The following is a 112,452-nucleotide window of genomic DNA, read 5'->3' on the forward strand; positions in this document are numbered from 1 at the left end:
TCGTGGCCTGCAGGAAAAGGGTCGGACCGTCGACCGCTACAGAACCCATCATCGCCGTCGACCGCGTGCCGGCGAGCAGAAGCACTGCCACGAATGCGGCCGCCAAGCCTGCGACACCGAGGACGAGTTGCACGGGGTATCGAAAACGCCGGGGTGCAAATGCCTCGATGAGTACGCCCACAACCGCAACACCGAACACGATCAACATTGGCGAGAGCAAGCTGTATTCGACACTGGGTGACGCCGTGCCGGCTGAGCCGAGGACGGTCACGTCGTTGAAGGAACTCATTTGTGGGCACCTCCTTCGTGGTCGGCGACGAGCGGGGTCGGAGCCTCGTCGACGACCGTATGGCTCACTGCAGGAGTGATGACGTCCAAGGCAGGCTTGGGGTAGATGCCGAGAAGCAACAGGAGTGCGATCAGAGGGGCGACCACCACGAGTTCGCGTCGAGCGAGGTCGCGGATCGTTCCCTGCTCTTCCTTCACAGGTCCGCCCATCATGCGCTGGTAGAGCCAGAGTATGTAGATCGCGGACAGGACAAGCGCGGCAGTCGCCGCGATAGCGGCCACGTGGTATCGCGAGTACGTCCCGATCAGCACCAGGAACTCACTGATGAACGGCGCGAGACCCGGCAGCGACAGCGTTGCCAGCCCCGCAACGAGGAATGTGCCGGCAAGTACGGGTGCAACTTTCTGGACGCCGCCGTACGCCGCGATCGATCGAGTACCTCGCTGCGAGACGAGGAATCCCGCAATCAAGAACAGAGCCGCAGTGGAGACTCCGTGATTGACCATGTACAGCGCGGAACCCGCCTGGCTCTGGCTGGTCATCGCGAAGATTCCGAGAATGATGAAGCCGAAGTGCGAAATCGACGTGTAGGCGATCAGTCTCATGACGTCTGTTTGCGCGATCGCCAGTATTGCGCCGTAGACGATCCCGATAACGGCGAGCGTGATGATCCACGGTGCAAAGGTCGACGACGACTCCGGGAACAGTTGCAGGCAGTAGCGAATCATCGCGAACGTGCCCACCTTGTCCACGACCGCCATCATCAACACTGCTGTCGACGGAGTCGATTCCACCGCGGAGTCCGGCAACCAACTGTGCAGCGGCCAGAGCGGTGCTTTCACCGCGAACGCGAACATGAATCCGAGGAACAAGGCGTTGAGCACCCCGGGTCCCACACCGAGTTCACCGCTGTTTGCCGCTGAGGCGATCGCCCGGAAGTCGAAAGTGCCGCTGGCGAAGGGACTCTCGTCGCGCGTGGTGACCACATACAGGCCGATGACCGCAGCGAGCATGACCAGGCCGCCGAGGAGATTGTAGAGCAGAAACTTCACGGCTGCGCGAGATCTGCCCACTCCGCCGAACCCGCCGATGAGGAAATACATCGGTATCAGCATGGCCTCGAAGAAAATGTAGAACAAGAGAATGTCCAAGGCGCTGAACGAAATCATCACCATGGACTCGACAACAAGGATCAGCGCGAAATAGGTGTGCGGCATTCTCTTGGGTGATGCCGGGTCTGCCGGGACGTCGTTCCAGCCCGCGATCAGGAGTAACGGCACCAGCACGGCGGTGAGAAGAACCAGAACGAGTGCGATCCCGTCGAGTCCGAGTGTGTAGCTGGTACCGAAAGCCGGTATCCAGCTGTGGCTTTCGACAAATTGAAATTGTTCGCCGCCGCGGTCGAACGCAACTCCGAGAACGGCGGCGACCACCAGGACTGCCACGGACACAGCCAATGCGAGAGACTTCGCAAATTGGTACGACCGTGCCGGCAGAGCGAGGACTACACCCGCTCCGATGAGCGGAAGCAACCAGAGCACCGTCAGCGCAGGGAAGCCGGTATTGGTCACAGAGTCGCTCACCGCCGCTTCGATCACCACAGTGTCACCGCCATCATTGTCGCGACCACGAGTGTTGCTCCGACAAACATCACCAGCGCGTACGAGCGAACAAACCCGGTCTGTAGCTTCCGCGTGAGCGCGGACAGCCCGGTGACGACCACCGCAAAGCTGCCCACGACGCCGCCTATTCCCTTGGTGTCGAACACTTCCAACGACTTGGTGAGTTGTTGTCCAGGCTTCATGAACACCGTCTCGTTGAAGGCGTCACCGTACAGATCGCGGCGAGCCGCACCGGTCAACGGTGAAACCGGAGTCGGTGCCACAAGTGGAATCTCCCGGGTGGCGTACTCGCGATACGCAATCGCGACGCCGGCGGCAACTGCGAGCAGCGCCAGCGCGGTGATCGACCATGCGGGTATCGGCGGTTCGACGTGATGTGAGCCGACAACCGGTTCGAGCCAGTTCTGCAAGCTGGACCCGATGGTCAGGAGCATCCCGGCGCCGACGGACCCCACCGCCAGGATGATCATCGGAGACGTCATCACTGCCGGAGATTCGTGAGGTTTCTGGTTCTCCCAGCGGGCCTTCCCGAAGAAGGTCATCAGCATCACGCGGCTCATGTAGAAGGCAGTGAGGGCCGCACCCAACAGGGTGACGATGCCCAGCACAACACCCTTGACGCCACCCTCGCCGATCGCAACCTCGATGATCTTGTCCTTGGAGAAGAACCCGGCAAACGGCGGAACACCGATGATGGCAAGGTATCCGAGCCCGAACGTGACAAAAGTCAGTGGCATGAACGCTCGAAGTCCGCCGTAGCGCCGCATGTCGGTTTCGTCGTTCATCGCGTGCATCACCGAACCCGCGCCGAGGAACAGGCCCGCCTTGAAGAATCCGTGGGTGATCAGATGAAGGATTGCGAAGGCGTATCCAGCTGGTCCGAGGCCCGCCGCCAGGACCATGTATCCGATCTGACTCATGGTCGACGCGGCGAGCGCTTTCTTGATGTCGTCCTTCGCGCAGCCGATGATCGCACCGAACAGCAGCGTCACGGCACCGACGATGACAACCACGAGTTGAGCGTCGGGTGCGAGATCGAAGATCGGATTGGCGCGCACGATCAGATAGACGCCGGCCGTGACCATCGTGGCCGCGTGAATCAGAGCCGAGACGGGGGTGGGGCCCTCCATCGCGTCGCCGAGCCACGACTGCAGTGGCACCTGCGCGGACTTCGCGCATGCAGCGAGGAGGAGCATCAGGCCGATCGCCGTCAGGACACCTTCGCTTGCACCAGACGCGTCGGCGAAGACGCTGCTGAACGAGAGCGAGCCGAACGTGCTGAACATCAACATCATCGCTATCATCAATCCGATGTCGCCCACCCGATTGACGACAAAAGCCTTCTTGGCAGCGGTCGCCGCCGACGGCTTGTGCTGCCAGAAACCGATCAGCAGGTACGACGCCAAACCGACGCCTTCCCAGCCGACGTAGAGCCCGAGGAAGTTGTCGGCGAGCACGAGGAGCAGCATCGCAGCGAGGAAGAGATTGAGGTAGGCGAAGAACTTACGACGCTCGGGGTCGTGCGCCATGTAGCCGACCGAGTAGATGTGGATCAGCGAACCTACACCGGTGATGAGCAGGACGAAACACATCGACAGTTGATCAAGCTGCAGTCCGAACTCGACCTGAAGACTGTCGACCGGGACCCAACTGAACAGGTGCTCGGTGACGGTGCGGTCGGCGGTGTCGCGGCCGAGCATGGCGATGAAAAACACCACTGCGACGACAAACGACGCGAGTGCCATGACGCAGGCGAACAGGTGGCCCCACGCGTTCGTGCGACGACCCGCCAGCAACAGGACAGCGGCGCCGCACAGGGGCAGGGCGGGGAGCAACCAGATGGCGGACGTGATTCCTCCTGACATGTCAGTACTTCAGCAGGTCTGCGTCGTCGACGGATACAGAACGCCGAGATCGGAAGATGATCATGATGATTGCCAAGCCGACGACTACTTCGGCCGCAGCTACCACCATCGTGAAGAAGGCGAAGATCTGGCCGTCCAGATTGCCGTGCATGCGCGCGAAGGTCACGAATGCCAGGTTCGCGGCGTTGAGCATCAATTCGATACACATGAACACCACGATGGCGTTGCGTCGCAGGAGGACTCCCGCAGCCCCGATGGTGAACAACAGGACCGACAGATACAGATAGTTCTCTGGATTCATCGCTGCGTTTCCTCGCCGGTATCGGGATCCGGGGATCGCGGAGTGAGGGCGCTGCTGACGGAGAGGGTCGAGAACGTTCCGTCGGGCAACAACGCCGGCATGTCTACTGCGTTGTGACGTGCGTACACGCCGGGACTGGGGAGGGGAGTGGCCGAGCCCTTGTCGGGATTGCTCTCATCGCTGCCCAGGTACGCGAATCGTTGCTGCGAGAGTTCGCGTTGGCTGAGCGTGGATCCGATCTTCTCCCGATGCGCGAGCATCATCGCGCCAAGTGTCGCCGTGATCAGCAGTGCGCCGGTCAGTTCGAAGGCCCATACGTAGCGGATGAAGATGAGATCGGCGAGAGCGTCGATGTTGCCCTGGTCGAGTCCGGTGAATCCGGTGAACCCCGAGATCGACGCATTTCCGAGGCCGCCGATAAGGAGTAGCCCGAATCCGACGCCGATCACGATCGCGCTGACGCGTTGTCCCCGTAGCGTTTCGACCAAGGAGTCCGAAGAATCCACGCCGACCAGCATCAGGACGAACAGGAACAACATCATCACTGCGCCGGTATAGACGACGATCTGGACGACACCGAGGAACAGTGCGCCCTGCACGATGTAGAAGACGGCCAGGATGATCATCGTCATTGCAAGGAAGAGCGCAGAGTAGACGGCCTTGGGGGCGGCGACCACACCCAAAGCGCTGATCACCGCAAGGGTTCCGAGGATCCAGAACTGCACCGCCTCGCCGGTGGAGGTCGATGTCATCGTTCCCTCCGCCAGGATCGTAGTCGTGACCGCCGCGATCATTTCTCGGTCTCCGGGTTCGGCTCTTGCTCGGGTACTGCCTGTTCGGGAGCTGCTGTGATGTCGCCGCGGTAGTAGTCATCCTGAGTTGTGCCGGGACGCAGCGCGTGTGGTGGCGCTGCCATGTCGGGTTTCAGGGGCGCGAGAAGGCGGTCCTTCTCGTAGATCAATCCGGCTCGGTTGTCGTCGGTCATCTCGTACTCGTTGGTCATGGTGAGAGCCCGAGTGGGGCAAGCCTCGACGCAGAGGCCACAGCCGATGCACCGCAGGTAGTTGATCTGATACACCCGCCCGTAACGCTCGCCGGGGGAGAACCGTTCTTCTTCGGTGTTGTCAGCACCCTCGACATAGATCGCGTCGGCGGGGCAGGCCCAGGCACACAGTTCGCAACCGATGCACTTCTCGAGTCCGTCCGCATACCGGTTGAGTTGATGGCGACCGTGGTATCCGGGCGCGGTGGGGCGCTTCTCCTCCGGATAGAACTCGGTCTCGGGCTTCTTGAACATTGTCGAGAGCGTCACTCCGAAACCCGCGATAGGTCCGAGGAAATCAGGCATGGGAGTCCTCCGATGTGTCGGAAACATCTGTCCGCCGCGGCGGTGGCACATTCTGACCCGGTAGTTTTCGGGTCGGCAGCGTTTGACCAGGTAGGGGTGGAACCGGGAAGCCGCCCGACATCGCATCGAAAGGCCGGGTCCCCGAATCGGGCACCAACGCGGCGGTTCGGCGTCGGCTGCGGTAAGTCCCGGCCAACACGATCAGGAGCGCAGCTCCGAGAACCAGTGCGACGCAGAGAAGTACGACCCAGGTGTTGTAGCCCTCGTTGCGGAACGCACGAACGGTCGCGATCACCATCACCCATACCAAAGCTGCGGGGATCAGAACCTTCCAGCCGAGATTCATGAACTGGTCGTAGCGCAATCGAGGAAGCGTGCTGCGCAACCAGATGAAGACGAAGAGGAAGCCCCACACCTTGGCGACAAACCACAGCACCGGCCACCAACCGGAATTGGCGCCGTCCCACAGGTTGAACGGGAACGGTGCGTGCCACCCGCCCAGGAACAGTGTCGTGGCCAGAGCGGACACCGTCACCATGTTCACGTACTCGGCCAGCATGAACATCGCGAACTTGAGTGAGGAGTACTCGGTGTGGAACCCACCCACCAGTTCACCCTCGGCCTCGGGAAGGTCGAAGGGAGCCCTGTTGGTTTCGCCGACCATGGCTGTCACGTAGATCAGGAAGGACGGCAGGAGGAGAAAGACGTACCAGGCACCTTGTTGGGCGCTGACGATGCCGGACGTGGACATCGTGCCGGCGTAGAGGAAGACTGCGGCGAAGGACAGCCCCATTGCTACTTCGTAGGAGATGACCTGCGCGGTCGATCGAAGTGCGCCCAGTAGTGGATACGTCGATCCGGACGACCAGCCGGCAAGCACGATCCCGTACACACCAATTGAAGTTACGGCGAGGATGTAGAGAACTCCGACCGGCAGATCGGTCAGTTGCAGGGGTGAAAGGGTTCCGAAGATCGACACCTGCGGACCGAACGGGATGACGGCAAAGGCCATGAACGCGGGCACGACTGCGATGACGGGCGCGAGGAGATAAATCGGTTTGTCGGCGCCGGTCGGTGTGATGCCCTCCTTGAGGGCGAGCTTGATTCCGTCAGCGAGACTCTGGAGCATTCCACGGGGGCCGACGCGGTTCGGTCCGACGCGCATCTGCATGCGTGCCATGACCTTTCGTTCCGCGTAAATTGCCACCAGCGGTGTGAGTACGAGGAACACGAAAATGGCGAGAGCCTTGCCGATCACCAACCACCACGGGTCGTGCCCGAACGCCGACAGGTCGACCGGAGCTGCCACGGTCCCGTATTCGTGGGTGGTCATTGCGCTCCAGCCTTCGCAATCTTCACCACGGAACCCGCGGTAACGCAGAGCGTTTCGTAGATCGTGCTACCCGGTGAATTGAGTGGGAGCCAGACTGTTCGAGGCGGGAGTTCGGTGATCTCCAACGGTAATGTGATGGAACCGGATTCAGTCGACACCGCAACGTGATCGCCGTTGTCGGCGCCGATCTCGGCAGCGGTCTCGGCAGACAAACGTACGAGTGGGAGCCGTGCCGTACCCGCCAGGTTGGGCTCGCCGTCTTGCAATCGGCCGTTGTCGAGCAGCATTCGCCAACTCGACAACACTGCCTCGCCCAGTGCCGGTGTGGGCATGGTGCCTGACGGGACCTGAGGCGAGGTGGGGCGCGATCCGGACCACGCGCCGAGGCGGTGTATCTCCGAGCGTGCGGAATCTGCGTCGGGTAGGCCCAGATCGATGCCCATCTCGGCTGCGATCGCGTGGAGAACGCGCTGATCCGGCATTACTCCTGTCGTTCTCAACGCGGTGTCGAACACGCGCTCGCGGCCTTCCCAGTCGAGGAAGGTTCCGGGCTTCTCGGCGACCGGTGCCACCGGGAAGACGACGTCGGCGAGTTCGGTGACTCCGCTGTGACGGATCTCCAAACTCACCACGAACCCTGCTGCTTCGATCGCGGCCCTTGACTTCGCCGGGTTCGGGAGATCACTCAATTCGACGCCGCCGACAAGAAGGGCAGCAGTCGTCTGCCCCGGATCCAGCAGACTCGCGGCGTCGCGCCCGTCGGATGCCGGGATGGAGACCCCCCACACTGATTCCACCTCCTGACGTGCTGCCGGGTCCGCAACGGGGCGTCCGCCGGGAAGCAATCCCGGTAGTGCGCCGGCCTCGACGGCGCCGCGATCACCAGCGCGGCGTGGGACCCAAGCCAAACAAGCTCCTGTCGCTTCGGCGAGACGTACCGCCGCGGCGAAGCCGCCCGCCACCTCACTGAGTCGTTCGCCCAACAGGATCACTGCACCGGGCTGCCGGAGGAGCTGGCCCTCCTCACTGCTGGGGTGTGACAACGAATCCATCAGAGCTGCTTCACTTCCGGGTACGGTCCGAAGCAAAGAGCCGCCCATCTTCTGCAGGCCGCGCGTAGCGAATGGCGCGCTGGAGAGCACCGTCGTCTTGCCGAAACGTGCGGCCTTGCGTAGCCGCAGGAAGATGATCGGTGACTCCTCCTCGGGCTCGAGAGCTACCAGCAATGCGGCCGGGGCCGACTCGAGGTCCTGGTACGTTACCGACTCTTCGAGTGTGCGGCCGGCGACGTGTGCTGAGAGGAAACCTGCCTCTTCGGCAGAATGAGCACGGATTCGGAAGTCGATGTTGTTGGTAGCGAGAGCAACTCGCGCGAACTTGCCGTAGGCGTAGGCGTCCTCCAAGGTAGAGCGTCCGCCGACGAGTACGCCTGCGTCACCGCGGGCCTGCGCGAAGGATCGCGCAACGAGGTCGAGTGCCATGGGCCACGACGCCGGAATCAATTCGCCGTCAGCGTTGCGGATCAGGGGAGTGGTGATCCGATCACCTTGGGTCGTGTAGGTGAATGCGAAACGGCCCTTGTCGCAGTTCCATTCCTCGTTGACTTCGGGGTCGTCCCCGGCGAGACGGCGGAGAACCTTTCCGCGACGGTGGTCCGTGCGCTGAGCACATCCGTCGGCGCAGTGTTCACACACGCTGGGGCTGGACACCAGATCGAACGGGCGCGCCCGGAATCGGTATGCCGTACTGGTAAGCGCGCCGACCGGGCACACCTGGATGGTGTTGCCCGAGAAGTAGGACTCGAAGGGCTCGTTGGCGTAGATCCCGACCTGTTGAAGCGCGCCGCGCTCGAGGAGATCGATGAACGGGTCGCCGGCGATCTGGCCCGAAAACCGTGTGCATCTGGCGCAGAGGACGCAACGCTCGCGGTCGAGGAGGATTTCGGACGAGAGTGGGATGGGCTTGGGGTAGGTCCTTTTCTCCTCACCGAACCGGGATTCGGTGCGACCGGTCGACATCGCCTGGTTTTGAAGCGGACACTCGCCGCCCTTGTCGCACACGGGGCAGTCCAGAGGGTGGTTGATGAGCAGGAGTTCCATCACCCCGCGCTGCGCCTTCTCCGCCACCGGTGACGTGAGCTGTGTGGTGACGACCATTCCGTCCGCAACCGGTGTCGTGCAGGACGCCACCGGCTTGCGTTGACCTTCGACCTCCACGATGCACTGTCGGCACGCCCCGACCGGGTCCAGAAGAGGATGATCGCAGAACCGCGGAATCTGTGTGCCGATCATCTCTGCAGCGCGAATGATCAACGTGCCCTTGGGTACCTGGAGTTCCCGGCCGTCGATGGTGAGGGTGACCAGATCAGTGGGCGGTGCCGTGTCGTTCTTGGTGGCGTCGTTCTTGGTAGCGTCGGCTGCAGTCATGAGACGAACGCTCCTGTCGCGAGAACGGACCGGCGAGGATCGAAAGGGCATCCGTTGCTGTCGAAATGCGCTACGTATTCCTCGCGGAAGTACTTCAGGGAGGACATGATCGGGCTGGTCGCTCCGTCGCCCAACGCGCAGAAGGATTTTCCGAGGATGGTGTCCGAGATGTCGAGAAGTTTGGTGAGATCAGCTTCAGTACCTGTTCCGCCTTCGAGTCGCCGCAGGATCTGCACCAGCCAGTACGTGCCTTCGCGGCACGGCGTGCATTTACCGCAGGATTCGTGGGCGTAGAACTCGGTCCACCGCAGCACCGCGCGCACGATGCAGGTTGTGTCGTCGAATATCTGCAGTGCCTTGGTGCCGAGCATCGATCCCGCCGCGCCGACACCCTCGTAGTCGAGTGGGACATCGAGATGTTCGTCGGTGAAGATCGGAGTCGAGGATCCGCCGGGAGTCCAGAACTTGAGGGTGTGCCCGGTGCGAACGCCGCCCGCGTAATCGAGAAGTTCTCGCAACGTGATGCCGAGCGGCGCCTCGTACTGGCCGGGAGTGGTGACATGACCAGAGAGCGAGTACAACGTGAACCCCGGCGACTTCTCGCTTCCCATCGACCGGAACCACTCCGGGCCGCCCAGGACGATCGACGGCACACTCGCGATGGACTCGACGTTGTTGACGACGGTCGGGCAGGCGTAGAGGCCGGCGACGGCGGGGAATGGCGGCCGCAGTCGAGGCTGACCGCGTCGTCCCTCCAACGAATCGAGGAGGGCTGTCTCCTCACCACAGATGTACGCGCCTGCTCCGGCGTGCACGACGAGATCCAAGTCGTATCCCGAATCGAGGATGTTTCGGCCCAGGTATCCGGCCGCGTAGGCCTCGGCCACAGCGGTCTGCAGACGTCGCAGGACCGGGACCACCTCGCCCCGGACGTAGATGAACGCCTTGGCCGCTCGAATTGCATACGCCGCGATGATGACTCCCTCGACCAACGTGTGTGGGGTCGCCATCATCAACGGCATGTCCTTGCATGTGCCCGGTTCGGACTCGTCGGCATTGACGACGAGATAGTGGGGCTTGCCGTCTCCTGGCTTGTCTTCGGTGCTCTGTGGGATGAAACTCCACTTGAGGCCCGTCGGGAAACCGGCGCCACCGCGCCCACGAAGGCCCGCGTCCTTGACCGTTTCGATCACGGCGTCTGGGGACATGGCTAGCGCTTTGCGTAGGGCTTGGTAGCCGTCGTGACGAAGGTAGCTGTCGAGAGTCCACGAGTTCGGTTGATCCCAGTAGCGACTCAGGACGGGGGCGAGTGTCATGTCACTTCCCTTCGCCGGGAGCGTCGGCTGCTGAGGCCGAGCCGGGTGGGTTGTAGTCGTGAGATCGGCTGATACGCAGTCCGGCAAGAGTTGCCCCGCCGATTGTTTGTGCTTCGGCTGCTTCGATTCGCGTATCCGGGAACCCGGCCAAGGTACGTGCGGTCTGTCGGAACGAACACAGTGTGGCACCGCGACTGGGTGTCACGCGCTCTCCGGCGCGGAGCGCATCGACGAGTGAGCGCGCCGATTCCGGAGTCTGGTTGTCGAAGAACTCCCAGTTGATCATCATGACGGGGGCGTAGTCGCACGCCGCATTGCACTCGATGTGTTCGAGGGTGATCTTGCCGTCGGACGTCGAGATGGAGTGTCCGCCTTCGTCTCTGGAGCCTGCTGACCCGAGATGCTCTTCGAGTGCTGCGAGGATGTCGTCTCCGCCCATGATCGCGCACAGCGTGTTGGTGCAGACTCCGACCAGATACTCACCCGTCGGACCACGGCGATACATCGAGTAGAAGGTGGAAACGGCGGCAACCTCGGCGCCGGTCAAACCCAGCTTGGCACTGCAGAAATCGATCCCGGCCGGGGTGATGTACCCGTCCTCGGACTGCACGAGATGAAGGAGCGGCAGGAGGGCTGATCGACTGGTGGTCGCCGCGGCGTCAGGCTCACGGTAACGAGCGATGACGGTTTCGGCATCGGCGTCGAGTCGGGCGAGTACGTCAGGCGGATAACTCGATCGTGCGCCAGGGCGTACCAGTTGCGTGGGCTCGTCCGGGCGCGGCCCGAGTTCGATGAACACCCGTGACGAGCCGTTCGGGCCGGTCATCGGTCCACTCCGCCCATGACGGGATCGATACTGGCAACCGAGGCGATCACGTCGGACACCATGCCTCCCTCGCACATCGCCGCTACCGCTTGAAGGTTGGTGAATGACGGATCCCGGAAATGGACGCGGTACGGCCGGGTTCCCCCGTCGCTGACCATGTGCACACCCAACTCGCCACGCGGGGACTCGACGGCGACGTACACCTGGCCGGGCGGCACGCGGATTCCTTCGGTGACCAGTTTGAAATGGTGAATCAGACCCTCCATGGACGACTCCATGATCTTGGCGATGTGCTTCTGCGAATTGCCGAGGCCATCCGGTCCGACAGCGAGATCGGCAGGCCAGGCGATCTTCTTGTCGTCCACCATGACCGGCCCCGGTTGCAGTTTGTCGAGGCACTGCTCGACGATCTTGAGGGACTCCTTCATCTCCTCGACACGGATGACGTACCTTCCGTAGCAATCGGATCCGTCGTGCGTCACGACGTCGAACTCGTAGTTCTCGTAGCCGCAGTAGGGCTGCGCTCGACGCTGATCGTGGGGGAGACCCGTGGCGCGTAGGACCGGCCCCGTCACGCCGAGCGCCATGCAGCCGGTGAGGTCGAGATATCCGATTCCCTGGGTGCGGGCTTTCCAGATTGAGTTGTCGCTGAGCATCAGTTCGACGTCACGCAACCGTTTCGGTAGGACCTTCAACAGTTCTCGTACCTTCGCGACCGACCCGTCGGGTAGATCCTGAGCGAGACCACCAGGTCTGATGTAGGCGTGATTCATCCGCAGTCCGGTGATCGTCTCGAACACGTCCAGAATCAATTCGCGTTCGCGGAATCCGAACAGCATCGCCGTCACGGCGCCCAGTTCCATTCCACCGGTTGCCAGGGCGACAAGGTGCGACGAGATACGATTGAGCTCCATCATCATCACGCGAATGACGGTGGCTCGCTCGGGAATGTCGTCGGTGATGCCGAGAAGTTTTTCGACTCCGAGGCAGTACGCGGTTTCGTTGAAGAACGGTGACAGGTAGTCCATTCGAGTAACGAAAGTGACGCCCTGCGTCCAGTTCCGGTATTCGAGATTCTTTTCGATTCCGGTGTGCAGGTAGCCGATTCCACACCGAGCTTCCACGACTGTCTCACCCTCGATTTCGAGAATGAGGCGCAAGACGCCGTGAGTGGACGGATGCTGCGGGCCCATGTTGACCACGATCCGTTCGGCCTCGCCGGTTCGCTGGCGAGCGGCCGCGGTGACGATGTCGTCCCAGTCCTGACCCGATGCTGTGACGACGGTTTCCGTCGTGGCACCGGAGTTGCTTCCTGTCGTCTCGTTCATCAGTTGTACGACCTACGCTCGTCGGGTGGAGGAGTCTGGGCGCCCTTGTACTCGACCGGGATACCGCCGAGCGGATAGTCCTTGCGCTGTGGGTGGCCCTTCCAGTCGTCGGGCATCTCGATACGGGTCAGGGCCGGGTGACCGTCGAAGACGATCCCGAAGAAGTCGTAGGTCTCACGCTCGTGCCAATCGTTGGTGGGGTATATCCCGACGATGGACGGAATATGTGGATCGGAGTCCGGCACGGACACTTCCAGTCTGATCCGGCGGTTGTGCGTGATCGAAGCAAATGGATATGCGGCGTGGAGCTCGCGACCGGTGTCCTGCGGATAGTGGACTCCATCGACACCCAGGCAAAGTTCGAAGCGCAGTTCCGATTCGTCACGCAGTCTGCGCGCGACCTGCGGGAGGTGAGACCGTTCGACATGCAGCGTCATCTCGTCTCGAAAGATCACTACCCGCTCGATTGCATCGGTGAAAGTGCTGCCCGCGCTGCGCAATGCGGCATCCAAGGAGTCCGCAACTTCGTCGAAGTATCCACCGAACGGTCGAGAGGCCTTGTCCTCTACTGAGATCGGCGGGGCGAGCCGGCTGTAGCCCGAGGTGTCACCACTGCCGCGGACCCCGAACATCCCCCTCGATCCGTTGTTGCCCGCGGTCATCGCAGAAGCCCCTTCATGTCGATGGTGGGGGTGGATGCCAGTGCGGCGCGCTCGGCTGCCGCGCGTGCCTCTTCGCGGTTCACGCCGAGGGGCATCTCCTGGATCTTTCGGTGCAGTTCGATGATCGCGTTCAGGAGCATCTCCGGCCGCGGCGGACAGCCGGGCAAGTAGATGTCGACCGGCACGATGTGGTCGACGCCCTGTACCACTGCGTAGTTGTTGAACATACCGCCGGACGACGCACACACACCCATGGCCAGAACCCATTTCGGCTCGGCCATCTGGTCGTAGACCTGACGAAGTACCGGCCCCATCTTTTGACTGACCCGTCCGGCCACGATCAGAAGGTCTGCCTGTCGCGGCGACGCGCGGAATGCCTCCATGCCGAACCGCGCCAGGTCGAAGCGACCTGACGTGGTTGCCATCATCTCGATCGCGCAGCACGCGAGCCCGAAGGTGGCAGGCCACAGTGATCCTTTGCGGGCATACCCTGCCAGGCCCTCGACAGTGGTCAGTAGAAATCCGCTGGGGAGCTTTTCTTCGAGACCCATATCCGACTCTTTTCAGTCGTAACAGCTGCGGTGTGACCGGTTTTGTCTGACGTATGTGTGCTGTACCTGTGTCCGCTGGCCTAGTCCCAACCGAGACCGCCTCGTCGCCATTCGTATGCGTATGCCACCGAGACGTTGACTATGAAAAGGCCCATCGCCGCGAGGCCGAACAAGCCGAGCGAATCGAAATGCACCGCCCACGGGTAGAGGAAAACGATCTCGATGTCGAAGATGATGAACAGCATTGCCGTCAGATAGAACTTGACGGGAAACCGCCCGCCACCGGCGGTACGGGGTGCCGGTTCGATTCCGCATTCGTAGGCTTCGAGTTTCGCCCTGTTGTACCGCTTCGGGCCGACCACGGACGCGAGAACGACCGACACCACAGCGAAGGCCATCGCGATGACCCCGAGGACGAGAATGGGGATGTAAGCGTTCATGTCACCCGAACTCCTCTCCGCTGTGCGGATGTCCGCCCAGCCCGAAGGTGCCGTTCGATTTCGATACTGCCAGCAATTCGATACTTATGTGACCTGCGACACCCACACTAGGGGAGGCCTCCGACATTGGGTTCGTTTTCGGGGTGCCGAGTTTCGCTCTCGAAAGTCCGAAGTAGTCGGCGCCGCAACGAATCACCGCTGCAACGGGTGCTCACTGGCTCAGTTGTCGACGCAGAAGCGCGATGACGGTGGAAGCAAGTTCGATCGGATCTATCGGCTGCGGCACTGAGGCTTCCGCTCTCGACCACGACGCCAGCCACGCATCGTCGGGTCGACCGGTCAGTACGAGGATCGGTGGACAGTCGGCGATCTCGTCCTTGAGTTGTTTCGCGACGCCCATGCCGCCCGCCGGACTCGCCTCGCCGTCGAGAATGGCGAGGTCGATTCCGCCGGCATCGAGCTTGGCTACGACGATCGGTGCCGTCGCGACCTCGATGTAGTCGATGGTGGGCATCGACGGATGTGGGCGCTCTCCGAGAGCGAGCCGAACTTGCTCGCGCGTGTGTGCGTCGTCGCTGTAGACGAGGATGCGCACGGGTGCCATGGAGTTGGGTTCTGCGGTCTCGGCGGACACGCGGCCGACGTTACTCCGGGCGGTCCCTGGCTACCGGCGAATCTTCAACATCGGCAGGGACTTCCGCGAAAACACAGCTCGGCTTCACGGCAAACGGCCCCTACCCGGCGATGAACGCCGGAAGTAAGGGCCGCCTGAATTGCGTGTGCGCTCAGAAGTTTTCGACGAACTTCGTCAGGCCCTTGCTCGCTGTTTCCAGCGCCGTCTTCTGTGCCTTCTTCACCAGGAAGCCCGGCAGCGGGATCTTGGGATCGATGGTCAGTTCGAAGGTGACTTTGGTTCCACCGTCGGTGGGAGTCAAGACGTACGAGCCGTCCTGCTGGTTCTGCTGACCGCTCTCCACGAGGGTCCAGGTCACCTTCTCGTCGCCCTCGAAGGTGTAGTCGACTACCTGCTCGTCGTTGATTCCCAGAATGGACACGGCCATGCGAACGCGATGGGGGCGACCGTCGTCGTGGGTGCTCTCGATGGTGATCTTCTTGTGTGCAGACGACCATTCCGGCAGCCGATCGACGGCTGCTACGGCCTTCATCACCGTTTCCGGATCAGCCTTGATCTCGAATTCCTTGACGCCCGAAACGGCCATGAACGTGCTCCTTCTCGCCTTGCGGCAACGGTTCGTGATTACTGCAGTTGCGCAATTAGATCATTCGGTGATCGGGTTGGCGTCGAGCTAGTCCATGCCGTTCTTGCGCATCTGGTCCCGCAATGCGCCCTGGACGGCTTGTGAAACCCACGAGTTGAGGGAGACTCCGTTCTGATTGGCGGCCTCCTCGGCGCGGGCTTTGATCTGCTCCATCATCCTCAACGTCACCCGGCTGATATCTCCGCTGACGTCGTCGAACGAGTAGGTTGAGTCCTTCTTCTCGTCGTCTGCCTTCTCGTTTGCACCTTCGCCGCCGGTCGAGTTCGGCGGGCGAACGACGTCGACCAGTAATTCGCTTCCGTCGAGATTGACCTTGACCTCTCGGTCGCCCAGCTTCGCCCCGATCTCCTTGGCCAGTTCCGTCGCCGCGGCCAACAAGACCAGGCGGACCGAGGGTTCGATGGCGGCGGACAACGACGCCGCAATCCGGCGCGTGTGATCGTCGCCGAGTTCGGCTGCAGTGGCGAGGTCGTTCTGCAGCTTTGCGGTGTACTCCGAAATGTCCATGACACCACAGTGACGTCAAAAGTGACGTCAGTCAAGGATGTGATGACGTCACTCGGTATCGAGGGCGGTCGACCGCTATAGAGTTGCCCAGCACCTGAGGCGAACGGCGCCCGGGTTTCATGCTGGTCGTTTCGTGCTTGTCGAGGAGTGGGTTGTGCCGAACACGGTGTCACTGAAAGTGCAGTTGGTGGCGAAGTCCGAGTTCTTCCCGCCCGAGGACATTCCGTGGGAGACGGACGCGGATGGTGGCGAAGCGCTGGTCGAGTTCTCCGGTCGAGCCTGCTACCAGAGTTGGTCCAAGCCGAATCCGCGAACCGCAACCAACGCCGGATACCTGAGGCATCTGCTCGAGGTCGGACACGTTTCGGTGCTCGAGCATGCGACAGTGAGCTTCTACATCACCGGTATCTCGCGCTCGTGCACTCACGAATTGATTCGTCACCGGCACTTCTCGTACTCGCAACTCTCGCAGCGATTCGTCCGTGAGAACGATGCAAACGTCGTCGTGCCTCCTGCTGTCGAAGGTGATCCCGAGCTCGAAGCACTGTTTCTGAATGCCACCGACGAAAGCCGTCGCGCTTACGGGGAACTGCTGACTGCCCTCGAAGGGAAACTGCAATCGGTGCCCGGTGCCCCGATGCGGGGCAAGCAAGCCAGGCAGGCTGCGCGCTCGGTGCTGCCCAACGCCACCGAGACGCGCTTGGTCGTGACCGGAAACTATCGGGCCTGGCGGCACTTCGTCGAGATGCGTGCCACCGAACATGCGGATGTCGAGATCCGGCGAGTCGCGGTCGAGTGCCTGCGTCAGCTTCGTGATGTCGCGCCAAATGTGTTCGGGGACTACGAGATTCTTCGCGGAAGCGACGGATCGGAAATTGCCGTCAGCGCATTTGCGGCCGAGTCGTGACTCGTGTGCAGAAGTAAGAGCTGAACCGGGTAACCTTCTGACCATGACCTACGGTGATTCCGCTTCTCTTGTCGAGCGTCCGTTCGGCACCATTTCCGTTGCGATGGTGACCCCGTTCACTGCCGACGGGAAGTTGGACGTCGACGCGGGAGTGCGCCTCGCAGCCCATCTCGTCGACAACGGCTGTGACGGCCTCGTTCTTGCCGGTACCACCGGTGAATCTCCCACCACCACCGAGTCCGAGAAGCTCGACCTGCTCCGCGCAGTGATCGACGCCGTCGGTAACCGCGCGAAGATCGTTGCAGGCGCCGGCAGCAACGACACCGCTCACAGCGTCGAACTCGCACGTGACGCGGCTCGCGCCGGAGCGCACGGTCTGCTCGTCGTCACCCCGTATTACTCACGTCCGCCCCAGGCCGGACTGTTTGCACACTTCACCGCCGTCGCCAACGCGACCGACCTGCCCGTCATGTTGTACGACATTCCGCCCCGCTCCGTCGTTCCCATCGAGACCGAGACGATCCGCCGACTCGCCGAGCACCCGCGAATCAAGGCCGTCAAGGACGCCAAGGGCGACCTCAACGCCGGCGCAGAGTTGATCGGCACCACCGAGCTTCAGTTCTTCTCCGGCGACGACCCGCTGAATCTGCCGTGGCTCGCTGTCGGCGCCACCGGCTTCGTCAGCGTCATCGGCCATCTTGTTCCGGGTCGTCTCCGTGACCTTCACACCGCGTTCGTGTCCGGCGACATCGCCCGCGCACGCGAGATAAACCTCAGTTTGATCCCTGTGATTCGTTCCGTTGCCCGCCTCGGCGGTGTCAGCGCTTCGAAGGCGGGTCTGCGACTCATCGGAATCGATGTCGGAGAACCACGCCTTCCGCAGGTTGCACCCACTAAAGAGCAGATCGACGGTCTTGCCGCCGATCTGCATGCGGCAGGAGTTTTGTAAATGACCCGTCCCCCCCGACGTCGTAGTGCCAGTCGTCAAGCCGGTCCGCCTTCGCCTCCGGCTCCCGAAACGGCCGCAAAGGCCGCACCGGTAGAGGCACCAGCTGCGCCGGCGGCAGAAGCGGCCCCCGCCGCAGCCGCCCCGCCCAAGAAGGCCGCAGCAACCAAATCTGCAGCAACCAAGTCCGCTGCCACCAAATCTGCTGCACCGAAGAAGTCGACCGAAGACAGGTCGCCGCGCAAATCTTCCGGCGGTAACCGACCGGCAGCATCGAAGTCGGGCAACGGGCGCGGAAACAAGCGCCCCGAGAACCGTCCGGCCGTCGATCCCACGGGTCGCCTCGGAACACCCCCGAAGGCGCCGGCATCGGGTCTGCGCATCGTCGCGCTGGGCGGCATCGGCGAAATCGGTCGCAACATGACGGTGTTCGAGCACCGTGGCAAGTTGCTGATCGTCGACTGCGGTGTGCTGTTCCCCGAGGACCAGCAGCCTGGCGTCGACCTGATCCTCCCGGACTTCCGCTACATCGAAGACCGTATGGACGACGTCGAAGCCGTCATCTTGACTCACGGACACGAGGACCACATCGGTGCTCTGCCGTTCTTGCTGCGTCTGCGCGCGGACATTCCGGTCATCGGCGCGAAGTTCACTCTCGCTCTCGTTGCCGCCAAGTGCCGCGAGCATCGCCTGCGTCCGAACCTGGTCGAGGTCGTCGAGGGAAACACCACCACCCATGGCCCGTTCGACTGCGAGTACTTCGCGGTCAACCACTCGATTCCCGACGCTCTCGCGATCGCGATTCGCACCGACGCCGGTGTCGTACTGCACACCGGTGACATCAAGCTCGATCAGCTGCCTCTCGACGGCCGCCTGACCGACCTCGCCGGATTCTCCCGCCTGGGCGACGAGGGCGTCGACCTGTTCCTCGTCGACTCGACGAACGCCGAGGTTCCGGGATTCGTCACACCCGAGCGCGAAATCGGGGGAGTGCTCGACAATGTCATCGGCAAGGCGAAGCAGCGCGTCATCGTGGCATCGTTCGCCAGCCATGTGCATCGCATCCAGCAGGTCGTCGACGTAGCCGCTCGGTACAACCGCCGCATCGTCTTCGTCGGCCGCTCGATGGTCCGCAACATGCAGATCGCCCAGGATCTGGGCTACCTGACGGTGCCCGACGGCCTCGTCGTAGACATCGACACCGCCGCCACCCTTCCCGACGATCGCCTGGTGCTCATTTCGACGGGTTCGCAGGGTGAGCCGTTGGCAGCGCTCTCGCGGATGGCGCGCGGCGAACACCGTCAGATCAACATCCGCGCCAACGACCTTGTCGTTCTCGCGTCGTCGCTGATCCCGGGCAACGAGAACTCCGTTTTTGCCGTGGTCAACGGTTTGGCCAAGCGCGGTGCCACCGTCGTGACCCAGCAGAGCGCCAAGGTTCACGTCTCGGGCCACGCGTCCGCCGGTGAGTTGCTCTACCTGTACAACGCGGTTCGGCCCACCAATGCCATGCCCGTCCACGGTGAATGGCGGCACCTGCGTGCCAACGCCGCGCTGGCAAAGGCAACCGGCGTGCCGGAAGAGCGCATCGTATTGGCCGAGGACGGCGTCGTGGTCGACATGGTGGACGGTCTCGCCGAGATCGTCGGACGCGTACCGGTCGGACACGTCTACGTCGACGGTCTGTCCGTCGGCGACGTCGGTGAGCCGACGCTGTCCGATCGCCTCGTGCTCGGTGAGGGCGGCTTCATCGCGATCACCATCGTCATCAACGAGTCGACGGGCCGTGCGGTCAGCACCCCCGAGGTGTCCGGTCGCGGCTTCTCCGACGATCCGACAGCGCTCAAGGCTGCCGCGGATCTCGTGGAATCGGACCTGGCCCGGTTGGCGAGCGAAGGCGTCATCGACGCTCATCGCATCGCGCAGTCGGTGCGCCGCGTCGTCGGACGCTGGGTCGCGGACAAGTACCGCCGCCGTCCGATGATCATTCCGACGGTCATCGCGGTTCCGTAGATTCGGCACAGCAGGTCGCTTCCGCTCGAACCCGGTCCGGTTCGAGTACTTTGGCGAAGGTGACCTTCGCTCATGACGAACGACTCGCCCTGGTGGACAGCATGGTCGAATTCGGCCCCGATGCTCCGACACTGTGTGGGGAGTGGACCAATCGTGACCTGGCAGCACATCTGATAGTCCGGGAGCGGCGTCTCGACGCCGCTCCCGGAATCATGTTGAGCCCTCTTGCCGGTCACACCGAGAGCGTGCGTAAGGCCGCAGCGGCGCGTCCGTGGGAGGAGATCCTCGACGACGTTCGGAGTGGGCCGCCTCGGTGGTCGCCGATGTACTGGCTCGACGCGCAGGTGAATACCACGGAAATGTTCATCCACCACGAAGATGTACGACGCGCACATCTGAACTGGGCGCCGCGTCCGTTGTCGGAGGGTCGGCAGGCTCAGCTGTGGAAGTACGCCCGGCAGATCGGCAAGATGGGTTACCGCAAAGCCGCTGTCGAGGTCATTTTCGAACTTCCGTCCGGCGAGAGTGCGGTCGTCCACAAATCCGGCTCTCGCAGTGTTGTCCTGCAGGGTGAACCCGCCGAGTTGCTGCTGCACGCTTTCGGTCGCAACGAGGTGAAGATCGAAGCCAAAGGTGAACTGGCCGACGTTCAATCCGTGATGGCGCTCGATCGCAGTTTCTGATGGCCCCCTTCTGCCGGAGCCGAGCTCGACAGACGGGTTGTGAAGATCACGTTTCGCACTCGCCACCAGTGTTGCTGGTGTTGCGGATGGTCCAGATGGGGTCGCACAGACTAGCCTGAACTCCATGGCAGGTAAGTCGAGCGCCCGGGGATCCAGTACAAGCACGTCTACGTCCAGGGCATCGACCAGGTCGTCAGCCTCTACTCCGAGCGCGCGCGCAACCGCAAAACCTCGTGCCTCGCGCACCACGCGAACCGTATCGACTCCTCGAAATGTCACGACTTCGGCCAGGGCTGGTGGGCGCCCCGCGTCGGGCAAAGGCTCCAAGCCGGCGCCCAAGAAGGCGTCCGGTACGTCGTCGGCCGCGCGCCGCCCGGTATCGAAAACCTCTCAGCGGGCCAGCCCGTTGGCCGCTGTAGGCAAGGGAATCGGAGCCGGGTGGTCCCTGGCTGCCCGCGGCGTCGGCGCCACCACACGCACCGTCAGTAAGGTCGGCGAGATCGAAGCCGGCCACCGCCGCGACGGAATAGCGCTCGGCCTGATCGCATTCAGCGTCGTCATCGCCGGTGGCGTCTGGTTCAAGGCCGGTGGTCCGATCGGCGGCGGCATCGACACCCTCGTGCGGGCGATCTTCGGCGCGGCCTCGGCCGTGCTCCCCATCGTCGGCGTCGGCCTCGCGATCCTGTTGATGCGCACCGAACCGAAACCTGAGATCCGGCCCCGACTGATCATGGGATCGCTGCTGGTCGGTCTGCCGGCGCTCGGCCTCTGGCACATCATCTCGGGTTCACCGACAGACGCCACCGGTCGCTCCAACGGCGCAGGGTTTGTCGGATACGTCGTGGGCGGCCCGCTCACCAACGGGCTCACCGTCTGGCTGTCTGCGCCGCTGCTGGTCATCGCCGCCGGATTCGGAATCCTCCTTCTGACCGGAACGACTCTGCGTGAGGTGCCGAGCAAGTTCCAGTCCTTCTTCGGCGCCTCGTATCGCTCGGATGAATACGGCGACTACGGATCCGAATTCGACGAGGATGGTGAGCACCACTACGGCGAATCTGCTTACGATCCTTCACTGTTCGACGCCGACGGCTACCCGGTCGACACCTACGCCGAGCCGCCGCTCAAGCCCGCCAAGCGGACCAGCCGACGCGCACCGATCGACAACTACCCGACGGACGAGTTCGAATCCGGAGACAAGAAGACCGAAGTCCTCGGTCTGTGGAACGCCGACGACACCGCAGTACCCGACGAGCCCGTCGCGGCTGCGGCAGCGCCCGTCGTGGAGACGCCGGCACCGCGCCCCAAGGTGCCTGCGCGTTCGGTCCCCATCGCCAAGCCCGTGCCGAAACCCGAACCGGAGCCGGAGGAGAAGGAACACTTCGTCACCGATCGGGTCACCGACGGCGACTACAACCTCCCGCCGACGACGTTGCTGATCGAGGGAGACCCGCCCAAGCTCCGCAGTTCTGCGAACGACGCGATGATCGAGGCGATCAGCGAAGTCCTCGAACAGTTCAAGATCGATGCCGCTGTTACCGGTTTCACCCGCGGACCGACGGTGACGCGCTACGAGGTCGAACTCGGCCCAGGCGTGAAGGTCGAGAAGATCACCGCGCTCGCCCGCAACATCGCGTACGCCGTGGCAACCGACAACGTCCGCCTCCTGGCCCCCATTCCGGGTAAGTCCGCGGTGGGTATCGAGGTACCGAACTCCGACCGCGAAATGGTCCGCCTCGCCGACGTTTTGAACGCGCCGAGCACCCGACGCGATCACCATCCGCTGGTGATCGGTCTCGGTAAGGACATCGAAGGTGACTTCGTCAGTGCGAACCTCGCGAAGATGCCCCACCTTCTGGTGGCAGGTTCGACCGGCTCGGGTAAGTCGAGCTTCGTGAACTCGATGCTCGTCTCGTTGCTCACCCGAGCAACGCCCGAAGAAGTACGGATGATCCTCATCGACCCCAAGATGGTCGAGCTCACGCCGTACGAAGGTATCCCGCACCTGATCACGCCGATCATCACTCAGCCGAAGAAGGCAGCGGCAGCGCTGGCCTGGTTGGTCGAGGAGATGGAACAGCGTTACCAGGACATGCAGGCCAACCGGGTGCGTCATATCGACGACTTCAACTCCAAGGTCAAGTCCGGGGAAATCACCGCGCCGCTGGGCAGCGAGCGCGTCTACCGCCCGTACCCGTACATCCTGGCGATCGTGGACGAGTTGGCCGACCTCATGATGACCGCTCCGCGCGACGTCGAAGAAGCAATCGTCCGCATCACCCAGAAAGCCCGCGCTGCCGGAATCCACCTGGTGCTGGCAACGCAGCGCCCGTCCGTCGACGTCGTCACCGGCCTGATCAAGACCAACGTGCCTTCGCGTCTGGCGTTCGCGACGTCCTCGCTCACGGACTCGCGAGTCATCCTCGATCAGCCCGGCGCCGAGAAGCTCATCGGTATGGGTGACGGCCTGTTCCTGCCCATGGGCGCGGGTAAGCCGACCCGTATGCAGGGCGCGTTCATCACCGACGAGGAAATCTCGGCGGTTGTCGACTTCGCGAAAAACCAGGCCGAGCCCGAGTACACCGAAGGTGTCACCGCACAGAAGGCAGGGGAGAAGAAAGACGTCGACCCCGACATCGGCGACGACATGGATGTCCTCCTGCAGGCCGTGGAATTGGTCATCACGAGTCAATTCGGTTCGACGTCGATGTTGCAGCGCAAGCTACGAGTCGGGTTCGCCAAGGCCGGCAGACTGATGGACCTCATGGAAAACCGCGGCGTCGTCGGACCCAGCGAGGGCTCGAAGGCACGCGAGGTGCTCATGAAGCCCGAGGAGCTCGACGGTCTGCTGTGGTCGATACGCGGCGGCGACCCGGATGAGGCACCTGCAGACGAGTAGGGACACCTCGGCGGAGAAGCCGTCGACAGACGACCGGAGGAACCCGTGCATGTGACGCCGTTGGCTTGGGGAATCACGATCGTGGTGATCCTCGGCCTGTTCGTCTTCGACTTCTTCGCCCATGTCCGCACTCCGCATGCGCCGACCTTCCGGGAGTCCGCATTCTGGTCGACGGTCTACATTTCGATCGCCATCGTCTTCGGCCTCGTCGTGATGTGGATCTGGGGCACCACGTACGGCGGTGAGTACTTCGCCGGCTACGTCACGGAGAAGGCGCTCTCGGTCGACAATCTGTTCGTCTTCGTGATCATCATGTCGACGTTCGCCGTCCCGCGAGAGTTCCAGCAGAAAGTCCTGCTGATCGGCATCGTCCTCGCATTGGTGATGCGCGGAATCTTCATCGGAGTCGGTGCGGCCGCCATCAATGCGTACAGCTGGGTGTTCTACCTCTTCGGTGCGTTCCTGATCTACACCGCGTACACCCTGATCCGCGATCACGGGCATGAGAAGGAAGCCGAGGAGAAGCGCGACAGTCGCATCATCTCACTCGTGAAGCGGGTGCTGCCGACAACCGAGGAATACGACGGGGACAAACTGATCACCCGGATCGACGGCAAGCGCGTCGTGACACCGTTGTTGTTGGCGCTCATCGCAATCGGGTTTGCCGACGTGCTCTTCGCGCTCGATTCGATTCCGGCGATCTACGGTCTGACCCAGGAACCGTATCTGGTGTTCACCGCCAATGCCTTCGCGCTGATGGGTCTACGGCAGCTGTACTTCCTGATCGGTGGGTTGCTCGAACGGCTGGTCTATCTCTCGTACGGGCTCTCGATAATCCTGGCGTTCATCGGTGTGAAATTGGTACTTCACGCGTTGCACGAGAACACCCTCTCGTTCGTCAACGGAGGTGAACACGTCTCCGTCCCGGAAATCTCCACGGCACTCTCACTCGGAGTGATCATCGGAGTATTGGCGGTGACGACGGTCGCGAGCCTGTTGAAGACTCGCGACCGGGCGGGGGAGTAAGCCGGGGCCGGGGCTCTCAGGCGCTGAACTGACCCAACACCGGAACCCACTCGGTGATCCGGACCTTCTCGATCAAATCGGCGATCGCGAACGGATCGTGGGTGAAGAGGAGGGAAACGGTGTCGGCGTCTGCGGCGTCGACGATGATCAGCGCGCCGTTTCCATCTGCAAACGGGCCGGATGACAAGACGATCGAGCGGGAAACCAGATCCGCGAGCCACGCGCGGTGATCGCTACGGACTTCGTCGCGCTGAGCGTTCTTCTCGGGCGCGTAGGTGTATTCGACGAGGAACAACGACATCGTGAACCGCTTTCGGGGCTGGTGATCGAGAGGGTGGTGTGTGAAGAGTCTGAACGGTTCAGAGAGTCAGGAGCATGCGAGTATTGCCGAGTGTGTTGGGTTTCACATAGCTCAGATCGAGGAACTCGGCGACGCCGGCGTCGTAGGACCGACACATTTCCGCATAGACCTCGGCGGTGACGGGGGTGCCGTCGATCTCCGCGAATCCGTGACGGTGGAAGAACTCGGTCTCGAACGTCAAAACGAACAACCGTTCCAACTCCAATTCCTTGGCGACCTCGATGAGTTTGTCGACGACGTGGAAACCTGCGCCCTGGCCTTTGGCAGTCGGATCGACTGCGACGGTGCGGATCTCACCCAGGTCCGCCCACAGCACATGCAGTGCGCCGCAAGCGATTACCTGGCCGCCTCGCTCGGCGACCCAGAACTCCTGGACTGCCTCGTACAGTGTCACGAGATTCTTCTCGAGGAGGATCTTGCCGGCGTAGATGTCGATCAGACGCTTGATTTCGGGGATGTCCGACGTTCGCGCGCGACGCACGATCAACTGGCTCTCGGTATAGGTCGGCGCGGTCGAAGTCATGTGGTGCACATTAGTCAATGGCCCTACCGATATTCTAAGTCGCGTGCCTGTCCGCCCCACGCAATTCCCGCGCCGCTCGGCTTTGTCCCGGGTTCGGCTCACCGCCTGTGCGGTGATCCGATGAGTACCCCGCGCGATCAGACCGACGCCCATCGCGCCGCCGTCGGCCCGTCCGACGGCACACCTGTCGCGGACAACCCGGTTCCGTTGCTGAACATCGCGAACATTCTCACGATGGTCCGAATGGTTCTCGTTCCGGTTTTTCTCGTTGTTCTGTTCGTCGACGGCGGACACTCGACGTGGTGGCGTCTCGGGGCAATGGGCGTGTTCATCGTCGCCGCGATCACGGATCGGATCGACGGCCAATTGGCTCGGAAGTACGGTCTGGTCACCGATTTCGGCAAACTCATGGACCCGATCGCGGACAAGGCACTGATCGGCGCCGCGCTGATCGGTCTTTCGGTTCTCGGTGACCTGTCGTGGTGGGTGACCGGAGTGATCATCGCCAGAGAACTCGGAATCACGCTGTTGCGGTTCGCGGTACTGCGGCACGCGGTCATCCCGGCGGGCAAGGGCGGCAAGCTCAAGACCCTCGTGCAGGCCGTCGCGATCGGGTTCTACCTCTGCCCGCTGCCGAGCAGTTGGGACATCGTCAGCGGATTGCTGATGGCTGCTGCCGTCGTGCTGACGGTGGCGACGGGAATCGAATACATCGTGCAGGCGATCAGGCTTCGCGCCGGAGTTCGCGCAGTCGAGTCATGACGGACCCGCTGCTCGCACTCGGAGTGGTCGAACTCGTCGACGCCCTTGGCGCCGCGAGGCAGACTGTCGCCGCCGCCGAATCTCTGACGGCTGGCTTGTTCACGGCTGCGGTCGCGTCCGTGCCAGGGTCGAGCGCGGTGCTGCGTGGGGGCCTGGTCGTGTACGCGACCGACTTGAAAGCGACGCTGGCGGGCGTGGATCCCGAGCGTCTGGCAACGGACGGCCCCGTGTCCGAGAGCACCGCCGTGGCTTTGGCGCTCGGCGCCCGGACGAGGTGCGGCGCCGACTGGGGTATCGGACTGACCGGAGTCGCCGGTCCGAGTGAGCAGGACGGACACCCGGTCGGAACGGTGTTTCTCGGTATCGCCGGCCCGGACGGAACCGAATGCGTACCCCTCGCGCTCGGCGGCGAACGGTGGGAGATTCGGACAACCGCAGTCGCAACTGCCGTGTCGCGGTTACGTGATCGTGTCGCAGAGCGTGCGGCACGATAGGCTCGGGAACCAATCGGATGTGTTCGGACGTTGACGATTGTGAAGACGTACGACCATGCACGATGAGGTCACGGATGAAGGAGGAGCGAGATGGCGCTGCTATTGCGTGAGGCAATCGGTGACAGTCTCCGGCGTACGCGCGTTTCGCAGAGCCGCACGCTACGTGAGGTGTCGAACAGCGCGCGTGTGAGCTTGGGCTATCTGTCCGAAGTGGAACGTGGACGTAAGGAAGCATCGAGCGAACTGTTGGCGGCGATCTGTGATGCGCTCGCAGTCCCACTATCCGACGTGCTGGTCGACGTGAGCGAGACCCTGGCCACGAAGAAGAGCGCTCCGGTAGCTGGTCGACAGGTCGCCGAACCTGCGGTGTCGGCTTCCGGTTCGGTCTCGGCTTCCGGTTCGCCGACAATCGCACGCGATACCCGCGTCGTGATTCCGGCACCGAACGCTCGAAGGTTGGCGGCGGCGTAGCCACTACCGGCCGTAACCGATAGATTTTGTACGTAACCGCCGGTTTCCAGCAGGTGGGGTCAGAGCAGATAGGGCGCAGCCCTTGTTTCGGTGCGCGACGGTCGCGCTCCGGGTCGCGTTCGGCGCGGCGCATCAGATGGAGGCAGGATCAAACCAATGGCTAATCCTTTCGTCAAGGGCTGGAAGTACCTGATGGCGCTCTTCAATTCGAAGATCGATGAGAAGGCAGATCCAAAGGTTCAGATTCAGCAGGCGATCGAGGACGCACAGCGCCAGCATCAGGCGTTGTCCCAGCAGGCTGCGTCGGTGATCGGTAATCAGCGTCAACTCGAGATGAAGCTCAGCCGTCAACTCGACGAGGTCGAAAAGCTCAACGCCAACGCGCGCCAGGCCGTCAACCTCGCCGATCAGGCCGCTGCTGCCGGCGACAACGACAAGGCGATCCAGTACACCAACGCTGCCGAAGCTTTTGCGGCCCAGTTGGTGACGGCCGAGCAGGGCGTCGAAGATCTGAAGGCACTGCACGACCAGTCCTTGCAGGCCGCCGCTCAGGCCAAGAAGGCTGTCGAGCAGAACGCGATGACTCTGCAGGCAAAGGTTGCCGAGCGCACCAAGCTGCTCAGCCAGCTGGAGCAGGCCAAGATGCAGGAGCGCGTGAGCGAGTCCCTTCGGTCCATGGACAGCACGCTGTCGGCTCCCGGCAACACACCCAGCCTCGATGCTGTGCGCGACAAGATCGAGCGGCGTTACGCCGACGCACTCGGCTCTGCCGAGCTCGCCCAGAACTCCGTTCAAGGCCGCATGATGGAGGTCCAGCAGGCCTCGGTCCAGATGGCAGGGCACAGTCGCCTCGAGCAGATTCGTGCTTCCATGAAGGGCGAGGCACTGCCTTCCGGCGGCGCAGCAGCCACTCCTGCGACTCCGTCCGTCGAGAAGCAGCCCCCGGCTGCCGGTCAGACCGGGCAGTAGCCGAATCCTCGATGTCGGCAGTGATGCTCTGATGTTTTCTTCACGAGACGGTCGATCTGGGCGCGAGCCCCGGTCGGCCGTTCCCGTTTCCGTATCCGGCGCCTTCGGAGCGTTGGGACGCACCGCGGACACATTGCGCGAGGTCGGACTGTCTGCGGCGGATGCCGCTCGGCGGTGGCAGGACCCGCGCGCCAAATTCGAGCGCAAACGTGCCCGTGCACGTCGACGCGCTCAGCGTTGGGGTTTCATGTCCGGCGGATCAGTGGTCGGCACGGCCGGCCTTGCTGTTGCGTCGGCCCCCGAGTGGTCGGTGGTCGTGGCAGGCGGGGGAGCGGCACTGTTCGCGGTTCCCGCCGTCATCGCGGTCGGCCGTTACCGTTCGATGAGTTCCGGCCCACCGCCGTCGGCGCCGATTCGCCGGCGCTTGCCACCGTCGTCGTCTCGCGCGTTCATCCCGATGTCTCGCCTCATCGGCGCCGAGACTTCGTTGTTCGAGATCTTGAGTGTGCTCAGGCGCGCCGACACCATCGACCCCGGTGAGTTGGACGAAATCACTGTTACCGCCGATTCGGCATTGAGAGCGATGTTCGCGGTGTCTTCGGATGTCGTCGCGATGGAACGCGCCGTGGCCGCTACACCCAAGGTGACCGAACCTCTTGATCCCACCATCGACGGCGCAGTTCGTGAGTTGCAGTCGGGGTTGGATCAGTACGAGGATCTGGTGACCTCCGCAGCTGCATTGACAGCGCCTCACAGCCCTTCGGCTCTGGTGGGATTCAACCGAGAACTCTCGGCGCTGCACGCGGCCGCCGAGCGACTCTCGGCGCTTGCCGACGCCATCGGTGAGGTGGACGACATCACCCGCAAGTACAACTGATCGGTCCTCGCGCCTGATCGATGCACCTGTTCGAAATCTCAGTCGTCGGCGCCGCGGGCCGCCAACGCTTCACCCATTGCGTCCGCGGTCATCAGGGTGCCGACGATGACCGGAACTGCGAAGGATCGCAGCGAGAATCCGAGCCCTCGCGCCTTGCGTGCCTCGGACACCTGTGTGATGACCTCGAACATCAGCGGGATGCACCGGATCGTCATTGCGAGGAGCAAAGCGATCCGTTCGGGATTGACCCCGAAGCGTCGCAAGGGTGTCAGGAACCGGGTGATCGCGTCGAGCATCTCGGAGATCCGTGTGGTCAGACCCATGATCGCCGCGAAGGCGATCGAGATGATCAGAACCCCGCACACGACGGCCGCTCGCTGCCATCCCGCGACTACCAGCTGGAACGCCCCGATGAAGAGCAACATCCACAGCGCCGGACGCAGCTGCCGGATCGCAGTCATCGGAGGAATGCGCGCAATCGCGTACAGGGCCACAACGACGATCGTGGGAACTGCCAGTTGCCACGGCTCACGAACGAAGATCGAGACGGCGAGGATGGCCACGACCAAGGCGAAGAGCTTGATCCCCGTCGGCATCCGGTGCAGGAGCGATGTACCCGGCCGGTAGACGCCGAGAGTGGTCACGAGACCAACGACCGGTAATGGCCGATCGAGTCGGCGGGGGAGCCGTCGGCGACGACACGGCCTTGGTCGACAACCAACACCCGTTCGAATGATTCGAGGAGATCGAGTTGGTGGGTCACGACGATCAGTTGCTGATCGAGTGACTCGAACACCGAGGTGATCAGCCGAGAGTTGCGAAGATCGAGGAGCGTGGTGGGCTCGTCGGCGACGAGTACGTTCGGTTCCGTCACCATGATGGCCGCGAGCGCGAGTAGCTGCTTCTGCCCGCCCGAAAGCTGGTGGGTGGGATGGTCGGCGTGCCCGGCGAGGCCGTAGCGTTCGAGCACCGAGGCCACCTTTGCAGCGCGCTCGGCTTTGCCCAATCCGCTACGGCGGAGCGAGAATTCGATGTCCTCGGCAACCGTCGGCATCACGATCTGGTGGTTGGGATCGGTGAAGACGAATCCGACCTGCTTGCGTACGTCGCGGCCCTTCTTCGCCGTGTCCAAGCCGTTGACGTGGACGTGTCCTTCCGTCGGAACGACCAGTCCGTTGATCATGCGAGCGAGGGTCGACTTGCCGCTTCCGTTCGCACCCACGATCCCGATTCGCTGCTCGCTCAGTCGCAGATCTATCTGCTGAAGGACCGTTCGTTCACCGAAGCTGTGTCCGACGTTCTCGAAGACGATCTCACTCATCGGAGATTAATTCGCCACCACGGTCTTGTTCGACGAGATCACCGAGTCGCGCAGTAGTGCCGGGTATGCCCGGTGAACCTGGGACGCGACCAACGCGGTGACGACCGCTTTTGCGGCGTCGAGCGGGATGAAGGCGGCGTTGGCCGACCATGCGGCAACGAAGCTCATGTGTCCGCGGACCATCATTCCTACGATGCCGAACGCGTAGAGAACGACGACGCCGCCGAGAAGGTTGATGCCGATGCCCGCGATGATCCGGTACTTGGGCAGCATCTTGGCGGTCAGCCATCCGATGACAAACGCCGTCGGGATCCAACCGATGAGGAATCCGGCTGTCGGGCTCGAGAGAGACACGAGTGCGGTGCGACCGCCGGCAAGGACCGGTAGACCGACCAATCCCAGAGCAATGACCGTCAGGACGGCGAGAACACCCTTGCGCGGTCCGAGTAGAGCGCCGGCCATCATGACGCCCATGGACTGAAGGGTGATCGGCACGCCGGAAATGCCGATGTTGATCGACCCGGGTAGGCCCAGCGCGATGATGAGTGCGGCGAAGACGGCTACATGCGCGAGATCGCGAGCGGGGAAACGGGTCGTAGACACTGCGGACGTGCTCCTTCGGCATACGGGATCGAACTTCGCGAGTTTACGCCAGGAGCAAGCTCCCATGGGTTGGACACCTGACCTGCGTGAGGGCCGGTCTCGGGGTGAACCCTGATCTTTACCTGAACTTGCCGCTGAGCTGCTGCTTTGTCACGCCAGACCTGTCAGGCTGGTTCTACGGACGACGCAGCACCTGTCCGATTCGACTGATTATTCAACGGCACGTTGGAGGTAAGCATGTTTTGGAAGATCGTTTTGGCCGTCGTACTGGTGTGGGTCGCACTCGCGGTGGTCGGTGCCCTGATCAAGGGGCTTTTCTGGGTTCTGGTGGTCGGCGCTGTCGGCTTCGGAATCTACTTCCTGGTGAAGGCGATGTCGGGAAGTGACGACAATTCGCCCGCTTCGCGGTTCTGACGGGCAAGATCTGCACTATGGAAAACTTCCCCGAGGACTGGCAGCGCGCGATTGTCATCGTGGCGCATCCCGATGACATCGAATACGGCGCAGCCGCAGCAGTGGCGCAGTGGACCGATCGCGGCAAAGACGTGCGATATGTCCTGGCCACGCGCGGCGAGGCCGGAATCGCCGGTCTGTCGCCCGAAGAGTCCGGCCCCATCCGCGAGGAAGAAGAGCGTCGCTCGGCCGCGATCGTCGGTGTCGGTGAGGTGGAGTTCCTCGGCCTGCCCGACGGTCGTCTCGTGGAAGGCTTGGAGTTGCGCTCGACTCTCGCCGCAGCAATTCGCCGCCACCGTCCGGAATTGGTGGTGACGATGAACTTCTCCCACACCTGGGGCCCCGGCTATCTGAACAGCGCAGATCACCGTGCACTCGGGATCAGCGTTCTCGACGCAACTGCCGACGCAGCAAACGAATGGATCTTTCCCTCATTGACGGCGCAGGGACTGGCGCCGTGGCCTGGTGTTCGGTGGGTTGCGGTCAATACGATGACTCCCACACACTGCGTCGACGTGACGTCGACGGTCGATCGCGCCGTGGATTCGCTCGCGGAACATGCGCGATATCTGGCGGCGCTGAGTTCCACGCCGATCCGGGAACAGGCGCGCGCACAGATCGACATGGTCAGCGGACCGAAGCCTGGTTTCGACGCCGAGCGAGCAGTTGGTTTCGAGTTGTACTATTTCTGATGATCTCTGAGCGAGAGAAATCGAAAGTCCCGACGGGATTACCGGTGACTTGTCCGGTATTGTGTTACACACGATGGTAATCCGTAACGCAGATGACTCAATTGCCCCTCGCAAGGCAGATGGTCAGCGCATCCCCAGCCGCGAGATCGACGACGTGATTCTCGACGCAGCAAGGTCGTGTGTCCTCGATTTCGGAATGCAGCGAACCACACTTGCCGAGATCTCGCGTCGCGCCGGCGTGAGCCGACCGACGGTCTACCGGCGATGGCCGGACACGCGAGCTGTCGTCGCGGACCTGCTCACCCGGGAGATCCGATCGGTGCTGCCCGAGGTGACCTTCAACGGGTCTGCCGGCACGTTGCTCGTGGAGGCGATCGGTGACGTCGTCGGCCAGATTCGCGACCATCCGCTCTTCGTGAAAATTCGGCAAGCCGATCAAGAATTGCTGACGACCTACATCGTGGACCGGCTCGGCGCGAGCCAGAAGTCGATTCTCGAGCTGATCACATCCGTTGTCGCGGCCGGCCAACAGGATGGTTCGATTCGCGAGGGAAGCGTCAACGAGATCGCGGCGATGGTTCTACTGATGGCTCAGTCCGTCGTCATTTCTGCGCCGACTCTCGAGCCGGAGCTTTCCTCCGATGCGTCGGTCGAGCAACTTCGATATGCGGTCGCTGCTTATCTGGCACCCGTCAAGAATTCGGGAGAATAGCTGTGAGCCCCCTAGATTCAGCAGGCAGCGATTCAGCGCTCAACGCACAACGGCGTACTCGTGAACTCGAGCAGTTGGCGAACGGCGATTCGGTCGACGTCCTGGTGATCGGCGGCGGAATCACCGGTGTCGGTGTCGCTCTCGACGCCGTGACTCGTGGGCTCAGTGTTGCGCTGGTCGAAAAGCACGACCTCGCGTTCGGCACCAGCCGCTGGAGTTCGAAACTCGCACACGGCGGCCTTCGGTACCTGGCTTCCGGCAATGTCGGTATAGCGCGTGAAAGTGCGGTCGAGCGCGGCATCCTCATGACGCGCACCGCGCCGCACCTCGTTCGCGCCATGCCTCAACTCGTACCGCTGTTGCCCGAAACGTCGTTCTTCGGGAAGGCCCTGGTGCGTACCGGTTTCCTGGCCGGTGACGCTCTGCGCATGTCGGCGCGAACCCCGGCTTCGGTGCTGCCCAGATCACGGACGGTCAGCGCTGCGCGGGCGCGCGAATTGGCTCCCGCGGTCAAGCAGGAGAACCTACGAGGCGCCTTGACCGCGTTCGACGGGCAGCTCATCGACGACGCCCGCCTCGTCGTCGGTATCGCCAGAACCGCAGCGTCGCACGGCGCGCGAATCCTGACCCGCGTCGGTGCATACGACGTATCCGGAACGTCGGCCACCTTGCGCGACGAGTTGACCGGATCCGAGTTCTTGATGCGTGCCCGCGTCGTGGTCAATGCGACCGGTGTCTGGGCTGATCAGGTCGACTCCAGCATCACCCTGCGCCCCAGCCGCGGGACGCACCTGGTGCTCGATGCAGCGCGATTGGGGAACCCCACGGCAGCGCTGACCGTGCCGATTCCCGGCGAGACCAACCGTTTCGTCTTCGCCCTGCCCGCCCAGCTCGGCCGGATCTACCTCGGGTTGACCGACGAAGCAGCGCCGGGACCGGTGCCAGACGTGCCGTCGGCGTCAGAGGACGAGATCGACTTCCTGCTCGACACCGTGAACACGGCGTTGGAAGTTCCGCTGACCCGTGGGGACGTCTTGGGGACCTTCGCGGGTCTGCGTCCGCTGCTGGACACCGGTGAAGGCTCGACGGCCGACCTCTCGCGCAATCACGCTGTAGTCCGTTCGGACTCGGGCTTGGTCACGGTGGTAGGCGGAAAACTCACGACGTACCGCAAGATGGCCGAAGACGCCGTCGACGCTGCGGTCGAGGTCGGGTCGCTGAGCGCCGGGGCATGTCGGACACGCGCGTTGCCGCTGGTAGGCGCTGCATCACCGGCGGAATTGAAGAAGATCAAGGCACCCGCGTCATTGGTGGCGCGATACGGCACCGAGGCCGAGGTCGTTGCCGCGGCGAGCGGCGATCGTCTCCGGTCGGTTGCGGACTTGGAGATCTGCGGTGCCGAGTTCGATTTCGCGGTGTCGCATGAAGGCGCCCTCGACGTCGACGACGTCCTCGATCGCAGGACGAGAATCGGATTGGTGGCTTCGGATCGCGAACGCGCACTGGGTGCGGCGGAACAGGCCTTTCACTCGGTGTGACACTCTGATCCGGTGCGTGTAGCCGTTGTTGCCGGGCCGGACCCGGGTCATGCTTTTCCCGCAATAGCGTTGTCGCTGGCGTTGATCCAGGCCGGCGACGAACCGATCCTGTACACGGGGACCCGGTGGGTCGAGGCAGCGCGAGCAGCCGGCGTGGAAGCCGAGCCGCTCAAGGGCTTGGCCCCGCGGCCGGGAGACGACGATCTTGATGCAGGCGCTCGGATTCATTCGCGCGCCGCCTATATTTCCACCGAACTGCTTCCCGACCTGAAATCCGTCTCCCCGGATCTCGTCGTTTCCGACATCCTCACTGCCGGAGGCGGATTGGCCGCCGAAAGACTTGGCATCCCCTGGGTGGAACTCTCGCCTCACCCGCTGTACTCACCTTCACGGGGGTTGCCGCCGATCGGCAGTGGGCTCGCTCCCGGCGTCGGAATTCGTGGTCGACTCCGCGATACCCTGATGCGCGCAGCGACGGGACGTTCGATCAAGCAAGGGTTGGCCCAGCGATCCCAGGCCCGTGTCGGTGTCGGACTGCCCGCTCTGGATCCCGGTCCGCAAGCGCGGCTGATCGCAACACTTCCGGCACTCGAAGTGCCTCGCCCCGACTGGCCGGAGCGCGCTCACGTCGTCGGACCGCTTCTGTGGGAGCCGACCGAGGTGATTCTGGATCCACCGCCAGGTGACGAACCGCTGGTTATGGTGGCGCCCTCCACGGCGCACACCGGCGCAGTGGGAATGTTCGAGGGCACGGTCGAAGGACTCGGCGGAGCCGGTGTGCGGCTGATTGCGTCGATGCTCGACGGGGCTGAAGGTGAGCATCCTGATTGGGTTCGTGCAGGTCTCGGACGCCAGGACGCGATGCTGCGTGACGCGTCGGTGTTGGTATGTGGCGGCGGGCACGGCATGTTGGCGAAGGCCCTGCTGGCCGGCGTGCCGACGGTCGTCGTTCCCGGGGGCGGGGACCAGTGGGAGTTGGCCAATCGCGCTGCGCGGGCAGGGACGTCGGTGATCGTGCGGCCCGCAGATGCTCAGTCGATTCGCGATGCCGTACTGCAGGTGCTCTCCGACAAACGATTCGCGGAAGCTGCGAGAGCGGCTGCCGCGACTGCGTCGCAGGTCACCGATCCGGTGGCGGTGTGCCGACAGGTGGTCAACGGAGGTGTGACGGCGTGAGCACGTTGCGCCTGAATGCAGGTGCACCGCTCTGTGGACTACGGTGGCGGCTGTGCGGTTGACCGAATTTCATGAAATGGTGCGCGAAGAGTTCGGGCAGGTACGAGGCGACTCGATGCTGATCGACCATGTACTCCAGAGTCTCGACGGAATGACTGCCGCGGAGGCCGTCGAAGCAGGCTGGGAGCCTCGCGAAGTGTGGCGTGCGCTCTGTGTGGAGTTCGACGTACCACCCGCCCGCCGCTGATTCTTCGGCGTGTCGAACGTCTCCCATCTTCTGTTCGAACACGTGTTCGTCTATGCTGAACCTGTTCGGTGGTGACGCTTCTTTGGTAACTGCGAACTTTCGATGTTCTACAAACGCGGTGACCTACAAACGCGGTGATCGACAAGCGCTAAAGCAAGATCGAAAAGTCTGTCGGTGGCCGGATCTACTCTGATCGCAACACACCAACAGGGTCGGCTCAGGCAGGCGCTGAAGAGACGGAGTCTGCTCAGGCAGGCACTGAAGACTGAAACAAGGATGGGGATCACGATGGCACCACAGGCACCTGATCGGGACAAGGCACTCGACCTCGCGTTGGCGCAGATCGACAAGAACTTCGGCAAGGGTTCGGTGATGCGCCTGGGTGAGGGTGTCCGCCAGCCCATTGCCGTCATTCCCACCGGTTCCATCGCGCTCGACGTCGCGCTGGGTATCGGCGGACTGCCGCGTGGCCGCGTCATCGAGATCTACGGCCCGGAATCTTCGGGTAAGACCACCGTGGCACTGCACGCAGTTGCCAATGCTCAGGCCAACGGCGGCATCGCGGCGTTCATCGACGCGGAGCACGCACTCGATCCCGACTATGCAGCCAAGCTGGGCGTCGATACCGATGCACTCCTGGTCTCGCAGCCCGATACGGGTGAGCAGGCCCTCGAAATCACCGACATGCTGATCCGTTCAGGCGCCCTCGACATCGTCGTGATCGACTCCGTGGCCGCTCTTGTTCCTCGCGCCGAGATCGAAGGCGAGATGGGTGACAGCCACGTCGGTTTGCAGGCTCGACTGATGAGTCAGGCGCTGCGCAAGATCACCGGTGCCATGAACAACTCGGGCACCACCGTCATCTTCATCAACCAGCTTCGCGAGAAGATCGGTGTGATGTTCGGTTCTCCCGAAACCACCACCGGTGGTAAGGCACTGAAGTTCTACGCTTCGGTCCGCCTCGACATCCGTCGTATCGAAACTCTCAAGGACGGTACCGACGCAGTGGGTAACCGCACTCGCGTCAAGGTCGTCAAGAACAAGGTCGCGCCGCCGTTCAAGCAGGCCGAGTTCGATATTCTCTACGGCCAGGGCATCAGCAAGGAAGGCTCGCTCATCGACATGGGTGTCGAGCACGGGTTCATCCGCAAGTCCGGCTCCTGGTACACCTACGAAGGTGACCAGTTGGGTCAGGGCAAGGAAAATGCTCGTAAGTTCTTGCTGGAGAACACCGATATCCGTGACGAGATCGAGAAGAAGATCAAGGAAAAGCTCGGTATCGGTGCTGACGTCACTGCAACCGACGAAGCTCCCGCCGACTTCTGAGTTCAGTCATGAGCTTCGACGACGGTGACAACGGCGAGAATGCTCGTGAAGAGTACGGCGCTCCTCGGCGTCGATCCCGTCAACGATCCGAGAAGCCGTCGCAACGCGCAGAGGGTGGGACGGAGGCGCAGGCCAAAGATGCTTGCCTACGCCTCCTGACCGACCGGGCGCGCAGTCGTTCCGAGCTGGAAACAAAGCTGAGCGGGCGCGGCTTCGAGCCCGAGATCATTGCCAAGGTCCTCGATCGACTCCAAGAAATCGGGTTGATCGACGACGCAGACTTCGCGAACCAGTGGGTTCATTCGCGGCATACGTACTCGGGCAAGGGAAAGCGTGCGCTTGCAGTCGAGTTGCGGCTCAAAGGAATCGACCAGGACACCGCTTCCGAAGCGTTGTCACAGATCGATCCGGAAGATGAACGCGAGCGAGCAGCGGAGCTGGTTCGGCGGAAGCTGAAGAACAAGCCCGTCGATGATCGCGACAAGGTCACGCGTCGACTGGTCTCGATGCTGGCACGCAAGGGATATTCAGCGGGGATGTCCTACGAGGTGGTCAAAGCCGAGATGGCGGCGGTCACCGACTCGTAGCGAAGTGCAGCATTCAGAACAAAAGGGCGGGGGTACCACCGAAATTCGGTGGTACCCCCGCCCTGTTGTGTATTCGCGCTAACGCGGCTGGATTCGACTCACGGCTCCATCTGATTCACGGCTTGGTCAGGTCCATACCCGGAACCGAAACAGCTGGGTCGGCGGACGGAGCCGCGATGGGGCCCTTGCCCTTTCGCTTCCCGGACCGCAGGCGCTTCTCCACCTTGGTTGCCAGGAAGGTCAGAGCCGAGTTGAGAGCGATCATGATCGCTGCGACCACGATGAGCGCCGGCAGGAAGTTTCCGTAGAAGGTGCCGAGCTGTTGGGCCTGACGCACCAGCTCGACATACCCGATCAGGTAGCCGAGGGCGGAGTCCTTCAACGCCACGACCATCTGTGAAATCAGTGCCGGGAGCATGGCGGTAACCGCTTGGGGGAGCAGGATTGTCACCATGATCTGCGTCTTGCGCATGCCTAGTGCCTTGGCGGCCTCACTTTGCCCTCGTGGGAGTGAGTTGATTCCGGCGCGGACGATCTCGGCGATCACTGACCCGTTGTACAGGGTCAAGCCCACGACGACTGCGGCGAGTGCGAGGTACTTGGACTTGAAGACTTCGTATTCGGCGAACACCTGATACGAGAAGATCATCAGAATCAGAACCGGTACTGCTCGGAACAATTCGACGATGACGCCGCAGATCTTCCGAATGATGTTGTGCTCGGAGAGTCGGCCGATACCCAGGGCAGAACCGAGGATGAGCGCGAAGACGATGGACATCGCAGCCGCGATCAGCGTCCCTCGGATGCCGGGTATCAGATACGTTGTCCACGAGGTGGATTCGAGGAACGGATCCCACTTCGCTGCTGTCAGCTGGCCCTTTTCGTCGAGTGCGCGGTAGATGACGTAACCGATTGCGACCATGAGTGCGGCGACGACAAGGGATGCGAATCGGTAGAGATTTCGCGCTCTCGGACCTGGCGCGTCGTAGAGGACTGTTGCGCGGTTGCTCATCGTGAAACCTCGAATCGCTTGCTCAGCTTGCCGAAGATCAAGCCCATGGGAAGTGTCAGGATCACGAAACCGACAGCGAAGATTCCACCGACGACGAAGATCGCCGCTTCGTTTTCGATCATCTTCTTCATCAGCGCTGACGCTTCGGATACGCCGATCACCGCGGCGATGGTCGAGTTCTTGGTCAGTGCGATCAGCACGCTACCCAGCGGTGCTGTGACCGCGCGAAATGCCTGAGGCAGGACGATCAGCCGAAGATTTTGTGCAAACGACAGACCGAGTGATCGGCCCGCTTCGGCCTGGCCGACCGGAACGGTATTGATTCCCGATCGAAGTGACTCACACACGAACGCGGCGGTGTAGACACTGAGGCCGAGGACGGCGAGTCGGAAGTTGTTGTCCACCAGAAATGTCGGCGAATCCGACTTGGCGAGGTTGACTCCGAGCGTCTGCGAAAGACCGAACAGACAGAACAACAGAATCAGTGTGAGGGGGGTATTGCGGAACACGGTCACGTACGCGGCGCCCAGGAATCGGGCGACCGGGACCGGTGACACGCGCATCGCCGCGATCAGCACACCGATGATGACAGCGCCGATCGCGGAGAAAAATGTCAGCTGGATCGTGGTCCAGAAGGCTTCCAGAAGCTGGTCGCCGTACTTGCTCAGAAGGTTCACTTGCCGTCTCCCCAGATCACGGGATCTCCGTTGGTGGCGTCACGCGCTGCGGCTCCCGAAGTGGGAGCCGCAGCGAGATTGACGGTGAAAAAAGCAGGTCAGTAACGATCAACGGTGGGCGGCGCCGGGATGGGGTAGCCCGAAGCGCCAACGGTGTTGTTGAAGGCTTCTTCCCATGCGCCGGTGGAGATCATCTTCTCGATGGCGTCGTTGATCTTGCCGCGGGTCTCGGAATCGTCCTTGGCCAGGCCGACGCCGTAGTTTTCCGTTGTGAACGGTTCTCCGACGACCTTCAACTGGCCGGGGTACTGTGCGGCAAAACCAGCGAGGATGATGTCATCGGTGGTGACTGCGTCGACAGCGCCGTTGCGCAGTGCTTCGACACAAGCAGAGTAGGTGTCGAACTCCTGAAGTTGGACGTCAGGTACGGAGTCCTTGACCTTCTGAGCCGGAGTGGAGCCAGTCACCGAGCAGAGCTTCTTGCCGCCGCTGAGAGAATCGCGACCGGTGATGTCGGTGTTGTCGGAGCGAACGAGCAGCGATTGGCCGGCGATGAAGTACGGACCGGCAAAGCCGACCTTTTCCTTGCGTGCGTCGGTGATCGAGTAGGTGGCCACAATGTAGTCGACCTCGCCGTTCTGGATCAGGGTCTCGCGTTGGGCTGACGGTGATTCCTTGAAGGTGATTCCTTCGGGCTTCACGCCGAGTTCGTTCGCGATGTACCGGGCTACCTCGACGTCGAAGCCGGAGAACGTCCCGTCCGGATTGCGCTGACCGAGGCCGGGCTGATCGAACTTGATACCGACGGTGAGCGTTCCGTCGGCAGCACTCTGCGATGCGCTCTTTTCTTCTCCTCCACCACAAGCCGTGGCAGCGAACGCGATAGCCATGATTCCGATTCCGAAACGGACGGAGCGATTGATCTTCATGAAGATCCTCTCAGTTGTCGACATGCAAACGGTGCAGTCGAGATGAACGGTGCAGCCGAGGTGAACGGTGCAGTCGAGCAAGTTGTCTTGTGGACGAGGACAGGACTGTCGGAGGGGACTGTGATCAGTGAGTGAGGATCTTGCCGAGGAAGTCCTTGGCCCGATCCGACTTGGGATGGGTGAAGAACTCTTCGGGCGTGGTGTCTTCGACGACCTGGCCGTCAGCCATGAACAGCACACGATCGCCGGCTTTGCGGGCGAATCCCATCTCGTGCGTGACCACGAGCATGGTCATGCCTTCCTTGGCGAGGGAAGTCATGACGTCGAGGACCTCGTTGACCATCTCGGGGTCGAGAGCGGAGGTGGGCTCGTCGAACAACATCACCTTCGGCTGCATCGCAAGAGCGCGAGCAATCGCGACACGCTGTTGCTGACCGCCGGAAAGCTGCGCCGGGTACTTGTCGGCCTGATTGGCGATACCGACGCGCTCGAGCAATGCCTGCGCCGTCTTCTTGGCTTCGTCCTTCTTCGCCTTGCGAACCTTCATCGGTGCGAGCATGACGTTCTCGAGGATCGTCTTGTGTGCGAACAGGTTGAAGGACTGAAAGACCATCCCGACGTCGGCACGAAGTGCGGCAAGTGCTTTGCCCTCCTCGGGGAGCGTCTTGCCGTCGACGGCAATGGTGCCCGAGTCGATGGGTTCCAGGCGATTGATGGTGCGGCACAGAGTCGACTTACCGGAGCCCGACGGACCAAGGACGATCACCACTTGGCCCTTGGGTACCTCGAGATTGACCTCTTGCAGGACGTGAAGTTCCCCGAAGTGTTTGTTCACCGAGGTCATCGAAATCATGGATGTGGAATCGCCGGAGGTGGTCGGCGTCGTCGCATCGTCGGCTTGGGTCATAAACGAGAACCTTAGGCGTAGTTTGCGTCGACGCCCGTGATTTCGCCATGGTTCTTGCCATATGTAATGGAAATTTTACTGTGACGACGTTTATGTCGCGTTTCGGCTGTTTATCAGGGCGTTATTACACGTCGTAGTGGACGTGAGCTAGGCTGAAGCGTGTCACTGATCGACGAAATGTCCCCTGCACTTCCGGAGCCGACTGCAGTTCCGGAGCCGACGGCGAAGTCTGTTCGCACCTATGAGGTGCGGACGTACGGCTGTCAGATGAACGTCCACGATTCCGAGCGACTGTCCGGTCTGCTCGAGGACGCCGGGTATTCGAAGGCGGAGACCGGCACCGATCCTGATCTTGTCGTCTTCAACACGTGTGCGGTCCGCGAGAACGCGGACAACAAGTTGTACGGCAACCTCAGCCAGCTCGCCCCGAACAAGGAGGCGAACCCCGACATGCAGATCGCGGTCGGCGGGTGCCTGGCGCAGAAGGATCGTGACACCGTCGTCAAGAAGGCGCCGTTCGTCGATGTCGTCTTCGGCACTCACAACATCGGCTCGCTTCCCGCGCTGCTCGACCGTGCGCGTCACAATCGGCGCGCCGAGGTCGAAATCCTCGACGCACTCGAGGCGTTTCCGTCGACACTGCCAGCCAAGCGCGAATCTGCTTATGCAGGTTGGGTTTCCATCTCGGTGGGCTGCAACAACACGTGCACGTTCTGCATCGTTCCGGCCCTGCGTGGCAAGGAAGTGGATCGACGTCCCGGCGACATCCTGGCCGAGGTGCAGGCACTCGTCGACGAGGGTGTCTCGGAAGTGACCCTGCTGGGACAGAACGTCAACGCCTACGGCGTGTCGTTCGCCGATCCGGAGCAACCGCGCGATCGCGGAGCCTTCGCCTCCCTCTTGAAGGCATGTGGACACATCGACGGCCTCGAACGGGTCAGGTTCACATCGCCGCACCCGGCAGAGTTCACCGATGACGTCATCGAAGCGATGGCAACCACTCCCAACGTCTGCCCGCAACTGCACATGCCGTTGCAGTCCGGTTCGGACAAGGTTCTCAAGGCGATGAAGCGCTCGTACCGCAAGTCGAAGTACCTCGGGATCATCGAGAAGGTGCGCGCCGCAATGCCGCACGCCGCCATCACCACGGACATCATCGTCGGGTTCCCGGGGGAGACGGAAGAGGATTTCGAGGAGACGCTGGACGTCGTGCGCAAGGCGCGATTCTCCAACGCCTACACCTTCCAGTACTCCAAGCGCCCGGGCACGCCGGCGGCGGAGATGGCCGATCAACTCCCCAAAGAGGTTGTCCAGGAACGCTACATGCGATTGCTCGCCGTTCAGGAAGAAGTGAACATCGAGGAGAATCGCAAGCTCGTCGGCACCGAGGTCGAACTCTTGGTGGCAGCGGGGGAGGGGCGGAAGAACGCGGCGACTCACCGTCTCAGTGGTCGCGCGCGAGACGGCCGCCTGGTGCATTTCCGCCCCGAGGGAAACCTCGACGGCACAATCCGACCCGGTGACGTGGTGACGGTCGTCGTCACCCACGGAGCCCCTCATCACCTCGTGGCAGATGACGGAGTGCTCACGCACCGTCGGACCCGCGCCGGTGATTCGTTCGAAAAGGGCATCACACCCAAGACCCCGCCCATCGGCGTAGGTCTCGGACTACCGAAGATCGGTGCCCCGGCCCCACAACCCGTTCAGATGGGATGCAACGCATGACCTCGCAACACGAGAACACGACACCACAGCCGGGCGACGACGCCTTCGAGGGCTACCGCAAGGACCTCGACGACGCGGAACGCAAGGTCGCGGGAGAAATTGATCCGGGTGCGCGCGCCATGGTTGTCGCGGTTGCGGTGCTCGTGCTGGTCGGCACCCTTGCACTGCCCCATGCGGGAGTGGCGAACGGCTGGGATGTGCTCGCGTACAACCAGGACGCGGAAAGTGAACGGATTGCACTGTTCTCACGCTTGTTCGTGTGGTTCGTCGTCATCTTCGGCATCGGATTCTCGATGCTCGCGCTGGTCACGCGGCGTTGGAGTCTGGCCTGGGTCGCACTCGCCGGCAGTGCCGTGGCGAGCGCTCTCGGCATGATGGCCGTCTGGTCGCGTCAGACCATTCCCGCCGGTTTCAATGTGGCAGGACCGTCGATCGGGCTGATCATCGGATGGTTTGCCGTCGTGTTCTTGACGTTCCATTGGCTCAAGGTGGTCTGGACACGAACCAACATTCAGCTCGCCGCCGAGGAGCAACGCCGGATCGCTGCGGCCGAAGCCGAGAAGCATCAGGAATGGAACGTCGGCTGACACAGCAGGCCGTCCGTCCAAAGCACAAGACAACGCCGGCTGACTCCTTTCGGAGTGAGCCGGCGTTTTTGTTGTCTTTACAGCTCGTCGTCGATTACTCGTTGACGGCGCTTTCGGCAGCTTCGGCCCACTCACGCCACTGCTTGGCCTGAGCGAGAGCCTTCTCGGCGTCCTTCGTCTTGCCGGCAGCCTGAGCCTTGGCGGCCTGCTCCTCGAACTGGCTCACCCGCTCCTTGAACTGCGCGACCCGGGCAAGTGCTTCCGGATCGGTGCGACGCCACTCGGCGTCGACCGCGTCGCGCACCTTGGTTTCGATGGCCCGGAGCTTCGCTTCGAGTTCCTGCATTCGGTCGCGCGGCACCTTGCCGATCGCGTCCCACTTCTCCTGCAGATCGCGAAGCGCTGCGCGGGCGTTCTCGAGTCCGTGCGCCGGATCGATGTTCGCATTGGCAGCGAGCAGCTCCTCTTTTGCAACCGCGTTCTGCTCGAATTCGGCATCGCGCTCGGATGCAGCAGCGTTGCGCGCGGCGAAGAACACATCCTGAGCGCCCTTGAAGCGCTTCCACAGGTTGTCGTCGGCCTCGCGCGGTGCGCGGCCGGCAGCCTTCCACTCGCTGAGTAGATCGCGGAATTCCCCGGCGGTCTGTCCCCATTCAGTGGAGGTCGACAGCTTCTCGGCGCGCTCGACCAGTTCTTCCTTCGTCGAACGGGCGCTCGCACGATCCCGGTCGAGTTCGGCGAAGTGGGCTCCACGTCGCCGGTTGAAGGACTCACGAGCCTTCGAGTAACGCTTCCACAGTGCGTCGTCGACCTTGCGGTCGATTCCGCGAATCGTCTTCCACTCGTCGAGAATCTCGCGCAGTCGATCACCCGCGGTCTTCCACTGGGTCGACTCCGAGCCGATCTGCTCGGCCTCGACTGCGAGGGCCTCCTTGCGGGCGGTGCTTGCCGCGCGCGACTGTTCCTTCTCTTCCTTCGCGTGCGCTGCGGCCTCGTCGGAACCGGCAACGATCACGTCGAGTCGGCGAGCCAAAGCGTCGAGGTCACCGATCACTGCAGCGGTCGAGAGGGATTCGGACAGAGCGATGGCGGCAGCCTTGGTCTTCTTGGCGTCTCCGGCGCCCGACGTCAGTCGCGCCTCGAGTAGCGAGACCTCGGTCGCGAGGTCGTCATAGCGACGACCGAAATGGGCGAGGCCCTCGGTGGCGTCGCCGGCCTGCCACGAACCGATCTGACGTTCACCGTCAGCGGTCTTCACCCAGGCGGTTCCGTCTTCCTCGACGCGTCCGAACTTGCTCGGGTCGCTGGCCGGTGCGGCGGTGACGGCATGCGAGGCTGCTGGTCCGGGGCGAGGTGCTCCGGGGCGGGGCGCACCGGGGCGTGGTCCACCAGGTTTGGGAGCGCCGGGTTTGGGTGCTGCCGGGCTCGGGCTGGCCGAACTGCTGTCGGCGCCGGTGGTGGGTTCACTGTTCTCGGTCATCGGTCCTCGTCTCTGCCGCGCGTCACGGCTGCCTGATCGCATTCCTGGTTCCATTGAACCCGGTACTCACGTTCTCCGACTATTGAATCAGGTAAGAGGGTGTGAGGTCGCCACCTCGGGGTCGACTAGCGTGGCAACTGTGTTGACTTCCGCTGTTCTCGTCCCCTCGGCGCCGTTACTCGTGCCGGAATTGTCCGGTGATTCGGCCGAGTCCGCTCAGGTGCGTGCTACAGCGATAGCCGCCGTGCGCCGGCTCGCTCACGAGGCGGTGCACTGGGTGGGCGTCGGCGTCGACTCCGAGAAAGCAGCAGGCGAACTCTGGCGATCGGGCGTCGGACGTGGGCAGATCGGTACGTTCGCTGGATTCGGCGCCGATGTCCGGACGTCACTGGACGCGGATGCGGCAGGCGAACCGATGCCATCTCTCGAACTGTGCGCCCTTGTTGCCGGCTGGCTGCGTGGCCGAACAGACGTGGAGATAACCGTCGACATGCACGTCGTCAGTGCAAAGGCGTCGGCGAATGAATGTCGTGAATTCGGGCAGCAGCTGCGCAAGCAACTCGACAGCGACAACCGACCGCAAGGGCTTCTGATCGTTGCTGACGGTGCGTCCACGCTGACGGCAAAGGCGCCAGGAAGCTTCGACGAGCGCGCCGCGGGTGTGCAGTCGGCCATCGACGACGCCCTGACGGCCGGGGACCCGGAGGCGCTGCTTGCTCTCGATCCGCGGCTCTGCCGCAGTGTCGGAGCCCAGGGGCGCGCGGCGTGGCAGGTCCTGGCCGGTGTCTTTACGGGCTCGTCTCGGTCGGCCCATCCTCGCGCGACGGTCGACTACAGCGATGCGCCGTTCGGCGTCGGTTACCACGTCGGGACGTGGCGGCCGTGAACGTCCCTGAAGAACTTCGCCCGATCGCAGTTGTCGGTCCGACAGCGTCGGGAAAGTCCGATCTCGCGCTGGCACTGGCCGAGGAATTCGGCGGTGAAATCATCAACATCGACGCGATGCAGCTCTATCGCGGCATGGATATCGGGACCGCCAAACTGACACCGGCCGAGCGCCGTGGGATTCCGCATCACCTGCTCGACGTTCTCGATGTGAAGGAGACCGCCACCGTCGCGCGTTATCAAAGCGACGCGATCGCGATCGCCGAGGATCTGATCGCGGCGGGCAAGGTTCCGGTGATCGTCGGCGGATCCATGATGTACGTCCAGTCTTTGCTCGACGAATGGTCCTTTCCGGCAACCGATCCCGAGGTTCGTGCGAAGTGGGAGGCGGTGCTCGCCGAAGGAGGGGTCGGTGCGGTGCATACGGCGCTTGTTGCTGCTGATCCGGTAGCAGCGGCGTCGATACTGCCGACGGACGGTCGGCGGATGGTTCGGGCGCTCGAGGTCGTCGAGCTGACAGGTCTGCCGTTCGCGGCCTCGGCGCCGCAGATCGGTGACCCTCGATGGGGAACTCGCATTCTCGGCGTGGATCGGGATACGGAAGAACTCGACGCCCGGATTCGGTTGCGAACAGAGCTGATGTTTTCAGACGGACTTGTCGACGAAGTTGCCGTGCTCGTCGAGCAAGGATTGCGTGATGGCGTCACCGCGCCGCGAGCCATCGGCTACGCACAGGTGCTCGCACATTTCGACGGTGAATACGATCTGGCCGAAGCACTCGAACGGACGTTCATCGGGACACGGCGCTATGTTCGCCGACAACGATCATGGTTCCGTCGTGACGCACGCGTGCACTGGCTCGACGGTGCCGATCCGGAGCTGCCCAACTCCGCCTTCGCGGCGCTCGCAGATCGCGGTCTGTAACACGATCGAGCGGATCAGCTATCTTACAGTTAGCTATTTCGCGATCGATCGGTTTCGCGAGCGATGAACTGGAGGTCAACGAGCATGGCGCAGACCGCGGCGCACGCGCATCCGAAACGTCGACGCGCGGGTCGGCTACCGCTGGTTCTTCTGCTCGTCACATTTCTCACGGTCGGCGGGGTACTGATCTACTTTGCGGTGAGTGCGGCCGGGAAGCCCATCAGCGCACCTGTTCCCGAAGCACCCTTCGACGTGGGAGCTCCAACCGATCCAGGGGCGACGTGGGCGCCTGCGCCAACGGATCTGCCGCCGAACACGCTCGCGATTCCCGATCTCGATGTGCGAGCCGACATCGTGACCAGTGGGTTCGGCGCCAACCGCGGAATGATCCTTCCGCATCCTGACAAGGTTTCGCATTTCACCAACGGCGTGCAGTTCGGATCTTCGGAGGGTACCAATCTTGTTGCCGGCCACGTCGACGACGGTGATCGCACGCACGGCGCCTTGTGGGCGCTGCACCAGATGAAGCCCGGAACACCGATCTACGTGAGCGACGACACCGGAACGATGTTCACCTATCACGCAGCGAGCCTGAAGCTGTACGAAAAGGTGGCTTTGCCGGCCGAGTTCTTTTCCGAAACGGGTGCGCCCAGGCTGGTCCTCGTGACCTGCGGCGGCGCAACCGTGCCCGACCCCTCGTTGCCGTCCGGCTTCACGTACGAACAGAACGTCGTGGTCACCGCGTCACCTGCGTGAGTCGGTCGGCAGGTCCGGATAGGATGGCGACCATGGATTTCAGTAAGGGCCACGGCACGCAGAACGACTTCGTTGTTCTCCCTGACCTCGACGTTCGGGTCGATCTCGAGCCGGCGCGAGTTTCAGCGTTGTGTGATCGTCAGCGTGGCCTCGGCGCCGACGGCATCCTTCGTGTCGCCCGGGCAGGCGCACTTGCGGACGCGGGCGTGCTCGGTGCGCTGCCCGACGGCGTCGCTGCCGAAGACTGGTTCATGGACTACCGCAACAGCGACGGCTCCATCGCGGAGATGTGCGGAAACGGAGTTCGCGTATTCGCCCACTATCTCAAGGCCTCGGGCTTGGAGAGCAAGGACGAGTTCGTGGTCGGCAGCCGCGCCGGAGCGCGTCCGGTCGTGGTGCACGGCTACGACGCCACACATGGTGACGTGACCGTGGCGATGGGCCCGATCAAGGACCTCGGCACCAGTTCGGCAACAATCGACGGCCGCGTCTTCGCCGGCGTCGGCATCGACGTCGGTAATCCGCATTTGGCGTGTGTCGACGAGCACGTGACGGCAGAAGTTTTGAGTGCGCTCGATTTGAGTGTTTCTCCGGGCTTCGATCCCGGGTTCTTCCCGCACGGGGTCAACATCGAGATCGTGACGCCGATCCACGACGGTGGGGTCCACATGCGCGTACACGAGCGTGGTGTGGGCGAGACTCGTTCCTGCGGAACCGGAACGGTCGCAGCTGCGGCCGCGGCGCTGAGGTACGACGGCCGCGATGAAGGCTCGGTACTGGTGCGCGTGCTCGGCGGCGAGGTACAGGTCACCGTCGAAGGCGGCAAAGGGTCGTTGCGGGGGCCCTCGGTTCTGGTGGCGAGCGGAACGATCAGCGACGCGTGGTGGCAATCGCTTGTGTGATATCGCCCGCGGAAATACGCCTGCAGGAAATACGGATGCACCGTGGCCAGGTTTCGTGGGACCATGGATCTTGTATGACGAACACACATGAAAACGAAGAGTCCACCGCTCACGAGCAGTCCGAGTACGCGCAAGCCGAATACACGGCAGCGTCCGCATCGGGCAACCCGTCGACCGGTGAGATGCAACTCGCAGATCGCGGCGCCCTGCGCCGCGTGGCCGGTCTGTCGACCGAGCTCGAGGACGTCACCGAAGTCGAGTACCGCCAGCTTCGACTCGAAAGAGTTGTCCTGGTCGGCGTCTGGACGCAGGGAACTGCCGAGCAGGCCGAGGCGAGCATGACCGAGTTGGCCGCACTTGCCGAGACGGCCGGCTCCGAGGTCCTCGAAGGACTGGTTCAGCGTCGCGACAAACCCGACGCTGCCACCTACATCGGTTCCGGCAAGGCGCAGGAACTGCGCGAAGTAGTCCTGGCGACCGGCGCCGACACCGTCGTCTGCGACGGTGAGCTGACGCCGGCGCAGCTCACGGCGCTGGAGAAGATCGTCAAGGTCAAGGTCATCGACCGGACAGCTCTGATTCTCGACATCTTTGCTCAGCACGCCACGTCTCGTGAGGGTAGAGCCCAGGTGGCTTTTGCTCAGATGGAGTACATGCTCCCGCGTCTGCGTGGTTGGGGCGAGTCGATGTCGCGCCAGGCCGGTGGCCGTGCCGGCAGTAACGGCGGTGTGGGCCTGCGTGGTCCCGGTGAAACGAAAATCGAGACGGACCGCCGCCGTATTCGTGAGCGCATGGCAAAACTACGCCGCGAGATCAAGGGCATGAAGGCCGCTCGCGACACCAAGCGCACACGTCGACTGCAGAGCGACATCCCGTCGATCGCCATCGTCGGATACACCAACGCGGGCAAATCGAGTCTGCTCAATTCGCTCACCGGATCGGGTGTGCTCGTGGAGAACGCGTTGTTCGCCACCTTGGACCCGACCACTCGCCGCGCAGCACTCGACGACGGCCGCGAGTACGTACTCACCGACACGGTCGGCTTCGTGCGACACCTGCCGACTCAGTTGGTCGAGGCATTCCGCTCGACTCTCGAGGAAGTAACCGACGCGGATCTGCTGCTGCACGTCGTCGACGGTTCGGATCCGTTGCCGACAGAACAGATCAAGGCTGTTCGGGAAGTCGTCACCGATGTTCTGCGCGAGACGGATTCGAAGGCTCCGCCGGAGTTGATCGTGGTCAACAAGATCGACGCGGCAGATCCGGTTACGTTGACGCAACTGCGTGGTCTGTTGCCTGGTGCCGTGTTCGTCTCGGCGCGGACGGGTGAGGGAATCGCCGAACTAAGAGCACATCTCAGCGAGGTGCTGGTTCGGCCGGAGGTCGAGGTCGACGTGCTGGTGCCGTACACGCGCGGTGACTTGATGGCTCGAATCCACTCGGACGGAACGATTTTGGAATCGACTCACGAAGAGGCGGGAACGCGGGTGCACGCACGCGTGCCACAGATGTTGGCCTCGGCATTGGTCGAGTACGCACCTAGTGCGTAGTTTCGGGGCCGTGGTCGCGGTGATTGCTGCGACTACGGCAGCCGCACTGCTTCCCGGAGCGCTCGCACAGGCGTCGTCGTTCGAACCGAGCGAGTTCGCCCCACTCTGTACGCCTACCGATCCTGCGCTCCAGGAGTTGTCGGGGATGGTCGTCGTCGACGATCGGATCTACGCGATGGGTGACGGCGGCAGTGACGACTTCGTATTCGAAATGGACCTGAACTGTGTTGTCCAGAAACAGATTCCGGTCCCGATAGATCCTTACGACGTCGAAGATCTTGCGGTGAGTGGGCGAACGCTCGTTCTGTCGGACACCGGTGACAACCTCCGGACCCGCGAAACAGTGGCGTTCATCACGATGGACCTCGATTCCGGTGACGGTACGTTGCACCGCCTCACGTACCCGGACGGTGCGCACGACACCGAGTCGATACTGCTCGACCCCGACGGCCACGTTTTTGTCGTGACCAAGGAATTGTTCGGCGAAAGCAGTGTCTACACACCGGTCGGGGATCAGAAACTGAGTGACTTGGCGCAGCCCGGCCCGACGCCGCTCGAGCGCGTCGGAGCCGTGTCCCTCGGACCGGAGAAGCCCGTGTCGGTGATGTTCACCGGGGGAGCGGTGTCGTCGGACGGTTCGGCGATCGCACTTCGGAGTTACTCCGACCTGTACCTGTACGAAGTCGTGGACGGCGGAATCGGCGCGACGCTCACCGGTACCGAACCGCTGCGGATCCCGCTCCCGAAGGAGCCTCAGGGTGAGGCGGTGGCATTCAACGATGCGGGCGATGTTCTGATCGGTTCTGAATCTGCCGGCGGAGCGTTGCCGCCGGTGTACGTGATGCGAGCGCTCGTGGACGCGACAGAAGCGACGGCTGACTCGTCTGACGGTTCGGTCGGTGTCGGGGTCGATCCGTGGACATTCGTGTGGGCCGGGTTGGTCGCGGCAGGATGTGCGATCGGGGGCGCGGCATTCGTGAGATTTCGACGACGCCGCTGATTCCCGATAATTCCACGAATTCGCAGACCGACGGTAGATGTGGATACTGGAACGAATGCACGGGCATCAACTCCTGACGCGGCTCTCGCGTATGTCACTCGAGCACGGACACATCACCGCAGCGCTGCTCGTGGGTTCCGTCATCGTCGGCGTCGGCACGTTGCTTCTGCTTCGGTGGTTGCCGCGTCGGGCCGCGTTGGTCGCGCTAGGTCTGTCAGTGCTCGGATCAGCCACCGGTGCGATGTTCGTGTGGCTCAGCTTTCGGCCGCTGCCCGCGCAGCTACCGGCGTCGAATTTTGTCTGGATAGCGCTGGCGATGTTCGGAGTCATCGGCGCCGCACTCGTTCTCCTTCGGCGCCCAGGGCTTGCGCGTGGCCTTTCGGTGACGGCATTCGCCGGGCTGGCCGCGATCGTCGCAGTAGGTCAGGTCAACGCGCAGACCGGCACCTATCCCACACTCGGCTCACTGGTCGGGCACTGGCCGGTCGGGTCGGTCGAGAACATTGCCTTCGATTCGCTCCCCGGGGCCGAACCTTGGGTACAACGGGGACTGCCCACCGAAACTCATTGGCAGGTTCCGGTGCGGATGCCGAGCAACGGTGTCGTGACGGAAGCGGCGATTCCAGGAAACGTTTCGGGATTCGACGCGAGGCCTGCGACGCTGTATCTCCCGCCGGCCTATCTTGCCGATCCGCGTGCCGAGTTGCCCGTACTGGTGTTGGTGGCGGGTGAGCCCGGCAGCCCCAGCGACTGGCTGGACAGTGGCCGGCTCGCGACCACCGTCGACGCCTATGCGTCGAGGCATTCCGGGCTTGCTCCCGTCGTGGTGGTGCCCGACGCGTTGGGGGACTACGACGCCAACCCCGGCTGCATGAATTCTGCGCTCGGCAACGTCGCGACGTATCTGGACCAGGACGTCCCGAACTGGATCGAATCGAACCTTCAAGTGAATCCGGACGCTGCGCAATGGGCTATCGGTGGGTTCTCCTACGGCGGGACATGCGCGATCGAGATGGCCGTGAACTTCCCGGACCGATACCCGTCGTTCCTGGACTTCTCCGGCCAGGACGAACCGTCGACCGGTGATCACGAGGACACCGTGGCGGCCATGTTCGACGGTGACGAAAGCGCGTTCGACGCGGTCAACGCCCGAGACCTGATGGCGCAGAATCGGTATCCGCAGTTGTCGGGTGTATTTGTCGCGGGTGAGGACGACGACATCTACCGCCCTCAGCAGGAGATCATGTTCGAGGCTGCACGCGCCGCCGACATGAACGTGGACTACTACACCCTTCCCGGCGGGCACTCGGGTGATGTGTGGGGCACTGCTCTGGAACTCGAAATGGACTGGCTGGGCCGGACACTCGCACTGACTCCGTGAGAGTGTCCGGCCCGCTACACAGCACCGACTGACATCAGGTCAGGCGTCGAGATCAGCGGCTACCAGCTCGGCGACCTTGGCGAGTGCGTCGGCGTCGTCGGACTCGATGGTTACTTCGGTGTCCTTGGCGGCTCCGAGCGTCATGATCATCAGTGCCGACCCTGCATCCACCGGTTCGCCGTCGGCGACTGCGAGGGTGACCGTGGCGCCGGAGGCTCCGACTGCTTCGGCGATGAGAGCGGCGGGGCGGGCGTGGAGGCCGACTGCGGAACCGACGGCAACTGTCTTGCTGGGCATGGGATCTCCTCGTTGTAGAACTGTCGTTGCGGACGTTATGGGGTGTTCGGGCAGATCTGGTGACTCAGGTGGTGACTGCAGCGTTGCCTGCTGTCGATCATGCCGCAGCGGGCACGATTTCGGGGTCGAGTTCGGCATCGGACGGCCCCTTGCGGAAGAACTCCTTGGCTCCGACGACGGCGAGCGCAGCTACCACGGTTCCCGCGGCGAGCGAGACCAGGAACCAGCCGATTCCGCCGACTGCGAAGAAGACGAAGATCCCGCCGTGCGGGGCGCTGAGAGTGACGTCGAAAGCCATGATCAGCGCGCCGGTGACCGCGCCGCCCGCCATCATCGAGGGGATCACGCGAAGCGGGTCGGCAGCGGCGAACGGAATCGCGCCCTCGGAGATGAATGCCGAACCCAGCAACCAGGCAGCCTTTCCGTTCTCCCGTTCGGCTTCGCTGAAGAGCTTGGGACGCAGCACCGTCGAGGCAAGTGCCATGGCAAGCGGCGGAACCATACCGGCAGCCATGACAGCCGCCATGATGCGCAAAGTGGCCGGGTCGTTGACGTTGAGTCCGGCGACGGCGAAGGCGTAAGCCGCCTTGTTGACCGGTCCACCGAGGTCGAAGCACATCATCAGGCCGAGAATGATGCCGAGGAAGATGGCCGAGCTGCCGGACAGTCCGTTGAGCCAGTCGGTGAGACCGGAGGTGATCGCGGCGAGCGGACGCCCGAGGACGATGAACATCAGTGCTCCGACGACCAGCGTCGCGAACAGCGGGATGATCACCACCGGCATCAGGCCTCGCAGCCACTGCGGGACGGCGATCCGGCCGATGTAGAGCGCGACGACACCGGCGATGAGACCACCGACCAAGCCGCCGATGAAACCGGCACCGACGAACACGGCGACCGCGCCGGCTGTGAAGCCGGGAGCGATGCCAGGCCGGTCGGCGATGGCGAAGGCGATGTAGCCGGCCAACGCGGGCACCAGGAAGCTGAATGCCAACGAACCGATCTGGAACAGCACTGCGCCGAGATAGGTGGCCAGACCACCGTCGGGAAGGTTGGTGATCGAGTTGTTGAGAACGATGTCCTTGGCCGGACCGGAGATCTCGTATCCGCCGAGCAGGAAGCCGAGTGCGATCAGCAGACCGCCGGCCGCGACGAACGGGATCATGTAGCTGACACCCGTCAGGAGGACCTGACGGAGGTGGGTGCCGAATCCTACGGAACCGGCATCGGAATCCGCGGCCGCTGCGGCGGTGCCGTCAACGGTGGCGGCGGCGGGATTCTCGGAGGCGCGCAACGCTTCTGCGAGCATCTTGTCCGGCTCGTTGATTGCCCGCTTCACACCGGAAGCGACGACGGGCTTACCGGCGAATCGTTCGCGGCCCTTCACGCCGACGTCGGTGGCGAAGATGACCGCGGCGGCTCCCGCGATCACCGAAGGGTCAAGGGGGGTGCTTCCGCTTGAACCTTGCGTTTCGACGTGCACCTTGACGCCGGCGCGTTCACCCGCGGCGACGAGTGAGTCCGCCGCCATGTAGGTGTGAGCGATTCCGGTCGGGCAGGCGGTGACCGCGACGATGTGACGCTCCGCGGGCGCTGGTGCCGGGGTCTCCTCGGTAGCGTGTTTCCCGGTGGAAACAGGTGCCGGGGGTGTCGCTGCCGCAGCCTTTGTTGCAGGATCCTTCGGTGCGGGATTGAGTACCTCGTCGACCAGTCTCACGATCTCGTCCGGCGTCGACGCTTCACGAAGTGACGTGACGAACGCGGGCCTGACGAGTGCTCGGGCCAAGGAGGAGAGCAGCTTCATGTGCTCGGCCCCGGCGCCTTCGGGTGCCGCGATCAGGAAGACCAGATCGGCGGGGCCGTCGGGTGCACCGAAGTCGACCTTCGGATCGAGTCGAGCAAACCCCAGGGACGCGGACGAGACAGCCTCGGCGCGGCAGTGGGGAATTGCGATTCCGCCGGGCAGTCCGGTCGCGGACTGCGCTTCGCGAGCGAGTGCGGCATCGACCAGTCCCGCGGCGTCGCTCGCCCGCCCCGCTGCAGTCAATCGCGCTGCGAGAGAACGAATGACATCTTCCTTGGTCGAACCCAGGTCGGTGTCGAGTGAGATCAGTTCGGGACTGATGATCTCCGGGCCGGAACTGCCGGCTGCGGTGGTATCGGACATGTCAGGTTCCTTAGGGCGTCAGGCGAGTTCGGTGGGGACGGGGATGGGAGAGGCGGCATCTGCTGCAGATACCGAAACCGCTGCCAGATCGATCTGTTCGGGTGTGGGAAGGGTTGTGCCGGGAAGGGAGGCAGCGGCGCTTCCGTAGGCGACCGCGTGACGTAGCCGCTCGGATTCCGAGCCGCCGCCCGCTTCGGCGAGGATGTAGCCGGCCAGCGATGAATCGCCTGCGCCGACGGTACTGACTGCGACAATCGGGGGAGCGGTGGCGATCCACGCGCCGTCGGACGTGACGAGGACGGCACCGGCTGCGCCGAGTGTGGCGAGCACACTGCCGACGCCGCGATCGACCAATCGCTGCGCCGCCGTGATTGCAGGCCCGGGATCACCGTTCTCGGCAGCACGTTCGAGGACGTGGCCGTCGACGCCGGTCAGTTGCGCGAGTTCCTCGCCGTTGGGTTTGAGCAGGTCGGGTGCCGAGCCGGGGAAGCCTTCGGCGAGTGCCGTCAGCGGGGCGTCCGAGGTGTCGACCGCCACCTTGCACGGGTGATCGCGCAGCGCCGCGACAAGTTCGCCGTACCACCCCAGCGGAACGCCGGGAGGCAGTGAGCCGGACAGCGCGAACCACAGTGCGGTATCGGCGCGGGCGATCAACTCCTGTGCCAGGGCGTCGAGCGTCGAACCGGACAGCGTTGCGCCCGGTTCGTTGATCTTCGTCGTGGTCCCGTCCGGTTCCGCGATGGTGATGTTGGTGCGAGCCGGACCCGTTGTGGCGACGCCGATGTGGGGAATCCCACCGGCTGCGAGCGCCGAGAGCAACGGATCGCCACCATTTCCCGGTAGAACGGCGAGCACGTCGAGGTCGGCTGCGGCGAGAACACGCGCGACGTTGACCCCCTTGCCGCCGGGGTCGCTGCGAGTGGAGTGGGCGCGTAGGACGGAGCCTCGTTCGAGCCGTTGCTCGAGTTGTACGGTCCGATCGATACTCGGGTTGGCTGTCAGTGTGACGATCATGCGATCACCACCTCGATTCCGTGGTCGTGGAACTCGGATGTGTCTGTGGGACTGATCTCTTCGTCGGTGATGAGGACGTCGATGCTGTCGAGTGGCGCGAAGCTGATCAAGTGCTCGCGGCCGACTTTGCTGGAATCGGCTACCACGACAACGTGATTGGCGGCCTTGACCATCGCTCGTTTGACGGCGGCCTCTTCGCTGTCCGGGGTGGAGAGTCCGTGCCCGACGCTGATCGCGTTGGTTCCGACGAAGGCGACGTCGACCCGCAACGTGCTCAGCAGGCGCAGAGCGTCCTCGCCGACCGCGGCTTGCGTCACCCCGCGTACTCGTCCGCCGAGCAGGATCAGGGAAATCGAGTTCATCGATGCCAGTCGTGCGCCGATCGGCACGGAATTGGTCACGGCCGTGAAGTCGTTCTCGGTCGGTAGTTCGGGGATCATGCGGCCCGTGGTCGTGCCCGCGTCGAAGATGACGCTGCCGCCGGTAGGAGGGAGATAGGTGACCGCGCAGCGGGCGATCCGGTCTTTCTGTTGCGCGCGGGTCTGATCGCGTTCCGCCATGCCCGGTTCGGTCACGTGGAGGGATCCGGTCGGAACGGCGCCGCCGTGTACACGCCTGATCTGTCCGATCCGCTCGAGGAAGGCCAGATCGCGACGCACGGTCTCGGTGGTCACACCGAAGGTTTCCGACAGCGCCGCCACGGACATGCGTCCGCGCTGCGACACCATGGTGCCGATCGCTTGTTGGCGTTCTTCCGCGTACACGTGCTCTCCGATTCCGAAATGTGATCCGACGGTGCGTTGTGGATCACAGTGAATGTTGCTTTATGTTGTTTTACGCCCGAGTGTGTTGACATGTCAAGACTTGGGAGTAATCTTCGTCACAACGAAGGTGAGGGCTTTACGCGCTCGAGGTGATCCGGTGTGACACCGGGCCCATCGCTCAAGGAGGACAGATGACCGAACAGCTCAACCGAATCACCGTGCACGGCACCCCCGTCGTGCCCGGAATTGCCTACGGCCCGGCTATCTGGCCGTCCAGCCGACCAGAACTCGTCACCGATGCACCGGCCCTCGACGAGGCCGATCGAGAGGCCGCTGCAGACGCCTTCGTCGCAGCAGCGAAGGCGGTCGAGAACCGCCTTCTCGGACGGGCTGCCGAAGCCACAGGCGCGGCCGCCGAGGTCTTGCAGGCCAACGCGGCGATGGCAGCTGATCGTGGCTGGATCGGGGCGGCCAAGAAGTCGATCGCCGGCGGAGTGCCCCCGGTGCAGGCTGCGATCGCGGCGACGGAGCAGTTCGTGGTGCTGTTCACCAAGGTCGGCGGTGTGATGGCCGAGCGCGTCACCGATCTCGAGGACATCCGCGACCGCGTGATCGCCGAACTCTCCGGATTGCCCGAACCCGGAGTTCCGATGCCCGAGACGCCGTCGGTGCTGTGCGCGGACGATCTGGCTCCTGCGGACACCGCGGGCCTCGATGCAACCAAGATCATCGGACTCGTGACCATCTTCGGCGGCCCGACCAGCCACACGGCAATCATCGCGAGGCAGTTGGGCATCCCGTGCATCGTGGCTGCGAAGGAATTGGAATCCATCGCGGCCGGAACACCGATTCTGATCGACGGAACCACCGGCGACGTGATCGCGGAGCCGGATCCCGAACAGGCGCGCGAACTGGTCGAACAATCCCGGATCGATCGCGAACGCGTCAGCACGTGGACCGGACCAGGCCGGACGTCGGACGGTCGGCCGGTAGACGTTCTCGCCAATGTTCAAGACGGCGCGGGCGCTCGCGCCGCGGCGTTGACCGCAGCGGGAGGCATCGGGCTCTTCCGGACCGAACTCTGCTTCCTCGGCCGTGAGACCGAACCGACCGTAGACGAGCAGGCGGCGATCTACGCCGAAGTTCTCGAGGCCTTCGCAGGAAAGAAGGTCATCATTCGCACGTTGGACGCGGGTTCGGACAAGCCGCTCAAATTCGCCAACCATCAAGAGGAAGCGAATCCGGCCCTCGGCGTTCGTGGGGTCCGAATCGCCTGGCAGGACATGGGAATTCTCGACCGCCAGCTCGACGCGATCGCGGCAGCCGCGGCGTCGACCAACTCGTCCCCGTGGGTCATGGCACCGATGATCGCCACCCCGGCCGAGGCGAAACGCTTTGCCGATGCGGTGCGGGCACGCGATCTCGTTCCCGGAGTCATGGTGGAGATCCCGGCGGCGGCGCTGCTGGCCGACCAGATTCTCGAACACGTCGAATTCCTCTCGATCGGTACCAACGACCTCGCTCAGTACACGATGGCCGCTGATCGGATGTCCTCCGAACTCGCCGACCTGACCGATCCATGGCAGCCCGCGGTGCTCGCCCTTGTCGCACGTACGGCCCAGGCCGGTCAGGCGGCAGGCAAGCGCGTCGGCGTCTGCGGTGAGGCGGCCGCCGATCCACTGTTGGCGTGTGTTCTGGCCGGACTCGGAGTTTCCTCGCTGTCGTGCGCTGCGGCGTCGGTCGCGGGTGTGGGAGCGAAGGTCGGGTCAGTCACCATGGCGCAATGTGAGGCGGCTGCGGCGGCGGTGCTGGCAACCGGTGATCCGGTGGCAGCGCGCAAAGCGGCGGCCGACGCAATCAGCTGAACTGGTTTCGTTGGTCTCGGTCGGAGACCGAGCGCCTGACCTCTAGTATTTCGACCTGTGATCGAACGAGAAACAATGACCGGGGCCGGCGGAATCGGCTGGACTGTCCACGGAGACGGCAAGCGGATCGCCGACGGAGCCGTCGTGGCGCCGGACGAACGACTGAGTTGGCCGCGCACCATCGGAATCGGGATGCAACACGTCATCGCGATGTTCGGAGCGACACTGCTCGTTCCGACCATCACCGGCTTCCCCGTCACGACGACGCTGTTGTTCTCGGGTATCGGCACCGCGCTGTTCCTGCTCATCACCCGGGGCCGGATCCCGAGCTATCTCGGTTCGTCCTTCGCGTTCATCGCCCCGCTGACAGCGTCGGCAGGATCGGGCCCGGCCGCGCAGCTCGGTGCCGTCATGGCCGTCGGCATCGTGTTGATGTTGATCGGCGTCGCCGTACGTCTGATCGGCAGCCGGGTCATCGACGCCGTCATGCCGCCGGTAGTGACAGGCGCCGTCGTCGCGCTGATCGGTCTCAACCTCGCTCCGACGGCGGTCGGTTCCTTCGAATCGCAGCCGCTGATCGCCACGGTCACGCTCGTTTCGATCCTGCTGGTCACGGTCGTCGGTCCCGGGCTGCTCGGCCGGTTGGGCATTCTGGTCGGCGTCGTGATCGGCTGGGTCTTCGCCGCGGTCATCGGTGGTCTCGACAGTGAACGAGTGTCCGCTCTGCGCGAAGCCGACTGGTTCGGGCTGCCGAGTCTGCACGGACCGTCGTTCGACTGGTCGGTGATCGTGCTCGCGCTGCCCGTGGTGATCGTTCTGGTCGCCGAGAACGTCGGACATGTCAAGGCGGTGTCCGCCATGACGGGTAAGTCCCTCGATGACCTGGCCGGCAATGCGCTGTTTGCAGACGGTCTCGCCACGACCTTGGCGGGCGCCGGCGGCGGATCCGGAACCACCACGTATGCCGAGAACATCGGGGTCATGGCAGCGACGCGTGTGTACTCGACCGCGGCGTACTGGGTAGCGGCCGCCACCGCCGTGATCCTGGCATTTTCGCCCAAATTCGGTGCACTGGTCTTCACGGTTCCGAACGGCGTCATCGGCGGTGCGACGATGGTTCTCTATGGACTCATCGGCATTCTCGGTGTGCGCATCTGGATGGAAGCGAAGGTGGACTTCACCGATCCGGTCAACCTGACCGTCGCCGCTGCCGCACTGGTTGCCGGCATCGGGAACCTGACGCTGACCATTGGTTCGGTCGAGCTGGGCGGCATCGCTTGGGGGTCGATCGGCATCCTGGTCGCCTACCCGATCATGCGATACCTCGCCAAATTCCGTACTTCGAGTAACAGATAACCGCTACAGTCACGAATCGTGATCGTTCGGGTCATCGACGGGTATCGCAACAGGTTCTACCGTCGGAGGCAGTGACGTGGGCCCGCGAACTTCGGCGTGCCCAGTCTCAGCGAAAACATCCCGACCGGGTACATCGTCCCCACCGGGTACATCACTGAAGTGCCGTATATCGAATTGCAAGGAGTCGGCGTGGAGCGCACCCTGTTCGAACCGGAACATGAACTCTTCCGGGAGTCGTACCAGAAGTTCTTGGCACAGCACGTGGCACCGAACCACGAGAAGTGGGAAGAGCAGAACATCGTCGATCGTGACGTCTGGGTCGAGGCCGGAAAGCAGGGATTCCTGGGAACCGCGGTACCTGAGGAATTCGGCGGCGGCGGTGTCAAGGATTTCCGCTACAACGCGATCATCACCGAGGAAACCACCAAGGGTGGCTTCAGTGGTATCGGCTTCACGCTGCACAACGACGTGGTGGCGCCGTACCTCCTGGAGTTGACCAACGAGGAGCAGAAGCAGCGTTGGCTACCCGGATTCGCGTCGGGTGAGCTGATCTCGGCGATCGCGATGACCGAACCGGGTACCGGTAGCGACCTGCAGGGCATCAAGACGAAAGCAGTTCGCGACGGGGACCACTGGGTACTCAACGGTTCGAAGACCTTCATCACCAACGGAATCAACGCCGACATCATCATCGTTGTCGCGTGCACCGACCCGGACAAGGGTGCTCAGGGCTTCAGCCTCCTCGTGGTCGAGCGGGACATGCCCGGCTTCGAGCGTGGACGCAATCTCGACAAGATCGGCATGAAGGCTCAGGACACCGCCGAACTCAGCTTCACCGACGTACGCGTTCCCGCTGCCAACCTGCTGGGCGAAGAGGGAATGGGCTTCTTCTACTTGATGAAGAACCTTCCCCAGGAACGACTCTCGATCGCCGTCGTTGCTGCCGCCGCAATGGAATCGGTTCTCGAGAGCACGATCCAGTACTGCCGTGACCGCAAGGCATTCGGCAAGTCGATCGGCAGCTTCCAGAACACCCGATTCGTACTGGCCGAATTGGCAACGGAGACCACGGCAGTGCGCATCCTGGTGGACAAGTTCATCGAGCAGCTCAATGCCGAGAAGCTGACCGTGCAGGAAGCTGCGATGGCGAAGTGGTGGACCACCGAAGCTCAGGTCAAGCTCATCGACCGCTGCCTCCAGCTGCACGGAGGCTACGGCTACATGAAGGAATACCCGGTTGCCAAGGCGTATATGGACTCTCGTGTGCAGACCATCTACGGTGGCACAACCGAGATCATGAAGGAGATCATCGGACGTTCGCTGAATCTCTGATTCGGGTGATGGACCGCTGATCGTCACGAAAAGACTCTGGGCCCCGGCTGATGCCGGGGCCCAGAGTTTTGTGATCGAGGGTGCGAGCGAACTCAGATCTTCCGCATGACCGTGACAACCTTGCCCAAGATGACGGCGTTGTTGCCGGGAATCGGCTCGAAGAGGTCGTTGTGCGGCATCAGCCACACCTCCTTCTTCGTACGCTTGAACGTCTTCACGGTGGCTTCGCCGTCGATCATTGCGGCCACGATGTCACCGTTCTCGGCGACGTTCTGCTGACGGACGACAACCCAGTCGCCATCGCAGATCGCTGCATCGATCATCGACTCACCGACAACCTTGAGCATGAAGAGCGAACCTTGGCCGACGAGCTCGCGGGGGAGTGGAAACACATCCTCCACAGCTTCCTCGGCGAGGATCGGTCCGCCGGCAGCGATGCGGCCCAGGATGGGGACGAACGCCGGCTCTGGCAGCGGGTCGGCACTGTTGTACTCGCCGGAATGCTTCGACACCGACGCGATGGCGGTATCGGCCGCAACCTCGTCGAGACCCCGAACATCGACTGCACGAGGGCGATTGGGATCGCGTCGAAGGAAGCCCTTGCGCTCCAACGTTCGCAGTTGATGCGCGACCGACGACGTGGAGGTAAGCCCCACCGCATCCCCGATTTCGCGAATGCTCGGCGGATACCCGCGCTCCGTCACCGAATCGCGGATCACTTCGAGAACGCGCCGCTGACGCTCGGTGAGCGTCTCGCTCGACGGAGACGGAACTGCAGAAGCTCCTGCCTCCGCGGCTGTGCTGGAGCGATCGTCCTTCATGGCCTGTTGCCTCCGTGTCTGAAGAAGTCGTGTCTGAAGAAGTCGTGTCTGAAAACTGCCTGCAAAAGTGCCTGGTGCAAGTCGCGCAGAAACCTGTCGGTGCCTCCTGCCAACATTCGAGCTGTCGACAAACACGGAGGCTTTCGCAATTCCCGCTGTGTGGTCTGACACGAATCTAGCCGGATTTGCTCGCGGTTTCAAACATCTGTTCGATTCGTGTCGCTCCAAGTAGAGACATTGTCGGCCAGGCGTGGTAGAAATTCGAACATGCGTTCCATCGAACGCATGATCGAACACATCGATCGGTGTCGACCAGCGGAGGTCACGATGGGTAACGCAGCACTGAAAAGCAACAGGGTTTTCGACGACGCGATTGGTTTCGACGCGTTTGGTTTCGACGGTACGTCGGCACTGAAGTACCACCCCTCGTTCTATGGGCCCGATGCAGACGCTGTGTCCTTCGAACGGCGCGGAGCGGCCGAAATGCATGGCGTGGCCAGGGATGTCGACAACGAACCGCAGGCGGCCGTCGTTCGCCGGGTTCCGGCGGTGGGCGCGGTTTCAGGTTCGCGTTCATTGCGCGAATCTCCTCGCCGGTGGGACAGCGAGCACGATTCGTCACGCCCGTACGGAGGAAGTTTCGCGCACCGAAACAGGGTCGGTGTGTCACGGGTCGAACATGAAGTGGCCGCCGAGGATGTCAGTTGGAAGACGGTTTTCCTGGGCGCCGTATTCACCGCATTCGCAGTGTTGGCGTTGGTGGGGATCGGCGCTTTGTCGAGTGGTGACGTAGCTGCGACAAACGGCGCGACCGAAGTGGTTCGCGTTGCCGCGGGTGAATCCCTCAGTGATATTGCTGCCAAGGTTGCACCTGGCCAGGCTGTCGGTTCGGTGATCGAGCAGATCATGGATCTCAATGCGATGTCGAGTTCCGGGCTGTCAGTGGGACAAACGCTGATCGTGCCGGCCTCGGGGCGCTGACCCACCCCGTACCAGGCGGGGGCGTACCGAGCGTGAGAGCAGTCCGTTCACAGCGAGTAAGCTGTCCACTTGACAGTCCCACCACCTCGGGTGGTCGCGTTGAGTACGTGGATCTGCTCTGTAAATCGTCGGAGGATTTGCAGTCGGTAGCGAATCTGAGTTGCGGCCATTTCGGCGACAACGAAGGAACCCCGATGCATTGCCCGTTCTGCCGGCACCCTGATTCCCGAGTGGTCGATTCGCGCGAGGCCGACGAGGGCCAGGCGATCAGGCGGCGCCGTTCGTGCCCCGAGTGTGGCCGCCGATTCACCACGGTCGAGACGGCAGTTCTCTCGGTCGTGAAGCGCAGCGGCGTCACGGAGCCTTTCAGCCGAGAAAAGGTTGTCAAAGGTGTGCGTCGCGCATGCCAGGGCCGCCAAGTGGACAACGATTCGCTGAATTTGCTCGCCCAACAGGTCGAAGATGCCGTTCGAGCTTCGGGTTCTGCCGAAATTCCCAGTAACGAGGTAGGGCTCGCGATCCTCGATCCGCTTCGAAATCTCGACGAAGTCGCCTACCTGCGATTCGCATCGGTGTACAAGTCCTTCAGCTCGGCTGCGGATTTCGAACGTGAGATCACCGACATGCGCGAGCATGCAGAGACCCGTGCCGCCGAGAAGGCTCCCGGCGCCGAGACCGTTTCCGTCGACTGAGGCCTTCGCCTCAGATAACGCTGAGAGCACAGAGCGGTCTTAGGTAACGCTGAGAACACAAAGCGAACAATCGAACAAATCGGGCACGTTATTCGCTTAGTGTCTACCAGGTACGTTCGTCCGCATCTCGGATCTTCACGGAGGCGTTATGAACTTAGTTGCAGTTCTCGGAGTCGTGAACAGCCTGGTAACCCTCGGGTTCGCCAACACTGTTGCCACCTTTGGCGGTTTCCTCACCAACGTCAACATTCAGACAATCTACTGATCGCGCAATTCTCGCCGAACATCAACGCTTGATCGCTTCGATAGCTTTCAGGACTCGCTTTTCGGAAATCGGTGTGGGTGTACCGAGGGACTGCGCAAACAGGCTCACGCGCAGTTCCTCGATCATCCAACTGATCGCGTCGACATCTCGAGCAGTGCGACGCTCTTCGGGAAGCGAACTCAACAACCGGTCGTACGCTGCGTACACCCGGTCGAGGACATCCATAGCCTGCTGATCTCGTTGTGCACTTGCGGGCAGAGCTTCGAGACGGAATTTTGCTGCGGCAAGATACCGCGGTAAATCGCGTAGGCGGGCCGATCCCAGTTCGGCGACAAATCCCGGAAAGAGCAGTGAGGTCAGCTGTTCTCGGACGTCGTCGGCCGCCTCGCCGCGCGAGCGGTCCAGCACGACGCTCAGTTGGTGTGCTTGTTCGAGGATCGGAACAATCATGCGCAGGATCGCGGAAACGCGTCCGGCCAGTTCGGAGCGTGCGATCTTCACCAGGGCATCGAACGCTTCAGGCGTGCGTACCGGTCCACCGTGGGCCGCAATCACTTCGTTGGCAGCTGCCACCCGGCAATCTTCGACGAGGGCCTCCAAGCCGCCGTCCGGATTCTGGCCGAGAGCCAGACGCTGAGTGTTCGACAAGCCGGCGGTCACTGCCTTGAGTTGGGTGGGAACGGCCGCGAGGAGAAGCGCCCGCGTACCTTCCCTCATCGCCTGCGCCTGCGCGGCCGGCGTACTCAGGACACGAACGGCAACTCCGCCGTTCTCCGGCACCAGAGCTGGGTAGCCGGTCACCTGCTGTCCGCCGATGGAGCGAGTGATGGTCTCTTCCAATGCGCCCAGCGTTTCGGATGTCCAGACGGTTGCCGCTGCCCGTTCGGTTCCGGTTGCCGCCTTGGCCACTTCCTTCTGCACGCGCGGGGCGAGCGTGCGTCGTAGCTGCGCCAGATCCTTACCCTTCGCGAGAACCTTGCCCGATTCGTCCTCGACGACAAATGTCATCCGAAGATGGTCGGGCAGCGCGGCGGGATCGAAGTCCTTGGCGTCGATCTGGATCCCGCCCAAGTGCGAGAGTTCGCGGGCCATTGCGGTCATCAACGGCTCGGATCGAGGTTTGACTGCTGCTAATGCTGCGGCGGCATAATCCGGAGCCGGAACGACAGCGCGTCGAATGTTCTTGGGCAACGTCTTGATCAGAGCGGTAACGAGATCGACGCGCATACCGGGGACCAACCAGTCGAAGCCGACCGGCTGAAGTTGCGCGAGCAGGCCGACCGGGATGTGCGCGCTGACGCCGTCGTCGTCTTTTCCCGGCTCGAATTGGTAAGTGAGTGGAAACTGCATGTCGCCTTGGCGCCAGGCGTCCGGGTACTCGCCGCCCAGTACTGCAGCTGCGTCGGAGTTGACCACCGTTTCCGGTGTGAAAGTCAGCAGACTCGGATTCTTGCGCCGCTCGGTCTTCCACCACTGGTCGAAATGCTTGGCGGATACGGCTTCCTGGCCGATACGTTCGTCGTAGAACTCGTAGAGAGTTTCGTCGTCGACGAGGATGTCGCGTCGGCGCGCGCGGTTCTCGAGTTCTTCGACGTTGTCGAGGAGTGCACGGTTTTCGTGGAAGAACTTGTGGTTCGTCTGCCATTCGCCCTGCACGAGCGCATGGCGGATGAAGAGATCGCGAGAGGCCTCGGGATCGATTCGTGAGTACGTCACTGCGCGGCCGGTTACCAGAGGAACTCCGTAGAGAGTGACCCGCTCGTATGCCATCGCCGAGCCGCGCTTGGAGGACCAGTGCGGTTCGGAATAGGTCCGTTTCACCAGGTGCGGGGCGAGCTTTTCAGCCCACTCGGGTTCGATACGCGCGGACATGCGCGCCCACAGCCTCGACGTTTCCACGAGTTCGGCGGCCATGACCCAGCGTGGTGGCTTCTTGAACAGTCCCGATCCGGGGAAGATCGCGAAGTGGCTGCCCCTGGCGCCGAGGTAGTCCCGCTTCTCGCCCTCGCGTAGCCCGATATGCGAGAGCAACCCGGCAAGGAGCGACTGATGGATCGCGTTCTCGCTTGCCGGTGTCTCTCCCACTGTCCAGCCGAGACCGCGGGTGATCTGCCGGAGTTGCCCGTGCAGGTCCTGCCATTCGCGGATGCGGAGCCAGTGCAGGAACTCGTTCCGGCACATCTTGCGAAACTGGTTGGAGGACAGATCGTTACGTTGTTCGCGTAAGTAGTCCCACAGTTTCAGGTAGGCCAGGAAGTCGGAGTTCTCGACGTTGAAGCGGGCGTGCTTTTCGTCGGCGGCTTGCTGGAACTCGGCGGGCCGCTCGCGAACGTCCTGGATGGACAACGCCGCGACGATGACAAGGGTTTCGTGAAGGCAACCGTTGTTCTTGGCTTCCACCAGCATCCGTGCCATCCGCGGATCCACCGGAATCTGGGCCAGCTCGCGGCCGACCGGCGTCAGTTCGGGGTGGCTGGCCTCGGAACCTCGCGCGATGGCGCCGAGTTCTTCGAGGAGTCCGATTCCGTCCTTCACGGCGCGCTGGTCCGGCGGTTCGACGAAGGGGAATGCCGCGATGTCGCCCAGGCCGAGGGCCGTCATCTGCAAGATCACGGATGCGAGGTTGGTTCGCAGGATCTCCGGTTCGGTGAATGCCGGCCGTGACTCGAAGTCCTCCTCGGAATACAGGCGGATGCAGATTCCTTCGGCGACGCGGCCGCAACGCCCGGAACGCTGACGAGCTGACGCCTGCGAAATGGGCTCGATCGGCAACCGCTGAACCTTGGTGCGCACCGAATATCGCGAAATGCGCGCGGTTCCCGGATCGACGACGTACCGAATGCCGGGAACGGTCAGCGAGGTCTCGGCCACGTTGGTGGCAAGGACGACGCGTCGGCCGGTGTGCGGCGAGAACACTTTGTGTTGCTCGGCAGCAGACAGCCGCGCGTACAGCGGGACGATTTCGGTGTTGCGAAGACGCCGATCGCGTAAAGCATCTGCGGTGTCGCGAATTTCGCGTTCGCCGGAGAGGAAGACCAAGATGTCGCCTTCGCCCTCCGCGCTCAGCTCGTCGACCGCCTCGCAGACCGCGTCGACGGGATCGCGGTCGAAGGTGATGTCGCCGGATTCGACGGTCAGTGGCCGGTAACGCATTTCGACGGGAAACGTTCGCCCGGATACCTCGACGATCGGCGCAGGTTTGCCGCCGACAGCGAAGTGCTTGGCGAAGCGTTCGGGATCGATGGTCGCCGACGTGATGATGACCTTGAGATCAGGTCGGCGGGGGAGCAGCTGAGCCAGGTAACCGAGGATGAAGTCGATGTTGAGGCTGCGTTCGTGCGCTTCGTCGATGATCAGCGTGTCGTAGCGTCGGAGCATACGGTCGCGCTGAATTTCGGCCAGGAGAATGCCGTCGGTCATGAGCTTGACGTAGGTGCGGTCCGAGACCTGGTCGGTGAAGCGCACGGTGTATCCGACGGCGTCGCCGAGTTCGGTGTCGAGTTCTTCGGCGATACGTTCGGCAACGGTGCGTGCTGCCAGCCGGCGCGGCTGTGTGTGTCCGATCAGACCGCGGACGCCACGTCCGAGTTCGAGACAGATCTTCGGGATCTGGGTTGTCTTACCCGAGCCGGTCTCGCCGGCGACGATGACAACCTGATTTTCCGAGATCGCGGTCGCGATGTCGTCCTTGCGCTGACTGACGGGCAGAGCTTCCGGATACGAGACTTCGGGAACATTGGCGGATCGTGCGGCCAACCGTGTGCGCGCCGTTTCGATTTCCTCGGCCAGCGCCACCAAAGCGTCTGGTGTGCGGGCACGGTCGAGTTTGCGACGGAGTCGACTCTCGTCGCGGAGTGAGACCTGCGCCAGCGCGCTCTTCAGGTCACTCCGCTTGGGGGAGAGCGGGGCCGGTGGTGTTGTAGACATGCTGATGACAGCCTATCGAACGCGTTCACAACTACCGCTCGCAGATCGTTTTGATGTGCAAATATCGACCAGTGACGACAAATACCGCAAATGAGTCATCGGTGCCTGTCTTGTCGACGCCGATCGCCGTGCGAGCCCTGAGACTGTTGTTTGCTGTGTTCGGACTTGCCGCTTTGCTGTGGATCCCGATCCGTGACGCGGCTGAGCTGTCTCTGTCGAACTATCTGAGCTACTTCACCATCGAGAGCAACATTCTTGCGGTGATCGTGTTGCTGATCGGTGCAATTCGAGATCCACAATCGCAGGCGTGGCAGTCGATCCGCGGGGCGGTGACGCTGTACATGGTGATCACCGGCATCATCTACGCCGTCCTCCTGGCAGATATCGACGTCAATTTGAACGATGCCTGGATCAACTCGGCGCTGCATCGGATTCTTCCGTTGGTCATGCTGCTCGACTGGGTGTTCTTCGCCTCGAGGCACAGGATCTCCGAAGCACGTTCACTGCAGTGGTTGCTGTTCCCGGTCGTGTACGGCGTGTACACGTTGATCCGAGGCTCGATCGTCGACTGGTATCCCTACCCGTTCATGGATCCGCGCCACCAGGGCTATCTGGCCCTGTTCATCGGATTCGTCGTACTGGGCATCGCGATGGCCCTGATGGCGTTGGCAGTCAATGCCGTCGGACGGCTGGGAGCCGGGCTACGCGGACGGAACGCTGCGAAGTCCTAGGGGATTGCCGGAGGCGAGCACCTGCTCGAGGCGGTCCACGTTCGGATGCTTACCGGGGTTCGCCCGCGCGTCCTCGGTGTGCTCGGCGAAGATCGTCAGTCCTGCCGAGGCGGCTTCGGGTGTCAGCGCGCCGTAGACCTGAGCGAGATGGTTGTACACCTTGACCGAGCCGGACTTTCCGGGCTTGTTCTCCACGGTGTCGATGACGTTTCCGTCGGCGTCGAGTACCTCGATGGCGGCCAGATGATCGATGGCGGGCAGTGCGGCGAGATTGTCGGCAAAAGTCATGGTCGACAGATTACGGGTGCGCCCGTGAAAGCCGGTGCCGGGCGAGCGCCGTCGTGCGCGGATTCCTGGTGTCGATATAGTCGCAGCACATCGTTTGCACACCAGCATCGTTTGTATTCGAAGGGGACAATGATGGCTTCGGCATTGTGGCACGGGTTCGCGGACATGGGCGCTGTGGAGAAGAACGGCGCGTTTGTCGTCTCTCGCGGTGAGGGCGCGTACATCTGGGACCGCGAGGGCACTCGGTATCTGGATGCGACAGCGGGCCTGTGGTTCACCAATGTCGGGCACGGGCGCACGGAGATCGCGGATGCGGTGGCGGCTCAGTTGTCGAAGATCGCTCATTTCTCGAATTTCGGTGATTTCGTTCCCGAGACCACGCAGGTGTTGGCGGAGCGGTTGGCGACGATCGCGCCGGTTGCCGGGAGCAAGATCTTCTTCACTTCGGGTGGTTCGGATTCGGTGGACACTGCGGCGAAGCTTGCTCGTCGGTACTGGCACGAGGTGGGGCAGCCGGAGAAGGCGATTATCGTCGGTCGTCAGAAGGCGTATCACGGAATGCACGTTGCGGGAACGGCTCTCGCTGGTATTCCGGTGAACCGTGAGGGGTACGGCGAGCTGATGGCGGATGCGGCGACCGTCGGCTGGGATGATGCGAAGAGCCTGCTCGAGTTGATCGAGAAGATCGGTGCGAACAAGATCGCGGCGTTCTTCGCGGAGCCGATCATCGGTGCGGGTGGGGTGTATCTTCCGCCGGAGGGGTACCTGGCCGAGGTGCGTGACATCTGCCGTGAGCACGACATCCTCTTTGTCGTCGACGAGGTCGTGACCGGTTTCGGCCGGATCGGTGGTGAGTGGTTCGCGTCCACTCGTTTCGATTTGCAGCCCGACATGATGACCACGGCAAAGGGTTTGACGTCGGGTTACGTGCCGATGGGTGCGGTGTTCATCGCGCCGCGGGTGGCGGAGCCGTTCTATGCCGGTTCGTGGTGGCGCCATGGGTACACCTACGGCGGTCATGCCGGTGCTGCTGCTGCGGCGATGGCGAACCTCGACATTCTCGAGCGTGAGAATCTGCTCGCGGAGTCGAAGCGTCTGGAGGCATCGTTGCATACGCATCTGCAACCGCTGGCCGAGCATCCGCGGGTGGCGGAGGTTCGCAGTGGGCTCGGTGCGGTCGCCGCGGTGCAGTTGGCTGATCCGGCGGAGGCGTTGCCGTTTGTGAAGACGCTTCGTGAGCACGGTATTTCGGGTCGCGCGGCGGGTCAGGGTGCGATGCAGATTTCGCCGACGTTCGTCATGACCGATGATCAGGTCGCGGAGATGGCAGCAGGGATCCTCGCAGCCCTCGGCTGAAGTCAGCTGCGGCGCCGGAAGAATTTCTCGATTCGGCGCCGCACAGCGTTGGGTGCAGGTTCGAGTTCCAGAACCTCTTGTTCCGACTGCTTGGCGTAGGCCTGGGTGTACCGCTCGTGCAGTACCGAGCGAATTTCGTCCGGAGAGTAGGCCCGACGCTGGCGTTCGCCGCGCGCAACGAGAACCCCGGTGGCGGCAACGCCCATTGCACCGGCGAGGCCGACCAGTTTCCAAACGTGCGAGGCGCGCAGAGGAGTACGGAGTTTCATCCCTCTACGCTAGAGGCATGGACCGACGATTGCTTTCGCAGGTGAGTCTCGACGAGGCCGCTGCGGCGACCCGCACGGGCGACATCTGGATCTTCCGTGGAGAGTCGACGGCGGACCGGGCCATTCAGACACTGACCAACAGTCCCGTCAACCACGTCGGAATGTCGGTCGTGATCGACGACCTCCCGCCGCTGATGTGGCATGCGGAACTCGGTCACTCGCTGCAGGACATGTGGACCGGACGCTTCCAGCGTGGTGTCCAACTGCACGATCTGCGATCGGCCGTTCAGGTCTGGGGCGCCAAGTACGGGCAGCGTGGATGGTTGCGCCAGCTCGACCACGAAGTCACCCGGGAGCAGGAAGACGCTCTGCTCCAGACGATCGCGCGGCTGGACGGTACGCCTTTCCCGTCGACGGCCAAGCTTGCTTCGCGCTGGTTCGGAGGCCGAATCCCGAAGCTGCGCAAGAAGTCCGACGTATCGGCAGTGGCCGTCGAGAGCGCCTACTGCGCCGAAGTGGTTGCCAAGACCTATGAGGCGATGGGTCTGCTCGTCGGCAATCGTCGTGTCAACTGGTTCGACCCGGGCAAGTTCTGGAGTGGAGATCAGTTGCCCCTCGCGCCGGGAGTTGCGCTCGGTGACGAGATCTCGGTATCACTGAGTGCACGTGACCTCGAGGCCGGACGCAATCCCGCCGGGTACTCACAAGGTTCGTGACGGCTCGGCGACGACGCGGCCGCCGACTTCGAGCCAACCTTCCGGAGAGAAGGTGGTGTGAAGCACCGATCCGCGTCCCTGGGTGATGAGCAGTGATTTCCTCAATCGGTCCGTGATGCGCAGCGCTGCAGATCCGGTTGCCTCGTCCTCGGCGATTCCCATCACCGGTGCGAACATGCGTGCGCGGATGGCAGCTTCGAGCTTGTCCTGCCACGCCCACAGATACGAATGATCCGCCTCGTAGTCGGACGGATCTGCGTCGATGACGTCGTCCACCGTGTCCATCGGATAGATCGCGAATTCCGGTGCCCATTCGGCACGCGCGCGTACCCACGTCAAATCGCCGGATTGGCGGACGTCGACACTGCCGGCAGGAACGTCGAGGGCGCTCACGCGACGGCCCTGTTCGCCCAGCCACCACGTGGCACCGACGGTCGGGTGTCCGGCGAAGGGGAGTTCTGCTGCCGGAGTGAAGATCTGGACCCGCGCACGCGAGGCGCCGTCATCCGGAACGTCGATGAAGATGGTCTCGCTGTAGTCGAGTTCCTTCGCGACGGCTTGTCGATCCGATTCTGCAACCGTGGACGCGTCGACGATTCCCAGCGGATTCCCGTGCTTGCCGTTCTCGTCCGTGAAGACCCGGACCACACTCACCTCGATACCCATCGGTCCACCCTAGCGCGCGAAAAGCCCTCCCCACCTTCACGGTGGGGAGGGCTCGTCGAACTGCACTCAGGTCCGAGTGATCAGACCTGTGCGGCAGAGAGGATCTCGTTGGCTTCGACAGCCTGTGCGACACCCGCGACGATGGAACCGGCGCGGATCGCTTCGAAGATGACCTCGCGGTCGACACCTTCCTGGCGGAGGGTGTTCTCGTGAGCTTCGAGGCAGTGGTTGCAGCCGTTGATCGCGGACACTGCAAGCGACCACAATTCGAAGTCGGCCTTGTCGACGCCCGGGTTGCCGATGATGTTCATCCGCAGGCCGGCACGAAGATCGTCGTACTTACCGTCGAGGTAGCCCTTGGTGCGGTAGAAGACGTTGTTCATGCCCATGATCGACGCTGCGCCGAGAGCGGCGTTGTATGCCTCTGCCGACAGGTTGTCGGCAGCCTCGGAAGCAATCTCCTTGAGCGTGGACGCAGACTTGGTGGCTGCGGCCGTTGCGAGGAGCGTTCCCCACAACTGCTGCTCGTTCAGGACCGTCGTGCGCGCAATGGAACTCAGGTTGAGCTTGAGGTCCTTCGCGTACTCGGGAAGCGAGTTCTTGAGGTTCTCGACGCTCATACTCAGACGCTCGCAGTCAGGAGCTCGCCGGCATTGATGGTCGGGTCGCCCTTCTTCCAGTTGCATGCGCACAGCTCGTCGCTCTGGAGAGCGTCGAGGACGCGGAGAACCTCGTCGACGTTACGGCCGACGGAACCGGCTGTGACGGAGACGAACTGGATCTCGTTGTTGGGGTCGACGATGAACGTCGCGCGGTCTGCAACGCCGTCGGCGTTGAGGACGCCGGTGGCCTCGGCAAGCTCGCGCTTGAGGTCCGAGAGCATCGGGAAGGGGAGGGTCTTGAGCTCTTCGTGCTGTGCACGCCACTGGAAGTGCACGAACTCGTTGTCGACGGAAGCGCCGAGAACCTGAGCATCACGGTCTGCGAACTCTTCGTTGAGCTTGCCGAATGCAGCAATCTCGGTGGGGCACACGAAGGTGAAGTCCTTGGGCCAGAAGAACACGATGCGCCACTTGCCTGCGTAGTCGTCACTGGTGACGGTGGTGAAGTAGTCATCGGGCTGCTGGGCATCGACCTTGGACAGGTCGCCGCCGATGACAGCCGTGAGGTTGTAAGCGGGGAACTGGTCGCCGATTGTGAGCAGAGCCATGTGTCTCATTCTCCTACGTGTCTCGTGAACAGGAATTTCTTGCGCACACGATCCGGCTGTTCGGACTGTGACGGCCGAACGTGCTGGATCGAGAGGGTTTGTCACCGTCAGCGGGTCGGACGGTTTCGACTGGAGTGTCGAGGTTGTGACCGGCGCTTTTTGGTATGAGTCCATTCTGCATCAAACCGTTCAAAAGGTAAAGGTGATGGGTGGCGCTACACTGATAGGCATGTCTGATCAGACTTATCAACCTTCCTTGTCACAGCTGCGTGCCTTCGTGTCGGTCGCCGAGTATCGGCATTTCGGTACTGCCGCAGCGCGTTCCGGTGTGAGCCAACCCACACTGTCGCAGGCGCTGGCAGCTCTAGAGGCGGGGCTGGGAGTCAGACTGATCGAACGCAGTACCCGGCGTGTGCTCGTGACCGCGGACGGACAGCGCTTGCTCGGTCAGGCCAAGCAGATTCTCGAAGCTGCCGACGGTTTCGTCGCGAGCGCGGCCGGCTCCGGCGACTCTCTGACCGGACCGCTACGCATCGGGTTGATCCCGACCGTTGCGCCCTACATTCTTCCGGGGTTGTTGCCGGAGCTGCGCGAGAAGTTGCCGTCGTTGGCGCCGCAAATAGTCGAGGATCAAACGGCGCGCCTACTCGATGCACTGCGATCGGGAGCGCTCGACGTCGCGGTGTTGGCGCTTCCTGCCGGAACACCTGGCCTGGTGGAAGTTCCTGTGTACGAAGAGGATTTTGTGATGGTCGTGCCGAACGATCATTCCTTGGCCGGACGTGTCGATCTCACGGCGGACGTGCTCGACGCGCTGCCGTTGCTCTTGCTCGACGACGGCCACTGCCTGCGTGACCAGACGTTGGATCTGTGCCGTTCGGTAGACGCCCATCCGCTTGCCGGCGACACGCGGGCTACCTCTCTCGCGACAGTCGTGCAATGTGTGGCCGGGGGACTCGGGGTGACTTTGGTCCCGGAATCGGCTGTTGCAGTGGAGGTTCGACGCGGGGACTTGTCGACGGCGCGTTTCGCTTCGCCAGCTCCAGGTCGCACGATCGGCGTCGTGTTCCGCTCGTCGAGTGGCCGAGCAGAAGGATTCCGTCAGCTGGCCGAGCTGGTCCGTTCGGTCAGCCCGACGGTTCCTCGATGACGTAACTCGTTCGACGTCGACGTGAAAGCTAGTCGAGAGAGCCTTCTTTCACGGCAATGACCGCTCCGGGATTGAGAATTCCCAGCGGGTCGAGCGCATCCTTGACCTTGCGATTGAGGGCCATGACGTCTTCACCCAACTGTGACGGCAGCCAGTCGCGCTTGAGTCGACCCACCCCGTGTTCGCCGGTGATCGTGCCGCCGAGCGCGATGGCGAGATCCATCACCCGTCCGAATGCGATCTGTGCGCGTTCGGACATGTCCGGGTCTGCGGGGTCGAAGACGATGAGCGGGTGGGTGTTTCCGTCTCCGGCGTGCGCCACCGTGCAGATCAGGACGTCGAGGTCGTCTGCGATGGCTTCGACCCCGGTTACCAGCTGGGGGAGTGCGCGCATGGGAACGCCCACGTCTTCGAGAAGCAGACTTCCCATCGCGAGCACGGCCGGGAACACCGCTCGCCGTGCCGCCGCAAAAGCGTCACCTTCGGCCTGGTCATCGGTGGCGAATACTTCGGTGGCTCCGTTGTTTTCGCACGCCTGAACAATCGTCTCGATTTCCAGCACGCCTGCCGCGCCGGGTGCGTCGGACTGCGCGAGCAGTAGTGCGTGAGCCTTGCGGTTCAGACCCATGCGTACCGAATCCTCGACAGCATTGATACTGGCGTGATCCATGAACTCGAGCATCGCCGGACGCATGTTGCTGGTGATCGCCAAGACCGCGTCGGCAGCTTCTTGTACCGAGTCGAACGACGCGACGACGGTTGATGCGGGCGGCTGCGCGGGAATCAAACGCAACGTGATTTCCGTGATGATGCCGAGAGTGCCCTCGCTGCCCACGAACAGTTTGGTGAGTGAGAGTCCGGCGACGTCCTTGAGCAGGGGACCTCCGAGGCTGACAGCTGTACCGTCCGCCAGCACGACCCGGAGTCCGAGAACGTAGTCGGTGGTAACTCCGTACTTGACGCAGCAGAGTCCGCCGGCGTTGGTGGCTGCATTGCCGCCGATGGAACAGATCTCGAAGGACGACGGGTCAGGTGGGTACCAGAGTCCGTGCTCTGCGGCGGCTTTCTTGACCTCCGCATTCATCAAGCCGGGCTGAGTAACCGCCACACGGGCGACCGGGTCGATCGTGATCTGTCGCATTCGCTCGGTGCTGACCACGATGCAACCGTCGACGGCGCTGGATCCACCGGAAAGGCCCGAGCCGGCACCTCTGGGAACCACCGGAACGCGGTGGGCGGTTGCCCATCGCATCACGGTTTGGATGTCTTCGGTGCACGTAGCGCGAACCACGGCAGCTGGACGGCCGGCGGTCGGGTCGGCGGCCCAGTCCTGGCGGTAGCCCGCGGTCACGTCCGGATCCAGCAGGACGGCTCCCTCGGGGAGTGCCGCTACCAATTCGTCGAGGGCTGAAGAACTCGCGGGAGTCATACTCTCATCATGCTCGACGGAGTTCGACGATGCGCCAATTCGCGAGACCACAGCCCGAGTCTGTCGCGCCTGATCAGTTCAGCGTTGTCCGGCAGCGATCCTCCGAGTTGCCAGTTGAAGCCCTAGCGGCCCTTCTGCTTTCCGGAGAACCGGCCACCCGAACTCTTGGTCCCACCGGACTTCCCGCTGCCTGATTTGCCGCCCGCCTTGGCCTTACCGGAACCGGCGTTGCGTCCGGATATGTTCTTCGCGGTGCCGGCGCCCTTAGCTTTCTGCCCGTTCTTGGCAGCTTCTGCGCGACGCTCGCGGGCCGCGATCTTGGCCTTGACGGAGCCCTTGATCTTCTCGGCCGGCTCGCCGTTCCGTCCGCGGGAACTCTGTGCCGTTCGGCCCCGCACGATGCCGATCAGTTCCTCGACCAGATCTGTGGTCTTGGACTCCATCCATGCCAAAGCCACAGGAGCCTCGGGCGCACCGTCCACCGGACGGAAGGTCAGGTCCTTGCGATGGTGGAACCGCGCCAGCGAATGGGGAACCACGACAACTCCGACGCCGGCGGCCACCAACTCGATGGCGTCGGCGATGGTCGCTGGTCGCTCGGCGGCGGTCTTTCCGGGACGGGTCGGCCAGTCGAGTCTGTCGTCGAGAGGATCGAGCACTATCTCGTCGGCCAGATCGTCGACGGAAATCTGATCGACAGTAGTGAATACGTGATCTTTCGGTACCACCACCACCGGGGTTTCCGCGTACAGCGAGATGGCGCTGATGCCGGTCCGGTCGATCGGCAGTCGAACCAAACCTGCATCTGCTTCACCGGCGCGAAGTGCAGCTTCGAGTTCGAGAACCGGGAACTGAACAAGTTCCAGACGCACCTCGGGGAGCCGCTCGTGCCACACCCGGACCCACTTGGTGGGCGTCACCCCCGGGGCGTACGCGAGTCGAAAAATTGCCTGACTATCCGCGTCTGTCACCAGGCAAGGCTACCGCCTTGGTAAAAGCACCCGTATCGGCTGGTTACTCTTGTTGCATGACGTCGAACAAAACTCCCCAGACGATGAAGCCGACGACGGCTGCCAAGAAGCTGGGTGTGTACCTGGAAGCAACACCTGCGCAGTTCCAGGAAGGCGACGTGACTCGTGACGAGCTGACCGCTCTGCAGACCGATCCGCCGGAGTGGCTGCTGGAGCTGCGACGCACCGGACCGCACCCTCGCCCGGTCATCGCAGCCAAGCTGGGCGTATCGATCGCCGGCCTGGCCCGCGGCGGCGTCGAAGAAGCACTCACCACGGATCAGATCGCCGCACTCCTCGAAGAGAAGCCCGAATGGCTCGAAAAGGAACGCGCTGTTCAGGCCGAGGTGCGGGCCGAGAACGTTCGCATCAAGGAAAAGCGCGCTGCTCGCCGCAACCAGCCGCGGAAGGCTCGTAGGGGCTGACGCCCCCTGTGCGCCTTTTTGGTAGCGATGACTACCAAAAAGGCGCACAGGCGCTAGCCTTCTACGACGCTCAGCTCGTCGAACACGATTTCACCCGCGGCATCCGATTCCGGGATGTCGACGACGGCAAGCAGTGCCCATCCGTGATCGCCCTCCGGATCCTCGAGCACCTGCCGCACCCGCCAGAACTCACCCTCTTCGGTGACCTGGAAGAGCGCCGGCCCGCGCGCCGATGGCCCGGTTCCGATTGTTGCGTACTCCTCGAAGTACGGGAGTAGTTGCTCCTCCCACTCGGCGGCGTCGATACCGTCCTCGAGGTTTTCCAGCTCATTCCACTGCCGACGCGACGCGAGGTCGATGCGTCGGAACATCGCATTGCGCACCATGACGCGGAATGCGCGCGGGTTCGCCGAGATGGGACGGGGAATGTCGGCGCCGAACGCAACCTCTTCCGTGTCTGCCTCGGCTCCGGGGTCGGTGAGTGACTCCCATTCGTCGAGCAGGCTCGAGTCGACCTGACGGATCAGCTCACCCAACCACTCGATGATGTCTTCGAGTTCCTCGGTGCGCGCTTCCGTCGGGACGGTCTGTCGCAGCGCGCGGTAGGCGTCGGCGAGGTAGCGCAGGACGAGGCCCTCGGACCGGGTGAGTCCGTAATGGCTGATCAACTCGGCAAACGTCATGGCGCGTTCGATCATGTCGCGCACCACGGACTTGGGGGAGAGGGCGAACTCGGTGATCCACGGGTGGCCACCCCGGTACATTTCGAAAGCCGGGAACAGCAAGTCCGACAACGGTTTCGGCCACGTAACCTCTTCGAGGAGTTCCATGCGCTCCTCGTACTCGATGCCGTCGGCCTTCATCTGCGCAACCGCTTCGCCACGAGCGAAGTGCTGCTGCGCCATCAGAACCTGACGCGGATCGTCGAGCGTCGACTCGATGATCGAGACGACATCGAGTGCGTAACTGTCGGATTCGACGTCGAGAAGTTCGAATGCCGCCAAGGCGAACGGTGAGAGTGGCTGGTTCAAGGCGAAGTCGCGTTGCAGGTCCATCGTCAACCGAGCCATGCGGCCGTACTCGTCGGGTTCGTCGAGGCGTTCCACGATGCCGGCGCTGAGCAATCCGCGATACAGCGAGATCGCTTTGAGGATGTGCTTGCGCTGCGCCGGACGCGATTCGTGGTTGTCCTCCAACAGGTGCCGCATCGCGTCGAAGCAGTTACCCGGGCGGGCAATGACATTGAGCAGCATCGAGTTGCTGACCGAGAATCGCGACACCAACGGCTCGGGCGAGGCGGCGACCAAGCGATCGAACGTCGCTTCGCTCCAGGACACAAACCCCTCGGGAGCCTTCTTGCGTTGAATCTTCTTGATCTTCTTCGGATCGTCGCCGGCCTTGGCGACTGCCCGCAGATTCTCTACTTCGTGTTCCGGTGCCTGGACGACGACGGTGCCCATCGTGTCGTAGCCTGCACGACCCGCGCGGCCGGCGATCTGATGGAACTCGCGGGCTTTCAGATGCCGAGTGCGGACGCCGTCGTACTTGGCCAGACCCGTGAGCAGCACCGTGCGGATCGGGACGTTGATGCCGACGCCGAGGGTGTCGGTACCGCAGATCACCTTGAGAAGCCCGTCCTGTGCGAGAACTTCGATGAGCCGTCGGTACTTGGGCAGCATGCCCGCATGGTGAACGCCGATGCCGTGCCGGACCAGGCGGGAGAGTGTTTTTCCGAACCCGGTGGTGAAGCGGAAACCACCCAGCGCCTCGGCGATCGCTTCCTTCTCTTCTTTGGAACAGAAGTTGACGCTCGTCAATGCCTGGGCGCGTTCGAGCGCGGCGGCCTGCGTGAAATGCACGATGTAGACGGGGGACTGGTTGGTGGTCACCAGATCTTCGATGGTTTCGCCGACCGGCGTGGTCGCGTAGGAGAACATCAAAGGCACGGGGCGTTCTGTGCCGGAGACGACGGTGGTGGGTTTCCCGGTACGCCGCGTCAGATCTTCGGAGAAGAAGTCGACCTCACCGAGAGTTGCCGACATCAACAGGAACTGGGCGTGCGGCAACTCGATGAGCGGAACCTGCCACGCCCAACCTCGATCGGGTTCGGAGTAGAAGTGGAACTCGTCCATCACGACCTGGCCGATATCGGAGTTCGGGCCCTCGCGCAGTGCAAGATTCGCGACGATTTCGGCCGTCGCACAAATGATCGGCGCCGACGAGTTCACGGCGGCGTCGCCGGTCATCATGCCGACGTTCTCGGCACCGAAGACCTCACACAGTGCAAAGAACTTCTCGCTCACCAAGGCCTTGATCGGCGCTGTGTAGTACGTGCGCTTGCCGAGCGACATCGCATAGAAATGCGCGCCGATCGCCACCATCGATTTGCCTGACCCGGTCGGCGTCGCAAGGATCACGTTTGCACCCGAGACCAACTCCATGACGGCCTCTTCTTGGGCCGGGTAGAGCGTCAAACCTCGTTCGATGGTCCACGAAGAGAAGGCGTCGAAAACGGAATCAGGATCCGCGTTGTCGGGGAGAAGTTCCGTCAGCAGCACTCGTACAGGCTAGCCGCAACCGTGGATCAGGTTGCGCTTCGCTCGTCCGAGCCCATGGCGTCGAGCACCGCCATGCGGGTGGACGACGTTCCGGTGATGGTGTTCTCGCCGACCCCGGAGATCAGCATGTGGCGCCAGCGAGCCTCGTCGAAGACGAGTGGTGCGGTGCTGGAAAGAAAATCTTCGACGATCTGCAGGAAACGCATCGGATCGTCGCGGAACGGGAAGTGGCCCGAGCCGCGGAAGACTTCGAGGCGTGAGTTCGGCATCGCCGCGTGCGCGAGATGAGCGTGGGAGACGGGAATGACGGAGTCGTCGTCGCCCCAGATCAGTTGAACCGGCAGATTCTCGGTCAGATAACAGCGGTCGAGCATCGTGACGACCTGTCCGCGCCAGTCCACGACGGCCCGCAGCGTACGAAGGTAGGCCTCGTAGGCAGTGGGGTCGGGGAGATCAGCGAGCACGCGAATCAGGTCCGGTGTGTCATGCAACATGGTGCCGGGACGCAGATTTGAACCGTGAACTACGCCGGCAAGGTTCCCGGCCATCCGGACGAGCGGCATCGCACCAGGTATCCGGAGCAGCTTTACCACCTCGTTGACCACCGGAACGGACATGAGGCGCAGCAGCGGATGGACGTCCTTGGTGACGCCACCGGCCGAGACCAGCACGAGGCGATCCACCATGTGTGGGAATTGGTAGGAGAACTGCATCGCTACGCCGCCGCCGAGCGAGTGCCCGATGACGGTGACGTGCTCGATGCCGAGCGTCGACAGAAGATCCCGCATGCCGTTGGCGTACGCGGCTACCGAGTAATCCGCGCGTGGCTTGTCGGAACGGCCGTGACCCAACAGGTCAGGTGCGATGACCGTGTACTTCTTGGCGAGGTGGGGAATGATCTCGGTCCACGTCGACGAGTTGTCGCCGATTCCGTGCAGGAGCAGTACTGCCGGACCCTCGCCGGCTATCCGAAATGCGCGTCGGTAGCCGTGAATCGTCCGGAACATCATCCGCGGTTCCTCGTCGGGGACCGGTCGGAGCTGACGGTTCCGTGGTCTGCTCATGTCGCCTCCTGGCTCGGCGTGTGACCACGTTGACTGTCTGCTCCAGTTGTTGAGCCGTCAACGAAAATCACACAGAGTTTGAGGCTATCCGACGGATGTGTCCTGAACAACAGCCCAGGTAACGGAGGGGTTGCGGAATGCGCACAATGTCGAATTATGCGCCCCGCCCGTCACATTTTCGTCAGTTGTCGCCTCGATCGAGGTCTCCAGCTGAGCCGAAGTCGTCATTTCCTGCCTGTTCGGCCAGGAACTTTTCGAACTCTGCGCCGATCTCGTCACCGCTGGGAAGGTCGGCCTCGCCGGCCAGAAGGGACGACTGTTGTTCCTGAGCGGCGACAAAAGTGTCGTATTGACGCTCCAAAGCGTGGACTACAGTCTGAACTTCTTCGTTCCCGGCTATGTGCTCGTTAACCTGTTCCCGAACGCGCGCCGCGGCCTCACCCAGTGCCACCAAGGGCAACTCCAGATCCGAAACCTCGGAAACGTTTTCGAGCAAAGTTTCTGCGGCGCCCGGGTAGTCCGTTTGCGCGAGGTAGTGGGGGACATGCACCGAAAAGCCCATCGCCTCGTGCCCGTGCTGAGACATACGAAGCTCGAGCAGTGATGATGCGCTGCCGGGAACCTGCAGTTCACCTGACCAACGCTGATGGTCCTGGATCAGGTCCTTGTTGGTCGAATGTGCTGTCACACCGAGCGGTCGGGTGTGCGGGATTGCCATCGGAATCGCGTTGAGCCCGATGGTTCGACGCACTCCCAACTGTTCGGACAACAGTCGAACAGCTGTGGTGAACCGCTCCCACTTGAGGTCCGGTTCCATCCCGGCAAGCAGCAGGAACGGCGTGCCGGCCGTATCGCGCAGTGCGTACAGATTGAGCGCCGGAGCGTCGTAATCGGAGAAATGATCGGCCTTGAACGTCATCGTCGGTCGACGCGAGCGGTAGTCGATCAGCTCGTCGACAGCAAACGACGCGACAAGCTCGGTCTCGAGGCTTTCGCGCAGATGCGTCGTCGCCAATTTCACGGCGTGACCGGCGTCGGAGTAACCCTCGAGTCCGTGAATCAGGATCGGTCCCTGGCCGTCGGCAGCCGCCAACTGGGGCGCCGGAAATTCCAGCTCGTACATCCTCGACTGTTCGTCCATCGCAGTCCCCTTCGCTCTTCGGTCTTGATCTCAAGTGTCCACTATCGGCGCACGCGCGACAGCATCGGAGTCAGGTGCCCGACAGCACTGGATCAGACGTTCATCGATAAGAACACCGAGTCGGTGACCGATCATTCCCGATCCGACGAGACGGGCGTTCGCCGAGAGCGAAGCTGAGCGGTATCTTTCGACACTTGGCCTGGGCGTTCGCTAGATGTCGGGTGCGCGGCTTCGGACATGGCAGAGTGGAACACAAGGTCGGCACGGCCGATTTGTCCGAAATGGATTGGTCGATTGTCGGTATCGGTCGAGTGCGGAGGCTTACATGCGGGTGTGTCCACGATCGTCCAGGCGAGTGGCCGCATGCTCACTTGCTGCGGTGGCCGCCGTTGCACTACTCGCGGGCTGCTCCGGGTCGGTCCAAGGAGCACCCGTTCCGGACTCCGCGCCGGCGACTGCCGGTGCGACCGACAGCGGCACGGCGGCGCCGAGTACGACGGCTGCACCCAAATCCTCGACGCCGAAATCCACCTCTCCGAAAACGGCGGCACCGCTGTCCGAACTGCTGCTGACTCCCGAGGAATTCCCCGAGCCCTTCGGCGCTGTTGTGCTGCCCCCGCAAGCCGTTCCGATGGCAGCGCCGGATCTAGTCGGCGTCCCGCGCGGTGCCACCGTCGATCCGTCCGAATGTGAGCCACCGGAACAGGATTACGGTCCGAACGGGACCGTGATGGCGGTCGGGACCGACAATGCGACGAGGGCAACGATTTCGGTCGAACTCACGAAGGTCGATGCACCACTGGACGAGTTGGAAGCGCAGACTCGGCAGTGCCCGTCCATGACTGTCACTGCGAACGGCGTCACTACGACAGTGACGACGGAAATTCTTCCGCCGTCGCCGATCGATGCCGACAAGACGATGTCACTTCGCCGCACTGTCGTGTCCCCCAAGGCCACAGCCGGTGATCAGACGATGCTGACCTTGATCGCTCAGGTCGGCGACATACGGGTGGCGACAACACTGATGACGTTCGGTTCTGCGACGCCCTCGACGGCACCGCTGGATCAAGCGTTCACCGCAGCCGTACAGAAGGTCAAAGCAGGCAAGTGATTTCGCAGCACACAGGTCCGACAAGTAGCGGAACTGCTCGGTGCGGCGCGGTACTTGGTCCCCAACAAATGCGGTAATCCACAGACGACTTGGACGCAGCTGTTTTCCCTGGTCGAGCAGACGGCCGGGTCAGGGTGATCAGCGACGGTGTGTGCATGACGACATCACCTCTTCCGGGAGAATTCGAATTCTCCGACGACGACCTTGCCGCCCTTCTCGGATGCGTCGAACGCGTCTCCGATCCAGGCGAATTGATCGCGGCAATACCCGCACTCCTGGGCTTCCATCCGTCCAACTCTGTGGTTGCGCTGTCTCTGATGGGCGCCTCCGCCTCGACGCTCGGACCAGTGATGCGGCACGACTACTTTCCCAGTGTCAGGGGAAAGCCCGCGAGGCAGATGAGCGCGGCGCTGCGCCAGTTCGCCGCCGTCTGTGACGGGGAAGGCGCGCGTGCGGTCGTTCTCGTGGTGATCACCGATTGCTCGGCAGCTGAAACTCTGATCGATGAAACCATCGAGCTGGCCGAGGTATTCGAAGACATGCTCGGCGGAACCTGCGTCGAGCTGGCCGACGTATTGTGCACGGCCGCAATAGAATCTGGCCAGCCGTGGACGAGCGTCATGCGTTCGATTCACCGCGGCACCCTGCCAGACCCGGCATCTTCGTCGGTTGCAGCAGCACAGGTGTTGGGCGGGAGGGTCATTCGCCGTTCGCGTGAGGAACTGGTCCGGTGGGTACACGGCGCCGCTCGCAATCACGACACGATTGCCCGACTGATCGCGAGCCGACGAGAGTCGAGCGCGCACAGTGGGGGACCGAGCGGTGAAACCGCAGTTCAGTGCCGGATCGATCTGGTGTTGGAACACGTCCGCCGTGTCGAGGCAGGCGCTCACCGCCCTGACCCGCAGGAATGCGCCGATCTGGTGGTCGCATTGACGGACGTACGCGTGCGCGACGTGGTGCTGGGATTGGCGATCACGTCCGTTGCGGCACATGCTGAGCAATTGTGGCTCGTGCTCACCCATGAAGTCCCGTTTCCCGAACGAGCTTGGCCGGCAACACTTCTCGGCTTCTTTGCATACGTGCGTGGCGACGGACCTCTGGCAGGTGTTGCGCTGTCGGCCGCGCTGTCGGCCGATTCGGAACACACCTTGGCGGGATTGCTGGATCTATCGCTGCAATCCGGTATGCGCCCCGACGGAATCCGTGACCTCGCGGCCGTCGGATTGTCCATCGGGGAATCGCTCGGAATCACCGGCTTGCCGCCGGCACTGCCGAATGGAAGCTAGCGAGCAGCGTGTGAGCGGTCGCCCAGATCCTGGAGGAACTGCCATGCGTCGGCGACGATGACGTCGAGATCGGTACGCGTGGGCGTCCAACCGAGCTCGGCAATCGCCTTGTCGCTCGATGCGATCAGTACTGCCGGATCACCCAGCCGTCGTGACGCGTCCTCGACGTTGATCGGCAGGCCGGTGACCCGCGCACAGGCGGCGATCACCTCGCGCACGCTGAAGCCGGCACCGCTTCCGAGGTTGTAGATGCGGTGCTCGCCGGAAACCGAGGATTCGAGCGCCAGTAGATGTGCTTCGGCGAGGTCCAGCACGTGGATGTAGTCGCGTACCGCGGTTCCGTCCGGCGTGGGCCAGTCGGTTCCGAAGACCGAGATCTTGTCCCGCTGCTCGAGTGCGACCTGAAGGACGAGCGGAATCAGGTGGGTTTCGATCACCCGGTTCTCACCGGCGGACTTGTACGCGCCCGCGACGTTGAAGTAGCGCAAGCTCGTCGCACCGAGGCCGTGGGCGATCGAGTACGAGGTGATCGCATGATCGATCGCGAGCTTGGTCGCGCCGTACGGATTGGTGGGGCGGGTCGGAGCGGTCTCCACGATCGGGGACTGCTCCGGTTCGCCGTACGTTGCGGCGGTGGACGAGAACACGAGGCGCGGAGTACCGGAGACACGGATCGCCTCGAGCAATTCGATGGTCGTGACGACGTTTCCGCGCCAGTACTTTTCGGGGTGCAGCACCGATTCGCCGACCAGCGACTGCGCCGCGAAGTGAAGCACACCGTCGAAAACCGGTGAACCCGCACTGCCGAGGACGTCGGCAGCAAGCGCTCCCACGTCTCCTTCGATGAACTCGGCACCGGCAGGCACCGCGTCGGCATTTCCGGTGGAGAGGTCGTCGATGACGACAACCTCGTGTCCACGCTCGAGCAACACAGTGCTGCACACACTGCCGACGTAACCGGCGCCGCCGGTGACCAGGAGTTTCATCTACTTCCTCAGACCTGCTTGACCTGAACGGCGTGAGCCATTTCCTCGGACAGGTCGAACCCGCTGTGACCCGGCACGATGATCGTCACCGAGCCCGGACGGGTTTCGACCGTCACCCTGGCGTCGGGAACGACGCCGGCGTCACGCAGCTGCGCGATCACCTCGGGATCGGACTGCACGTGCTCGGCCAGTCGCCGAACGACCACAGCTGTCTGTGCGCCGTGCGGAATATCGGTCAGGCGCACCAATGTTTCGGTGGTGGCAACCGGGCCGTCGAGTCCCAACTGGTCCAAGCCCGGAATCGGGTTGCCGTAGGGCGACGTCGTGGGGTTGTTCAGAACGACGACGAGCCGACGCTCGACCTCCTCGCTCATCACGTGCTCCCAACGGCATGCCTCGGCATGTACGTCTTCCCATTTGAGACCGATGACGTCCACCAGCAGGCGCTCTGCCAACCGGTGCTTACGCATGACAGAGATCGCGAGATCGCGACCCTTGTCGGTGAGTTCCAGATGTCGATCGCCGGCGACCATCAGCAAGCCGTCACGCTCCATACGCGCAACAGTCTGGCTGACGGTGGGTCCGCTCTGTTCGAGCCGTTCGGCGATCCGCGCCCGGAGTGGGACTACGCCCTCTTCTTCCAAGTCGTAGATCGTCCGGAGATACATCTCCGTGGTGTCGACTAGATCCTTCACACTCAACCCCTTCGTCAGTTGATCATTCTACCGTTCAGTTCGTGGTTCCGGTGCCGCCTCCACCGCGGCGAGTCCAGCGCGTGTCCGAATTGGATTCGTGTCACTCGATCTCGGTCTCCGAAGCGGGCCACGAGTGTGGTGTGCAGCACGAAACGAGAAGGAAGTAGCGTGATCCCATGACCGCGTCGATCAGATCTGACGGGGACCCCGCGGCGTCTCGAGCGAATCGAGTCGTGGTGTGGAGTCCGGAGTACCTGAGCTATCGGTGGAGCGCCGATCACCCGATGAATCCCACTCGCCTCGATCTCACGATGGCACTCTCGCGAAGCCTCGGACTTCTCGAGGGCATCGAATTTCTCGAACCGAGTGCCGCGTCCGATGCCGACCTCCTCAGAATCCACACACCGGCATATCTTGCAGCGGTCAAAGACGCGGGTAACTCTGCGAACAACGGTGTGAGCGGCCAGGATGTTCCCCACGGGCTCGGTACCGAGGACAACCCGGTCTTCCCGCACATGCACGAAGCCAGTGCGATCCTCGCCGGCGGCTCGCTGGCCGCAGCGCAGGAAATCGCTTCGGGACGTACGAGGCGCGCGGTCAGCATCGGCGGCGGCATGCACCACGCGATGGCGGATTGGGCCTCTGGATTCTGCGTCTACAACGATGCGGCGGTTGCGATTTCGTGGCTGCTCGACAACGGCTACGACCGCATCGCCTACATCGACGTCGACGCTCACCACGGCGACGGAGTGCAACATGCGTTCCTCGGGGACCCGCGGGTGCTCACGGTCTCGCTGCATCAGCACCCGGCAACCTTGTGGCCGAACACCGGATGGTCGAGCGAGGTCGGCGACGGGGCCGCCGAAGGTACGGCGGTGAACATCCCGGTGCTGCCCGGAACCGTCGACGCGTTGTGGCTGCGTGCATTTCACGCCGTCGTCCCGGGAGCCATTGCAGCCTTCCGCCCGCAGATCATCATCAGCCAGTGCGGAGTCGACTCGCACCGCGAGGACCCGCTCGCGGATCTCGCCCTCACCGTCGACGGTCAGCGCGCCGCGTTCCTGGCGATGCGTGACCTCGCCGACCGCTACTCCGAGGGGCGGTGGCTGGCAGTCGGAGGCGGGGGATACGGACTGGTGCGCGTCGTGCCGAGGGCATGGACTCACTTGATCGCTGCAGCGCTCGATCGCGAGATCGACGTCGACACCGCTGTCCCGGAAGACTGGAAGGAATCGACGAAGCTGCGAGCGCCGAGCGTCGACCTCCCGCCGACCATGGGGGACGGCGGCGATGTCGCCTACACGCCGTGGGACGGCCCGGGTGGTACACCGGAGACAGGTGTCGCCTCGGTGGACCGTGCACTCACCCGTATCGACTCGGCGATCATCGCGACACGTCGCGCTTCGTTCCCGCTACTCGGACTCGACCCGGAGGATCCCCGTGACTGAACAGTCCGATACCGAAGCTGTCGGCGGCGAGGCGAGCGGCCAGGCGCCGAAGACCGACCCCGCTCACACCTATCCCCATTCCTGGGTAGTCGATGTTCTCGCCTCCGACGGCGGAGCGGTGGCGTTGCGACCCATCGTTCCCGAAGACGCGGACAAGCTCGTCGAATTCCACGGCAAACTCTCCGAGCGCACCCGGTATCTGCGCTACTTCGGCCCGTACCCCACGATGTCGGCGCGCGACGTCAAGAACTTCACGACGGTCGACCACCACAACCGTGTGGCGTTCGTGATGATGCTCGGCGACGAGATCATCGCGGTGGGTCGATACGAGCGACTGCTCGACGTCGGTGACGGAAAGTCTGCCGAGGTCGCCTTCGTCGTCGCCGACGCACACCAGGGGCGCGGCCTCGGCCCGATCCTGCTCGAGTACCTGGCAGCGGCAGCGGCCGAGAACGGTCTGACGATGTTCGTCGCCGAGGTCCTCTCCGAGAACCGCAACATGGTGACGGTGTTCCGTGAGGCGGGGTATCAGGTGAGCCGCTCTTTCGACGGTGGCGTGCTGAGACTCGAATTCGCGATCGACCCGACGGAAGCGCTTGTTTCAGTACGCAATTCGCGTGAGCGGGCAGCTGAGGCCCGCAGCATGGGAAACGTGCTCAGCCCGCGATCGGTGGCGGTGATCGGCGCATCAGCGGACCCGGCCAAAGTGGGTAACGCGGTGTTGACCAACCTGCTGCGCGGCGGATTCACCGGACCGGTCTATCCCGTCAACGCGGAGCATCGTTCGGTACACGGCGTTCGGGCATATCCGACGGTTCGTGACATCCCCGACGACGTCGATCTCGCCGTCGTGGCTGTACCTGCAGAATCGATCAATTCGGTACTCGACGACTGCCTCGACAAGGGCGTCAAAGCGCTGGTGGTCGTCTCGTCGGGCTTCAGTGAGAGTGGTCCGGACGGGCGCTCGTCCGAACGCAAACTGGTCCATGCAGCGCGCGCTCACGGTATGCGCCTCATCGGCCCGAATGCGCTGGGTGTCGCGAACAACGACCCGGCGATTTCGTTGAATGCGACGCTCGCGCCGGTCTTGCCGGTGGCAGGCAACGTCGGCTTCTTCTGTCAGTCCGGCGCGCTCGGTATCGCCATTCTCGACGAAGCCGCGCGCAGCCGAATCGGATTGTCCGCCTTCGTTTCCGCCGGTAACCGTGCGGACGTCTCGGGTAACGACCTTCTGCAGTACTGGGATTCCGACCAGTCCACCGAAGTGGTCCTTCTCTATCTGGAGAGCTTCGGCAACCCACGGAAGTTCTCTCGCATCGCGCGTCGAGTTGCGCGGAAGAAGCCGATCGTCGCAGTGAAGAGCGGTCGGCACGCGGTTCCGCCGGTGCTCGCCGCCACCGGAGTCGAGATCGACGATTCGATCGTCCGCGCCCTCTTCGAACAGGCGGGCGTCATTCAGGTCGGGTCCATTTCACAATTGTTCGACTGCGCCTTGCTCTTCGGATACCAACCGTTGCCCGCCGGCCCCCGGCTTGCGGTCATCGGCAACTCGACCGCGCTCGGTGTCCTTGCTGCGGACGCGGCCCGCAGTGAAGGTCTGCAGGTCAGCGACCCGGTCGACCTCGGCGCCCAGGCGAGTCCGGAACTGTTCGCCACTGCCGTGCGCGACGCTTTGGCGTCGTTCGACGTCGATGCCGTCATTGCCGTCTTCGTTCCTCCGGTCGCCATTCCGGTCGAGCCGTTCGCGAAAGCACTCAAGGACGCCGTCGCAGGCTCGGACAAGCCGATTCTCACCACGTTCCTCGCAGCTGAGGGTGTGCCGGACGTCCTGGCGGTTCGTGACGAAGTCGGTAACCCGACCCGCGGTTCGGTGCCGTCCTACCCGGGGCCGGAGCGTGCCGCCCTGGCGTTGGCGAGGGCTTGGCGATATGCGGAGTGGCGCAGCAAGCCTGCGTCGAAGGTGGTTCGCCCCGTGGGTATCGACTCCGAGCGAGCCCAGAAGATGGTGGCAGATTGGCTTGAAAACTCTCCTGGCCGTTGGCTTTCAGATGTGGAAGCGGCGGCGCTGCTCGAGTGTTACGGGGTCGCCGTCGTCGAATTCCGTTCGGTCCTGAGCGAAGACGAAGCAGTAGAGGCAGCGGATGCTGTCGGCTACCCGGTCGCGGTCAAGGCAACCGGCGAAATGTGGCGACACCGACCGGATCTGGGCGGCGTCAGGCTGGATCTGAGTGGACCGGAATCGGTGCGCCTCGCTTACCGAGATCTTGCGGCCGCGTCGGGTGAACCGCTGCTGCACGTGCAGAAAATGGCAACCAAGGGCATCGGATGTGTGGTTGGTGTCCAAGACGACCCGTCGTTCGGTTCGCTGATCTCGTTCGGGCTTGCCGGTGTGATCTCCGATCTCCTCGGTGACCGTGCCTATCGCGTACTGCCTCTCACCGAGGACGCTGCTACGGAATTGATCGACGCGCCCAAGGCCGCGCCGCTTCTCTCCGGATACCGCAACGCCGTTCCGGTCAACAAGGGTGCGTTGGTTGATCTGGTTCAGCGCATCTCGGCGCTGGCCGACGACATTCCCGAAGTCCGCGAACTGGCCTGTGAGCCGGTACTCGCTTCGGCTACCGGCGCGGAGATCACCGATTCACGTGTCCGAATCGGACCTGAGCCGAGCGCAATCGACCTGGGGCCCAGGCGGCTGCGGTAGACACAGTGAACAACACCGGCCACCGCACATTCCCGAGGGGGAGGGAAGTAGCGGTGGCCGGTGCTTTGTGCGGTGCGTCAGCGCGAGTGGTGTGGCGCGCTGACGCACGTGCTGTGTTGTTTGATCAGCTCGCGTAGGACCGCAATTTCTCGGCGCGATCGCCGACGCGGAGCTTGCCCATGACCTCACGCTCGATCTGACGAACCCGCTCACGCGAGAGGCCGAAGAGCTTGCCGATCTGATCGAGGGTGCGGGGCTGGCCGTCGTCGAGACCGTAGCGAAGTCGGATGACCTGCTGCTCCCGCTCGTCGAGCGTCCCGAGCACGCTGCGCACATCGCTGTGCAGCAGACCGGCGATGACGGCGTTCTCGGCCGAGGTCGCCTCGGAATCTTCGATGAAATCGCCCAAGGGCGCTTCTTCGTCGTTGCCCACAGGCATGTCCAGGCTTACCGGGTCGCGGCTGTGGTCGAGCAGGTCGGCAATCTTGTGCGCCGGGATGCCCGACTCTTCGGCCAACTCGTCGTCCGTGGCTTCTCGCCCGAGCTGCTGGTGCAGTTCGCGCTTGATGCGGGCGAGCTTGTTGACCTGCTCCACGAGGTGGACTGGGAGCCGGATGGTGCGGCTCTGATCAGCCATTCCGCGGGTGATTGCCTGACGGATCCACCAGGTGGCGTACGTCGAGAACTTGAAGCCCTTGGCGTAGTCGAACTTCTCCATTGCACGGATGAGTCCGAGGTTGCCTTCTTGAATCAGATCGAGGAGCGGCATGCCGCGGCCGGTGTAGCGCTTGGCCAGCGACACGACGAGTCGCAGGTTCGCTTCCAGGAGGTGGCTACGTGCCGACTGTCCCTCGCGAACGATCGTTGCGAGATCCCTCTTCTTGGCGACTGTCAGGCGCTTTCCCGTGGCAAGGACGTGGCTGGCGTACAGCCCCGCTTCGATTCGCTTCGCCAGTTCGACCTCGTCTGCTGCTGTCAGCAGTGCGGTACGACCGATCCCGTTCAGGTAGACGCGGACCAGGTCTGCGGCCGGGCTCTGGGCGTCCAGATCTGCGGCGCTCGGACGAATGCGAGTAGTGGTGCTGGGGCTTGTCATGACTTGCCTCCCTATCGGCGGTCTCTCACACAGTTCAACGTGTGAGAGTTCCGGGAAAGTTCCCGTGCCGATTTCCGCTAAATCGCCGTGACCTGCAGTTATTTCCCAGTCGTCCTGAGAAGTTGCTGAGAACACAAAAATCTGCAACTCACCGGGAACTCAGTTCGTGACGGGAAGCACCAACCCGTGTCGAACCAGCGAGACCATCATTGTGACGACGGCCTCACGTAGCTGGTCCGGGTCTTCGCCGTTCGCCGCGGCAAGAAGTTCGATCAATTCGTCGACCACCAGTCCATCCGCTCGGAGTCCGGCCAACAGCGCAGCACCGAGCTCGTCGATCTCGTGCTGCCAGTGCGGTCCGTTGCCGCGGTGCACACGCGTGACCACTTGTTGCCATCCCTCGTCACCGGGGAGGTAGACGCGTTCGAGAGCCGTGTCCGGATCGAGGACGAAGCGTTCCTCGAGGACGTCGTGTTCACGCAACCAGGCAAGACGGTCGAAGTAAGCGAGCGCCTCGGCCCCGAGCGGGTCCGAGAAGCCGTGCATGAGGTCCTCGGCCATCAGGTCGGTGGGGGAGTCGGTGCGGCGAAGGAACACGAAACCGAAGCCGACGCCCTCGACGTCGGATTCTTCGAGGTGATCCAGCCAGGCGTTTGCTCTCGATGCCGTTTCAGGATCTCGCGGATCCTGCCCGCCGTCCTTGAGCCACGTACCGACGTACAGAGCCGGATCCGCGACATCGCGCTGGACCACCCAGGCATCGACGCCGTGGGCCGGCAGCCATGACGCGATCCGCGACCGCCAGTCCTGCCCTTCGACGTGCACCCAGGACGCCAACAGAGCTGCCGTGCCGCCGGGGTTCAGGTAGTCGATCGATTGCGAGATCATCAATTCGCTCGCACCGTCGAGATCGAGGCCGGAATCGCGGTACGTGTGATGGACGCGTGCCTCGCCGACGACAAACGGCGGATTGGCGACCACCTGGTCGAAGGTTCGACCCTCGACGGGTTCGAACCAGGACCCTTGAAGGAGTTCGACGTCCAGTCCGTTGAGGGCCATGGTTGCTGCCGTGAGGTCGACAGCACGTTGATTGATGTCGGTTGCGGTGACCGAATCGGCGTACGTGTTCGCGTGCAGGGCTTGGATGCCGCATCCGGTACCGAGGTCGAGCACGCTGCCGACCCTCGCGGTGGGCGTGGCCTGCAGCAAGGACAGTGACGCATGCCCGACGCCCAGCACATGATCGGCCGTGGCCTTCTTGGGACGGATTCCGCCGTCGAGATCCGAGATCACCCAACGATCGCCGTCGCCGACGTCGATGGGGCGAAGATCCACCGCGGCCCGCACGAGCGGATTCTCACTGTCGAAGTTCTCACCTTCGAGCAGACCGGCGTCGACGCACTGCGCGATTGTCAGCGGAGCCAGCGCCGCGGCGACGTCGCCCGCCGGGCAGTCATCGGCGAGAAGGAACAGTCTGATGAGAACGCCCAGGTCCCCGAGTTCTCGGGTGGCGCGGCGCACGGGCACCGGCTCACTTCGACCGAGAGCAGCGTGAACTTCGGGACCCAACGCCTCGAGCATGGTTCCGGTGTCGAATCGATTGCGAAGCAGAGCCTCACGCAGCGCAGGGGTGATGGACAGGAGCGTTTCGCTTCTCACCCTGTCATTCTCGCAGGCGGAACTTGTCAGCCTTCGATGGTGTGGTGCGTCGCGGATTCGATCTCGCCTGCGGTCTTCTTTCGTCCCTCGTATCGACTCGGTTCGTCCTTGGTGCGCGGTGGTCGGTCGTTGGCGATCAGGACGGCGATCCAGGGAAGCGGAATGGATGCACCGATGATGAGCATCGAGATCCAGGCGTTGGCCCAGATGCCGTACGCGATCGCCGCGAGGATCAACGCCGGGAACCGGAAGGACATGATGATCATGTACTTGCGCACTCGGGCTTTGTGCTGTTCTTCGACGGACTGCTGCGCTTCGGTGATCAGTACGGGATTGTCGGGAGTCCCGGCCTCGTCGGACCTGCCGAACGCGCCATTTCGTGCCATGACTCCACTGTTCCACTCTCGGCCGACAATTGCACACGACCCGTGGGTCGCACCGCTGTGACGGAGACGGCATTATTGGAGGGGTGAGCACTCAAACCAAGGAACGTCCCGACGTCTCCACCGACGAAACGACCGACGACGACACCCCGAAGTTCTTCCACTACGTGAAGAAGAACAAGATCGCCGAGAGCGCCGTCATGGGAACCCATGTCGTCGCGCTGTGCGGTGAGGTGTTTCCCGTGACGAAGTCCGCCAAGCCGGGATCACCGGTGTGCCCGGACTGCAAGAAGATTTACGAAGGACTCCGTAAGGGCGACTGACCTCGGGTCACGCGAGCGGGAGTACTTCCGGAGCTCGGCGGATCGACAGCCTCGACGCAGTCGACCGCCGGGCTCTTCGCGTCTGCGTGCGGTTCATCGCAGGGATCTTGGTCGACGCACGAGTTCTGGCGCGACTCCGATTGTCTGCTCTCGGTTCGTCTGCTGCGGGGCCGCCCGTACGAGGGGACCGTGGCCGGGTCCGCTTTGTCGCCCGAGATGCGGATGGGGCTGGTGGCCAGGTGCCAGGTCAGGTTGGTGACCGGACCGGTCTTTTCGTCGGTGTTCTGAGCCGCAAGCCACTCTCGCATCTGCTCCATCCGAGTGGCACGAGCGGGCCAGAACTCCTGAACCGTCGCGTTGAACTCGGCGCCGAGGACGACGGCAAAACCGAGAAAGAACGTGAAGAGCAGAAACGCGATCGGCGTTGCCAACGCGCCGTACGTGTAGCCGGTGCTGGTGACGAATCCCAGGTACCAGCGCAATCCGGTGCTGGCGGCCATGAAGAACACACCGGCGACCAGGGCGCCCGCGAGCAGCCGATGCCACGGCAGCGACTTCGGCAGAGCGACCTTGTAGAGCGTCGTGAGGCCGATGATCACCAGCAGACCGACAGCGGGGTAGTAGAACGTGTCGACCAGATTCGATCCGACCACGTACCAGGAGGCCGGCAGTGCTCGCCCGACGAGCGTCGGCCCCAGAGCTACCAGCGGCAGGATGAACACCGCCATCACCAGGAACATCACGTAGAGCAGCAGGGCGAAGATGCGCTGCCAGATGGGATTGCGGGCATCCTGCTGCCCGTGTGCTTCCACGATCGAGTCGACGAACGTACTGATCGCCGATGATCCCGCCCACAGGGACAGCAGGAAGCCCACGGAGATGATCTCCGGGCGTCCGCGCTGAAGGACGTCCGTCACCGTCGGGCGGATGATCTGGTCGACGACGCTTTCGCTGAAGATCGTTCCGCTGAACGTGACGATCTTGGATTCGATGATCTCGACGGTGTTGGGTCCGAACCACCCACCGATGTAGCCGATCATTCCCAGAAGGCCGAGCAGCAGGGGAGCAAGCGACAGCGTTTGCCAGAACGCGGCCGTAGCCGCCTTTCCGAAGATGGAATCGTCCCAGGCCTTGCTCAGGGTTCGACCGATCAACTGCCCGGTGCGGCGTAGCGGATGCCATCTGCGGTGGTGCAGATCACTTCCGCTCGACTTCTCGCCTCGCGCTTCACTCATGATGTCTCCAGCATCCCTGACGACACACCCGGTTGCCCAACCATGGCGCCGACGTGTCGCACATTTCTGAGACAATTCGCGTGCAGGTCGGCAGGATGCGAGAGAAGCGAAACCTCGCCGGCCGGAGTGAGAACGGCCATGAGTACGCGCTTCGAGTGCGGCTTTCGTCGGTGGCGGCGGCTAGGCTCGTCGCCGGACATTGATGAAAATTCGAGGAGCGCGAGACAACAGTGCGATTCCAGTGGAGGCGCGGCCTATGACGTCTGAGACCGTGGCAGCCGAGTTCGGCAATTCGCCCGAACCCGCCGGAGCTCAATCCGCGGGAACCCAACCTGGCGCCCCTACCGGTTCCCTTCGTGCATGGCAGCGCCGTGCACTGACCAAGTACCTTTCCAGCAGTCCGCGTGACTTTCTGGCGGTCGCAACGCCGGGAGCAGGTAAGACCACCTTCGCTCTGCGGGTAGCTTCGGAATTGCTCCGTGACCGGACGGTCGACCAGATAACCGTCGTGGCGCCGACCGAGCACCTCAAACACCAGTGGGCGGAGTCCGCACAGCGCTCCGGCCTCGCATTGGACTCGCGGTTCTCCAACTCGACCGGCCAGACCTCGAGTGACTATCACGGCGTCGTGCTGACCTACGCCCAGGTTGCCTCGCACCCGTCGAAGCATCGTGTGCGCACCGAGGGCCGCAAGACGCTGGTCATCCTCGACGAGATCCACCACGGCGGCGACGCCAAGAGCTGGGGCGACGCCATTCGTGAGGCTTTCGGCGACGCGACCAGACGTCTCGCACTGACCGGAACCCCGTTCCGCAGTGACGACAGTGCCATTCCTTTTGTCGAGTACGAGCCGGACAAGGAAGGTCTGCTCCGCTCGAAAGCCGATCACTCCTACGGATATTCGGATGCCCTCAAGGACGGTGTGGTTCGCCCCGTCGTGTTTCTCGCCTACTCGGGCGAGGCACGGTGGCGAAACAACGCCGGCGAGGAATTCACCGCTCGACTCGGCGAGCCGCTGAGCGCCGAGCAGACGACTCGGGCATGGCGTACGGCCTTGGACCCTGCCGGCGACTGGATTCCTGCCGTGCTGCAAGCAGCAGACACCCGTTTGGCGCAGCTGCGCAGTACCGGTATGCCCGATGCCGGCGGACTCGTCATCGCGACGGACCAGACAGTGGCCCGCGAGTACGCGAAGGCCCTGACAGCGATCACCGGCGAACAGCCGGCCGTCGTGCTGTCCGACGACCCCACCGCGTCCAAGCGAATCGCCGAATTCGGTGCGAGCGACCAGAAATGGATGGTCGCGGTCCGCATGGTGTCCGAGGGTGTCGACGTTCCCCGTCTGGCGGTCGGTGTGTACGCGACCAGCGCGTCGACTCCGCTGTACTTCGCTCAGGCGATCGGGCGCTTCGTGCGCTCGCGTCGTAAGGGCGAAACTGCCAGCGTCTTCCTGCCGTCGGTGCCGGTGCTTCTCGACCTTGCCGCACAGCTCGAGGCCCAGCGTGATCACGTACTCGGCAAGCCGCATCGTGAGAAGGACGGCCTCGAAGACGACCTGCTCGCCGATGCGAACAAGCAGAAGGACGAGCTGGGCGAGGAGGAGAAGGCGTTCACGTCCCTGGGCGCCGATGCCGAACTCGACCAGGTGATCTACGACGGATCATCCTTCGGTACCGCGACATTCGCCGGAAGTGACGAGGAAGCCGACTACCTCGGTCTGCCAGGCCTACTCGACGCCGATCAGATGCGGGCATTGCTGCGTCAACGCCAGCAGACGCAGGTCGAGGCCAACTCGGCCAAGGCCGCCGCCCCGCAACCCACGGCGGCAGTGGTATCCGATCGAGCGGCCACGGCAGATCAGCTCGGAGCGCTCCGCAAGGAGCTGAACGGGTTGGTGGCGATGAACGTTCACCGCACCGGCAAACCACACGGCATCATTCACGCGGAACTGCGCCGGGTGTGCGGCGGTCCGCCGACGGCCATCGCTACTGTCGATCAGCTGACCGAACGCATCGCGATTCTCCGCAGCTGGTAGCAGCCGATACCGGTCCCGCACGCTTCGCGTGCTTGCGGCCCCGGAACGGCAGAACGGGCGATCACAGTCACTGTGATCGCCCGTTCTGGCGTTCATGGCGCGCCTCGTGAAGAGGCCACCCCCGGCTGACAGGTCAGATTGCGGGTTCGCTTTCGGAGACGACGGCATTCATCTCGCGAAGTCGATCCGCGTGTTCGGTTGCGTGGTGTCCGCAGAAGAGAAGCTCGCCGCCGGTGGGAAGCACGGCGCGTACGCGTGCTCCGGCACCGCACCGGTCGCACCGGTCGGCAGCGGTCAACTGTGGGCTGGTCAGTGTTCCGGGCATGACTCCTCCGTACTGGCTTTGCGGCATTCGGGCCGCGTGCCTGGGGCCTGGTCCGCCGCGTCGGAATGGCGCGGTAGATCCACTCTTACAGACGTTTGGGGTTTACGGGTTGTTCCCGAAGGCGTTTCTTAGTGTTGTGTCTCACTGGAAATGCGCTGGGCAGGCATTCTCGGGTGAAGATTGTTCGCTGACAGCTGATTCGGGTCGCCGACCTCAGCCCGATATTCTGGGCGGATGAACCCGGGACGCGAACCACTTGTCGACGAGAGCGTCGAGTTGCTCCACATGTGCACGCGCGAGGAGTGGGCGCGGGCACAACAGCTCGGTGAACGTATCCCCGACGGATTCGAGGCGGAGGGATTTGTCCACATGTCGACTCCGGCGCAAGTTCATCTCCCGGCCAATCGGATCTTTGCCGGCCGTGACGACATAGTCCTTCTGGCTATCGATCCGGCCTTGCTCGTCGGTCAGGTCAAGTACGAACCGGGTGTCCCCTCGGACCCGGAATCGATGCGATTCCCGCATCTGTACGCCCCGATTCCCGTCGCAGCCGTCACCGCTGTCGTCGAGTATTTTCCGGGCGAGAACGGCGTGTTTTCGCCGGTTCGGTAGGTCGCCGGTTGGCCGGTCGTGAACTGTGCCCCGCGGATTACGGCCCTCCCGCGATGCAGGTCACCGATCGGCGCTACCGTTGGTATATGAACGTAGAAGTCACCCCACTACCGGGGATCGGGACGCGCAAGGATTTTGTTCTGTCTTCCGGTCGTCGCGTGGGTGTCGTCACCCATCGGGACGGTCATACCGACCTCATCGTTTCCAAGGCAGACGACCCTGACGCGTGTGCTGCCTCGCTGCCTCTGACCACCGAGGAAGCGGCAGCGCTCAGCAATCTCCTGGGGGCCCCCCAGCTCGTTGCTCAGCTCGAGGAAGAGCACCGTGACCTTCCGGGCATTCGAACCAAACAGCTCTACATCAAGGACGGTTCTCGCTACGACGGACAGACCCTCGGGGACACCGGCATGCGCACGCGTACCGGAGTGTCCATCGTCGCCGTCATGCGGGCAGGACAGGTGAGCCCGTCTCCGAACCCCGACTTCACGTTCACCGGGGGAGACCTTCTCGTGGCAGTCGGAACGCCGGACGGTTTGGCTGCAGCGGCAAAAATCTTGGCCAACGGCTGACTGGCGCGTGGACACAACCACCCTCGCACTGATCGAACTCGGCGCGGTCTTCTTCGCGCTCGGACTGCTCGGACGGCTCGCTGCTCGCGTCGGCATGTCGCCGATCCCGTTCTACCTGATCGGCGGCCTGTGCTTCGGACAGGGCGGTTTCATCCAGCTCGGCGACATCGGCGAGTTCTCCCATCTGGCAAGTGAGATCGGGATCGTCCTGCTCTTGCTGCTCTTGGGGCTCGAATACACTGCGGCCGAGCTCGTCACCGGTCTCAAACGCTCGCGGGTAGCCGGCATCGTCGACATCGTCCTCAACGCCACCCCTGGCGCGGTTGTCGGCTTGATGCTCGGCTGGGGCGTCGTGGGGGCGACGGTCATGGCCGGCGTCACCTACATCTCGTCTTCGGGAATCATCGCCAAGGTGCTCAGCGACCTGGGGCGCCTCGGTAACCGCGAGACACCGGTCGTGCTGTCGATTCTGGTGTTCGAAGACCTGGCGATGGCGCTGTACCTGCCGATTCTGACCGCGATGCTCGCGGGCGTGAGCTTCATGGGCGGGCTCGAAGCGGTCGGGATCTCGTTGTTGGTCATCACCGTGGTTCTTGTCGTGGCCCTCCGATACGGACGGTACGTCTCCGCCCTCCTCGACAGTCCCGATAGTGAGACGCTCCTGCTCAAGCTGCTCGGTGCCGCACTGTTGGTCGCCGGCATCAGTTCGGCGATGCAGGTGTCGGCGGCTGTGGGCGCATTCCTCCTCGGAATCGCGATCTCGGGGTCGACGGCGCACAATGCCAGTCGCGTGCTCGAGCCCCTTCGAGATCTGTTCGCCGCAATGTTCTTCGTGGTCTTCGGTCTCAACACCGATCCCAGTTCGATTCCGCCAGTCCTCGGATGGGCCGCGATCCTGGCAGTGGTCACGGCGATCACGAAGCTGGTAACCGGCGCTTGGGCGGCCAGACGTCAGGGTGTCGCGCGAATGGGTCAGGCGCGCGCCGGTGCCGCTCTGATCGCCCGCGGTGAGTTCTCCATCATCATCGCAGGCCTCGCGGTGTCCGCAGGCGCCGTCGACGCCGAACTTGCCGCATTGGCAACTGCTTACGTGCTCCTGATGGCGGTCATCGGCCCGGTGGCGGCAAGAGTTATCGAACCGGTCGCCTCGTTGTACATCAAGGTTCGTACGAAGTCCTGATTGCGGTCCTATTCTGTCCGGATGTCGAACAGAATCGCCCGTCCCGCCGCGACCGCTCTGTGTGCGCTGATCATCTCGTGTGCACCGGTCCCGGCGCTCGCCGGTGGAATTCCCGCTCTCGACCACGCCGGACCCACAGCTGCGCAGGTTGCCACGGATCGATCGCTACACCTCGAGGGTGCGTCGAACGCGCGTGACATCGGTGGCTACGTCGCCGCGGACGGGCAGACCGTTCGGTGGGGGAAGGTATTTCGCTCGAATGCCCTCGACAAGCTGACACCGTCGGATCTCGCGTCGTTGAGCGAACGCGGAGTGGAATCGGTCGACGACTTCCGTACGGTCGTCGAACGAACGCTCTCGCAGGATCGCCTTCCGAACGGGGCGCGAAGCAACTGGTTCGACGTCATCGGAACCAACCCCGCCAACCTCCCGGCGCTGGTGGACATGCCGACGATGTACGCGTTGATGGTGACCGATCCGGGGGCGAGCCGCGCATTCCACGACGCGCTGGTGAACGTCGCGAACACCGACGGTGCAGTCCTCTACCACTGCTCGGCGGGCAAGGACCGTACCGGTTGGATGACCGCAGTTCTCCTGACCGTCCTCGGCGTGAGTCGCACCGACGTGAACGCCGATTACATGCTCAGCAATCAGTACCTCACCGGACCCAGCACGGGGAGCGCGTTCATCGACGGCGTCGAACAGTCTTGGCTGGACACGTCTTTCGCCACGGTGGATCGGGTGTACGGCAACTTCGACAACTACGTCCGGGACGGCCTTCAGTTGAGCGAGGACGATGTCGCACAACTCCGGGACACACTCTTGGTCTGAGGCGGCAAACGCACAAGAGCCGCTCTCCGGCGATCCGGAGAGCGGCTCTTGTGTGCATAGCTGGTGTGACTAGTCGAGGTAGTCGCGCAGAACCTGCGAACGCGACGGGTGGCGCAGCTTCGACATCGTCTTCGATTCGATCTGGCGGATACGCTCACGCGTGACGCCGTAGACCTGTCCGATTTCGTCTAAAGTCCTCGGCTGACCGTCGGTGAGACCGAAGCGGAGGCGAACCACGCCGGCTTCGCGCTCGGACAGCGTCTCGAGTACCGACTGCAGCTGATCCTGCAGCAAGGTGAACGAGACGGCATCGACTGCGACAACAGCTTCGGAGTCCTCGATGAAGTCACCGAGCTGGCTGTCGCCCTCGTCGCCGATGGTCTGGTCGAGAGAGATCGGCTCACGCGCGTACTGCTGGATTTCCAGCACCTTCTCCGGCGTGATGTCCATTTCCTTGGCGAGCTCTTCCGGCGTGGGCTCACGGCCCAGGTCCTGGAGCAGCTCACGCTGGATACGGCCGAGCTTGTTGATGACCTCGACCATGTGCACCGGGATACGGATGGTGCGAGCCTGGTCGGCCATTGCGCGGGTGATGGCCTGACGGATCCACCACGTGGCGTAGGTCGAGAACTTGTAACCCTTGGTGTAGTCGAACTTCTCGACTGCACGGATCAGACCGAGGTTGCCTTCCTGGATGAGGTCCAGGAACGCCATGCCGCGGCCCGTGTAGCGCTTGGCCAGCGAGACGACCAGGCGGAGGTTGGCCTCGAGGAGGTGGTTCTTGGCGCGGTTGCCGTCGCGGCAGATCCAGCTCATGTCGCGTCGCTGAGCCGCAGGCAACTTCTCGCCCTTGTCAGCGAGGTCCTGCATGATCTGCACGGCGTAGAGGCCGGCCTCGATGCGCTTGGCCAGTTCGACTTCCTCTTCGGCGTTGAGGAGTGCGACCTTGCCGATCTGCTTGAGGTAGGCGCGAACCGAGTCGGCGGACGCCGTCAGTTCGGCATCCTTGCGTGCCTGACGGAGAGCCTCGGACTCTTCCTCGTCCCAGACGAAGTCGCCGGAAGCCTTGTCCTTCTCGGACGGCTCTGCAGCGGTCTCTTCGTCTTCGCCGACTGCTACGACCTCGACGACATCGGACTCGACCTCGGCAAGGTCGCCGTCCGTGATGTCGATGTCTTCCAACTCGACATCGCCGTCTTCGGCGTCAGGATCGCCGGCCTTCTTGGGGCTGGCCTTCTTAGCTGCTGCCTTCTTGGCCGGAGCTTTCTTGGCCGGAGCCTTCTTTGCTGCTGCCTTCTTGGCGGGGGCCTTTTTCGCCGGAGCCTTCTTGGCTGCCGGAGCGGTGACGGTGGCCGCCTCCACGGCTGGAGATTGTGGCTCTGACTCTGATGGAGAATCAGCAGTCTGACGTGTATCGGTGGCTGCCACGTACGCCCTTTCGTGACGGTGTCGTGCGGCGTCACGCCAGAGTGGTGATCCGGCGGAGAGGTCAATGGTTGTTGGCCGGCGCGCAGCCGGACTTCACCATTGTAACGACTCTCAGGAAACTCTTACGTCACGGCGGGCCGTAACAGGTAGATTTTCCGCTTTTCACGTGCGGGTATTCTCATCCGGCGACGGAGGCCGGCCTGGTCAGTCCGACCGATGCGAGCGCAGCTCCGGCAATTCCGGCGGTGTTGAGAAGGGTGGCGGGGACGACCTTGGTGCGGTTGGTCAGATGCGGAATCCACTTCTCGTGCTTGCGGCTGATACCGCCTCCGGCGATGAAGAGATCTGGCCAGAGCAGGTTCTCGAAGGTGGTCAGAACTCGCGAGACCTCGACGGCCCACTCCTTGTAGCTCCAGTCCTTCTTCTCCTTCACCGACGACGCCGCCCGGTGCTCGGCTTCCTTGCCGTCGACCTCGAGGTGACCGAACTCGGTGTTGGGCAACAGAACTCCGTTGTGCAGCACGGCAGATCCGATTCCGGTGCCGAAGGTCAACAAGATCACGACGCCGGAGGTGTCTTTGCCCGCTCCGAACGAGTCCTCGGCGATTCCGGCAGCGTCGGCGTCGTTGAGGACGGTGACCTCGCGCCCGCCCAGCGCCTTGCCGAACAGAGCGGCCGCGTCGGTGTCGATCCAGGACTTGTCGATGTTCGCGGCGCTTCGCGCGACGCCGCCGGTCACGACAGCGGGCAAGGTGATGCCGACCGGACCGGTCCACTTGGCCTGCTCGACGATCTCGGCGACAGTGCCCGCGATCGCATCGGGTGTGGACGGCTGCGGGGTCAGGATCTTGATGCGGTCACCGATCATTTCCCCGGTGCTCAGGTCGATCGTGCCGCCCTTGACGCCGCTGCCGCCGACGTCGATCCCGAAACCTGTGGTTGTCATCGTCCTGCGCTCCTGAGTGTCGAATTCGAGGTCACGATCTACCGTTGCAAACACTAACCCGAACAAGGACCCGGGCGCGTCCTCTCGAACCGCCCACCTCGAGACGTTCGAGTGGTGCCCCTCGGTAGAGATGTGTTGCGATGGTCCGGTGCGCCCTTCAGAAAGAACGATGCCCGACTTTTCCGCCGATTCTCTGGACCCCGCACAGTTGCGGGAAGTAGCCGTAGCCGTCGCCGAACGCGCAGCCGAACACGTCCGCTTGCGTCGGCCCGAGGTATTCGGCCTGGTGGGTTCCGGTGCCGCCGAGGGTGGTTCGGTTGCGGCGAAGAGCACGCCCACCGATCCCGTCACGGTGGTCGATACCGAAACCGAACAAGTGATTCGCGACCTTCTGGCGCAATTGCGCCCTGCAGATTCGATCCTGGGTGAGGAAGGTGGCGGAGACACCGACGATTCCGCGGGAGTTCGATGGGTTGTCGATCCCATCGACGGCACGGTGAATTTTCTCTACGGAATCCCCGCGTTCGCCATCTCGGTGGCCGTACAGATCGACGGGTTCTCGGTAGCCGGGGCTGTCGTCGACGTGTCGTTGGAAACCACGTACGCCGCGCATCGGGGCGGCGGTGCAACCATGACCACGGCCGACGGCGTCGTCAGCGACCTGCAAGCCAATGAGGTGACCGAGCTGTCAATGGCGCTGTTGGCCACCGGCTTCGGTTACGGAGCGGATCGCCGGAAGGTGCAGGGCACGTTGATCGGGCAGATCCTGCCGCAGGTCCGCGACATCCGACGCATCGGTTCGGCTGCGTTGGATCTGTGCATGGTTGCCACCGGCCGGGTCGACGCTCACTTCGAACACGGACTGAGTCCGTGGGACTGGGCAGCCGGCTCCTTGATCGCTTCCGAAGCGGGCGCCGTGATCAACGTCCCGGCGCCCAATTCCACGTCGGCCGACGGCGATGTCGTTTACGCAGTCGCTCCGGCGATCGCCGAGCAGTTCGCGCACATGCTCGGAGCTACCGGCGCAGATCAGCCGATTCCGAGCTGAGGCTTGTCAGCAGCGCGCCGTGCGCGCTGCTTTGAGCAGTGCGATGTCCATGGGGGCGACTTCGGCGTTTGCGGGCTGCTCGGCCAGAGCATGCAAGATCGCGGTGGCGTCGGTGTTGGGGGTCAGGGCGCCCTTGTTGTACGTGCCGAGAGCCAGGTCGACGGTGTCGTCGCCGCGGCCGTCCTGGACCAGTTCGGCGCAGGGGGCGACCAGCCAGACGGAACTGGCGGCGGCGAGGCCGTTCGCTCCGAATCGGATCTGACCCTGGCACTCCATGTTCTGGTCGACGTAGACGGGGTCGTTTCCGACCTGGACGTCCGGCGCGCTGGAGAAGCCGAACTCGCTCAGCTGCGCTGCCACCTGGGCCGCCTGACCGTGTTCACCGTTGGCGTTGAACACACGAACCTTGGTGGCGGCGAGGGGAGCGGGATCCACGTCGAGCAGCTTCGAGCGGTCGACGACGGTTCCCAGCGGTAGTGGCGCCGCTGCCGAAGGATCGGACGAAGGTTGCGGCAGGTTGCAGGCGACGGTGTCACTGACTTCCGCCTCGGCGCTCAGGATGCGGACCCACAAGACACTGCCGATCAATGCGAGTACCGCGAACACGGCGATCACCGGCCACGCGCGCCGACGGCGGAACGGACGTCCCTGGTCATCGGTAGAGCTGCCTTCGGTGATCAGAGAAACCACGGTATCCCTCGACTTTCTTGACGAAACTTCTACTTCGCCATCGGGCCGAGCGGCGCCGGCATGACGTTCGGTGCCTACCTTAGAGGGCCTGTGTGACGAGACAGCCGAAGCGAGGCTCGACGCGTCGAGTCCTTGTCGATTGCGAAACGGCAGTTGGCCGATTACCGGCCTGTTTCTACCCGGATTCGGCCCGAAAACATCGTGGAAAGGTCACAGCTTGCTCTTGCCTTGGTGACAATTCGCAGTCATTTTTCGGAAATTTCCGATTCGGTTACTACTTTCGTGCTCACGTCGGCTACTGTCTGGCGGCCCAGGTCGTTCAACTGGGCATCGGCCGGACGCCGAAATGACAACCAAATGAGGCGCAGATCACGTTCTCGGAAGGAACTTCCGGGCACTAATTCCAGTCCTGCAGCGTTATGCAGCGACAGGGAATGATCTGGATGCCACGGCGGTTTCCATGCGCATCAAGGATCTACCGGATTCTCGGCGCACACGGGACCGGGATACACGAAGAGGATGGGGTAGACGAGATGGCAACTGACTACGACGCACCGAGGCGTACAGAGTCCGACGAGGTTTCGGAGGACTCGCTCGAGGAGCTGAAGGCGCGACGCAACGAAGCGCAGTCAGCCGTCGTCGACATCGACGAGACGGACACCGCGGAGTCCTTCGAGCTGCCGGGTGCCGACCTTTCCGGCGAGGAACTCTCGGTTCGAGTTGTTCCGAAGCAGGCAGACGAGTTCACGTGTTCGAGCTGCTTCCTGGTTCATCACCGCAGCCGCCTGGCCAGTGATGCCAACGGACAGCTCGTATGCATGGACTGCGCTGCCTGATCTCCCTTCCCGGTGGTCGACCCGTCAGCGCGAGGGTCGACCAAGGGTCGGGAAGTACTGCTTTGCTGTGACCGCGCTGGTCAGAGATCCAGCGCAGCCAGCAGATCAGCGGGACGACGTGTGCTCACCAACCAGTACGGCGTGGGATCCTCCGGGTCGTCGAGCACGATCAACACCATTGTCTTTACCCATGGGCGATGCTGGACGAACGCCGACGGATCGAGTTGGCGCCCCATCGCAGCACTCTTCGCGGACGCCGGCACTGCTGCCGCCCGTGAAATCAATTCGACCGGCAGGTGGGCTCTACCCACATGCAATTCCTTCACCCCTGCTGTCTCCACCACCTCGACGCGCATCCGGCTGAGCCAGAATGCCGCCCAGATCGGGATCGGGAGTAGTACGACGTACGCCAGGTACGAGAGAAGCCCCGGGCGGCCCATGTGGACCTCGGCCGCGAGGAGTCCGGCTACGGCCAGCCCGGCGATCCACCACCAGATCGGCACCCACAGGCGCTCGGAGTACAGCGTCGTGGACGGGGGCGTTGTGGTGGCGACGTCAGGTCGAGATGTTTCGGGCACCTGTCAAGGATAGTCCGTCGCTACGAGTAGTCTTGGCCCACGTGAGCGACCATCTCTCCATCGCCTTGAAGCGACTGGATCCAGACCTGCCCGTTCCACAGCGTGCGCATCCCGGAGATGCGGGTGTGGATCTGTGCTCCACCAGCGACGTCACCATCGAGCCCGGCCACCGAACACTGGTCGGAACGGGGATCGCGATCGCTTTGCCGGTGGGCACCGTCGGGTTGATCCATCCGCGTTCCGGACTCGCCGCCAAATCGGGACTGTCGATCGTGAATGCGCCCGGAACCGTGGACGCGGGATACCGGGGCGAACTCAAGGTCTGCTTGATCAATCTCGATCCGGCCACAGCCATCGACATCCGCCGCGGTGACCGAATCGCTCAGCTCGTGGTTCAACGAGTCGAACTTCCGGTTTTCGAGGAAGTCGAATCGCTGGACGACACGACCAGAGGAACCGGAGGCTACGGTTCCAGCGGCGGGCACGCGATACTCGATACCGATGCGCCTGGCGCGGTAGTCGGAGAGGGAGTCTGAATCATGTTCGGACGCAAGAAGAAGACAGACGTCGACGAGGAAACCACCAGCTTCTTCGGTGACGAGAACGACGAGTCGGTGGAGATCGACGAGGTCGAAGACGATCTCGAAGTCACCGGCGACGAGTTCGGTGACGAATCGGAAGGCCCTTACGACATCTCGGAGATCGATTCCGACGATCCGACGGCAGGCCGTGACGGTCAGCGTCTTGATCTCGGTTCCGTTCTGGTGCCGATGCCGACCGGCGGGCAGTTGCAGGTCGAGATGGCGCCCAACGGTTCGCCGCAGGCCGTGCACCTGGTCACCGAGCACGGCCGCATCACGGTTGCTGCCTACGCCGCCCCGAAATCGCCCGGTCAGTGGCGTGAGGTCGTTGCCGAGCTCGCGCAGTCGCTTCGCGACGACAATTCCGCGGTGAGCGTCGAGAACGGCCCGTGGGGCCGTGAACTGGCTGCTGTGACGGCCAACATGGACCTGCGGTTCATCGGCGTCGACGGTCCCCGGTGGATGGTGCGCTGCGTGGTCGCGGGTCCGAGTGGATCCACCGCCGCGAACGCTCCTCTGGTGGCAATCGCACGGGACATCTTGCGTGACACCGTCGTCAACCGAGGATCAGAGCCGCATCCGGTGCGGACACCGCTGCCCGTGGTGCTCCCGCAGGTGCTCGCCGAGCAGTTGGCGGCCGCACACGAGCAGCAGTTGGCGGCAGCGCAGCAGCAACAGGTCGCCGCCCAGCAGCAACAGCAGTCAGCACCGCCCGCTCCGCCGGCACCTCCAGCACGGCCGACCCCGCCGCCTCGTAGCGGCGAATCCGGTTCTGCCATGCAGCAATTGGGTCAGTAACAGAATTTTCTTCAGGCGCTCGCGGTGGTATCGGATTCGATCGCCGCGAGCGCTTTGATGCAGGTGGACCCGAGAACCGCGGGGTCGCGCCCGATCATGTCGAGCGTCGTCGTGGCGACTGCGCCGCGGGGGAGTGAAGCCGCCCAGGCCTGCGCCACTGACGCGGGATGAACCGGATCGTCCACCGCCGACGCAATGCCGACCGGAACGCCCACCGCCCGTAGCGCGCTCTCGCCGAGTGAGTGGTACGACGCCGCCTCGTCGAGCGCAGCCGGGAGATCGGGCCACTGAGAGCGCCAGGAGCGCTCGAGTTCGGCTCCGAGCCACGCCGGACTCGACGCGAGCATCGCAGCGATCACCGACTCCAAGCCTTCGGAGCGCAGTTGCCCGGCGGTGAACCGCGCGCTCGCTGCTGCGGGGGCGTCGTCGGCCGAGCCCGTCCAGGCCGGAAGCGCTGCCAACACACTCACCGTTCGATCGGGATTGTCGGCGGCCCACTGGAGTGCAACGGCCGCTCCGATCGAGACCCCTCCGACGATGATTCGGCCGTGCGTGTCCGCGGCTCTGTCCATCGCGTCCAGATAGCCGTCCACGACACGCCGAGGGTCCGGTTCAATTGCGATGATGCGCACACCCAGAGCCTCCAGCGGCGCCCGGAATGCGCGGTCCGCGAAGTGGGCGTCAGAGCCTGTACCTGGGAGAACGACGGCAACGGTCGCCGATTCAGAGTTCTGCATCTCTTGATCTTGCCCGGTGCCCCCGAGACGCGGACTGACCGGTGTGGTTACACGCTCGTAATGGGTCTACAGTGGCGATCACACAGCCCTTCACGTGACGCGAAACCCTTGCGTCACACATGTTCGCAGGAGCGCGCAATGGCACCCGCCGCCGCAGGATATTTTCGTCGACTGACCCAGCGTCTGACCGAGGACGTCGACCAGTTGGACGCCCAGGAGATGGCCGAGTCCAACAAGGCTTCTGGAGGTCAGAAGGCATGCGATTGTCGTCGCGGTGAAGAAGTCACGATGGTGGGCCGACTCCGCAGCGTCGACGCGTGTCCCAAGTCGGGAAATGCCAGTATCGAGGCCGAGTTCTTCGATGGCACCGAGGTGATCAATCTCGTCTGGATCGGGCGTCGCCGGATCCCGGGAATCGAGACCGGTAAGACCCTGCTGATCCGCGGTCGTGTGGGCGAGCGTGACGGTCGCAAGGCGATCTTCAACCCTTACTACGAACTGCGCGGCGAATAGGCGCGTTTCCCGCATTTACCGTGCAACTCGGTGACTGTGGCACCCTCGACAGGTGACTGAAACACAACAGCGATCGGTAATCGACCAACTCGGCGGGCTGAGTGGTCTGATCTATTCGTCTTTGCCGATTCTGATTTTTGTCCCGGTCAACAGCATCTGGAATCTCACCGCGGCAATCTGGGCCGCATTGGGCGTCGCTGTCGCTATCGCGGCCTGGCGCCTCTTCCGCAAGGATTCCCTCCAACCCGCTATTTCCGGTTTTCTCGGAGTCGGAGTTTCCGCATTCATCGCCTACCGCACCGGCGACGCCAAAGGATATTTCCTCTTCGGTATCTACACGAGCCTCGCCTACGGTGCGGTCTTCCTGATTTCGATCCTCGTACGCTGGCCCCTCGTCGGAATCATCTGGGGCTATCTCAACGGGCACGGCAATCTCTGGCGCAAGCACAGCTCCGCCGTCCGGCTCTACGACGTCGCGACGGCAGCGTGGGCGTTGGTCTTCGGTGCGCGGTATCTCGTTCAGTCACAGCTCTACGACACCGACCACACCGGATGGCTCGCAGTCGCGCGTATCGGCATGGGTTGGCCGTTGACCGGTTTGGTGCTGCTCGTGACGGTCTGGGCTGTGCGTAAGGCCGATCGCATCGTCGAGCCTGAACCGGTTGTGGAGCCCGAAAGCAGCGAGCCCACCGCCACGGACGCAGGGTCCGAAGAGGTGGGCTCGGTGAATCTGACGAAGCCGCGCGAAGACCGAGATCTCAGCTGATCAGGTCCTGGTACTCGGGGTGCTTGTCGAGGAACTTCACGACGTACGGGCACACCGGATGAACCTTGAGGCCGCGTGCTCGTAGGTCGTCCAGAGCCTGGCGGACGAGAATCCCGGCCAATCCGAAACCTTCGAAGGCGGGGTAGATCTCGGTGTGGTTGAACGAGACGACGTCACCGGAGGTGGTGTAGTCCTCGATCCCGGCGAGGTCGCCGTCGGCATGGATCTCGTACCGGCTCTGGGCCGGATTGTCGGTGACTACGGTGTTTTCGGGCGCTTGTGCCATGTGATTCCCTTTCGTCGTCAGTGTGTTCGTCGGTCAATTCTCCAGGCGGAGTGCAACGCGCAACTGATCCTCGGCGTCGACGGCCGCAACGAAGAGCAGTTCGTCCCCGCCTTCGATGGGATCGTCCATCTGCGGGACGATCACGCGTCCGCCACGCAGGATGGTGACCAGTGCGCAGTCTCGCGGAAGTTCGAGTTTCTTGACGGCTTTTCCGGCAAGAGGTGTGTTGTCGGGCAACGTGATCTCGACGAGGTTGGCCTGTCCCTGCCGCAATGTCATCAGTTTGACCAGGTCACCGACCGAGACGGCCTCTTCGACGAGCGAAGCGAGCATCCGCGGTGTCGAGACGGCGACGTCCACGCCCCAGGACTCGTCGAAGAGCCACTCGTTGCGGGGATCGTTGACGCGGGCGACAACTCGGCGAACACCGAACTCGGTTTTCGCGAGCAGACTGAGGACCAGGTTTGCCTTGTCGTCTCCGGTCGCGGCAATCACGACCTCGTACGACTCCATCGACGCGTCCTCGAGTCTGCTGAGTTCGCAGGCGTCCGCGTGCACCCACTTCGCCTCGGGCACCGACTCCGGTTCGATGTGATCGAGTTTGCGTTCGATCAGCATGACGTCATGTGAGCTTCGAATCAGCTCTCGCGCAATGGAACGGCCTACGGCGCCGGCTCCGGCGATGGCGACCTTCATCGAGAACTTCCAATCACGTTGTAGTGCAACACAGTCGCAGTCTTGTTGTGGGGGGCGGCGTACGGATCAGTCATCTGCGGCCTCCCTCAGTCGTCGCTCGGCGGCGGGTTGCCGGCCAGTGCGACAGCTTCGGCGACGGTTCCCGACACGGCGGCGATGTAGACCTGATCGTCGGCCTGGATGACAGTCTTGCGGTCGGGGAGAATGCCGGTCCCGAAGCGGATGATGAAGGCGACTCTCGAACTGGTCGCGCCCTCGAGGAGCGCGATCGGCTTGCCCGCCCAATCCTCGTGCAGGGCAAGTTCGGTGATGGCGACAGTGCCCGAAGGATCGCGCCACTTCGCAGTCTGACTTTCCTTGGTCAACGTGTGCAGGAAACGATCCGTCGACCACGGCACGGTGGCGACCGTGGGAATGCCGAGTCGCTCGTAAACGGCGGCACGCTTGGCGTCGTAAATACGTGCGACGACGCGTTCGACGCCGAAAGTCTCGCGTGCGACTCGCGCTGCGATGATGTTGGAATTGTCTCCCGAGGACACCGCGGCAAAGGCGTCGGCCCGCTCGATTCCCGCCCGGACCAGCACGTCACGGTCGAACCCCATTCCCAGAACCTTGGTTCCCGGGAAGTCGAGATCGAGACGCAGAAACGCACTCTGATCGCGGTCGATGACGGCGACCTCATGTCCGATCCTGGTCAGAGACGCGGCGAGGGAAGAACCCACTCGACCGCACCCCATGATGACGACATACACGCCCTACTCCGTTCATGGACCCTCATGGCGCGATTGCACGCCGAATCGAACGGTACAGCCCCTCACGGGAAGAGCAAGTACAACGGTCGCTCGCGTGCCGGTTGTCACGACAAAAGGTGAAGTTGGGGCTCTGATGACTCCGAATCGGGCGAGACGGCTTACGCTTTGCACGTGTCTAAGCTCTCGACCGCTACCAAGCGGCTCCTGCTCGGTCGGCCGTTCCGAAGCGACAAACTCGGGCACACGCTGCTACCCAAGCGAATTGCACTACCGGTCTTCGCGTCCGACGCGATGTCGTCCGTCGCGTATGCCCCCGAAGAAATCTTCCTGGTTCTCTCCGTCGCGGGTATTTCCGCGTATGCGTACACACCCTGGATCGGATTGTCCGTCGCCATCGTCATGGCTGTGGTGGTGGCGAGCTACCGCCAGAACGTCCACGCATACCCCTCCGGTGGCGGCGACTACGAGGTCGCGACGGTCAACCTCGGCCCGACCGCCGGTCTGACCGTCGGTAGTGCGCTGATGGTCGACTACGTGCTGACGGTCGCCGTGTCGATCTCGTCGGCGGCGTCGAACATCGGCTCGGCTCTGCCGTTCGTCGCGCAGCACAAGGTGTTGTTCGCGGTTGCGGCGATCGTGTTGCTGACCGCGGTCAACCTTCGCGGTATCCGTGAATCGGGGACCGCGTTCGCAATTCCGACCTACGCATTCATCGTCGGCATGTTCCTGATGCTCGGGTGGGGATTCTTCCGGATCTACGTCCTCGGTGAGGATGTGCACGCGGAATCGTCGTCGTTCACGCTCAACGCCGAGGATTCGCATCTGTACGGAATTGCCTTCGCGTTCCTGATCGCCCGCGCATTCTCCTCGGGCTGTGCCGCACTGACCGGCGTCGAGGCCATCAGCAACGGCGTACCGGCGTTCCAGAAGCCGAAGTCGCGCAACGCTGCCACGACCTTGCTGCTGCTCGGGTCGATCGCCATCGTCCTGCTGATGGGCATCATCATCCTGGCTCAGAAGATCGGCATCGTCTACGCACACAATCCGCAGGAACAGCTGGTCGGAGCGCCGGAGGGCTACCATCAGAAGACCTTGATCGCGCAGATCGCCGAAGCCGTGTTCAGTGGTTTCCCGATCGGTTTCTTCTTCATGGCGATCGTCACGGCACTGATCCTGGTTCTGGCCGCGAACACCGCGTTCAACGGATTTCCGGTACTCGGATCGATCCTGGCGCAGGATCGGTACCTACCGCGTCAGCTGCACACGCGCGGCGACCGACTGGCATTCAGCAACGGAATCCTCTTCCTCTCCGGTGCTGCCATCGCATTCGTCGTGGTGTTCGGCGCCGAGGTCACCAAGCTCATCCAGTTGTACATCGTCGGCGTCTTCGTCTCGTTCGTGCTCAGCCAGACGGGCATGATCAAGCACTG

The 112,452-nt window shown here is 63.1% G+C and carries 113 protein-coding genes (2 of these 113 cut by a window edge); 55 read left to right on the plus strand and 58 right to left on the minus strand.

All coding sequences use genetic code 11. The features are described 5' to 3' along the window. From nuoN to A0W34_RS12995, 17 genes are all read right to left on the minus strand, one after another. Window positions 1-289 carry the beginning of an NADH-quinone oxidoreductase subunit NuoN gene (gene nuoN, locus A0W34_RS12910; RefSeq protein ID WP_081557777.1) on the minus strand. 1,307 nt of this gene lie to the left of the window's left edge, so 289 of the gene's 1,596 nt are visible here — the first part of the coding sequence; it begins with the start codon at window positions 287-289; its stop codon lies beyond the left edge, outside the window. Continuing rightward, window positions 286-1,890, minus strand: coding sequence for an NADH-quinone oxidoreductase subunit M (locus tag A0W34_RS12915; protein WP_064444520.1), 1,605 nt, complete (start codon window positions 1,888-1,890; stop codon window positions 286-288). Before A0W34_RS12915 ends, nuoN begins: the two co-directional genes overlap by 4 nt. Beyond that, entirely contained in the window at window positions 1,884-3,776 is a 1,893-nt protein-coding gene (gene nuoL, locus A0W34_RS12920; RefSeq protein WP_081557778.1) for an NADH-quinone oxidoreductase subunit L, read from the minus strand. Before nuoL ends, A0W34_RS12915 begins: the two co-directional genes overlap by 7 nt. A gap of 1 nt (window position 3,777) precedes the next feature. Further along, complete coding sequence (gene nuoK / locus A0W34_RS12925) at window positions 3,778-4,077, minus strand: NADH-quinone oxidoreductase subunit NuoK (protein ID WP_003942238.1); 300 nt, start codon at window positions 4,075-4,077, stop codon at window positions 3,778-3,780. After that, window positions 4,074-4,871 (minus strand): NADH-quinone oxidoreductase subunit J, encoded by a 798-nt coding sequence (locus A0W34_RS12930; protein WP_065352405.1) that lies wholly within the window; start codon window positions 4,869-4,871, stop codon window positions 4,074-4,076. The genes nuoK and A0W34_RS12930 overlap by 4 nt, the downstream gene beginning before the upstream one ends. Continuing rightward, window positions 4,868-5,425 carry an NADH-quinone oxidoreductase subunit NuoI gene (gene nuoI, locus A0W34_RS12935; RefSeq protein WP_003942192.1) on the minus strand — a complete coding sequence of 186 codons (558 nt, stop codon included), beginning with the start codon at window positions 5,423-5,425 and terminating at the stop codon, window positions 4,868-4,870. The genes A0W34_RS12930 and nuoI overlap by 4 nt, the downstream gene beginning before the upstream one ends. Then, complete coding sequence (gene nuoH / locus A0W34_RS12940; RefSeq protein WP_064112787.1) at window positions 5,418-6,758, minus strand: NADH-quinone oxidoreductase subunit NuoH; 1,341 nt, start codon at window positions 6,756-6,758, stop codon at window positions 5,418-5,420. The genes nuoI and nuoH overlap by 8 nt, the downstream gene beginning before the upstream one ends. Further along, window positions 6,755-9,184 carry an NADH-quinone oxidoreductase subunit G gene (locus tag A0W34_RS12945; RefSeq protein WP_081557779.1) on the minus strand — a complete coding sequence of 810 codons (2,430 nt, stop codon included), beginning with the start codon at window positions 9,182-9,184 and terminating at the stop codon, window positions 6,755-6,757. The genes nuoH and A0W34_RS12945 overlap by 4 nt, the downstream gene beginning before the upstream one ends. Then, the gene (gene nuoF, locus A0W34_RS12950) at window positions 9,181-10,500 is read right to left on the minus strand and encodes an NADH-quinone oxidoreductase subunit NuoF (RefSeq protein WP_065455665.1); all 1,320 of its coding nucleotides are present in this window, start codon (window positions 10,498-10,500) and stop codon (window positions 9,181-9,183) included. The genes A0W34_RS12945 and nuoF overlap by 4 nt, the downstream gene beginning before the upstream one ends. Window position 10,501: 1 nt before the next feature. Next, window positions 10,502-11,326 (minus strand): NADH-quinone oxidoreductase subunit NuoE, encoded by an 825-nt coding sequence (gene nuoE, locus A0W34_RS12955; protein WP_081557780.1) that lies wholly within the window; start codon window positions 11,324-11,326, stop codon window positions 10,502-10,504. Then, entirely contained in the window at window positions 11,323-12,654 is a 1,332-nt protein-coding gene (gene nuoD / locus A0W34_RS12960) for an NADH dehydrogenase (quinone) subunit D (RefSeq protein WP_007735150.1), read from the minus strand. The genes nuoE and nuoD overlap by 4 nt, the downstream gene beginning before the upstream one ends. Beyond that, window positions 12,654-13,316 carry an NADH-quinone oxidoreductase subunit C gene (locus A0W34_RS12965; protein WP_042922617.1) on the minus strand — a complete coding sequence of 221 codons (663 nt, stop codon included), beginning with the start codon at window positions 13,314-13,316 and terminating at the stop codon, window positions 12,654-12,656. The genes nuoD and A0W34_RS12965 overlap by 1 nt, the downstream gene beginning before the upstream one ends. After that, on the minus strand, window positions 13,313-13,867 hold the full coding sequence (locus A0W34_RS12970) for a NuoB/complex I 20 kDa subunit family protein (protein WP_003942234.1): 555 nt from the start codon (window positions 13,865-13,867) through the stop codon (window positions 13,313-13,315). Before A0W34_RS12970 ends, A0W34_RS12965 begins: the two co-directional genes overlap by 4 nt. 80 nt (window positions 13,868-13,947) lie before the next feature. Next, window positions 13,948-14,307 carry an NADH-quinone oxidoreductase subunit A gene (locus A0W34_RS12975; RefSeq protein ID WP_003942165.1) on the minus strand — a complete coding sequence of 120 codons (360 nt, stop codon included), beginning with the start codon at window positions 14,305-14,307 and terminating at the stop codon, window positions 13,948-13,950. Between the two features lie 211 nt (window positions 14,308-14,518). Beyond that, entirely contained in the window at window positions 14,519-14,911 is a 393-nt protein-coding gene (locus A0W34_RS12985; protein ID WP_198035708.1) for an Rv3143 family two-component system response regulator, read from the minus strand. Window positions 14,912-15,092: 181 nt separating this feature from the next. After that, window positions 15,093-15,527, minus strand: coding sequence for an SRPBCC family protein (locus tag A0W34_RS12990; protein WP_003942203.1), 435 nt, complete (start codon window positions 15,525-15,527; stop codon window positions 15,093-15,095). Window positions 15,528-15,614: 87 nt separating this feature from the next. Further along, window positions 15,615-16,094: a toxin-antitoxin system HicB family antitoxin gene (locus A0W34_RS12995; protein WP_003942206.1), complete on the minus strand. Its 480-nt coding sequence runs from the start codon at window positions 16,092-16,094 to the stop codon at window positions 15,615-15,617. Between the two features lie 154 nt (window positions 16,095-16,248). Between A0W34_RS12995 and thyX the strand changes: the two genes are divergently transcribed. The 6 genes from thyX to A0W34_RS13025 all read left to right on the plus strand — a co-directional run bounded on the left by thyX (window position 16,249) and on the right by A0W34_RS13025 (window position 24,565). Next, window positions 16,249-17,001: an FAD-dependent thymidylate synthase gene (gene thyX / locus A0W34_RS13000; RefSeq protein ID WP_003942250.1), complete on the plus strand. Its 753-nt coding sequence runs from the start codon at window positions 16,249-16,251 to the stop codon at window positions 16,999-17,001. A gap of 43 nt (window positions 17,002-17,044) precedes the next feature. After that, window positions 17,045-17,950: a 4-hydroxy-tetrahydrodipicolinate synthase gene (gene dapA, locus A0W34_RS13005; protein ID WP_003942142.1), complete on the plus strand. Its 906-nt coding sequence runs from the start codon at window positions 17,045-17,047 to the stop codon at window positions 17,948-17,950. Beyond that, the gene (locus A0W34_RS13010) at window positions 17,951-19,960 is read left to right on the plus strand and encodes a ribonuclease J (protein WP_003942231.1); all 2,010 of its coding nucleotides are present in this window, start codon (window positions 17,951-17,953) and stop codon (window positions 19,958-19,960) included. It abuts the gene before it with no gap. Window positions 19,961-20,019: 59 nt separating this feature from the next. Beyond that, a complete protein-coding gene (locus A0W34_RS13015) occupies window positions 20,020-20,643 on the plus strand; it encodes a TIGR03085 family metal-binding protein (protein WP_007735153.1) in 624 nt (207 codons plus the stop codon). A gap of 124 nt (window positions 20,644-20,767) precedes the next feature. Beyond that, complete coding sequence (locus A0W34_RS13020; protein ID WP_030535561.1) at window positions 20,768-23,539, plus strand: DNA translocase FtsK; 2,772 nt, start codon at window positions 20,768-20,770, stop codon at window positions 23,537-23,539. A 45-nt stretch (window positions 23,540-23,584) separates the two neighbouring features. Further along, window positions 23,585-24,565, plus strand: coding sequence for a TerC family protein (locus tag A0W34_RS13025; protein WP_019748181.1), 981 nt, complete (start codon window positions 23,585-23,587; stop codon window positions 24,563-24,565). Window positions 24,566-24,581: 16 nt separating this feature from the next. Here the strand turns inward: A0W34_RS13025 and A0W34_RS13030 are convergent, their stop codons facing one another. Both A0W34_RS13030 and A0W34_RS13035 read right to left on the minus strand, forming a co-directional pair. Next, window positions 24,582-24,866, minus strand: a complete 285-nt coding sequence (locus tag A0W34_RS13030) for a YciI family protein (RefSeq protein WP_003942124.1) — start codon at window positions 24,864-24,866, stop codon at window positions 24,582-24,584. Between the two features lie 58 nt (window positions 24,867-24,924). Beyond that, a complete protein-coding gene (locus tag A0W34_RS13035) occupies window positions 24,925-25,449 on the minus strand; it encodes an amino-acid N-acetyltransferase (RefSeq protein ID WP_007735157.1) in 525 nt (174 codons plus the stop codon). A gap of 120 nt (window positions 25,450-25,569) precedes the next feature. Here A0W34_RS13035 and pgsA point away from each other — a divergent pair, with 120 nt between their 5' ends. The 5 genes from pgsA to pspM all read left to right on the plus strand — a co-directional run bounded on the left by pgsA (window position 25,570) and on the right by pspM (window position 29,022). After that, window positions 25,570-26,211 (plus strand): CDP-diacylglycerol--glycerol-3-phosphate 3-phosphatidyltransferase, encoded by a 642-nt coding sequence (pgsA, locus tag A0W34_RS13040; protein WP_003942125.1) that lies wholly within the window; start codon window positions 25,570-25,572, stop codon window positions 26,209-26,211. Then, window positions 26,208-26,705, plus strand: coding sequence for a CinA family protein (locus tag A0W34_RS13045; protein ID WP_003942100.1), 498 nt, complete (start codon window positions 26,208-26,210; stop codon window positions 26,703-26,705). The genes pgsA and A0W34_RS13045 overlap by 4 nt, the downstream gene beginning before the upstream one ends. Window positions 26,706-26,795: 90 nt before the next feature. Then, the gene (locus A0W34_RS13050) at window positions 26,796-27,176 is read left to right on the plus strand and encodes a helix-turn-helix domain-containing protein (protein ID WP_003942191.1); all 381 of its coding nucleotides are present in this window, start codon (window positions 26,796-26,798) and stop codon (window positions 27,174-27,176) included. A 156-nt stretch (window positions 27,177-27,332) separates the two neighbouring features. Further along, the gene (gene pspA / locus A0W34_RS13055) at window positions 27,333-28,145 is read left to right on the plus strand and encodes a phage shock protein PspA (protein ID WP_003942098.1); all 813 of its coding nucleotides are present in this window, start codon (window positions 27,333-27,335) and stop codon (window positions 28,143-28,145) included. Window positions 28,146-28,176: 31 nt separating this feature from the next. Then, window positions 28,177-29,022, plus strand: coding sequence for a phage shock envelope stress response protein PspM (pspM, locus tag A0W34_RS13060; protein ID WP_020907518.1), 846 nt, complete (start codon window positions 28,177-28,179; stop codon window positions 29,020-29,022). 38 nt (window positions 29,023-29,060) lie between these two features. On the opposite strand, the gene A0W34_RS13065 is transcribed toward pspM, so the two are convergent. Genes A0W34_RS13065 through A0W34_RS13075 form a run of 3 tightly spaced genes read right to left on the minus strand, consistent with a single transcriptional unit; the run spans window position 29,061 to window position 30,946 of the window. Then, window positions 29,061-29,666, minus strand: coding sequence for an energy-coupling factor transporter transmembrane component T family protein (locus tag A0W34_RS13065; RefSeq protein WP_081557782.1), 606 nt, complete (start codon window positions 29,664-29,666; stop codon window positions 29,061-29,063). Continuing rightward, the gene (locus A0W34_RS13070; protein WP_081557783.1) at window positions 29,663-30,343 is read right to left on the minus strand and encodes an energy-coupling factor ABC transporter ATP-binding protein; all 681 of its coding nucleotides are present in this window, start codon (window positions 30,341-30,343) and stop codon (window positions 29,663-29,665) included. Before A0W34_RS13070 ends, A0W34_RS13065 begins: the two co-directional genes overlap by 4 nt. Window positions 30,344-30,349: 6 nt before the next feature. After that, the gene (locus tag A0W34_RS13075; protein WP_007735162.1) at window positions 30,350-30,946 is read right to left on the minus strand and encodes a biotin transporter BioY; all 597 of its coding nucleotides are present in this window, start codon (window positions 30,944-30,946) and stop codon (window positions 30,350-30,352) included. Between the two features lie 225 nt (window positions 30,947-31,171). Between A0W34_RS13075 and A0W34_RS33165 the strand changes: the two genes are divergently transcribed. From A0W34_RS33165 to recX, 8 genes are all read left to right on the plus strand, one after another. Beyond that, window positions 31,172-31,360 (plus strand): hypothetical protein, encoded by a 189-nt coding sequence (locus A0W34_RS33165; protein WP_020907519.1) that lies wholly within the window; start codon window positions 31,172-31,174, stop codon window positions 31,358-31,360. 17 nt (window positions 31,361-31,377) lie between these two features. Further along, a complete protein-coding gene (locus tag A0W34_RS13080) occupies window positions 31,378-32,091 on the plus strand; it encodes a PIG-L deacetylase family protein (protein WP_042450681.1) in 714 nt (237 codons plus the stop codon). Window positions 32,092-32,164: 73 nt separating this feature from the next. Continuing rightward, the gene (locus A0W34_RS13085; protein WP_003942216.1) at window positions 32,165-32,803 is read left to right on the plus strand and encodes a TetR/AcrR family transcriptional regulator; all 639 of its coding nucleotides are present in this window, start codon (window positions 32,165-32,167) and stop codon (window positions 32,801-32,803) included. Window positions 32,804-32,805: 2 nt separating this feature from the next. Then, window positions 32,806-34,341, plus strand: a complete 1,536-nt coding sequence (locus tag A0W34_RS13090) for a glycerol-3-phosphate dehydrogenase/oxidase (RefSeq protein ID WP_064444528.1) — start codon at window positions 32,806-32,808, stop codon at window positions 34,339-34,341. Between the two features lie 12 nt (window positions 34,342-34,353). Beyond that, the gene (locus A0W34_RS13095; protein ID WP_042450679.1) at window positions 34,354-35,517 is read left to right on the plus strand and encodes a glycosyltransferase; all 1,164 of its coding nucleotides are present in this window, start codon (window positions 34,354-34,356) and stop codon (window positions 35,515-35,517) included. 52 nt (window positions 35,518-35,569) lie between these two features. Next, on the plus strand, window positions 35,570-35,764 hold the full coding sequence (locus A0W34_RS13100; protein WP_003942185.1) for a DUF3046 domain-containing protein: 195 nt from the start codon (window positions 35,570-35,572) through the stop codon (window positions 35,762-35,764). Window positions 35,765-36,052: 288 nt separating this feature from the next. Next, window positions 36,053-37,090, plus strand: coding sequence for a recombinase RecA (gene recA, locus A0W34_RS13105; RefSeq protein WP_007735170.1), 1,038 nt, complete (start codon window positions 36,053-36,055; stop codon window positions 37,088-37,090). Between the two features lie 8 nt (window positions 37,091-37,098). Continuing rightward, window positions 37,099-37,677 carry a recombination regulator RecX gene (recX, locus tag A0W34_RS13110; protein ID WP_054825713.1) on the plus strand — a complete coding sequence of 193 codons (579 nt, stop codon included), beginning with the start codon at window positions 37,099-37,101 and terminating at the stop codon, window positions 37,675-37,677. 115 nt (window positions 37,678-37,792) lie between these two features. Here recX and A0W34_RS13115 read toward each other — a convergent pair whose 3' ends face one another. The 4 genes from A0W34_RS13115 to gluA form a co-directional block, all read right to left on the minus strand. Next, entirely contained in the window at window positions 37,793-38,689 is an 897-nt protein-coding gene (locus A0W34_RS13115) for an amino acid ABC transporter permease (RefSeq protein WP_007735172.1), read from the minus strand. Next, the gene (locus tag A0W34_RS13120; protein WP_003942105.1) at window positions 38,686-39,366 is read right to left on the minus strand and encodes an amino acid ABC transporter permease; all 681 of its coding nucleotides are present in this window, start codon (window positions 39,364-39,366) and stop codon (window positions 38,686-38,688) included. The genes A0W34_RS13115 and A0W34_RS13120 overlap by 4 nt, the downstream gene beginning before the upstream one ends. A 98-nt stretch (window positions 39,367-39,464) precedes the next feature. After that, complete coding sequence (locus tag A0W34_RS13125; RefSeq protein WP_003942146.1) at window positions 39,465-40,295, minus strand: glutamate ABC transporter substrate-binding protein; 831 nt, start codon at window positions 40,293-40,295, stop codon at window positions 39,465-39,467. Between the two features lie 124 nt (window positions 40,296-40,419). Continuing rightward, window positions 40,420-41,148 (minus strand): glutamate ABC transporter ATP-binding protein GluA, encoded by a 729-nt coding sequence (gene gluA, locus A0W34_RS13130; protein WP_007735175.1) that lies wholly within the window; start codon window positions 41,146-41,148, stop codon window positions 40,420-40,422. Between the two features lie 231 nt (window positions 41,149-41,379). On the opposite strand from gluA, the gene miaB reads away from it, so the two are divergent. Further along, window positions 41,380-42,927: a tRNA (N6-isopentenyl adenosine(37)-C2)-methylthiotransferase MiaB gene (gene miaB, locus A0W34_RS13135; protein WP_081558802.1), complete on the plus strand. Its 1,548-nt coding sequence runs from the start codon at window positions 41,380-41,382 to the stop codon at window positions 42,925-42,927. Next, the gene (locus A0W34_RS13140) at window positions 42,924-43,514 is read left to right on the plus strand and encodes an Rv2732c family membrane protein (RefSeq protein WP_063316728.1); all 591 of its coding nucleotides are present in this window, start codon (window positions 42,924-42,926) and stop codon (window positions 43,512-43,514) included. The genes miaB and A0W34_RS13140 overlap by 4 nt, the downstream gene beginning before the upstream one ends. Window positions 43,515-43,608: 94 nt before the next feature. Here the strand turns inward: A0W34_RS13140 and A0W34_RS13145 are convergent, their stop codons facing one another. Further along, complete coding sequence (locus tag A0W34_RS13145; protein ID WP_003942193.1) at window positions 43,609-44,994, minus strand: DUF349 domain-containing protein; 1,386 nt, start codon at window positions 44,992-44,994, stop codon at window positions 43,609-43,611. Between the two features lie 139 nt (window positions 44,995-45,133). On the opposite strand from A0W34_RS13145, the gene A0W34_RS13150 reads away from it, so the two are divergent. The 7 genes from A0W34_RS13150 to A0W34_RS13180 all read left to right on the plus strand — a co-directional run bounded on the left by A0W34_RS13150 (window position 45,134) and on the right by A0W34_RS13180 (window position 52,392). Continuing rightward, window positions 45,134-45,880 carry a class III extradiol dioxygenase subunit B-like domain-containing protein gene (locus tag A0W34_RS13150; RefSeq protein ID WP_063316519.1) on the plus strand — a complete coding sequence of 249 codons (747 nt, stop codon included), beginning with the start codon at window positions 45,134-45,136 and terminating at the stop codon, window positions 45,878-45,880. Next, window positions 45,868-46,803 (plus strand): tRNA (adenosine(37)-N6)-dimethylallyltransferase MiaA, encoded by a 936-nt coding sequence (gene miaA, locus A0W34_RS13155; protein WP_007735177.1) that lies wholly within the window; start codon window positions 45,868-45,870, stop codon window positions 46,801-46,803. Before A0W34_RS13150 ends, miaA begins: the two co-directional genes overlap by 13 nt. A gap of 84 nt (window positions 46,804-46,887) precedes the next feature. After that, window positions 46,888-47,559 carry a class F sortase gene (locus A0W34_RS13160; RefSeq protein WP_081557784.1) on the plus strand — a complete coding sequence of 224 codons (672 nt, stop codon included), beginning with the start codon at window positions 46,888-46,890 and terminating at the stop codon, window positions 47,557-47,559. A gap of 32 nt (window positions 47,560-47,591) precedes the next feature. Continuing rightward, window positions 47,592-48,461 (plus strand): diaminopimelate epimerase, encoded by an 870-nt coding sequence (gene dapF, locus A0W34_RS13165; protein WP_063316726.1) that lies wholly within the window; start codon window positions 47,592-47,594, stop codon window positions 48,459-48,461. A gap of 74 nt (window positions 48,462-48,535) precedes the next feature. Further along, entirely contained in the window at window positions 48,536-50,011 is a 1,476-nt protein-coding gene (hflX, locus tag A0W34_RS13170) for a GTPase HflX (RefSeq protein ID WP_081557785.1), read from the plus strand. A 10-nt stretch (window positions 50,012-50,021) separates the two neighbouring features. Further along, a complete protein-coding gene (locus tag A0W34_RS13175; RefSeq protein WP_232330032.1) occupies window positions 50,022-51,011 on the plus strand; it encodes a hypothetical protein in 990 nt (329 codons plus the stop codon). A gap of 55 nt (window positions 51,012-51,066) precedes the next feature. After that, complete coding sequence (locus tag A0W34_RS13180) at window positions 51,067-52,392, plus strand: alpha/beta hydrolase (RefSeq protein WP_232330033.1); 1,326 nt, start codon at window positions 51,067-51,069, stop codon at window positions 52,390-52,392. Window positions 52,393-52,431: 39 nt separating this feature from the next. Here A0W34_RS13180 and A0W34_RS13185 read toward each other — a convergent pair whose 3' ends face one another. The 4 genes from A0W34_RS13185 to A0W34_RS13200 all read right to left on the minus strand — a co-directional run bounded on the left by A0W34_RS13185 (window position 52,432) and on the right by A0W34_RS13200 (window position 56,634). Next, window positions 52,432-52,689, minus strand: a complete 258-nt coding sequence (locus A0W34_RS13185; RefSeq protein ID WP_003942144.1) for an HPr family phosphocarrier protein — start codon at window positions 52,687-52,689, stop codon at window positions 52,432-52,434. 97 nt (window positions 52,690-52,786) lie between these two features. Continuing rightward, window positions 52,787-54,856 carry a PTS fructose transporter subunit IIABC gene (locus A0W34_RS13190; protein ID WP_063316514.1) on the minus strand — a complete coding sequence of 690 codons (2,070 nt, stop codon included), beginning with the start codon at window positions 54,854-54,856 and terminating at the stop codon, window positions 52,787-52,789. 18 nt (window positions 54,857-54,874) lie between these two features. Beyond that, on the minus strand, window positions 54,875-55,870 hold the full coding sequence (pfkB, locus tag A0W34_RS13195) for a 1-phosphofructokinase (protein WP_081557787.1): 996 nt from the start codon (window positions 55,868-55,870) through the stop codon (window positions 54,875-54,877). Then, window positions 55,867-56,634: a DeoR/GlpR family DNA-binding transcription regulator gene (locus tag A0W34_RS13200; protein ID WP_003942134.1), complete on the minus strand. Its 768-nt coding sequence runs from the start codon at window positions 56,632-56,634 to the stop codon at window positions 55,867-55,869. The genes pfkB and A0W34_RS13200 overlap by 4 nt, the downstream gene beginning before the upstream one ends. Window positions 56,635-56,825: 191 nt before the next feature. Here A0W34_RS13200 and A0W34_RS13205 point away from each other — a divergent pair, with 191 nt between their 5' ends. From A0W34_RS13205 to A0W34_RS13215, 3 genes are all read left to right on the plus strand, one after another. Further along, complete coding sequence (locus A0W34_RS13205; protein ID WP_050655800.1) at window positions 56,826-58,499, plus strand: putative PEP-binding protein; 1,674 nt, start codon at window positions 56,826-56,828, stop codon at window positions 58,497-58,499. Window positions 58,500-58,574: 75 nt separating this feature from the next. After that, window positions 58,575-59,855, plus strand: coding sequence for a uracil-xanthine permease family protein (locus A0W34_RS13210; RefSeq protein ID WP_020907537.1), 1,281 nt, complete (start codon window positions 58,575-58,577; stop codon window positions 59,853-59,855). Between the two features lie 189 nt (window positions 59,856-60,044). After that, entirely contained in the window at window positions 60,045-61,187 is a 1,143-nt protein-coding gene (locus A0W34_RS13215; RefSeq protein ID WP_007735194.1) for an acyl-CoA dehydrogenase family protein, read from the plus strand. Between the two features lie 92 nt (window positions 61,188-61,279). Here A0W34_RS13215 and lexA read toward each other — a convergent pair whose 3' ends face one another. After that, a complete protein-coding gene (gene lexA / locus A0W34_RS13220; RefSeq protein ID WP_007735195.1) occupies window positions 61,280-62,008 on the minus strand; it encodes a transcriptional repressor LexA in 729 nt (242 codons plus the stop codon). Window positions 62,009-62,275: 267 nt separating this feature from the next. Here lexA and A0W34_RS13225 point away from each other — a divergent pair, with 267 nt between their 5' ends. Beyond that, window positions 62,276-62,989: a LysM peptidoglycan-binding domain-containing protein gene (locus A0W34_RS13225; RefSeq protein WP_030535544.1), complete on the plus strand. Its 714-nt coding sequence runs from the start codon at window positions 62,276-62,278 to the stop codon at window positions 62,987-62,989. Between the two features lie 194 nt (window positions 62,990-63,183). Then, window positions 63,184-63,681, plus strand: a complete 498-nt coding sequence (gene nrdR / locus A0W34_RS13230) for a transcriptional regulator NrdR (RefSeq protein WP_030535543.1) — start codon at window positions 63,184-63,186, stop codon at window positions 63,679-63,681. 286 nt (window positions 63,682-63,967) lie between these two features. Here nrdR and hrpA read toward each other — a convergent pair whose 3' ends face one another. Then, window positions 63,968-67,873 carry an ATP-dependent RNA helicase HrpA gene (gene hrpA / locus A0W34_RS13235; protein ID WP_081557788.1) on the minus strand — a complete coding sequence of 1,302 codons (3,906 nt, stop codon included), beginning with the start codon at window positions 67,871-67,873 and terminating at the stop codon, window positions 63,968-63,970. Between the two features lie 101 nt (window positions 67,874-67,974). On the opposite strand from hrpA, the gene A0W34_RS13240 reads away from it, so the two are divergent. Next, window positions 67,975-68,604 (plus strand): Pr6Pr family membrane protein, encoded by a 630-nt coding sequence (locus tag A0W34_RS13240; RefSeq protein ID WP_054188523.1) that lies wholly within the window; start codon window positions 67,975-67,977, stop codon window positions 68,602-68,604. Here A0W34_RS13240 and A0W34_RS13245 read toward each other — a convergent pair. Then, window positions 68,575-68,892 (minus strand): DUF2322 family protein, encoded by a 318-nt coding sequence (locus A0W34_RS13245; RefSeq protein ID WP_003942194.1) that lies wholly within the window; start codon window positions 68,890-68,892, stop codon window positions 68,575-68,577. The genes A0W34_RS13240 and A0W34_RS13245 overlap by 30 nt on opposite strands. A 132-nt stretch (window positions 68,893-69,024) precedes the next feature. Here A0W34_RS13245 and A0W34_RS13250 point away from each other — a divergent pair, with 132 nt between their 5' ends. Then, window positions 69,025-70,248, plus strand: coding sequence for an aminotransferase family protein (locus A0W34_RS13250; protein ID WP_172827079.1), 1,224 nt, complete (start codon window positions 69,025-69,027; stop codon window positions 70,246-70,248). Between the two features lie 2 nt (window positions 70,249-70,250). Here the strand turns inward: A0W34_RS13250 and A0W34_RS13255 are convergent, their stop codons facing one another. Further along, window positions 70,251-70,517 carry a hypothetical protein gene (locus A0W34_RS13255; protein ID WP_042919958.1) on the minus strand — a complete coding sequence of 89 codons (267 nt, stop codon included), beginning with the start codon at window positions 70,515-70,517 and terminating at the stop codon, window positions 70,251-70,253. A gap of 17 nt (window positions 70,518-70,534) precedes the next feature. Here A0W34_RS13255 and A0W34_RS13260 point away from each other — a divergent pair, with 17 nt between their 5' ends. Beyond that, the gene (locus A0W34_RS13260; protein WP_042919956.1) at window positions 70,535-71,233 is read left to right on the plus strand and encodes a hypothetical protein; all 699 of its coding nucleotides are present in this window, start codon (window positions 70,535-70,537) and stop codon (window positions 71,231-71,233) included. On the opposite strand, the gene A0W34_RS13265 is transcribed toward A0W34_RS13260, so the two are convergent. From A0W34_RS13265 to A0W34_RS13275, 3 genes are all read right to left on the minus strand, one after another. Further along, entirely contained in the window at window positions 71,219-71,899 is a 681-nt protein-coding gene (locus A0W34_RS13265; RefSeq protein WP_081557789.1) for a PhzF family phenazine biosynthesis protein, read from the minus strand. The two genes, A0W34_RS13260 and A0W34_RS13265, sit on opposite strands and share 15 nt — an antisense overlap. Window positions 71,900-71,979: 80 nt before the next feature. Then, window positions 71,980-72,519 carry a carboxymuconolactone decarboxylase family protein gene (locus tag A0W34_RS13270; protein ID WP_003942122.1) on the minus strand — a complete coding sequence of 180 codons (540 nt, stop codon included), beginning with the start codon at window positions 72,517-72,519 and terminating at the stop codon, window positions 71,980-71,982. A gap of 2 nt (window positions 72,520-72,521) precedes the next feature. Beyond that, window positions 72,522-73,109: a peroxiredoxin gene (locus tag A0W34_RS13275; protein WP_003942119.1), complete on the minus strand. Its 588-nt coding sequence runs from the start codon at window positions 73,107-73,109 to the stop codon at window positions 72,522-72,524. 229 nt (window positions 73,110-73,338) lie between these two features. Here A0W34_RS13275 and A0W34_RS13280 point away from each other — a divergent pair, with 229 nt between their 5' ends. Then, a complete protein-coding gene (locus tag A0W34_RS13280) occupies window positions 73,339-74,259 on the plus strand; it encodes a hydrogen peroxide-inducible genes activator (protein WP_030536897.1) in 921 nt (306 codons plus the stop codon). A gap of 28 nt (window positions 74,260-74,287) precedes the next feature. Here A0W34_RS13280 and A0W34_RS13285 read toward each other — a convergent pair whose 3' ends face one another. Together A0W34_RS13285 and A0W34_RS13290 are read right to left on the minus strand one after the other, a co-directional pair. Continuing rightward, window positions 74,288-75,688, minus strand: a complete 1,401-nt coding sequence (locus A0W34_RS13285) for an FAD-binding oxidoreductase (protein ID WP_030536896.1) — start codon at window positions 75,686-75,688, stop codon at window positions 74,288-74,290. 122 nt (window positions 75,689-75,810) lie between these two features. Continuing rightward, window positions 75,811-76,659 carry a LysR substrate-binding domain-containing protein gene (locus A0W34_RS13290; RefSeq protein ID WP_003942255.1) on the minus strand — a complete coding sequence of 283 codons (849 nt, stop codon included), beginning with the start codon at window positions 76,657-76,659 and terminating at the stop codon, window positions 75,811-75,813. Window positions 76,660-76,715: 56 nt separating this feature from the next. Between A0W34_RS13290 and A0W34_RS13295 the strand changes: the two genes are divergently transcribed. Then, window positions 76,716-77,123: a DUF5997 family protein gene (locus A0W34_RS13295; protein ID WP_007732807.1), complete on the plus strand. Its 408-nt coding sequence runs from the start codon at window positions 76,716-76,718 to the stop codon at window positions 77,121-77,123. 53 nt (window positions 77,124-77,176) lie between these two features. Here A0W34_RS13295 and A0W34_RS13300 read toward each other — a convergent pair whose 3' ends face one another. The 3 genes from A0W34_RS13300 to A0W34_RS13310 form a co-directional block, all read right to left on the minus strand. Next, on the minus strand, window positions 77,177-79,681 hold the full coding sequence (locus tag A0W34_RS13300; RefSeq protein ID WP_003942173.1) for a DEAD/DEAH box helicase: 2,505 nt from the start codon (window positions 79,679-79,681) through the stop codon (window positions 77,177-77,179). 26 nt (window positions 79,682-79,707) lie between these two features. After that, complete coding sequence (locus tag A0W34_RS13305; protein ID WP_007732813.1) at window positions 79,708-80,745, minus strand: alpha/beta fold hydrolase; 1,038 nt, start codon at window positions 80,743-80,745, stop codon at window positions 79,708-79,710. A 181-nt stretch (window positions 80,746-80,926) separates the two neighbouring features. Continuing rightward, window positions 80,927-81,886 carry a proteasome assembly chaperone family protein gene (locus tag A0W34_RS13310; RefSeq protein ID WP_003942198.1) on the minus strand — a complete coding sequence of 320 codons (960 nt, stop codon included), beginning with the start codon at window positions 81,884-81,886 and terminating at the stop codon, window positions 80,927-80,929. Window positions 81,887-82,241: 355 nt separating this feature from the next. Here A0W34_RS13310 and A0W34_RS13315 point away from each other — a divergent pair, with 355 nt between their 5' ends. After that, window positions 82,242-82,997 (plus strand): sensor domain-containing protein, encoded by a 756-nt coding sequence (locus A0W34_RS13315; protein WP_081557790.1) that lies wholly within the window; start codon window positions 82,242-82,244, stop codon window positions 82,995-82,997. A 155-nt stretch (window positions 82,998-83,152) separates the two neighbouring features. Beyond that, on the plus strand, window positions 83,153-84,286 hold the full coding sequence (locus A0W34_RS13320) for a DUF4192 domain-containing protein (RefSeq protein WP_198035695.1): 1,134 nt from the start codon (window positions 83,153-83,155) through the stop codon (window positions 84,284-84,286). Here A0W34_RS13320 and galE read toward each other — a convergent pair. Both galE and A0W34_RS13330 read right to left on the minus strand, forming a co-directional pair. Next, complete coding sequence (gene galE, locus A0W34_RS13325; RefSeq protein ID WP_058038712.1) at window positions 84,283-85,272, minus strand: UDP-glucose 4-epimerase GalE; 990 nt, start codon at window positions 85,270-85,272, stop codon at window positions 84,283-84,285. The genes A0W34_RS13320 and galE overlap by 4 nt on opposite strands. A gap of 8 nt (window positions 85,273-85,280) precedes the next feature. Next, window positions 85,281-85,967 (minus strand): metal-dependent transcriptional regulator, encoded by a 687-nt coding sequence (locus tag A0W34_RS13330; RefSeq protein ID WP_003942150.1) that lies wholly within the window; start codon window positions 85,965-85,967, stop codon window positions 85,281-85,283. A gap of 176 nt (window positions 85,968-86,143) precedes the next feature. On the opposite strand from A0W34_RS13330, the gene A0W34_RS13335 reads away from it, so the two are divergent. Both A0W34_RS13335 and A0W34_RS13340 read left to right on the plus strand, forming a co-directional pair. Further along, the gene (locus A0W34_RS13335; protein ID WP_003942159.1) at window positions 86,144-87,415 is read left to right on the plus strand and encodes an acetoin utilization protein AcuC; all 1,272 of its coding nucleotides are present in this window, start codon (window positions 86,144-86,146) and stop codon (window positions 87,413-87,415) included. Continuing rightward, on the plus strand, window positions 87,408-90,119 hold the full coding sequence (locus A0W34_RS13340) for a bifunctional acetate--CoA ligase family protein/GNAT family N-acetyltransferase (protein WP_063316509.1): 2,712 nt from the start codon (window positions 87,408-87,410) through the stop codon (window positions 90,117-90,119). Before A0W34_RS13335 ends, A0W34_RS13340 begins: the two co-directional genes overlap by 8 nt. A 124-nt stretch (window positions 90,120-90,243) precedes the next feature. Here the strand turns inward: A0W34_RS13340 and A0W34_RS13345 are convergent, their stop codons facing one another. From A0W34_RS13345 to A0W34_RS13355, 3 genes are all read right to left on the minus strand, one after another. Then, complete coding sequence (locus tag A0W34_RS13345; protein WP_003942639.1) at window positions 90,244-91,215, minus strand: sigma-70 family RNA polymerase sigma factor; 972 nt, start codon at window positions 91,213-91,215, stop codon at window positions 90,244-90,246. Between the two features lie 159 nt (window positions 91,216-91,374). After that, the gene (locus A0W34_RS13350; RefSeq protein WP_054188517.1) at window positions 91,375-92,874 is read right to left on the minus strand and encodes a DUF7782 domain-containing protein; all 1,500 of its coding nucleotides are present in this window, start codon (window positions 92,872-92,874) and stop codon (window positions 91,375-91,377) included. A gap of 26 nt (window positions 92,875-92,900) precedes the next feature. Further along, entirely contained in the window at window positions 92,901-93,260 is a 360-nt protein-coding gene (locus A0W34_RS13355) for a DUF3099 domain-containing protein (RefSeq protein ID WP_081557792.1), read from the minus strand. 83 nt (window positions 93,261-93,343) lie between these two features. On the opposite strand from A0W34_RS13355, the gene A0W34_RS13360 reads away from it, so the two are divergent. Continuing rightward, complete coding sequence (locus A0W34_RS13360; protein ID WP_003942602.1) at window positions 93,344-93,580, plus strand: DUF3039 domain-containing protein; 237 nt, start codon at window positions 93,344-93,346, stop codon at window positions 93,578-93,580. Here A0W34_RS13360 and A0W34_RS13365 read toward each other — a convergent pair. Beyond that, window positions 93,553-94,815 (minus strand): YihY/virulence factor BrkB family protein, encoded by a 1,263-nt coding sequence (locus A0W34_RS13365; RefSeq protein WP_081557793.1) that lies wholly within the window; start codon window positions 94,813-94,815, stop codon window positions 93,553-93,555. The genes A0W34_RS13360 and A0W34_RS13365 overlap by 28 nt on opposite strands. Before the next feature lie 256 nt (window positions 94,816-95,071). On the opposite strand from A0W34_RS13365, the gene A0W34_RS13375 reads away from it, so the two are divergent. Beyond that, window positions 95,072-96,850, plus strand: a complete 1,779-nt coding sequence (locus tag A0W34_RS13375; protein WP_020907558.1) for a DEAD/DEAH box helicase — start codon at window positions 95,072-95,074, stop codon at window positions 96,848-96,850. 133 nt (window positions 96,851-96,983) lie between these two features. Here the strand turns inward: A0W34_RS13375 and A0W34_RS13380 are convergent, their stop codons facing one another. Next, entirely contained in the window at window positions 96,984-97,175 is a 192-nt protein-coding gene (locus tag A0W34_RS13380; RefSeq protein ID WP_003942643.1) for a DUF7455 domain-containing protein, read from the minus strand. A gap of 234 nt (window positions 97,176-97,409) precedes the next feature. Here A0W34_RS13380 and A0W34_RS13385 point away from each other — a divergent pair, with 234 nt between their 5' ends. The 4 genes from A0W34_RS13385 to A0W34_RS13400 all read left to right on the plus strand — a co-directional run bounded on the left by A0W34_RS13385 (window position 97,410) and on the right by A0W34_RS13400 (window position 100,367). After that, window positions 97,410-97,787 (plus strand): DUF952 domain-containing protein, encoded by a 378-nt coding sequence (locus tag A0W34_RS13385; protein WP_064112866.1) that lies wholly within the window; start codon window positions 97,410-97,412, stop codon window positions 97,785-97,787. A gap of 86 nt (window positions 97,788-97,873) precedes the next feature. After that, window positions 97,874-98,356, plus strand: a complete 483-nt coding sequence (locus A0W34_RS13390) for a cation:proton antiporter regulatory subunit (RefSeq protein WP_021344116.1) — start codon at window positions 97,874-97,876, stop codon at window positions 98,354-98,356. A gap of 7 nt (window positions 98,357-98,363) precedes the next feature. Beyond that, a complete protein-coding gene (locus A0W34_RS13395) occupies window positions 98,364-99,536 on the plus strand; it encodes a cation:proton antiporter (protein WP_003942634.1) in 1,173 nt (390 codons plus the stop codon). Window positions 99,537-99,557: 21 nt separating this feature from the next. Next, on the plus strand, window positions 99,558-100,367 hold the full coding sequence (locus A0W34_RS13400) for a tyrosine-protein phosphatase (protein WP_047269342.1): 810 nt from the start codon (window positions 99,558-99,560) through the stop codon (window positions 100,365-100,367). Between the two features lie 69 nt (window positions 100,368-100,436). Here A0W34_RS13400 and A0W34_RS13405 read toward each other — a convergent pair whose 3' ends face one another. Beyond that, window positions 100,437-101,861 (minus strand): RNA polymerase sigma factor, encoded by a 1,425-nt coding sequence (locus tag A0W34_RS13405; protein ID WP_370333980.1) that lies wholly within the window; start codon window positions 101,859-101,861, stop codon window positions 100,437-100,439. Between the two features lie 112 nt (window positions 101,862-101,973). Next, entirely contained in the window at window positions 101,974-102,741 is a 768-nt protein-coding gene (gene ppgK, locus A0W34_RS13410) for a polyphosphate--glucose phosphotransferase (RefSeq protein WP_042449945.1), read from the minus strand. Between the two features lie 169 nt (window positions 102,742-102,910). Between ppgK and A0W34_RS13415 the strand changes: the two genes are divergently transcribed. Beyond that, the gene (locus tag A0W34_RS13415; protein ID WP_042449947.1) at window positions 102,911-103,789 is read left to right on the plus strand and encodes an inositol monophosphatase family protein; all 879 of its coding nucleotides are present in this window, start codon (window positions 102,911-102,913) and stop codon (window positions 103,787-103,789) included. Window positions 103,790-103,795: 6 nt separating this feature from the next. Here the strand turns inward: A0W34_RS13415 and cei are convergent, their stop codons facing one another. Beyond that, window positions 103,796-104,479: an envelope integrity protein Cei gene (cei, locus tag A0W34_RS13420; RefSeq protein ID WP_003942618.1), complete on the minus strand. Its 684-nt coding sequence runs from the start codon at window positions 104,477-104,479 to the stop codon at window positions 103,796-103,798. 533 nt (window positions 104,480-105,012) lie between these two features. Between cei and A0W34_RS13425 the strand changes: the two genes are divergently transcribed. Further along, window positions 105,013-105,315: a DUF4193 domain-containing protein gene (locus A0W34_RS13425; protein WP_003942593.1), complete on the plus strand. Its 303-nt coding sequence runs from the start codon at window positions 105,013-105,015 to the stop codon at window positions 105,313-105,315. An 80-nt stretch (window positions 105,316-105,395) separates the two neighbouring features. Here the strand turns inward: A0W34_RS13425 and A0W34_RS13430 are convergent, their stop codons facing one another. Further along, window positions 105,396-105,893 (minus strand): DUF3093 domain-containing protein, encoded by a 498-nt coding sequence (locus A0W34_RS13430; RefSeq protein WP_003942596.1) that lies wholly within the window; start codon window positions 105,891-105,893, stop codon window positions 105,396-105,398. 41 nt (window positions 105,894-105,934) lie between these two features. On the opposite strand from A0W34_RS13430, the gene dut reads away from it, so the two are divergent. Then, a complete protein-coding gene (dut, locus tag A0W34_RS13435) occupies window positions 105,935-106,429 on the plus strand; it encodes a dUTP diphosphatase (protein ID WP_003942635.1) in 495 nt (164 codons plus the stop codon). 3 nt (window positions 106,430-106,432) lie between these two features. After that, complete coding sequence (locus A0W34_RS13440; RefSeq protein ID WP_003942585.1) at window positions 106,433-107,272, plus strand: DUF3710 domain-containing protein; 840 nt, start codon at window positions 106,433-106,435, stop codon at window positions 107,270-107,272. 11 nt (window positions 107,273-107,283) lie between these two features. Here the strand turns inward: A0W34_RS13440 and A0W34_RS13445 are convergent, their stop codons facing one another. Further along, window positions 107,284-108,009, minus strand: coding sequence for an alpha/beta fold hydrolase (locus tag A0W34_RS13445; protein ID WP_065352419.1), 726 nt, complete (start codon window positions 108,007-108,009; stop codon window positions 107,284-107,286). 138 nt (window positions 108,010-108,147) lie between these two features. Between A0W34_RS13445 and A0W34_RS13450 the strand changes: the two genes are divergently transcribed. Continuing rightward, a complete protein-coding gene (locus tag A0W34_RS13450) occupies window positions 108,148-108,522 on the plus strand; it encodes an OB-fold nucleic acid binding domain-containing protein (protein ID WP_003942613.1) in 375 nt (124 codons plus the stop codon). 52 nt (window positions 108,523-108,574) lie between these two features. Then, a complete protein-coding gene (locus A0W34_RS13455; RefSeq protein WP_003942611.1) occupies window positions 108,575-109,288 on the plus strand; it encodes a DUF3159 domain-containing protein in 714 nt (237 codons plus the stop codon). On the opposite strand, the gene A0W34_RS13460 is transcribed toward A0W34_RS13455, so the two are convergent. The 3 genes from A0W34_RS13460 to A0W34_RS13470 form a co-directional block, all read right to left on the minus strand. Further along, window positions 109,281-109,574, minus strand: a complete 294-nt coding sequence (locus A0W34_RS13460; protein ID WP_007732853.1) for a GNAT family N-acetyltransferase — start codon at window positions 109,572-109,574, stop codon at window positions 109,281-109,283. The two genes, A0W34_RS13455 and A0W34_RS13460, sit on opposite strands and share 8 nt — an antisense overlap. Window positions 109,575-109,607: 33 nt before the next feature. Continuing rightward, window positions 109,608-110,270 (minus strand): potassium channel family protein, encoded by a 663-nt coding sequence (locus tag A0W34_RS13465; RefSeq protein WP_003942632.1) that lies wholly within the window; start codon window positions 110,268-110,270, stop codon window positions 109,608-109,610. Between the two features lie 86 nt (window positions 110,271-110,356). Further along, entirely contained in the window at window positions 110,357-111,022 is a 666-nt protein-coding gene (locus A0W34_RS13470) for a potassium channel family protein (protein WP_003942587.1), read from the minus strand. Between the two features lie 171 nt (window positions 111,023-111,193). Here A0W34_RS13470 and A0W34_RS13475 point away from each other — a divergent pair, with 171 nt between their 5' ends. Next, window positions 111,194-112,452, plus strand: partial view of an APC family permease gene (locus A0W34_RS13475; protein WP_007732857.1) — the 5' portion only. The gene runs 736 nt beyond the window's last position; only the first 1,259 of its 1,995 coding nucleotides appear in the window; it begins with the start codon at window positions 111,194-111,196; its stop codon lies beyond the right edge, outside the window.

This window comes from Rhodococcus sp. BH4 (assembly GCF_002079265.1).
In the GTDB taxonomy this organism is placed as follows: domain Bacteria; phylum Actinomycetota; class Actinomycetes; order Mycobacteriales; family Mycobacteriaceae; genus Rhodococcus_F; species Rhodococcus_F qingshengii.

Excerpts from the sequence above, each read along its gene's own strand:
- A0W34_RS13440 (WP_003942585.1), top strand. The coding sequence starts at position 106,433 with ATGTTCGGACGCAAGAAGAAGACAGACGTCGACGAGGAAACCACCAGC.
- nuoH (WP_064112787.1), bottom strand. The coding sequence starts at position 6,758 with ATGACCACCCACGAATACGGGACCGTGGCAGCTCCGGTCGACCTGTCG.
- nuoK (WP_003942238.1), bottom strand. The coding sequence starts at position 4,077 with ATGAATCCAGAGAACTATCTGTATCTGTCGGTCCTGTTGTTCACCATC.
- A0W34_RS13310 (WP_003942198.1), bottom strand. The coding sequence starts at position 81,886 with ATGGACGAACAGTCGAGGATGTACGAGCTGGAATTTCCGGCGCCCCAG.
- A0W34_RS13115 (WP_007735172.1), bottom strand. The coding sequence starts at position 38,689 with ATGAGCAACCGCGCAACAGTCCTCTACGACGCGCCAGGTCCGAGAGCG.
- A0W34_RS13070 (WP_081557783.1), bottom strand. The coding sequence starts at position 30,343 with ATGAGTGAGATCGTCTTCGAGAACGTCGGACACAGCTTCGGTGAACGA.
- A0W34_RS13400 (WP_047269342.1), top strand. The coding sequence starts at position 99,558 with ATGTCGAACAGAATCGCCCGTCCCGCCGCGACCGCTCTGTGTGCGCTG.
- A0W34_RS13335 (WP_003942159.1), top strand. The coding sequence starts at position 86,144 with ATGACCGCGTCGATCAGATCTGACGGGGACCCCGCGGCGTCTCGAGCG.
- A0W34_RS13295 (WP_007732807.1), top strand. The coding sequence starts at position 76,716 with ATGACGTCGAACAAAACTCCCCAGACGATGAAGCCGACGACGGCTGCC.
- A0W34_RS13010 (WP_003942231.1), top strand. The coding sequence starts at position 17,951 with ATGACCCGTCCCCCCCGACGTCGTAGTGCCAGTCGTCAAGCCGGTCCG.
- A0W34_RS13140 (WP_063316728.1), top strand. The coding sequence starts at position 42,924 with ATGACCTCGCAACACGAGAACACGACACCACAGCCGGGCGACGACGCC.
- A0W34_RS13080 (WP_042450681.1), top strand. The coding sequence starts at position 31,378 with ATGGAAAACTTCCCCGAGGACTGGCAGCGCGCGATTGTCATCGTGGCG.
- A0W34_RS13190 (WP_063316514.1), bottom strand. The coding sequence starts at position 54,856 with ATGTCCGATACCACCGCAGCCGGCAGTTCCGGCCCGGAGATCATCAGT.
- A0W34_RS13415 (WP_042449947.1), top strand. The coding sequence starts at position 102,911 with ATGCCCGACTTTTCCGCCGATTCTCTGGACCCCGCACAGTTGCGGGAA.
- A0W34_RS13385 (WP_064112866.1), top strand. The coding sequence starts at position 97,410 with ATGAACCCGGGACGCGAACCACTTGTCGACGAGAGCGTCGAGTTGCTC.
- A0W34_RS13035 (WP_007735157.1), bottom strand. The coding sequence starts at position 25,449 with ATGACTTCGACCGCGCCGACCTATACCGAGAGCCAGTTGATCGTGCGT.
- A0W34_RS13020 (WP_030535561.1), top strand. The coding sequence starts at position 20,768 with ATGGCAGGTAAGTCGAGCGCCCGGGGATCCAGTACAAGCACGTCTACG.
- pspA (WP_003942098.1), top strand. The coding sequence starts at position 27,333 with ATGGCTAATCCTTTCGTCAAGGGCTGGAAGTACCTGATGGCGCTCTTC.
- A0W34_RS13160 (WP_081557784.1), top strand. The coding sequence starts at position 46,888 with ATGGCGCAGACCGCGGCGCACGCGCATCCGAAACGTCGACGCGCGGGT.
- hrpA (WP_081557788.1), bottom strand. The coding sequence starts at position 67,873 with ATGTCTACAACACCACCGGCCCCGCTCTCCCCCAAGCGGAGTGACCTG.
- A0W34_RS13280 (WP_030536897.1), top strand. The coding sequence starts at position 73,339 with ATGTCTGATCAGACTTATCAACCTTCCTTGTCACAGCTGCGTGCCTTC.
- A0W34_RS13260 (WP_042919956.1), top strand. The coding sequence starts at position 70,535 with ATGGACCGACGATTGCTTTCGCAGGTGAGTCTCGACGAGGCCGCTGCG.
- A0W34_RS12945 (WP_081557779.1), bottom strand. The coding sequence starts at position 9,184 with ATGACTGCAGCCGACGCTACCAAGAACGACGCCACCAAGAACGACACG.
- A0W34_RS12970 (WP_003942234.1), bottom strand. The coding sequence starts at position 13,867 with ATGGGTCTCGAAGAAAAGCTCCCCAGCGGATTTCTACTGACCACTGTC.
- A0W34_RS13450 (WP_003942613.1), top strand. The coding sequence starts at position 108,148 with ATGGCACCCGCCGCCGCAGGATATTTTCGTCGACTGACCCAGCGTCTG.
- A0W34_RS12975 (WP_003942165.1), bottom strand. The coding sequence starts at position 14,307 with ATGAACGCTTACATCCCCATTCTCGTCCTCGGGGTCATCGCGATGGCC.
- A0W34_RS13205 (WP_050655800.1), top strand. The coding sequence starts at position 56,826 with ATGACCGAACAGCTCAACCGAATCACCGTGCACGGCACCCCCGTCGTG.
- A0W34_RS13460 (WP_007732853.1), bottom strand. The coding sequence starts at position 109,574 with ATGGCACAAGCGCCCGAAAACACCGTAGTCACCGACAATCCGGCCCAG.
- A0W34_RS13250 (WP_172827079.1), top strand. The coding sequence starts at position 69,025 with ATGGCTTCGGCATTGTGGCACGGGTTCGCGGACATGGGCGCTGTGGAG.
- A0W34_RS13265 (WP_081557789.1), bottom strand. The coding sequence starts at position 71,899 with ATGGGTATCGAGGTGAGTGTGGTCCGGGTCTTCACGGACGAGAACGGC.
- A0W34_RS13270 (WP_003942122.1), bottom strand. The coding sequence starts at position 72,519 with ATGAGCGTCGAGAACCTCAAGAACTCGCTTCCCGAGTACGCGAAGGAC.
- dapF (WP_063316726.1), top strand. The coding sequence starts at position 47,592 with ATGGATTTCAGTAAGGGCCACGGCACGCAGAACGACTTCGTTGTTCTC.
- A0W34_RS12930 (WP_065352405.1), bottom strand. The coding sequence starts at position 4,871 with ATGATCGCGGCGGTCACGACTACGATCCTGGCGGAGGGAACGATGACA.
- ppgK (WP_042449945.1), bottom strand. The coding sequence starts at position 102,741 with ATGACAACCACAGGTTTCGGGATCGACGTCGGCGGCAGCGGCGTCAAG.
- hflX (WP_081557785.1), top strand. The coding sequence starts at position 48,536 with ATGACGAACACACATGAAAACGAAGAGTCCACCGCTCACGAGCAGTCC.
- A0W34_RS13255 (WP_042919958.1), bottom strand. The coding sequence starts at position 70,517 with ATGAAACTCCGTACTCCTCTGCGCGCCTCGCACGTTTGGAAACTGGTC.
- A0W34_RS13390 (WP_021344116.1), top strand. The coding sequence starts at position 97,874 with ATGAACGTAGAAGTCACCCCACTACCGGGGATCGGGACGCGCAAGGAT.
- lexA (WP_007735195.1), bottom strand. The coding sequence starts at position 62,008 with ATGAAGGACGATCGCTCCAGCACAGCCGCGGAGGCAGGAGCTTCTGCA.
- A0W34_RS13320 (WP_198035695.1), top strand. The coding sequence starts at position 83,153 with ATGACGACATCACCTCTTCCGGGAGAATTCGAATTCTCCGACGACGAC.
- pfkB (WP_081557787.1), bottom strand. The coding sequence starts at position 55,870 with ATGATCGTCACACTGACAGCCAACCCGAGTATCGATCGGACCGTACAA.
- A0W34_RS13275 (WP_003942119.1), bottom strand. The coding sequence starts at position 73,109 with ATGGCTCTGCTCACAATCGGCGACCAGTTCCCCGCTTACAACCTCACG.
- recX (WP_054825713.1), top strand. The coding sequence starts at position 37,099 with ATGAGCTTCGACGACGGTGACAACGGCGAGAATGCTCGTGAAGAGTAC.
- pgsA (WP_003942125.1), top strand. The coding sequence starts at position 25,570 with ATGAGTACCCCGCGCGATCAGACCGACGCCCATCGCGCCGCCGTCGGC.
- A0W34_RS13445 (WP_065352419.1), bottom strand. The coding sequence starts at position 108,009 with ATGCAGAACTCTGAATCGGCGACCGTTGCCGTCGTTCTCCCAGGTACA.
- A0W34_RS13050 (WP_003942191.1), top strand. The coding sequence starts at position 26,796 with ATGGCGCTGCTATTGCGTGAGGCAATCGGTGACAGTCTCCGGCGTACG.
- A0W34_RS13465 (WP_003942632.1), bottom strand. The coding sequence starts at position 110,270 with ATGAAGGTCGCCATCGCCGGAGCCGGCGCCGTAGGCCGTTCCATTGCG.
- A0W34_RS13285 (WP_030536896.1), bottom strand. The coding sequence starts at position 75,688 with ATGACTCCCGCGAGTTCTTCAGCCCTCGACGAATTGGTAGCGGCACTC.
- A0W34_RS13145 (WP_003942193.1), bottom strand. The coding sequence starts at position 44,994 with ATGACCGAGAACAGTGAACCCACCACCGGCGCCGACAGCAGTTCGGCC.
- A0W34_RS13210 (WP_020907537.1), top strand. The coding sequence starts at position 58,575 with ATGACCGGGGCCGGCGGAATCGGCTGGACTGTCCACGGAGACGGCAAG.
- A0W34_RS13355 (WP_081557792.1), bottom strand. The coding sequence starts at position 93,260 with ATGGCACGAAATGGCGCGTTCGGCAGGTCCGACGAGGCCGGGACTCCC.
- A0W34_RS13225 (WP_030535544.1), top strand. The coding sequence starts at position 62,276 with ATGCGTTCCATCGAACGCATGATCGAACACATCGATCGGTGTCGACCA.
- A0W34_RS13345 (WP_003942639.1), bottom strand. The coding sequence starts at position 91,215 with ATGACAAGCCCCAGCACCACTACTCGCATTCGTCCGAGCGCCGCAGAT.
- gluA (WP_007735175.1), bottom strand. The coding sequence starts at position 41,148 with ATGATTTCGATGACCTCGGTGAACAAACACTTCGGGGAACTTCACGTC.
- A0W34_RS13030 (WP_003942124.1), bottom strand. The coding sequence starts at position 24,866 with ATGTCGTTGTTCCTCGTCGAATACACCTACGCGCCCGAGAAGAACGCT.
- A0W34_RS13245 (WP_003942194.1), bottom strand. The coding sequence starts at position 68,892 with ATGACTTTTGCCGACAATCTCGCCGCACTGCCCGCCATCGATCATCTG.
- A0W34_RS13425 (WP_003942593.1), top strand. The coding sequence starts at position 105,013 with ATGGCAACTGACTACGACGCACCGAGGCGTACAGAGTCCGACGAGGTT.
- nuoL (WP_081557778.1), bottom strand. The coding sequence starts at position 3,776 with ATGTCAGGAGGAATCACGTCCGCCATCTGGTTGCTCCCCGCCCTGCCC.
- A0W34_RS12965 (WP_042922617.1), bottom strand. The coding sequence starts at position 13,316 with ATGACCGCGGGCAACAACGGATCGAGGGGGATGTTCGGGGTCCGCGGC.
- A0W34_RS12985 (WP_198035708.1), bottom strand. The coding sequence starts at position 14,911 with ATGGCACCCGTGCGCATCCTCGTCTACAGCGACGACGCACACACGCGC.
- recA (WP_007735170.1), top strand. The coding sequence starts at position 36,053 with ATGGCACCACAGGCACCTGATCGGGACAAGGCACTCGACCTCGCGTTG.
- A0W34_RS13045 (WP_003942100.1), top strand. The coding sequence starts at position 26,208 with ATGACGGACCCGCTGCTCGCACTCGGAGTGGTCGAACTCGTCGACGCC.
- A0W34_RS13085 (WP_003942216.1), top strand. The coding sequence starts at position 32,165 with ATGGTAATCCGTAACGCAGATGACTCAATTGCCCCTCGCAAGGCAGAT.
- A0W34_RS13185 (WP_003942144.1), bottom strand. The coding sequence starts at position 52,689 with ATGCCCAGCAAGACAGTTGCCGTCGGTTCCGCAGTCGGCCTCCACGCC.
- nuoD (WP_007735150.1), bottom strand. The coding sequence starts at position 12,654 with ATGAACGAGACGACAGGAAGCAACTCCGGTGCCACGACGGAAACCGTC.
- galE (WP_058038712.1), bottom strand. The coding sequence starts at position 85,272 with ATGAAACTCCTGGTCACCGGCGGCGCCGGTTACGTCGGCAGTGTGTGC.
- pspM (WP_020907518.1), top strand. The coding sequence starts at position 28,177 with ATGTTTTCTTCACGAGACGGTCGATCTGGGCGCGAGCCCCGGTCGGCC.
- A0W34_RS13125 (WP_003942146.1), bottom strand. The coding sequence starts at position 40,295 with ATGAAGATCAATCGCTCCGTCCGTTTCGGAATCGGAATCATGGCTATC.
- A0W34_RS12995 (WP_003942206.1), bottom strand. The coding sequence starts at position 16,094 with ATGGACATTTCGGAGTACACCGCAAAGCTGCAGAACGACCTCGCCACT.
- A0W34_RS13380 (WP_003942643.1), bottom strand. The coding sequence starts at position 97,175 with ATGCCCGGAACACTGACCAGCCCACAGTTGACCGCTGCCGACCGGTGC.
- nuoI (WP_003942192.1), bottom strand. The coding sequence starts at position 5,425 with ATGCCTGATTTCCTCGGACCTATCGCGGGTTTCGGAGTGACGCTCTCG.
- miaB (WP_081558802.1), top strand. The coding sequence starts at position 41,380 with ATGTCCCCTGCACTTCCGGAGCCGACTGCAGTTCCGGAGCCGACGGCG.
- A0W34_RS13305 (WP_007732813.1), bottom strand. The coding sequence starts at position 80,745 with ATGAGCAGACCACGGAACCGTCAGCTCCGACCGGTCCCCGACGAGGAA.
- A0W34_RS13365 (WP_081557793.1), bottom strand. The coding sequence starts at position 94,815 with ATGAGTGAAGCGCGAGGCGAGAAGTCGAGCGGAAGTGATCTGCACCAC.
- A0W34_RS12990 (WP_003942203.1), bottom strand. The coding sequence starts at position 15,527 with ATGGCCGTTTCGGGCGTCAAGGAATTCGAGATCAAGGCTGATCCGGAA.
- nuoF (WP_065455665.1), bottom strand. The coding sequence starts at position 10,500 with ATGACACTCGCCCCCGTCCTGAGTCGCTACTGGGATCAACCGAACTCG.
- nrdR (WP_030535543.1), top strand. The coding sequence starts at position 63,184 with ATGCATTGCCCGTTCTGCCGGCACCCTGATTCCCGAGTGGTCGATTCG.
- nuoE (WP_081557780.1), bottom strand. The coding sequence starts at position 11,326 with ATGACCGGCCCGAACGGCTCGTCACGGGTGTTCATCGAACTCGGGCCG.
- A0W34_RS13180 (WP_232330033.1), top strand. The coding sequence starts at position 51,067 with ATGCACGGGCATCAACTCCTGACGCGGCTCTCGCGTATGTCACTCGAG.
- A0W34_RS13375 (WP_020907558.1), top strand. The coding sequence starts at position 95,072 with ATGACGTCTGAGACCGTGGCAGCCGAGTTCGGCAATTCGCCCGAACCC.
- dapA (WP_003942142.1), top strand. The coding sequence starts at position 17,045 with ATGACCTACGGTGATTCCGCTTCTCTTGTCGAGCGTCCGTTCGGCACC.